The organism is Ruegeria sp. CDSA079, assembly GCF_059612245.1.
The window spans coordinates 1-114,819 of record NZ_JBXWQF010000001.1 but is presented as its reverse complement, the minus strand read 5'-3'; the positions used below and the strand labels follow the sequence as shown (position 1 = coordinate 114,819).

At 57.3% G+C, this 114,819-nt stretch carries 109 protein-coding genes, 1 pseudogene and 1 riboswitch (1 of these 111 only partly in view); of the genes and pseudogenes, 46 read left to right on the top strand and 64 right to left on the bottom strand.

The annotated features are described in order from the left end of the window. Positions 1-374 carry the final stretch of a translocation/assembly module TamB domain-containing protein gene (locus AC2FJZ_RS00550; protein WP_496775706.1) on the top strand. It extends 3,715 nt beyond the left edge of the window, so 374 of the gene's 4,089 nt are visible here — the last part of the coding sequence; the start codon falls outside the window, past its left edge; its stop codon occupies positions 372-374. A 4-nt stretch (positions 375-378) separates the two neighbouring features. Here the strand turns inward: AC2FJZ_RS00550 and AC2FJZ_RS00545 are convergent, their stop codons facing one another. The 7 genes from AC2FJZ_RS00545 to ychF all read right to left on the bottom strand — a co-directional run bounded on the left by AC2FJZ_RS00545 (position 379) and on the right by ychF (position 9,451). Next, positions 379-900, bottom strand: coding sequence for a thioesterase family protein (locus AC2FJZ_RS00545; RefSeq protein ID WP_496667579.1), 522 nt, complete (start codon positions 898-900; stop codon positions 379-381). A 13-nt stretch (positions 901-913) separates the two neighbouring features. Next, the gene (locus AC2FJZ_RS00540; protein ID WP_496667580.1) at positions 914-1,699 is read right to left on the bottom strand and encodes a cyclase family protein; all 786 of its coding nucleotides are present in this window, start codon (positions 1,697-1,699) and stop codon (positions 914-916) included. A gap of 115 nt (positions 1,700-1,814) precedes the next feature. Further along, the gene (gene fdhF, locus AC2FJZ_RS00535) at positions 1,815-4,598 is read right to left on the bottom strand and encodes a formate dehydrogenase subunit alpha (protein ID WP_496775705.1); all 2,784 of its coding nucleotides are present in this window, start codon (positions 4,596-4,598) and stop codon (positions 1,815-1,817) included. A gap of 13 nt (positions 4,599-4,611) precedes the next feature. Beyond that, positions 4,612-6,315: an NAD(P)H-dependent oxidoreductase subunit E gene (locus AC2FJZ_RS00530; protein ID WP_496775704.1), complete on the bottom strand. Its 1,704-nt coding sequence runs from the start codon at positions 6,313-6,315 to the stop codon at positions 4,612-4,614. Positions 6,316-6,400: 85 nt separating this feature from the next. Continuing rightward, positions 6,401-7,282 carry a LysR family transcriptional regulator gene (locus AC2FJZ_RS00525; RefSeq protein WP_496775703.1) on the bottom strand — a complete coding sequence of 294 codons (882 nt, stop codon included), beginning with the start codon at positions 7,280-7,282 and terminating at the stop codon, positions 6,401-6,403. A gap of 339 nt (positions 7,283-7,621) precedes the next feature. Next, positions 7,622-8,077 carry a GNAT family N-acetyltransferase gene (locus AC2FJZ_RS00520; protein WP_496775702.1) on the bottom strand — a complete coding sequence of 152 codons (456 nt, stop codon included), beginning with the start codon at positions 8,075-8,077 and terminating at the stop codon, positions 7,622-7,624. Between the two features lie 276 nt (positions 8,078-8,353). Next, a complete protein-coding gene (gene ychF, locus AC2FJZ_RS00515; RefSeq protein ID WP_496775701.1) occupies positions 8,354-9,451 on the bottom strand; it encodes a redox-regulated ATPase YchF in 1,098 nt (365 codons plus the stop codon). Between the two features lie 200 nt (positions 9,452-9,651). Here ychF and AC2FJZ_RS00510 point away from each other — a divergent pair, with 200 nt between their 5' ends. From AC2FJZ_RS00510 to AC2FJZ_RS00495, 4 genes are all read left to right on the top strand, one after another. Continuing rightward, positions 9,652-10,140, top strand: a complete 489-nt coding sequence (locus AC2FJZ_RS00510) for an acyloxyacyl hydrolase (protein WP_496775700.1) — start codon at positions 9,652-9,654, stop codon at positions 10,138-10,140. 78 nt (positions 10,141-10,218) lie between these two features. Then, entirely contained in the window at positions 10,219-11,010 is a 792-nt protein-coding gene (gene trpA / locus AC2FJZ_RS00505; protein ID WP_050603120.1) for a tryptophan synthase subunit alpha, read from the top strand. A 235-nt stretch (positions 11,011-11,245) separates the two neighbouring features. Beyond that, positions 11,246-12,769, top strand: a complete 1,524-nt coding sequence (locus AC2FJZ_RS00500) for a hypothetical protein (RefSeq protein WP_496775699.1) — start codon at positions 11,246-11,248, stop codon at positions 12,767-12,769. 6 nt (positions 12,770-12,775) lie between these two features. After that, on the top strand, positions 12,776-13,609 hold the full coding sequence (locus tag AC2FJZ_RS00495; protein ID WP_496775698.1) for a hypothetical protein: 834 nt from the start codon (positions 12,776-12,778) through the stop codon (positions 13,607-13,609). A gap of 303 nt (positions 13,610-13,912) precedes the next feature. Here AC2FJZ_RS00495 and tcuB read toward each other — a convergent pair whose 3' ends face one another. Genes tcuB through AC2FJZ_RS00480 form a run of 3 tightly spaced genes read right to left on the bottom strand, consistent with a single transcriptional unit; the run spans position 13,913 to position 17,068 of the window. Further along, positions 13,913-14,992, bottom strand: a complete 1,080-nt coding sequence (gene tcuB, locus AC2FJZ_RS00490) for a tricarballylate utilization 4Fe-4S protein TcuB (RefSeq protein ID WP_496775697.1) — start codon at positions 14,990-14,992, stop codon at positions 13,913-13,915. Further along, positions 14,982-16,376 carry an FAD-dependent tricarballylate dehydrogenase TcuA gene (gene tcuA, locus AC2FJZ_RS00485; protein ID WP_496775696.1) on the bottom strand — a complete coding sequence of 465 codons (1,395 nt, stop codon included), beginning with the start codon at positions 16,374-16,376 and terminating at the stop codon, positions 14,982-14,984. Before tcuA ends, tcuB begins: the two co-directional genes overlap by 11 nt. An 11-nt stretch (positions 16,377-16,387) precedes the next feature. Beyond that, positions 16,388-17,068, bottom strand: a complete 681-nt coding sequence (locus AC2FJZ_RS00480; RefSeq protein WP_496775904.1) for a GntR family transcriptional regulator — start codon at positions 17,066-17,068, stop codon at positions 16,388-16,390. A 78-nt stretch (positions 17,069-17,146) separates the two neighbouring features. On the opposite strand from AC2FJZ_RS00480, the gene AC2FJZ_RS00475 reads away from it, so the two are divergent. Further along, positions 17,147-18,211 carry an AbrB family transcriptional regulator gene (locus tag AC2FJZ_RS00475; RefSeq protein ID WP_496775695.1) on the top strand — a complete coding sequence of 355 codons (1,065 nt, stop codon included), beginning with the start codon at positions 17,147-17,149 and terminating at the stop codon, positions 18,209-18,211. Here AC2FJZ_RS00475 and AC2FJZ_RS00470 read toward each other — a convergent pair. The 5 genes from AC2FJZ_RS00470 to AC2FJZ_RS00450 form a co-directional block, all read right to left on the bottom strand. Further along, positions 18,180-19,160 carry a D-2-hydroxyacid dehydrogenase family protein gene (locus AC2FJZ_RS00470; RefSeq protein ID WP_496775693.1) on the bottom strand — a complete coding sequence of 327 codons (981 nt, stop codon included), beginning with the start codon at positions 19,158-19,160 and terminating at the stop codon, positions 18,180-18,182. The genes AC2FJZ_RS00475 and AC2FJZ_RS00470 overlap by 32 nt on opposite strands. After that, a complete protein-coding gene (locus AC2FJZ_RS00465) occupies positions 19,157-19,393 on the bottom strand; it encodes a hypothetical protein (protein WP_170436487.1) in 237 nt (78 codons plus the stop codon). Before AC2FJZ_RS00465 ends, AC2FJZ_RS00470 begins: the two co-directional genes overlap by 4 nt. A 50-nt stretch (positions 19,394-19,443) precedes the next feature. Continuing rightward, on the bottom strand, positions 19,444-20,532 hold the full coding sequence (locus AC2FJZ_RS00460) for a 4-oxalomesaconate tautomerase (protein WP_496775691.1): 1,089 nt from the start codon (positions 20,530-20,532) through the stop codon (positions 19,444-19,446). A gap of 10 nt (positions 20,533-20,542) precedes the next feature. Then, a complete protein-coding gene (locus tag AC2FJZ_RS00455; RefSeq protein WP_496775689.1) occupies positions 20,543-22,573 on the bottom strand; it encodes a tripartite tricarboxylate transporter permease in 2,031 nt (676 codons plus the stop codon). Positions 22,574-22,649: 76 nt separating this feature from the next. Beyond that, positions 22,650-23,738 (bottom strand): type 2 periplasmic-binding domain-containing protein, encoded by a 1,089-nt coding sequence (locus AC2FJZ_RS00450; RefSeq protein WP_209194860.1) that lies wholly within the window; start codon positions 23,736-23,738, stop codon positions 22,650-22,652. A gap of 139 nt (positions 23,739-23,877) precedes the next feature. On the opposite strand from AC2FJZ_RS00450, the gene AC2FJZ_RS00445 reads away from it, so the two are divergent. The 7 genes from AC2FJZ_RS00445 to AC2FJZ_RS00415 all read left to right on the top strand — a co-directional run bounded on the left by AC2FJZ_RS00445 (position 23,878) and on the right by AC2FJZ_RS00415 (position 30,840). Continuing rightward, positions 23,878-24,546: a response regulator transcription factor gene (locus tag AC2FJZ_RS00445; RefSeq protein ID WP_496775688.1), complete on the top strand. Its 669-nt coding sequence runs from the start codon at positions 23,878-23,880 to the stop codon at positions 24,544-24,546. Then, on the top strand, positions 24,543-25,910 hold the full coding sequence (locus AC2FJZ_RS00440; protein ID WP_496667597.1) for a sensor histidine kinase: 1,368 nt from the start codon (positions 24,543-24,545) through the stop codon (positions 25,908-25,910). Before AC2FJZ_RS00445 ends, AC2FJZ_RS00440 begins: the two co-directional genes overlap by 4 nt. A 407-nt stretch (positions 25,911-26,317) precedes the next feature. After that, complete coding sequence (locus tag AC2FJZ_RS00435) at positions 26,318-27,484, top strand: alpha-hydroxy acid oxidase (protein WP_496775687.1); 1,167 nt, start codon at positions 26,318-26,320, stop codon at positions 27,482-27,484. Positions 27,485-27,732: 248 nt separating this feature from the next. Continuing rightward, complete coding sequence (locus tag AC2FJZ_RS00430) at positions 27,733-28,386, top strand: 50S ribosomal protein L25/general stress protein Ctc (protein ID WP_050603118.1); 654 nt, start codon at positions 27,733-27,735, stop codon at positions 28,384-28,386. Positions 28,387-28,528: 142 nt separating this feature from the next. Continuing rightward, positions 28,529-29,209 (top strand): aminoacyl-tRNA hydrolase, encoded by a 681-nt coding sequence (pth, locus tag AC2FJZ_RS00425; protein ID WP_496775686.1) that lies wholly within the window; start codon positions 28,529-28,531, stop codon positions 29,207-29,209. A gap of 83 nt (positions 29,210-29,292) precedes the next feature. Beyond that, positions 29,293-30,456, top strand: coding sequence for a serine hydrolase domain-containing protein (locus AC2FJZ_RS00420; protein WP_496775684.1), 1,164 nt, complete (start codon positions 29,293-29,295; stop codon positions 30,454-30,456). Positions 30,457-30,465: 9 nt separating this feature from the next. Continuing rightward, the gene (locus tag AC2FJZ_RS00415; protein WP_496775683.1) at positions 30,466-30,840 is read left to right on the top strand and encodes a DUF2237 family protein; all 375 of its coding nucleotides are present in this window, start codon (positions 30,466-30,468) and stop codon (positions 30,838-30,840) included. Positions 30,841-30,879: 39 nt separating this feature from the next. Here AC2FJZ_RS00415 and AC2FJZ_RS00410 read toward each other — a convergent pair whose 3' ends face one another. The 10 genes from AC2FJZ_RS00410 to AC2FJZ_RS00365 form a co-directional block, all read right to left on the bottom strand. Further along, positions 30,880-32,532: an Ig-like domain-containing protein gene (locus AC2FJZ_RS00410; protein WP_496775681.1), complete on the bottom strand. Its 1,653-nt coding sequence runs from the start codon at positions 32,530-32,532 to the stop codon at positions 30,880-30,882. Positions 32,533-33,056: 524 nt separating this feature from the next. Beyond that, positions 33,057-34,304: a tryptophan synthase subunit beta gene (gene trpB / locus AC2FJZ_RS00405; RefSeq protein WP_496775679.1), complete on the bottom strand. Its 1,248-nt coding sequence runs from the start codon at positions 34,302-34,304 to the stop codon at positions 33,057-33,059. A 68-nt stretch (positions 34,305-34,372) separates the two neighbouring features. Then, on the bottom strand, positions 34,373-34,708 hold the full coding sequence (locus AC2FJZ_RS00400) for a hypothetical protein (RefSeq protein ID WP_496667604.1): 336 nt from the start codon (positions 34,706-34,708) through the stop codon (positions 34,373-34,375). 47 nt (positions 34,709-34,755) lie between these two features. After that, positions 34,756-35,397: a phosphoribosylanthranilate isomerase gene (locus AC2FJZ_RS00395; RefSeq protein ID WP_496775678.1), complete on the bottom strand. Its 642-nt coding sequence runs from the start codon at positions 35,395-35,397 to the stop codon at positions 34,756-34,758. Positions 35,398-35,408: 11 nt separating this feature from the next. Beyond that, positions 35,409-35,759, bottom strand: a complete 351-nt coding sequence (locus AC2FJZ_RS00390) for a LapA family protein (RefSeq protein WP_496667606.1) — start codon at positions 35,757-35,759, stop codon at positions 35,409-35,411. A gap of 7 nt (positions 35,760-35,766) precedes the next feature. Further along, on the bottom strand, positions 35,767-36,051 hold the full coding sequence (gene ihfB, locus AC2FJZ_RS00385) for an integration host factor subunit beta (protein ID WP_050603110.1): 285 nt from the start codon (positions 36,049-36,051) through the stop codon (positions 35,767-35,769). A gap of 270 nt (positions 36,052-36,321) precedes the next feature. Then, positions 36,322-37,998 carry a 30S ribosomal protein S1 gene (rpsA, locus tag AC2FJZ_RS00380; RefSeq protein ID WP_050603109.1) on the bottom strand — a complete coding sequence of 559 codons (1,677 nt, stop codon included), beginning with the start codon at positions 37,996-37,998 and terminating at the stop codon, positions 36,322-36,324. 230 nt (positions 37,999-38,228) lie between these two features. Further along, positions 38,229-38,555, bottom strand: a complete 327-nt coding sequence (locus AC2FJZ_RS00375) for a DUF6525 family protein (protein WP_496775677.1) — start codon at positions 38,553-38,555, stop codon at positions 38,229-38,231. Between the two features lie 155 nt (positions 38,556-38,710). Further along, complete coding sequence (locus tag AC2FJZ_RS00370; RefSeq protein ID WP_496775676.1) at positions 38,711-40,396, bottom strand: tryptophan halogenase family protein; 1,686 nt, start codon at positions 40,394-40,396, stop codon at positions 38,711-38,713. A 300-nt stretch (positions 40,397-40,696) separates the two neighbouring features. Then, on the bottom strand, positions 40,697-41,233 hold the full coding sequence (locus AC2FJZ_RS00365; RefSeq protein ID WP_496667609.1) for a hypothetical protein: 537 nt from the start codon (positions 41,231-41,233) through the stop codon (positions 40,697-40,699). Positions 41,234-41,453: 220 nt separating this feature from the next. Between AC2FJZ_RS00365 and AC2FJZ_RS00360 the strand changes: the two genes are divergently transcribed. Next, on the top strand, positions 41,454-41,930 hold the full coding sequence (locus AC2FJZ_RS00360) for a YHS domain-containing (seleno)protein (RefSeq protein WP_050603105.1): 477 nt from the start codon (positions 41,454-41,456) through the stop codon (positions 41,928-41,930). Positions 41,931-41,953: 23 nt separating this feature from the next. Here AC2FJZ_RS00360 and cmk read toward each other — a convergent pair whose 3' ends face one another. The 11 genes from cmk to miaB form a co-directional block, all read right to left on the bottom strand. Next, the gene (gene cmk, locus AC2FJZ_RS00355) at positions 41,954-42,571 is read right to left on the bottom strand and encodes a (d)CMP kinase (RefSeq protein WP_050603104.1); all 618 of its coding nucleotides are present in this window, start codon (positions 42,569-42,571) and stop codon (positions 41,954-41,956) included. Beyond that, positions 42,568-43,914, bottom strand: coding sequence for a 3-phosphoshikimate 1-carboxyvinyltransferase (aroA, locus tag AC2FJZ_RS00350; protein WP_496775674.1), 1,347 nt, complete (start codon positions 43,912-43,914; stop codon positions 42,568-42,570). Before aroA ends, cmk begins: the two co-directional genes overlap by 4 nt. Before the next feature lie 85 nt (positions 43,915-43,999). Further along, the gene (locus AC2FJZ_RS00345) at positions 44,000-45,073 is read right to left on the bottom strand and encodes an amidohydrolase family protein (RefSeq protein ID WP_496775673.1); all 1,074 of its coding nucleotides are present in this window, start codon (positions 45,071-45,073) and stop codon (positions 44,000-44,002) included. Between the two features lie 88 nt (positions 45,074-45,161). Beyond that, positions 45,162-45,887: a tRNA (guanosine(46)-N7)-methyltransferase TrmB gene (gene trmB, locus AC2FJZ_RS00340; protein ID WP_050603101.1), complete on the bottom strand. Its 726-nt coding sequence runs from the start codon at positions 45,885-45,887 to the stop codon at positions 45,162-45,164. An 86-nt stretch (positions 45,888-45,973) separates the two neighbouring features. Further along, positions 45,974-47,155, bottom strand: a complete 1,182-nt coding sequence (gene metK / locus AC2FJZ_RS00335; protein ID WP_050603100.1) for a methionine adenosyltransferase — start codon at positions 47,153-47,155, stop codon at positions 45,974-45,976. 5 nt (positions 47,156-47,160) lie between these two features. Further along, positions 47,161-47,209: riboswitch (SAM-SAH riboswitch) on the bottom strand. Between the two features lie 37 nt (positions 47,210-47,246). Beyond that, positions 47,247-48,755, bottom strand: coding sequence for an apolipoprotein N-acyltransferase (lnt, locus tag AC2FJZ_RS00330; protein WP_496775672.1), 1,509 nt, complete (start codon positions 48,753-48,755; stop codon positions 47,247-47,249). Continuing rightward, positions 48,752-49,639 carry a hemolysin family protein gene (locus tag AC2FJZ_RS00325; RefSeq protein ID WP_050603098.1) on the bottom strand — a complete coding sequence of 296 codons (888 nt, stop codon included), beginning with the start codon at positions 49,637-49,639 and terminating at the stop codon, positions 48,752-48,754. Before AC2FJZ_RS00325 ends, lnt begins: the two co-directional genes overlap by 4 nt. A 35-nt stretch (positions 49,640-49,674) precedes the next feature. Continuing rightward, positions 49,675-50,169, bottom strand: coding sequence for an rRNA maturation RNase YbeY (gene ybeY, locus AC2FJZ_RS00320; protein WP_496775671.1), 495 nt, complete (start codon positions 50,167-50,169; stop codon positions 49,675-49,677). Between the two features lie 35 nt (positions 50,170-50,204). Then, positions 50,205-51,227, bottom strand: a complete 1,023-nt coding sequence (locus AC2FJZ_RS00315; RefSeq protein ID WP_496775670.1) for a PhoH family protein — start codon at positions 51,225-51,227, stop codon at positions 50,205-50,207. A 124-nt stretch (positions 51,228-51,351) separates the two neighbouring features. Next, positions 51,352-52,116 carry an outer membrane protein gene (locus AC2FJZ_RS00310; protein WP_496667618.1) on the bottom strand — a complete coding sequence of 255 codons (765 nt, stop codon included), beginning with the start codon at positions 52,114-52,116 and terminating at the stop codon, positions 51,352-51,354. A 172-nt stretch (positions 52,117-52,288) separates the two neighbouring features. Further along, positions 52,289-53,608, bottom strand: coding sequence for a tRNA (N6-isopentenyl adenosine(37)-C2)-methylthiotransferase MiaB (gene miaB, locus AC2FJZ_RS00305; protein ID WP_496775669.1), 1,320 nt, complete (start codon positions 53,606-53,608; stop codon positions 52,289-52,291). 122 nt (positions 53,609-53,730) lie between these two features. Here miaB and AC2FJZ_RS00300 point away from each other — a divergent pair, with 122 nt between their 5' ends. Beyond that, a complete protein-coding gene (locus AC2FJZ_RS00300; RefSeq protein ID WP_496775668.1) occupies positions 53,731-54,594 on the top strand; it encodes a glycosyltransferase family protein in 864 nt (287 codons plus the stop codon). A gap of 6 nt (positions 54,595-54,600) precedes the next feature. Here the strand turns inward: AC2FJZ_RS00300 and AC2FJZ_RS00295 are convergent, their stop codons facing one another. After that, positions 54,601-55,398, bottom strand: coding sequence for a phytanoyl-CoA dioxygenase family protein (locus AC2FJZ_RS00295; protein WP_496775666.1), 798 nt, complete (start codon positions 55,396-55,398; stop codon positions 54,601-54,603). A gap of 85 nt (positions 55,399-55,483) precedes the next feature. On the opposite strand from AC2FJZ_RS00295, the gene AC2FJZ_RS00290 reads away from it, so the two are divergent. Continuing rightward, positions 55,484-56,380: a LysR family transcriptional regulator gene (locus tag AC2FJZ_RS00290; protein ID WP_496667622.1), complete on the top strand. Its 897-nt coding sequence runs from the start codon at positions 55,484-55,486 to the stop codon at positions 56,378-56,380. 4 nt (positions 56,381-56,384) lie between these two features. On the opposite strand, the gene irrA is transcribed toward AC2FJZ_RS00290, so the two are convergent. Then, positions 56,385-56,801 carry an iron response transcriptional regulator IrrA gene (irrA, locus tag AC2FJZ_RS00285; protein ID WP_050603347.1) on the bottom strand — a complete coding sequence of 139 codons (417 nt, stop codon included), beginning with the start codon at positions 56,799-56,801 and terminating at the stop codon, positions 56,385-56,387. A 186-nt stretch (positions 56,802-56,987) separates the two neighbouring features. Between irrA and fabA the strand changes: the two genes are divergently transcribed. From fabA to AC2FJZ_RS00270, 3 genes are read left to right on the top strand one after another with little or no spacing between them, the layout of a single operon-like run. Further along, entirely contained in the window at positions 56,988-57,497 is a 510-nt protein-coding gene (gene fabA / locus AC2FJZ_RS00280) for a bifunctional 3-hydroxydecanoyl-ACP dehydratase/trans-2-decenoyl-ACP isomerase (RefSeq protein WP_050603091.1), read from the top strand. Positions 57,498-57,545: 48 nt separating this feature from the next. Beyond that, positions 57,546-58,775 carry a beta-ketoacyl-ACP synthase I gene (gene fabB / locus AC2FJZ_RS00275; RefSeq protein WP_050603090.1) on the top strand — a complete coding sequence of 410 codons (1,230 nt, stop codon included), beginning with the start codon at positions 57,546-57,548 and terminating at the stop codon, positions 58,773-58,775. Between the two features lie 5 nt (positions 58,776-58,780). Further along, complete coding sequence (locus AC2FJZ_RS00270) at positions 58,781-59,572, top strand: enoyl-ACP reductase FabI (RefSeq protein ID WP_050603346.1); 792 nt, start codon at positions 58,781-58,783, stop codon at positions 59,570-59,572. A gap of 271 nt (positions 59,573-59,843) precedes the next feature. Here the strand turns inward: AC2FJZ_RS00270 and AC2FJZ_RS00265 are convergent, their stop codons facing one another. After that, positions 59,844-60,272 carry an FKBP-type peptidyl-prolyl cis-trans isomerase gene (locus tag AC2FJZ_RS00265; protein WP_496667624.1) on the bottom strand — a complete coding sequence of 143 codons (429 nt, stop codon included), beginning with the start codon at positions 60,270-60,272 and terminating at the stop codon, positions 59,844-59,846. A gap of 126 nt (positions 60,273-60,398) precedes the next feature. Here AC2FJZ_RS00265 and AC2FJZ_RS00260 point away from each other — a divergent pair, with 126 nt between their 5' ends. The 9 genes and pseudogenes from AC2FJZ_RS00260 to AC2FJZ_RS00220 all read left to right on the top strand — a co-directional run bounded on the left by AC2FJZ_RS00260 (position 60,399) and on the right by AC2FJZ_RS00220 (position 68,594). Next, a complete protein-coding gene (locus tag AC2FJZ_RS00260; RefSeq protein ID WP_496775664.1) occupies positions 60,399-61,085 on the top strand; it encodes a haloacid dehalogenase type II in 687 nt (228 codons plus the stop codon). After that, positions 61,085-61,915, top strand: coding sequence for an alpha/beta fold hydrolase (locus AC2FJZ_RS00255; RefSeq protein ID WP_496775662.1), 831 nt, complete (start codon positions 61,085-61,087; stop codon positions 61,913-61,915). The genes AC2FJZ_RS00260 and AC2FJZ_RS00255 overlap by 1 nt, the downstream gene beginning before the upstream one ends. Continuing rightward, positions 61,912-62,886 (top strand): threonine ammonia-lyase, encoded by a 975-nt coding sequence (locus AC2FJZ_RS00250; RefSeq protein ID WP_496775661.1) that lies wholly within the window; start codon positions 61,912-61,914, stop codon positions 62,884-62,886. Before AC2FJZ_RS00255 ends, AC2FJZ_RS00250 begins: the two co-directional genes overlap by 4 nt. Before the next feature lie 60 nt (positions 62,887-62,946). Further along, a complete protein-coding gene (pcaD, locus tag AC2FJZ_RS00245) occupies positions 62,947-63,735 on the top strand; it encodes a 3-oxoadipate enol-lactonase (RefSeq protein WP_496775659.1) in 789 nt (262 codons plus the stop codon). Positions 63,736-63,747: 12 nt separating this feature from the next. Then, positions 63,748-64,371: pseudogene (locus AC2FJZ_RS00240) on the top strand (alpha/beta fold hydrolase); the annotation flags it as partial. 189 nt (positions 64,372-64,560) lie between these two features. Continuing rightward, on the top strand, positions 64,561-65,760 hold the full coding sequence (locus tag AC2FJZ_RS00235; RefSeq protein WP_496775657.1) for a TCR/Tet family MFS transporter: 1,200 nt from the start codon (positions 64,561-64,563) through the stop codon (positions 65,758-65,760). A gap of 82 nt (positions 65,761-65,842) precedes the next feature. After that, positions 65,843-66,937 carry a Zn-dependent alcohol dehydrogenase gene (locus tag AC2FJZ_RS00230; RefSeq protein ID WP_496775656.1) on the top strand — a complete coding sequence of 365 codons (1,095 nt, stop codon included), beginning with the start codon at positions 65,843-65,845 and terminating at the stop codon, positions 66,935-66,937. Positions 66,938-66,961: 24 nt separating this feature from the next. Then, on the top strand, positions 66,962-68,194 hold the full coding sequence (locus AC2FJZ_RS00225) for a mandelate racemase/muconate lactonizing enzyme family protein (RefSeq protein WP_496775655.1): 1,233 nt from the start codon (positions 66,962-66,964) through the stop codon (positions 68,192-68,194). Positions 68,195-68,306: 112 nt separating this feature from the next. Beyond that, a complete protein-coding gene (locus AC2FJZ_RS00220) occupies positions 68,307-68,594 on the top strand; it encodes an ArsR/SmtB family transcription factor (RefSeq protein ID WP_496667679.1) in 288 nt (95 codons plus the stop codon). A gap of 3 nt (positions 68,595-68,597) precedes the next feature. Here AC2FJZ_RS00220 and AC2FJZ_RS00215 read toward each other — a convergent pair whose 3' ends face one another. Further along, positions 68,598-71,594: a cyclic nucleotide-binding domain-containing protein gene (locus AC2FJZ_RS00215; RefSeq protein WP_496775903.1), complete on the bottom strand. Its 2,997-nt coding sequence runs from the start codon at positions 71,592-71,594 to the stop codon at positions 68,598-68,600. Positions 71,595-71,839: 245 nt separating this feature from the next. Between AC2FJZ_RS00215 and AC2FJZ_RS00210 the strand changes: the two genes are divergently transcribed. Next, positions 71,840-72,202, top strand: coding sequence for a DUF3307 domain-containing protein (locus AC2FJZ_RS00210; RefSeq protein WP_050603344.1), 363 nt, complete (start codon positions 71,840-71,842; stop codon positions 72,200-72,202). A 6-nt stretch (positions 72,203-72,208) separates the two neighbouring features. Here AC2FJZ_RS00210 and AC2FJZ_RS00205 read toward each other — a convergent pair whose 3' ends face one another. From AC2FJZ_RS00205 to AC2FJZ_RS00175, 7 genes are all read right to left on the bottom strand, one after another. Further along, complete coding sequence (locus AC2FJZ_RS00205) at positions 72,209-72,940, bottom strand: hypothetical protein (RefSeq protein ID WP_496775653.1); 732 nt, start codon at positions 72,938-72,940, stop codon at positions 72,209-72,211. 56 nt (positions 72,941-72,996) lie between these two features. Beyond that, a complete protein-coding gene (locus AC2FJZ_RS00200) occupies positions 72,997-74,301 on the bottom strand; it encodes an NAD(P)/FAD-dependent oxidoreductase (RefSeq protein WP_496775652.1) in 1,305 nt (434 codons plus the stop codon). Continuing rightward, positions 74,298-74,972: a TetR/AcrR family transcriptional regulator gene (locus AC2FJZ_RS00195; protein WP_496667634.1), complete on the bottom strand. Its 675-nt coding sequence runs from the start codon at positions 74,970-74,972 to the stop codon at positions 74,298-74,300. Before AC2FJZ_RS00195 ends, AC2FJZ_RS00200 begins: the two co-directional genes overlap by 4 nt. Then, positions 74,973-76,517, bottom strand: a complete 1,545-nt coding sequence (locus AC2FJZ_RS00190) for a trimethylamine methyltransferase family protein (RefSeq protein WP_496775651.1) — start codon at positions 76,515-76,517, stop codon at positions 74,973-74,975. A 2-nt stretch (positions 76,518-76,519) separates the two neighbouring features. Then, on the bottom strand, positions 76,520-78,922 hold the full coding sequence (locus AC2FJZ_RS00185; RefSeq protein WP_496775650.1) for a GcvT family protein: 2,403 nt from the start codon (positions 78,920-78,922) through the stop codon (positions 76,520-76,522). A gap of 113 nt (positions 78,923-79,035) precedes the next feature. Continuing rightward, positions 79,036-79,665, bottom strand: a complete 630-nt coding sequence (locus AC2FJZ_RS00180) for a glutathione S-transferase family protein (RefSeq protein WP_496775649.1) — start codon at positions 79,663-79,665, stop codon at positions 79,036-79,038. Between the two features lie 18 nt (positions 79,666-79,683). After that, entirely contained in the window at positions 79,684-80,181 is a 498-nt protein-coding gene (locus AC2FJZ_RS00175; RefSeq protein ID WP_496775648.1) for a class I SAM-dependent methyltransferase, read from the bottom strand. A gap of 233 nt (positions 80,182-80,414) precedes the next feature. On the opposite strand from AC2FJZ_RS00175, the gene AC2FJZ_RS00170 reads away from it, so the two are divergent. From AC2FJZ_RS00170 to AC2FJZ_RS00150, 5 genes are read left to right on the top strand one after another with little or no spacing between them, the layout of a single operon-like run. Further along, positions 80,415-82,187 carry an ABC transporter ATP-binding protein gene (locus AC2FJZ_RS00170; protein WP_496667639.1) on the top strand — a complete coding sequence of 591 codons (1,773 nt, stop codon included), beginning with the start codon at positions 80,415-80,417 and terminating at the stop codon, positions 82,185-82,187. Beyond that, positions 82,180-84,093, top strand: a complete 1,914-nt coding sequence (locus AC2FJZ_RS00165; RefSeq protein WP_496775647.1) for an ABC transporter substrate-binding protein — start codon at positions 82,180-82,182, stop codon at positions 84,091-84,093. The genes AC2FJZ_RS00170 and AC2FJZ_RS00165 overlap by 8 nt, the downstream gene beginning before the upstream one ends. A 14-nt stretch (positions 84,094-84,107) precedes the next feature. Continuing rightward, positions 84,108-85,136, top strand: coding sequence for an ABC transporter permease (locus AC2FJZ_RS00160; protein WP_050603070.1), 1,029 nt, complete (start codon positions 84,108-84,110; stop codon positions 85,134-85,136). Beyond that, positions 85,133-86,287 carry an ABC transporter permease gene (locus tag AC2FJZ_RS00155; RefSeq protein ID WP_496775646.1) on the top strand — a complete coding sequence of 385 codons (1,155 nt, stop codon included), beginning with the start codon at positions 85,133-85,135 and terminating at the stop codon, positions 86,285-86,287. Before AC2FJZ_RS00160 ends, AC2FJZ_RS00155 begins: the two co-directional genes overlap by 4 nt. Next, positions 86,284-87,639 (top strand): CoA transferase, encoded by a 1,356-nt coding sequence (locus AC2FJZ_RS00150; RefSeq protein WP_496775645.1) that lies wholly within the window; start codon positions 86,284-86,286, stop codon positions 87,637-87,639. The genes AC2FJZ_RS00155 and AC2FJZ_RS00150 overlap by 4 nt, the downstream gene beginning before the upstream one ends. Before the next feature lie 87 nt (positions 87,640-87,726). On the opposite strand, the gene AC2FJZ_RS00145 is transcribed toward AC2FJZ_RS00150, so the two are convergent. Further along, complete coding sequence (locus tag AC2FJZ_RS00145) at positions 87,727-90,108, bottom strand: mechanosensitive ion channel domain-containing protein (RefSeq protein ID WP_496775644.1); 2,382 nt, start codon at positions 90,106-90,108, stop codon at positions 87,727-87,729. A gap of 391 nt (positions 90,109-90,499) precedes the next feature. Here AC2FJZ_RS00145 and AC2FJZ_RS00140 point away from each other — a divergent pair, with 391 nt between their 5' ends. Genes AC2FJZ_RS00140 through AC2FJZ_RS00110 form a run of 7 tightly spaced genes read left to right on the top strand, consistent with a single transcriptional unit; the run spans position 90,500 to position 96,993 of the window. Next, positions 90,500-91,714, top strand: a complete 1,215-nt coding sequence (locus AC2FJZ_RS00140; RefSeq protein WP_496775643.1) for a glycosyltransferase family protein — start codon at positions 90,500-90,502, stop codon at positions 91,712-91,714. After that, on the top strand, positions 91,711-92,958 hold the full coding sequence (locus AC2FJZ_RS00135; RefSeq protein WP_496775642.1) for a glycosyltransferase family 4 protein: 1,248 nt from the start codon (positions 91,711-91,713) through the stop codon (positions 92,956-92,958). The genes AC2FJZ_RS00140 and AC2FJZ_RS00135 overlap by 4 nt, the downstream gene beginning before the upstream one ends. Continuing rightward, positions 92,958-94,034, top strand: a complete 1,077-nt coding sequence (locus AC2FJZ_RS00130; protein ID WP_496775641.1) for a glycosyltransferase family 4 protein — start codon at positions 92,958-92,960, stop codon at positions 94,032-94,034. The genes AC2FJZ_RS00135 and AC2FJZ_RS00130 overlap by 1 nt, the downstream gene beginning before the upstream one ends. Continuing rightward, positions 94,031-94,615: a histidine phosphatase family protein gene (locus tag AC2FJZ_RS00125; protein WP_496775640.1), complete on the top strand. Its 585-nt coding sequence runs from the start codon at positions 94,031-94,033 to the stop codon at positions 94,613-94,615. The genes AC2FJZ_RS00130 and AC2FJZ_RS00125 overlap by 4 nt, the downstream gene beginning before the upstream one ends. Beyond that, positions 94,612-95,754, top strand: a complete 1,143-nt coding sequence (locus tag AC2FJZ_RS00120) for a glycosyltransferase family protein (RefSeq protein ID WP_496775639.1) — start codon at positions 94,612-94,614, stop codon at positions 95,752-95,754. Before AC2FJZ_RS00125 ends, AC2FJZ_RS00120 begins: the two co-directional genes overlap by 4 nt. Next, on the top strand, positions 95,751-96,506 hold the full coding sequence (locus tag AC2FJZ_RS00115) for a polysaccharide deacetylase family protein (protein WP_496775638.1): 756 nt from the start codon (positions 95,751-95,753) through the stop codon (positions 96,504-96,506). Before AC2FJZ_RS00120 ends, AC2FJZ_RS00115 begins: the two co-directional genes overlap by 4 nt. Before the next feature lie 10 nt (positions 96,507-96,516). Continuing rightward, entirely contained in the window at positions 96,517-96,993 is a 477-nt protein-coding gene (locus AC2FJZ_RS00110) for a class I SAM-dependent methyltransferase (RefSeq protein WP_496775637.1), read from the top strand. Here AC2FJZ_RS00110 and AC2FJZ_RS00105 read toward each other — a convergent pair whose 3' ends face one another. Further along, on the bottom strand, positions 96,994-98,136 hold the full coding sequence (locus AC2FJZ_RS00105) for an alpha-D-ribose 1-methylphosphonate 5-triphosphate diphosphatase (protein ID WP_496775636.1): 1,143 nt from the start codon (positions 98,134-98,136) through the stop codon (positions 96,994-96,996). A gap of 52 nt (positions 98,137-98,188) precedes the next feature. Here AC2FJZ_RS00105 and AC2FJZ_RS00100 point away from each other — a divergent pair, with 52 nt between their 5' ends. Further along, positions 98,189-98,872 carry a DUF1045 domain-containing protein gene (locus AC2FJZ_RS00100; RefSeq protein ID WP_496775635.1) on the top strand — a complete coding sequence of 228 codons (684 nt, stop codon included), beginning with the start codon at positions 98,189-98,191 and terminating at the stop codon, positions 98,870-98,872. Here the strand turns inward: AC2FJZ_RS00100 and phnN are convergent. Genes phnN through phnG form a run of 8 tightly spaced genes read right to left on the bottom strand, consistent with a single transcriptional unit; the run spans position 98,854 to position 104,450 of the window. Then, a complete protein-coding gene (gene phnN, locus AC2FJZ_RS00095) occupies positions 98,854-99,402 on the bottom strand; it encodes a phosphonate metabolism protein/1,5-bisphosphokinase (PRPP-forming) PhnN (RefSeq protein ID WP_496667652.1) in 549 nt (182 codons plus the stop codon). The genes AC2FJZ_RS00100 and phnN overlap by 19 nt on opposite strands. Beyond that, on the bottom strand, positions 99,399-100,082 hold the full coding sequence (phnL, locus tag AC2FJZ_RS00090; RefSeq protein ID WP_496775634.1) for a phosphonate C-P lyase system protein PhnL: 684 nt from the start codon (positions 100,080-100,082) through the stop codon (positions 99,399-99,401). The genes phnN and phnL overlap by 4 nt, the downstream gene beginning before the upstream one ends. A 22-nt stretch (positions 100,083-100,104) precedes the next feature. Further along, a complete protein-coding gene (gene phnK / locus AC2FJZ_RS00085; RefSeq protein ID WP_496775633.1) occupies positions 100,105-100,875 on the bottom strand; it encodes a phosphonate C-P lyase system protein PhnK in 771 nt (256 codons plus the stop codon). Next, complete coding sequence (locus tag AC2FJZ_RS00080) at positions 100,872-101,732, bottom strand: alpha-D-ribose 1-methylphosphonate 5-phosphate C-P-lyase PhnJ (RefSeq protein ID WP_496775632.1); 861 nt, start codon at positions 101,730-101,732, stop codon at positions 100,872-100,874. Before AC2FJZ_RS00080 ends, phnK begins: the two co-directional genes overlap by 4 nt. Then, positions 101,729-102,325, bottom strand: a complete 597-nt coding sequence (locus AC2FJZ_RS00075) for an HAD family hydrolase (protein WP_496667656.1) — start codon at positions 102,323-102,325, stop codon at positions 101,729-101,731. Before AC2FJZ_RS00075 ends, AC2FJZ_RS00080 begins: the two co-directional genes overlap by 4 nt. Further along, complete coding sequence (locus AC2FJZ_RS00070; RefSeq protein ID WP_496775631.1) at positions 102,322-103,413, bottom strand: carbon-phosphorus lyase complex subunit; 1,092 nt, start codon at positions 103,411-103,413, stop codon at positions 102,322-102,324. The genes AC2FJZ_RS00075 and AC2FJZ_RS00070 overlap by 4 nt, the downstream gene beginning before the upstream one ends. A gap of 3 nt (positions 103,414-103,416) precedes the next feature. Next, positions 103,417-103,992 (bottom strand): phosphonate C-P lyase system protein PhnH, encoded by a 576-nt coding sequence (gene phnH / locus AC2FJZ_RS00065; protein WP_496775630.1) that lies wholly within the window; start codon positions 103,990-103,992, stop codon positions 103,417-103,419. Continuing rightward, on the bottom strand, positions 103,992-104,450 hold the full coding sequence (gene phnG / locus AC2FJZ_RS00060; RefSeq protein WP_496775629.1) for a phosphonate C-P lyase system protein PhnG: 459 nt from the start codon (positions 104,448-104,450) through the stop codon (positions 103,992-103,994). Before phnG ends, phnH begins: the two co-directional genes overlap by 1 nt. Before the next feature lie 103 nt (positions 104,451-104,553). Between phnG and phnF the strand changes: the two genes are divergently transcribed. After that, positions 104,554-105,264, top strand: coding sequence for a phosphonate metabolism transcriptional regulator PhnF (gene phnF, locus AC2FJZ_RS00055; RefSeq protein WP_496775628.1), 711 nt, complete (start codon positions 104,554-104,556; stop codon positions 105,262-105,264). Between the two features lie 88 nt (positions 105,265-105,352). Here phnF and AC2FJZ_RS00050 read toward each other — a convergent pair whose 3' ends face one another. The 5 genes from AC2FJZ_RS00050 to phnC form a co-directional block, all read right to left on the bottom strand. Continuing rightward, positions 105,353-105,967 carry an LbetaH domain-containing protein gene (locus tag AC2FJZ_RS00050; protein WP_496775627.1) on the bottom strand — a complete coding sequence of 205 codons (615 nt, stop codon included), beginning with the start codon at positions 105,965-105,967 and terminating at the stop codon, positions 105,353-105,355. 23 nt (positions 105,968-105,990) lie between these two features. Then, the gene (gene phnE, locus AC2FJZ_RS00045; RefSeq protein ID WP_496775626.1) at positions 105,991-107,358 is read right to left on the bottom strand and encodes a phosphonate ABC transporter, permease protein PhnE; all 1,368 of its coding nucleotides are present in this window, start codon (positions 107,356-107,358) and stop codon (positions 105,991-105,993) included. Continuing rightward, a complete protein-coding gene (phnE, locus tag AC2FJZ_RS00040) occupies positions 107,355-108,236 on the bottom strand; it encodes a phosphonate ABC transporter, permease protein PhnE (RefSeq protein WP_496775625.1) in 882 nt (293 codons plus the stop codon). Before phnE (AC2FJZ_RS00040) ends, phnE (AC2FJZ_RS00045) begins: the two co-directional genes overlap by 4 nt. Positions 108,237-108,303: 67 nt before the next feature. After that, positions 108,304-109,206, bottom strand: coding sequence for a phosphonate ABC transporter substrate-binding protein (gene phnD / locus AC2FJZ_RS00035; RefSeq protein ID WP_496775624.1), 903 nt, complete (start codon positions 109,204-109,206; stop codon positions 108,304-108,306). 66 nt (positions 109,207-109,272) lie between these two features. Next, positions 109,273-110,094: a phosphonate ABC transporter ATP-binding protein gene (phnC, locus tag AC2FJZ_RS00030; RefSeq protein WP_496775623.1), complete on the bottom strand. Its 822-nt coding sequence runs from the start codon at positions 110,092-110,094 to the stop codon at positions 109,273-109,275. Positions 110,095-110,257: 163 nt separating this feature from the next. On the opposite strand from phnC, the gene rpe reads away from it, so the two are divergent. Next, a complete protein-coding gene (gene rpe / locus AC2FJZ_RS00025) occupies positions 110,258-110,947 on the top strand; it encodes a ribulose-phosphate 3-epimerase (RefSeq protein ID WP_496775622.1) in 690 nt (229 codons plus the stop codon). A gap of 88 nt (positions 110,948-111,035) precedes the next feature. On the opposite strand, the gene AC2FJZ_RS00020 is transcribed toward rpe, so the two are convergent. Beyond that, entirely contained in the window at positions 111,036-111,677 is a 642-nt protein-coding gene (locus AC2FJZ_RS00020; RefSeq protein ID WP_496775621.1) for a transferrin-binding protein-like solute binding protein, read from the bottom strand. A 416-nt stretch (positions 111,678-112,093) separates the two neighbouring features. Here AC2FJZ_RS00020 and AC2FJZ_RS00015 point away from each other — a divergent pair, with 416 nt between their 5' ends. Then, positions 112,094-112,477, top strand: a complete 384-nt coding sequence (locus AC2FJZ_RS00015) for a tetratricopeptide repeat protein (RefSeq protein WP_496775620.1) — start codon at positions 112,094-112,096, stop codon at positions 112,475-112,477. Positions 112,478-112,546: 69 nt separating this feature from the next. Then, on the top strand, positions 112,547-113,464 hold the full coding sequence (locus AC2FJZ_RS00010; protein WP_496775619.1) for a hypothetical protein: 918 nt from the start codon (positions 112,547-112,549) through the stop codon (positions 113,462-113,464). Positions 113,465-114,561: 1,097 nt separating this feature from the next. Here the strand turns inward: AC2FJZ_RS00010 and AC2FJZ_RS00005 are convergent. Then, a partial coding sequence (locus AC2FJZ_RS00005) for an EF-Tu C-terminal domain-related protein (RefSeq protein WP_496775618.1) occupies positions 114,562-114,819 on the bottom strand: 258 nt, incomplete at its 5' end.

Here is a 114,819-nt window from a genome sequence, read left to right as displayed (position 1 = left end):
CCGAACGCCCAGCTGAAGAAGCGCTGGCGATGCTGCTGTTCGGAAACCGTTTCTCAGAAATTTCTCCGTTCCTTATCGCGCAGATGGCGGCGTCTCTGGCCCAGCTCAGCGGCGCGGGTGGCGACGCAACCAAGGGTCTACGCGAATCCACGGGCGTGGATACAATTGACGTCGGCGCTTCGGAAAGCGGCGCGGGGCGGTTGGGGGCTGGCGCCTATCTGGGCGAGAACTTGTACACCGACTTTACCGTCAACACCGAAGGCGACACCGAGGTGAACCTGAACCTGGACGTGACCGACAACTTCACGGTCAAGGGCACGGTCGACGGTCGTGGCGATACAGGTATCGGGGTGTTTTTTGAACGGGACTACTAAAGCGTCACTTGCGGCGAATCCCAATCGGCTGACCGATCTGGAGCTCAGGTGGCAAAGACGCGTGATCCGTCACCATGCGGGCCAGTCGCGTGACAGCCCAATCCGGATAGGGCTCGGACCTTCCGGTTCGATGACTGACATTCATGAACAGCGCCTCTTGCGTAGCGCAAACAGTCTGATCGGGGGCCGATATCATCTGGGCAAAATAGTGCCCTCGTTTGTGATCCGCATCCAGCAATCGAAACCGGAAGCAGATCGTCATGTCCTCGGTTACCTCGCTCAGGAACTGCATGTGTGATTGCAGGATATAAGGCCCCTGCCCCAGCGCGGGGACCTGAGGTTCACCAAGGCCCAGTTGATCGACAAGCAGCCGTTCGAAGGCCATGTCGAACGCGACGCCATAATAGCCGACGTTCATATGCCCGTTATAGTCGATCCAGTCTGGTTGCAGCGCAAACTCGTGAATTTCAACGGGCGCATCGAACGGGCCCTCATGGCCGCTTAACGGCTGTGTATCCTGCGACATGGCTGAACAGTCCTCACTCGCCCGGATCTTCGAAGATCGCAACGGCGCGGATGAACCCTGCCGAAGCACCTTTGATCTTGAAAGGGAAACAGGAAATCTCAAACCCTGTCGGCGGAAGCGTTTCCAGATTGGTCAGCTTTTCCATGTGGCAGTACCCAATCTCCATCGAGGCGCGGTGCCCTTCCCAGATGATCGAGGGGTCATTGGTTTCTGCATAAACCTGCGCAGTCAGAGGGAATGGCGCATCCCAACTCCAGGCATCTGTTCCGGTCACCCGAACCCCGCGCTCGGTCAAGTACAAGGTCGCCTCACGGCCCATACCGCACCCTTTCATCAGATAGTCGGGTTGGCCGTACTGCGTCCCTGCCGACGTGTTGACCACTACGATGTCCAACGGGTTCAGCGTATGACCGATCCGCTTCAGCTCGGCTTCAACGTCCGCTGCGGTAACCACATAGCCATCCTCGAAATGACGGAAATCCAGTTTGACACCGGGGTTCATGCACCACTCCAGGGGAACCTCATCAATGGTGATCGCCCGCTCGCCCTTGTTCATCGTGGAATGGTGATGGTAGGGCGCGTCCAGATGGGTGCCGTTATGGGTTGCAATATGCAATCGCTCGACCGCCCAGCCCTCGCCCCCCGGCAGGTCTTCTTTCGCAAGGCCGGGGAAAAAACCCATGACCTGCTCGGCGGTCTGGTCATGGGCCATGTACTCGATCTCGGGCAGCATGATCGGCGGGTCCGATACAATGCCGGTTTCCAGCGGAACGGACAGGTCCACAAAACGCCGCGCCATTTATTCCTCCATAACTGATCTATGGTTTAGCGTTGGGCGCGCGCAACCAACTGTCAAGACGCGAAAAAGGCGGCCCGCAAAGACCGCCTTTTCGAAGGATCGTGTAGTTCCGGAGTTATTCCGCTGCGATGGCATCTTCGATCTTTTCGACCTTGATTGCAGAGAACTTGAACTCGGGGATCTTGCCATAAGGGTCGATGGCCGAATTGGTTAGCATGTTCGCGGCTGCTTCAACATAGGCAAACGGGATAAAGACCATATCCTCGGCAATCGCCCGGTCGGCGCGCACCATGATCTCGATGGAACCGCGACGGGTCGTCAGGCGGATCATTTCACCCGGTTCGATCCCCATCAACTTAAGCGTGCGCGGGTTCATCGAGCAGTTCGCCTCGGGCTCCACCGCATCCAGAACAGCGGCACGGCGGGTCATTGAACCCGTATGCCAATGCTCCAGCTGGCGACCTGTTGTGGCGATCATCGGATACTCTTCATCCGGGGCTTCATCCGGCGGGATGATGCTGGCCGGTGTGAATTTCGCCTTGCCATCAGCCCGCGGGAAGCCATCGCCAAACACGATGGATTGGCCCGGGTCGGTTTCGCTGAGCGACGGATAGGTAATCGTCTCGGTTTCCAGCCGTTCCCAAGTAATGTTGTTCAGCGATTCCATGGTCAGCTTCATCTCGTTGAAAACCTGAGACACATCGGTGTAGTCCCAGTTCAGACCGATACGTTGCGCCAAATCGACCGTGATTGTCCAATCTTCACGCGCCTCGCCCGGAGGTGCCACCGCAGGACGCACACGCTGTACCTGACGGTTGGTGTTCGACACCGTGCCGTTCTTTTCATACAGCGCCGAGGCAGGCAGGATGATGTCGGCGTAATTCGCCGTCTCGGTCAGGAAAATGTCCTGCACGATCATCAGATCCAGCTTGGCCAGCGCATCACGCGCGTGATTCACATCCGGGTCGGACATGGCCGGGTTCTCACCCAGAATATACATCCCCTTGATGTTACGCGCATAGATCTGGTCGATGATCTCGGTGACGGTCAGGCCCTTTTCATTCGAGAAATCGTCCGAGCCCCAGACTTCGGTGAACTGCGCCCGAATGTTGTCATCGGTGACGGTCTTGTAATCCGGCAGGAACATCGGGATGAGGCCCGCATCAGATGCGCCCTGCACGTTGTTCTGGCCGCGCAACGGGTGCAGACCCGCGCCCGGTTTGCCTACGTTGCCCGTCATCAGAGCAAGGCTGATCAGGCAGCGGGAGTTGTCCGTGCCGTGGATATGCTGACTGACGCCCATGCCCCAGAAGATCAGACCAGCCTTGGCCTGCGCAAAGGTGCGGGCCACGCGGCGCAGCTGATCCGGCTCGATGCCGCAGATAGGCGCCATTGCCTCGGGCGTGAACTGTCGCAGGTGCTCTTTCTCGGCTTCCCAGTTCTCGGTCCAGCGGTGGATGTACTGGCTGTCATACAGCTCTTCCTCGACGATCACATTCATGATCGCGTTGAGCATCGAGACATCCGCACCGGGACGGAACTGCAGCATTTCGTCGGCAAACTTGCGCATACCGACGCCGCGCGGGTCCATCACGATCAGTTTGCCACCGCGCTTGGTGAACTGCTTGAAGTAGGTCGCAGCCACCGGGTGGTTTTCGATCGGGTTCGAGCCGATGATGATCGCCACGTCTGCGTTTTCGATCTCATTAAAGGTCGCGGTCACCGCGCCCGAGCCCACGTTTTCAATCAGGGCCGCCACGGATGAGGCGTGGCACAGACGGGTGCAGTGGTCAACGTTGTTGTGCTTGAACCCCTGACGGATGAACTTCTGGAACAGATAGGCCTCTTCGTTGGTGCACTTGGCCGAGCCAAAGCCAGCAACATTGCGCGGATCTTCGTCGCGCAGGGCTTTCAGCTTGGTGGCGGCCAGGTCCATCGCCTCTTCCCAGGTCGCTTCGCGGAAATGGGTGCCGATGTTACCGGGATCGACGTTCAGCCCCTTGGCAGGCGCATCCTCGCGCCGGATCAGCGGCTTGGTCAGGCGGTGCGGGTGATGGATATAGTCAAAGCCAAAGCGGCCTTTGACACACAAGCGACCTTCGTTTGCGGGGCCGTTGATGCCTTCGACATACTTGACCTTGCCATCCTTGACCTTCAGCGAGACCTTGCAGCCCACGCCACAGAACGGGCAGACGCTTTCGGTTTCGCTATCGTAGTCCTTGCTGTCGCCCAGTTGCTGATCGTTCAGCACTGTGGCGGGCATCAGGGCACCGGTCGGGCAGGCCTGAACGCATTCGCCGCAGGCGACACAAGTCGATGCGCCCATCGGGTCGTTCTGGTCGAACACCACCTGCGCCGTATGTCCGCGACCGGCCATCCCGATTACGTCATTCACCTGCACGTCACGGCAAGCGCGAACGCAGAGATTGCAGTTGATGCAGGCGTCCAGATTGACTCGCATGGCAACGTGGCTGTCATCCAGCAACGGGATTTTCTCGGCCTCTTTGGCCGGGAAGCGGCTGTCGCTGATATCGTTCAGCTTGGCCATGTCCCAGAAGTGGCTCGAGGCATCATGCGGCTGCTCGGGTTGGTCGGCGACCAGCAACTCCATCACCATCGCGCGCGATTTCTCGGCCCGGTCGGTGTCAGTCTTGACGACCATGCCCTCGGCGGCAGGACGGATGCATGAGGCGACCAGAGTGCGCTCGCCTTCCACCTCGACCATACAGGCGCGGCAATTGCCGTCAGGTGCATAGCCCGGTGCCGGCTTGTGGCACAGGTGCGGTATGATCAGGCCCTGGCCATTGGCCGCGTCCCAGATCGTGGTGCCCTCGGGCACGGTGACGTCATCGCCGTTCAGGTTGAAGGTGACGGTCTTGGTTGGGCTTGCATCAAGCATGGCTTTGTCTCCCTCAGATTTCGTCAGCGAAGTGTTTCATGACCAAACGGATCGGGTTCGGGGCCGCCTGCCCCAGACCGCAGATCGAGGCGTCGCCCATGACCTGACACAGGTCTTCCAGCAGGTCTTGATCCCATTTGTCGGCCTGCATCAGCTTCACCGCTTTTTCGCAGCCCGCCCGGCAGGGCGTACACTGGCCGCAGCTTTCATCCTCGAAGAACCGCAACATGTTCAGCGCCGCATCGCGGGCCGTGTCCTGATCGGACAGAACCACAACCGCAGCGGACCCGATAAAGGTGCCCAGCGGTTGCAAAGTGTCAAAGTCGAGCGGGACGTCGTCGATGTTCGAGGGGAGAAGACCTGACGACGGCCCGCCCGGTTGATACGCCTTGAACACATGGCCTTCGGCCATGCCGCCGGCGGCATCAATCACGTCAAGAATGGTCGAACCTGCGGGCAGCAGGTACACACCAGGCTTTGCCAAACGGCCCGAGACCGAATAACTGCGCAGGCCGGTGCGGCCATTCTTTTCAACTGAGTTCAGAACCTGGGGCCCCTCGCGGCAGATCTTGGAGACCCAATAAAGCGTCTCGACATTGTGCACCAAGGTCGGACGGTTAAAGACCCCGACCTGCGCCACAAACGGAGGACGATGACGCGGCAGTCCCTTTTTACCTTCGATCGACTCGATCATTGCGGATTCTTCACCGCAGATATAGGCACCGGCACCCCGGCGCAGGTCGATATAGCCTTTTTCGACGATCCCGGCGCTCTCCAGCGCGGCAATCTCACGAGCGAGAATTTCCAGAACCGCCGGATATTCGTCGCGCATGTAGATAAAGCAGGTCTCGGCCTCGACCGCCCAGGCAGCGATCAGCATACCTTCGAGGAAGACATGCGGCGTACGCTCCAGATAGTAGCGGTCCTTGAACGTGCCGGGCTCGCCTTCGTCCCCATTCACAGCCAGATAACGTGGGCCTTCATTCATGCGAACGAAGCCCCACTTCTTGCCGGATGGGAAGCCAGCGCCGCCCAGACCGCGCAGGCCCGAGGACAGGACGTCTTCCTGCACCTTCTCCCAATCGCCGCTGTCGCGCAGCTCTTTCAGCTTGGCGTAGCCGCCGTTTGCCTCATAGGTGGTGAAGGTTTCGTAGTCGGGCAGATGGGCGTGGGTATCGCCAGCCGCGATGGCGGCCTGCACCTTTTCGGGTGTCGCATGGTCGATATGGTTGTGACCGATTTCCAGCACCGGAGCGGTATCGCAACGGCCCATACAGGGCGCGCGCACAACGCGAACCTCGGAGGCGTCCAGCCCGTCTTCCAGCGCCTTCTGCAGCTGCTGGGCACCAGCCATCTCGCAGGACAGGGAATCGCAAACCCGGATGGTCAGTGCGGGCGGAGGCGTCTCGCCTTCTTTCACCACGTCGAAATGGGCATAGAAGGTGGCCGTCTCATAGATTTCCGCCTGACCGATCCGCATCTCAACGGCCAAGGCCGCGATGTGGTCGGCACTGATATGGCCGTGTTCGTCCTGAATCAAATGCAAAAATTCGATCAACAGGTCGCGGCGACGAGGGCGATTGCCCAACAGGCGTGTGATCTCGGCCTGTGCTTCATCCGTGAACTGACGGCCTTTGGGCGTGTGCCGCCCCTTGCCTTTACCTGACTTCCAGACGCCCTTGGGTGCGCCTGATGGCTTGGTATCTAATGGTGCCATGATGCCCTCCGATTGAGGCCCCGTGTCTCATCAGACTACCATATCGTCAAATCGCTTTTGGCAATCGCACGATAACGACACCTTATCACCGCAAAGACGTCACCACGGCGCGCAACGCCTGTACCGTTGGTAATTCCGGGTCGCGGCTGAGGGTGGCCAGACAAATCGGTTTGCTGACAACGGGATCAATCAGTGGCAGCACCTTTGTCCCCTTCAACTCGCCCAGCGCCCGCACCAGAACCCGAGGCACAACGGTCGCGGCCAGCCCCTCTCGGGCCATCACCATCGAGGCTGTGAAGCCGCTGGTTTCGGCCACAACGTCAGGGTGCAAACCCTGCTTTTCAAACACATGGTCCAGAATACGACGGTTTTGCATCTGTGGCTCAAGCAGGCTGAGCGGAAAATCCGCCACACGCGCCCAGGGGATCGGGCCGGTCTCATCGGTCATATGTGACGGAACCAGCAGAACATAAGTTTCTTCATACAATGGTTGCACCTGTCGCAGATCGGTGCCGATGCTGTCGCCATAGGTGATACCCGCATCCAAGCTGCCCTCGTCCAGCCGGTGCTGAATGGCGGATGCAGACATGGTTTCGATCCGCGTGATGATGCGTGGATGGGCATCACGCAATCGTTTGATCAGACGCCCCGTGAAAGCTATTGCGGTGGGGATCACGCCCAAGATCAGCGTGCCCGTGATCTCGCCTTTGGCGGCCAGCACTTGCTGCTCCAGCGCCTTGGTGTCGTCGAGGATACGCCGCGCCCGCTGAACGATCATCTCACCCTCTTCCGTCAGCCCCTGAAACCGGTTGGCACGCCGCACGATCGAGACGCCCAGCCGATCCTCGAGATTGCGGATTCGCATAGAGAATGCAGGTTGCGAAATCCCGCATTCCTCGGCCGCCTTCGCAAAATGCCGATGCCGCGCGAGGGCGCTTAGCAGTTGCAGGTCGCGGATTTCAATCATTTGGCACAATCTCGATAGGCTGGTCGAAACCCACATTAACGGGGTTTTAACCGGAGAGGAAAGAATGGCTAACTGACATGTCGAAAAACAGCGGTAACCTCAGATACCGAATTCCAATACGCGCAGTTCCGGGACCATACCGATAGTCGACTATGCGGACAAAACAGCCGTCGGCATCGCGGAAACGAATGTCTGCTCTATGCTGATGATTCAACGGGTGGTCGCAACACATCGGGCAAACTTTTTTGCCAACGTTTCGTATTGCAAGGTCTTTCTCAGGCGCTCGTTGAGCTGTCTGGCCACCGCGCATTGTGCCTTCCTTTTGATTCCCAGAAGTTGCTATTGGAGCGGCTTTCTCATCAAGACGAATGGTCCTTCCGGGTATGTTTGCAATTCCACAAATTCATAGCCGAGAGCTAAATAAAACTCCCGCGCGGTCAGTGAGGAATGAAGCATCATTTCCGGGATTGCCCTTTGTCGCGCCTCCTCTTCAATTCTTGAAACCAGCATTTTGCCCAACCCTCGCCCCTGATACCCACGGTCCACGAACATTGAACGCAGATAGTTATCTCTCAGCCCCACCGTTCCAACGAGTTCGGTGCCCATGAAGCAAAGAAGAATTAGCTCGTTTTCAATTCTTCCGGCGACCGGCTCCGACTCAAAAATCGCGCACAGCATATCGATTGACTTTTGATCGTAGTCCTTGGAATTTGAAACGCGAATTGTGCGCCGGATCAGCCCACTGAGCGGAACTACATCGGCAACAGTTGCCTGTCGGATTTTGAGCGACTTCATCGCGGCAAGCCTATCTCGGGACATGCGACATCGAAGAACTAGCAGATATGGCGAAAGCGGGCTGGAAGCATTTGGACTTCTCTATATCTTTCACAAAGGGGAACGGGTTCACAAACTTCATGGTGTGTCCTGCCGGAATTGTCGGATCAGATGATCCCATCACTATTGCAGACATTCTTTCGAGGCGCAGCATCGGTAACATTGGGCTCACACCGGTCCTTGGCCTCACCAAAGCACAACCCATAAGGTACTCAACCGAGCCGAAGCACTCTGCTGTTACGTATTGAACAAGAAATGCATCACATCGCCGTCCTTGACGATGTAGCCCTTACCCTCAGCCCGCATCTTGCCCGCCTCTTTGGCACCCTGCTCACCATCGGCAGATATGTAGTCATCATACGCGATGGTCTCGGCGCGGATGAAACCTTTTTCGAAATCACCATGGATCACCCCAGCGGCCTGCGGTGCAGCTGTGCCGGTTCGAATGGTCCAAGCACGTGCTTCTTTCGGGCCAACGGTGAAATAGGTTTCCAGCTTGAGCAGGTCGTAGCCGGCACGGATCAGACGGTCGAGGCCGGGTTCTTCCAAACCCATCTCTTCAAGGAACATCTGCGCTTCGTCGTCTTCCAGCAGGCTGATCTCTTCTTCGATCTTGGCGCTGATGATGACGTGGGAATTGCCCTGCGCCGCAGCCATCTTAGCGACCTTGGCTGAGTATTCATTTCCTTCGGAAGCTTCTTCCTCGGACACGTTGCAGACGTAAAGCACCGGCTTGGTGGTCAGCAGTTGCAGCATCTTCCAGGCTTTGGCGTCTTCTTCGCTGACTTCGACCAGACGCGCGGGTTTGCCGTTTTCCAGCATCGCTTGCGCCTCGGTCAACAGACGGTCTTGCTGCTGCGCCTCTTTGTCATTGCCCTTTAGCTTGCGCACCAGATTGGCGCGGCGCTTTTCTATGCTTTCCAGATCGGCCAGCATCAGCTCGGTCTCGATGGTGTCGGCATCGGCTACGGGATCGACCCTGCCATCCACATGGGTCACGTCGCCATCTTCGAAACAGCGCAGCACATGGGCAATGGCGTCGGTCTCGCGAATATTGGCCAGGAATTGATTTCCCAGCCCTTCACCCTTGGAGGCCCCCTTTACCAGACCAGCGATGTCTACAAATGTCATGCGCGTTGGAATGATCTGCTTGGACGACGCAATCGCGGCCAGTTTGTCCAGCCGATCATCCGGCACAGCCACATCGCCCACGTTGGGCTCGATGGTGCAAAACGGGAAGTTCGCTGCTTGTGCAGCTGCGGTTTTGGTCAGCGCGTTGAACAGGGTCGATTTGCCCACATTCGGCAGACCCACGATTCCCATTTTAAAGCCCATCACGGCCTCCTGCATAGAATACGAACGCAGCTTCTATGCAGGTCAGCCTCAATGCGCAAGCCATTGCTGGGCTGGTTACAGCTGAGTCTATTTCGACACATCACAAAAACGTTCCAAAAACGTGTTCTTGGTGGAATTGAAAAAATGGCCTTACGATAACCACTTAGCAGCGTACGACGAGATTTTACCGGTAGAACACTATGAAAAAGCTCTTACTTGCGACCGCGTTGGCGGCCTCCACATACGCAACAGCCCAGGCCCAGACTGTTATATTTGGTGCTGGATATGCGGACTTTTCCGACAGCGCATCAGAGGATCAAGCGCTTTTTTCCCTGGAATACCACCATAAGCCGTTTCATCAGGCGACCCGGTTCAGCGCGAGCTGGGGAACAGCATTGTCTGTTCATGACAATGGCGACTTTCACATCGGCTTAGGGTTGGTCGGACTATATTCGTTGAACGAACGCTGGTTCGTCGAAGGCAGCGTCATGCCGGGATATTTCAATACAAGTATTGATCTGAACGATTTGGGGGGTGACTTTCAGATCCGCAGCCTTCTGGGCCTTGGTTATACCCTGGACAACGGAAACAGCGTGTCGGTCGCGATCACACATAAGTCTAACGCCAGCACAAACGACGAAAACCCCGGAGTGAACGCAGTGCTGCTGCGGTATCATCTGGGCTTCTGATCTAATCCTGCCCTGGCGGGATTGATTTTCGGTCAAAGTTTCTGCACACGGGTCGAAACCCGAGTGCAAGGACATCCGATGACCCGTATCGACGCCAAGTTCGCCGCCCTGAAAGCCGATGGTAAGAAAGCCTTTGTCGCCTATGTCATGGCAGGAGACCCCGACTATGACACCTCGCTTGAAGTGGTCAAAGGCCTGCCGGGTGCTGGTGTAGACGTCATTGAACTGGGTCTGCCGTTCACCGACCCGATGGCCGATGGCCCCACCATTCAAGCCGCTGGACAACGCGCGCTGGATGGTGGCATGACCTTGCAACGCACATTGGATCTGGCGCGCGCGTTTCGGGAAACCGACGATACAACACCGATTGTGCTGATGGGGTACTACAACCCTATTTACAGCCGGGGTGTAGACGCCTTTCTGGCCGATGCCAAAGAGGTCGGCATTGACGGGCTGATCGTTGTCGACCTTCCCCCCGAGGAAGATGAGGAACTCTGCCTGCCCGCACAGGCAGCGGGCCTGAACTTCATTCGCCTGGCGACCCCCACCACGGATGACAAACGCCTGCCGCGCGTTCTGCAGAACACATCCGGTTTCGTATATTATGTCTCGATCACCGGGATCACCGGCGCGGCGGAAGCGCAGGCCACGGATGTCGGCCCCGAGGTCGCTCGTATCAAAGCCGCGACAGATTTGCCGGTAATCGTGGGCTTTGGCATCAACACGCCCGAGAAGTCCCGCAATATTGCAACGGTGTCCGACGGTGCTGTGGTTGGATCCGCGATTGTCAGCCAGATCGGGGCGGGCAAACCGGTGGCCGAAGTGTTGGACTTTGTGAAGTCTCTGTCGGATGGGGCGCACAGCGTCTGACCTCAATAGCGGATCACAAAGAGTCAAAAAAAACCCGCCGCGGAATGCCCTGACGCATTCCGTCCGATAGGAGGCTTCCCATCCTTTCCTGCCGGAGTTTATCCGGCAGGACATTGATTTTTATTTGAATTTCGATTTCAAAGTCGATGACAGATCGGCCTGATGCCCGGGACTTCGCAGTCCCGGGCTTCGTATTTGCGAGATTTGGCCAAAATAACAATCTGCGGGAAACGCTATGGCAAAACTGAAGGTGGGGGGTACTTTGTTCGAGAGCATCGAAAACCTATCGCTCGACCAGATCTACCCAGAGGTTGTCGGTCGAGTAAATTTGAACACATGCGGAAATCCGGATTGTGGAAATTTTGGCTTCGAATTCAATCCTGACATTCCTGACCCTCGTGGTGGGTCTTCGAAATTCAAACTGGCGGCTGCTTCGAGCGCAGCGATTTCCGCAGGTGCTGGGCAATACAAGCTGTCTTCCTCGGGCAAGAAAGAAGATGCGCGGGTTTCTTCCATCCTCGAATACGAGAACGAGCCAAGAGCATGGATGGATACAAGAACCATGGTATGCCAGCACAAGGCTGGGAACCGAAAATGTGGCTTGGGTCAGAAGGTTCTTTCCAATGCTCACCTCGTGGCGGAAACAAATCGCCTAAGGTCGATGAACGGCGTTCTGGATGGACCAAGATGCGGTAGCTGCGGAAAGCGGTATCTTGAGGATCCGACTGCGTTTGCCCTCGATGGAGCCAACGGCAAAACCACGCCCAGAAAAGGTAGCCGAAAGGGTGGAAAGCCCCTCGGAATGCGTGTCGTTTGCAAAGCATGCAAAGGCCAAAGAGGCTCCCGGTTTACGGTGTCCGCGCCGCATCGCCGGCAGAAGGAAAGAACTGAGAACATCCAAATCCTGAACCACCTGGTCAATGAGTCAGGAATGAGTGATATGCGCCGAATTTTCAGAAGCCCTGATGGCAGGCGACAGGTTGGCATGTCGCGGTTCTACGATCGCATATTTTGGCTTGAGGAAGTCCTCCTTGCTTATGAAAAGGCCCAGTTGGACAAGTGGCGTAAGGACCACGAACGCCTCGGGAAATTTCGCCATCACAAAATTGCCCATGACGATATTGTTCTTTCGGTGAACTGGGAGACGCGCACTGACCGCCGCCTGACTCAGTTGAATTGTTCGATCAGTGCGGATATCGATTCTGGCTACATTTACCGAATAGATGTCGATTTCGATCCCACCATCGATCCCGCCAATTATCTGCTCGACCACTACAGTGGCCGCAAAGGGCCAGTGAAGATCAGAAAGACTTATACCAAGGCAGACGGAACAACGTTCACCGCGCCCCTCTTGGAATTCCAACGACCTTCTGGGCGGTATGAAGAAGGAGCACTCGTCGCAGCTGCCGAGTCAGAATTCCGCCTCTTCGGTGAGAAGGTTCATGAAAAGCTCAAGCGAGCGAAGAGGACACCCGACGCGACCCTTCAGTTTGAGCTCGACAGAGCTGAGGAAAGGCGGCTCTCACTCAGCTTCCTTCGCAGGTTCTATTTCAATCTCCCTCCGTCAGAGCGTGATACGCGAAACTCATTTTCGGGCATCATGACCCGCGATACCTACACAAAAGCGGCGCATCTCGAATGCCTGAGAGAAATGTTACCCTCCGGAAAGATAACGCTCGTCAGTGAACAGGAAGCGGCAATGGCGCGGGTAGTTCCGCACATCTTCCGGGAAGACATTAAGGAGGATTTGTTTGAATAGCTTGTAGTGAGCTTCAACAAGAAGGCAACCAAGGGTCAGATCACCTCAAAGTTCAACCGATACGACGCATCGCTCAGAAGGTTTCGGAATGCCAATCCGAACCTTGCACCTTATGAAGCGCTGCATGCATGGACTGAAGCAAGGCTGAAGCCTGCCTACAAACCTGGACGATCCGGGGATGCTCGGCCGTTTCCTATATCAAATTATGCGACACGTGCCTTCCCTGATCTTTGGATTCGAAGTCCTGTCCAGTTTGGCGGCGAGACAGACAAGGTTGTTGGATTCCCAATCCTATCAAGCCGCTACAGGCAGCAATTCAAAGCTTTGGGCATAGACTCTCAGATCAAGGATCCTGATCTTCGTAAGGCCATTACAAGACGCGTTGTCCGGGCGACATTGCAGCCGGCTTCGAGCTTCATGGAGGCTGTTCGTGAACGCATCAGTATGACTGATCGCGCAAGCAGTGGCGGGGCTCGAAAAGGTCCCTCGTTTGAGAACGGTGCCAGCTACAATCCCAGGGTTCTGATTGTGATCCTGAACATCTTCAGGGTTCACTATAATTTCTTCGAGTTTCGCCAATATGTGACATCTCGGAACAAGCATGACGAAACCGAAGAAGTAGAAATGACCATGAGTTTTATTGCCGTTCCCGGTGAGAACGTACGAATTCCCGTAGAGAAACATCGGAGACGGGCACCTATTGAAAACACGCCAGCCATTCGCTTGGGAGTGCAAAAAGTGTCGCCGGAAGATGACCAGCCTACGCTCCCGAACCTTTCTCGGGTTCTTTACAAGCCATGGCTTCTATACGGCACGCCTCTTTGGACGCGGCTGTCGTAAATGCCCATCGCAGAACAACTATTTCGGCTTGCAATTATTCGTCGGTACAGTTTTTTGAGAAGAAACTTTCGGCCCAGACCTGCCTTTGAGGCAGGCTGTAGCGAATGGCGTCTCCGAGCCCAGAGTGCAAATTGCTGCGGTCGGCCCAAATACGTGCGAAGCGTGCGTCGCTGCCGTTGGCCCTACAATGGATGGCCCATTCCGGACGTTGACCGCCACTTGAAGTGCTGCAACGCAGAGTTCTTCACAATCATATTTGATCCTATTGCATGTTCTTTCTGCTCACTCAGGCGCGACGGGCTGTTAACGGACCATGGACACATCTCTTTTTCGTTGTGCGTCTCGGACCAACGCCGCAAGCCGATAGAAGCCGTGTGCCATTTTTGTGTAGGGCGTCAGCAGGAAGAAGGTCAGGACCGATCCGAGGTGGATGGCCAGCAGTGCGGGCATCAGAGGTGTTGAACCGAGGGCGTAAAGAACCAGCCCGCTGAGCCCCACAAACCCGAGCAACAGGATGAAGCCGATATCCCCGCCCCAGGCCGACGGATCGCCGAGGTCTCGGTCTGACTTTAACTTGAGCAGCGCCATCGCACCGCACCCCACTGTCAGCAGCAGCCCCCCGGAAATCCCGAACAGTTTCGGCAACGACCAGAACCCGTTAGGCGCGTACATTCCGAAGACATAGTGCATGATCGTCGCCACCGAGGTCGACGCAAAGCACAGCAGAAAACCATACATAACAGCGTGGTGGATGTGACGTCGGCCCTGACTGAACCGGTCTTCGTCCTCGAAGTTACAACCCTCGCCATGGCCTGCGGCCAGATCCTGCATCTTGCCCGCGCGTTTGAGCGCAACCGTCAGATCAGACATCTGGATCGGTTTGCCACCAACCTCTGCCCAATAGCGCCTCAGGCTGAAGGCGATACTGAACAGAGGAAGCAGGAATGCAGGCGCAAAGATCGCGACCATCGCGTTGTGGGACAGGACGGCATAAAACCCTTCGCCTCCACTGGAACCGATGGCGCGGGTCGCCCAGAACAACAGGGAAAATCCGACCACCAACGCCAGGGCGATGGCTCCGCCATGGGTGTGGAACCGGCGTGCCAGCGGCTGCGGCCAGGCGAAGCTTTCCCAACTGTCGCGCCGCACTTCAGCCAGCGCCTTGGGCAGGTTCAGGTCAAACGCGTGAGGGGCGGTGTACTGACAGGCGTAGTAACAGCCCCGGCAGTTGTGGCACAGGTTGGCCAATTGCGTGATGTCCCCATCCGAGAACGCGCGCTCTGCGTGCAGCGACGGGAAGACCGAGCAATAACCCTCGCAATAGCGGCAGGCGTTGCAGATCTCGGCCTGGCGGCGGGCTTCCTGAATAAGATCAGTTTGCATAAGCGGCGGCCTCTCGTCCTGCGATGCGTCCAAAGACAGTTCCGATGGTCATGCCAAAGCCCGCCAGATAGCCTTGCCCAAGGATGGACCCGGCCATCGTTTCCCCGGCCGCCCAAAGGTTTTTGATCTTACCGCTGGGCGTCGAGCACTGGGCCGTCTCGTCAACCTTCAACCCAAGATAGGTAAAGGTCACGCCGGTCCGCAGCGAGTAGCCATAAAACGGCGGTTCAGTGATCGGGCGCGCCCAGTTGGTCTTGGGTGGGGTCAGGCCAGTGGTCGCGACTCCGTCCAGTTCGGTTGGATGAAATCCACTGGTGTCGCCGCATGCGGCGTTGAATTTACCGACGGTTGCTTTCAATTTGTCCGCGAGCAGGTCCATCATACCGGCCAATTCGTCCAACGTGTCCGCCTTCAGCGGCGGGAACACGGACGGCATGAACAGGTTCAGCGACTTTGCATCGATGATCACGTACCCCACCTGATCCGGCTGCGCCGCCACCAAACGGCCCCAGATCGCGTAGCGCTTGGGCCAGACGTCTTCGCCCTCGTCATAGAACCGCTCGGCATGTTTGTTCACGACGATGGAAAACGGAACGCAGTCCAGACGGGTGACGATGCCGCCGTCGAATTTCGGCGCGCGCCCGTCGATGGCAACGGCGTGGCATTGGGTCGGGCCGCCGACGCTTTCTACTCCTTGGTCCAGCAGATCAGACAGGACCACGCCTCGGTTGTACGGCGTTCCCCGGATCAGGAAGTTCTTGGCAGGCTCACCCCAGGCCCGGGTAAGCCAATCTGTGTCTGCCTGAAAGCCGCCGGAGGCAACGATGACCGCTTTGGGCGCGACGCGATGAGATTGGCCTTCATAGGTGTAATCCACCCACTCGATCTGGTCGCTGTTCAGTTCCAGATGCGTCACAGCGGCCTCATACAGCACATCTACACCCAGCCCCGCCGCCGTGCGGTAATAGGCATTCACCAGAGATTTGCCGCCCCCCATGAAAAACGCATTGGTCCGTGCCAATGACAATGTGCCGGAAAGCGAGGGCTGAAACCGAACCCCGTGTTCTTGCATCCAAGGAAGGCATTCTTCCGACGTTCGGATCGCGAGGCGGGCCAGATGTTCATCGGTTTTGCCGCCGGTGACTTTCAGTAGATCCGAGAGGTATTCGTCCTCACTGTATTCCTCAATCAGCGGCCCCAAAGGTGTCTTGTGCATACAGCGAAAGTTGCGCGTATGGCGGGAGTTTCCGCCGCGATAAGGTTTTGGCGCCGTTTCAAGGATCAAAACGCGCGCGCCGGCCTCAGCGGCAGTCATCGCAGCGCAGAGAGCCGCATTGCCGCCACCGATCACAGCGATATCGTAAGCTTCCTTTGGGGTGGCCATATCCTGTCTACCTACTGGCTTTCGTCGATTGAGCGGTCGCGGTCCTGCAACGCGCGGATGCGCATCCGCTGCGCAGCCTGAATATGCGCGCGCATCTCTGTCTCGGCCGCCGCACCATCGCGGGCCTTCAAAGCCGCCATGATGCGCCGATGCTCGGCCACTGCGGCCTCGGCGCGGTCGCTATCCAGCAATTGCGAGGGACCCAGGATCAACAGCGCCTTTTGCAAGGAGAGCATGGATTTTGCCAGAAACCGGTTCTTGGCCGCATCCAGCAACGTCGCGTGAAAGATCTTGTTGATTTGGGCCGCATCGGGGCCAGTACCCGCCTCGGCCAGCCGGTCATTCAGAACCTCAAGCTCATCCAGTTCAACATCCGATGCCGCGCGGGTTGCCAGACGGGCCGCTGTCCCTTCAAGCACCGCGCGCATCTCATAGAGTTCCATGACCTCAGCGTAATCCAGGCTGCGCACGGTGGCACCTTGCCGTGGCACATGTGTGACCAGCCCGTCGGCTTCCAACTGCCTTATCGCCTCGCGCACCGGGGTACGGCTGACGCCCAACCGTTCCGAGAGCTCAATCTCGCGCAGCCGGTCGCCGGGCAAAAGAGTGCCCTCGCGAATCTCGCACAGCAGGCGCTGATACGCAGAATTGCCTTGTGGGCCAGGTTGTAACGGGTCGTCCTGAAGGGTCATCGCAGGCTCTCTTGTCATCTTGCGTCCAGTTGTATACACATGGATACATTATAAGTCAACGAAGCTGGAACGCTTACCTTGCACAGCCAAACCGATACCCCCTCTCTTCTGACGAAACGGGCCGTCACGCTCGGCCTGGCGGTGTTGGGCACTGGGGTATTTTGGGCGCTAAACCTGCCGCTACCTTTTCTGTTCGGGCCAATGAGCGCATGTTTGATTGCAGCTCTTGCGCACGCACCGATGGAAGGCTTTGGACAGGTCTCGGTTGCCGCCCGCACTATACTGGGCGTGGCGGTAGGGGCATCGATTACGCCGGCTTTGTTTGCTGAATTGCCAAAAATGGCCGCGTCAATTGCGCTGATCCCGTTCTTCATCCTGCTAATCGCGCTGGTAGGTGTGCCATTCTTTCGCAAATTCTGGGGCTTTGACTCCACAACGGCTTTCTACGCAGCCATGCCGGGCGGTTTGCAAGACATGATCATCTTTGGCACTGAGGCGGGGGCCAATCCGCGTACCTTGTCCTTGATCCACGGTACGCGCGTGCTGATCATCGTGACGTTGGCCCCCTTGTTCCTCACCGTGTTCTATGATGCCCAACTCACCAATCCGATTGGCGAGCCCGCGCACAACCTGCCAATACATGAATTGGCGCTGATGGTTCTGTCTGCCATTATCGGCTGGAAAGGCGGGGAGCGGATCGGCCTGTTCGGGGCGTCAATCCTGGGGCCAATGATCCTTACGGCCGCCTTGTCACTGGGCGACTTCATTCATACCCGACCGCCTCGCGAGGCCATACTTGCAGCGCAGTTTTTCATTGGCTGCGGAATTGGTGTGAAATTCGTAGGTGTCACATGGGTCGAACTACGCCGGGTAGTGGCAGCGGGCTTCGCCTATGTCATTGTCCTTGCCGTCCTGGCAGCCGCTTTCACCGCCGTTGTCACCACCTTGGGACTGGGCCAACCTGTCGAGGCGTTTCTGGCCTTCGCGCCCGGTGGGCAGGCAGAGATGACGGTGCTGGCCATCGTCTCGGGCGCGGATTTGGGCTTTGTGATCACCCACCATCTGACAAGGATCGTGCTGGTGATCATCGGTGCGCCCATCGCCGCAAATCTTATTCTGCGTTGGTCCAAACCTCGGGGTTGATCATGTTGATCGGAGCGCCTTCGGCATAGGCGTTCACATGATCGAAAATATCCGCGAATTGCAGGTCGAACTCGTCTTCAGTCACAAAGCCGATATGTGGGGTCGCGATCAGGTTGGGATGTGACAAAAGCGGGTCGGTCGGATCAATCAGTGGCTCGGAATCGAACACATCAATCGCCGCTTTGCCGGGGCGACCGACGTTCAGCGCCTCAAGCAAAGCACCAGGTGCGATCAGCCCGGCTCGCGAGGTGTTCACAAACAGCGCCTCCGGCTGCATCTGTGCGAAATCCGATGCGGTGATGATCCCGCGCGTATCCGGTTTCAAGCGCACATGGACCGAGACAACATCGCTGCTGCCAAAGAACGCTTCACGGCTGGGCGCGACCTGCGCGCCATCGGCCTGCGCACGCGCCCGGCCTTCTACGGATGACCACCAGACCACATTCATCCCAAAGGCCTCGGCATAACTTGCAATGGCGCGAGCAATGCGGCCATAGCCATAGAGCCCCAACTGACGCCCCCGCAGCGTCTTGCCCACGCCCGCCTGCCAGTGCCCTGCTTTGACCGAGGCCATTTGTGCGGGCAAATCCCGCATCCCGACCATGATTAACGCCCAAGTAAGTTCAGCTGCAGCATAAGACGGCGTTCCACCATGCATGTTCGAACACAACAACACGCGGTGATCTGTACAGGCTTCGACATCGACATGAGGATAAACGCTGCGCTGGCTGATCAGTTTCAGGTTCGGTAACTTCCCCAGCAAGGAGCGAGTGACTTTGGTACGTTCGCGGAACAGCACCAGCACCTCTGCTTCCTGCAATCTCTCGGCCAGAGTGTCAGTGTCTTCGACATGATCCGTCCATACCGACACCTCATGACCCGTGAGTCTCTCAAAGCAAGGCAGGCCACGCAGCGTGTCAAACCAGTCATCAAGAATGTGGACCTTCATCGGCTTTCTATACCCTGCTCGGTGTTCAGTTTTCTTGGCGTCGGCACAAAATGACATGTGTCGAGAGCGGCAAGTGCATTGCGGACCCGTTCGCTTTGATCCAGCAGATGGTTGAACTGCTCATCGCAGCCAGCAATCGGTGTCGGATAGTCCGCGATGTCCCGCCGTAGGGCCGACTGCGCCAACATGAGTTCCTGACGCGCGATATCGAGGCATTCCGAGTAGTTGTCCATCGTGTCCTCCCATTATGTATACAATAGTATACTATTTGGGTTGCACTTGATCAACTCCCGTTCCAAACAGACTCAGGCACATAAACATGCCCGTCCGCCAACTTGCGCGCGGTCCGCACCAAACCCGCCGCGTTCACTGTGAACCCGTCGGTGGTGGAAAAATCCACCAACACGTCGATATTGCCCGAGGCGTGTTCCAGAACGACTTCAGCCGGGCTGTTCGTGGGGCGATCCAGCAAACCGTCGGCGACGGTTCCGGGAGTCAAAGCGCAAGACGCCATGCATTGCGCGCCGGTGACCGCCATGGTCGGGTGGGTTTTCCACGGCATGAAATACCGCACTGCGAGCGTTCCGCCCTCTCTGGCCGGAGCAACAAGGCCGAACTTAGGGGTGACCGATTTGGACACATCCCCCATACCCATCCGCTGCCCTGCTTCGATCCTAACGGCCTCCATCCGGTCAAAGAACGCGCGGTTTGCGTCAAGTTCCTTGGCGCTCTCATAGCCCGTCAATCCGAAGTCTGTGGCGCGGGCGATAGCCATCGGCATAGCGACATCCATGAAGGTCAGTTCGACGCCCTGAACTGCATCGCGCAGGTTGCCCGTAGGCAGGAACGCTCCGGTGGCCGAGCCCACCACGCCCATGAAACTCAACTGCACCGGCGCTGAATGACCGGGAACGCCGGCAATCTCCGCATCACCCTCATAGGTCAATTCGCCCCCGGGTGTATTCACCTTGGCCACGACCCGAGCCCCAGTGTTGACGGCCCGAATGCGAACTTCAGTTTCATCACCCTGCGGTTTGAACAAGCCCATCTCGATGGCAGCAGGGGCAACCCCGGACAGGATGTTGCCGCAAGTCGGTTTGAAATCGACCAGCTTGTCCTCGACCGAGACCTGCGCAAAGAAATAGTCGATATCGGCCCAGTCATCCTCGCTGACCGACAGCATCGCGACCTTTGTGGTCACCGCCGCGCCGCCGCCGATGCCGTCGATGTTCAGCGACTGCCCGGACCCAAGAGCGGCGATCAGCACCTCGGCCAGCGCGTCCAGATCCTCAGGCAAATCCGAGCGGCGGAAATACGGGCCTTTCGACGTGCCGCCGCGCATGAAGAGGTAAGGGATTGCGGTTTGGGTCATTTTGGATCCCTCACTTCAACGGCCAGGGCAGGCTGATCATGTCTTGCAACAGACCGGGCGGGAAATCGCGGTTCAGTGCGCCCGCCATCAGGCACATGAAACCAATGCCGCAGGCGGTCAGGATCAGTGTCATCTGCCAGCTGGCCCCGGCCCGGATACGGAAGAATGCGATCAGGAAACCCAGCAGAGCGAGGATGAAACCCACCACCCAGGTCGCAGCGATCAGGCTGGCGAACCATACCAGTGTGGACCAAAGACCATGGGGCGCGCTGGCATCCTCACCAGCGATTTCCTTGTCGGCAAAGATTGCGTCGCCCTCGGGCCGCCGCATCATCTGAATCAGCAGGATCACGCAGCAGAACAGAGACACACCGCCGATCACCAGCGGTATGATCTTGTCAGTCATGTTGTAGTCAGGAATCATGTTGGCGTTGACCAAAGCGACGATCAGATAGGCCATGATCACCAGCAGAAAGATCAACGGCGCGCGTTTGTGCCCGGCCTGCACGTCACCCTCAGCCATGATCATCTTGGCCTGCCGGATGCCCAGAATGACCGAAACAACCGTGACCACGATCAGCACGATGACGATAGGGCTGAAGACATATTCCATCCCCTCGCCAAAGCTTTTGCGGAACCGGAATGAGGCGATCTGGAACGCCTGATTGGTGAACTTCTCAACCGGGTTCGACAGAACGAAACCGATCAGGAAGGCCGGGCGCGACCAGTCGAAACGGCGTAAAAAGATGCCGATCAGGCCGATCACGAACAGGGCCAGCAAGTCTTCGAAGTTTTGGCCGGATTGGAAGGCCGCAAAGCTGATCAACATGAACAGGAAGGGCGCCAGATAGGTGAAGCGGATCGTGGTCAGCTTGGCGATCCCGCCCGATGCCGCGATGCACAAGATCGTGCCCACGACGTTGGCCAGCGCCAGCAGCCAAACGATTGAATAGGTGATGTCGAGATTGTCTTTCAGCATGCTTGGACCGACCTCGATATCGCCAGACCCCAGCAGGGCCACCGCGCCGATAAAGATCGCCATTGAGCCGGAACCGGGAATGCCGAACAGCAAAGTTGGCACCAAACCGCCGCCCTCCTTGGCGTTGTTTGAGCTTTCCGGGCCGATGACTCCGCGCACTTCGCCTTTGCCGAAATTGCTCTTGTCCTTGGTGGATTGAACCGAATGGCCGTAGGCAATCCAGTCGACCACCGAACCACCAAGACCAGGTATGACGCCAACAATCACGCCAATGATCGAACAACGCACCGACAGCCATATATTTGCGAACCAGTCTTTGACGCCGTCCAGCCAACCGGCGCCCAGTGAGGCCCCTTTGGCAATCGACCGATCTTGACGCAGCAGCGATACGATCTCGGGCACCGCAAAGATACCCAGGCCAACGATGACCAGCTTCAGGCCGTCCGTCAGATAAGGAATGTCATAAGTTGCCATGCGCAGCGAACCGCCTGCATCCGCCTCACCAATCGTGCCGACCATCAGGCCCAGACCGGCGGCGGCGACGCCTTTCAGCGGGATCCGCCCGGCCAAAATGGCGACCATCGACAGGCCGAGAATTGTAATCATCAACATCTCGGGCAGGCCGAAGGCCAGAACGATGGGCCGCGCGATCAGAATGAACATGGTCAGGAAGGTCGCGCCGACCAGCCCGCCGAAGAGGGACGAGGAAAAAGCCGCCGACAGCGCCCTTGCCGCTTCGCCCTTTTTCGCCATGGGGAAGCCGTCCAGCACGGTCGCCTGCGAGGCGGAGCTGCCGGGGATGCCCATCAGGACGGACGCAAAAGTGTCCGACGTCGGCACCACCGCGACCATACCGATCATCAGCGCCAGTCCAAGGATCGGGTCCATACCGAACATGAAGGGCAGCAACAGGGACAGACCGGCGATGCCTCCCAGCCCCGGAAAGACGCCCACGGCCAGCCCCATAACGACGCCGAGAATGAGATACCCCAGAACGATAGGTTGCAGGATCAGACCCCACGCGTCACCGAGCGCAGGAAGAGCGGTGGCGAAAACCTCCATAGCGGCCGCCTTTCATAAAATGTCTTGGATGTAGAGAAACGCGCGCCCTTCGTTGGGCGCGCGACGACGTGTCAACTTAGTTCAGTTCGACGCCGTAGGCCTCTTTCAGCCAGTTCAGGACGTATTGCTTGGCGTTGTCGTCCACATTAGTCGCCGTTTGCAGCGCGGCTTTTGAGCCGTCGCCGACGAACACCGGATACTTGCCGACGCGCTTCGAGGAGATATCAGCAAAATCACCCCGCTCGGTCACAGCTTGGAACGCTGCGGTATAGGCGTCGACGACCTCTTGCGGCGTGTCACCGGGCAGGAAGGCCAGCTTCTGAACCGGGAAACCTGCCACGAAGAAGGCTTTCCATGCGTCCCATGCCTCACCACTGGTTTCGCAGCCATCGGTGGCCTCGCAGACCTCCTTGAAAGTCGGAATGTCCGGGAAGGTCGGATCGCGCACGATGTTGCCATCGGCGTCCAGTGCACCCCATGTCATCATCGGAACGGCCTGACCAGCCTCGACCAGTGGGGCCGACCCGCCCAGATAGCCCGAGGATGTCTGGTAGTCGATATTAGCCTCACCGCGTTCGAACATCAGGCGGCCATCACCGCGGCCCTTGATACCAAAGACAGGCTCAACATTCATGCCCAGCATCTGCCAGGCCAGCAGCGGCACAAGGTCTAAACGGGTCGCGCCCTGCGAGCCGTAGATGAAATTGGTGTCTTTCAGCGCATTGGCAGAACCATCAAACTTGGCCCCATCTTCGGCGTTCAGATAGGCGACACCGCCGGTGCCCGACGCCATAACCGGAATCCAATCGTTGTATTCATAGCGCACACGCGGGTCGCTCAGCAGATACGGGAACTGTGTTGAACCCGACGTGCCAAACAGCAGCGTGCCGTCATCATGATTCTGCTCCTGAAACCAGTTCGCACCTTTGGTCGAACCTGCGCCCGGCATGAATTTGACCACCACAGTCGGTTGGCCCGGCAGTGCCTCGGACAGAAGCGGCGCAAAGAAGTTGGCCCATTTGGCCGACCCGCCCGTTTCCGAGAAAGGAATGACCCATTCGATGGTCTTGCCCGAGAAATCGACTTCTGCAGCGGCAGGTGCGGCGAGTCCGGCGGCGGCGATCAGCCCCACGACGGCGCGGCGGGTGAAGTTGGAAATGGCCATTGGTTCCTCCCTGTTGACCAGACAACCACGTCGGCGCCCTCCGCGCTACCGTGATCGCATATAGAACTGTGGGGTTGATTCCCCCTCCCATCTGGCAATCATGGAGCGTCAACCTTGCGCGAAACTTGCAGGAGCCCGAATGCGGATCGTCATCGTCGAGGATAACGAGACCCTCGCCAACGCCATTGCCTATCGCCTGCGGGACCGGGGCCATGCCGCTGATGTGCTGACAGACGGCGATGCCGCCGAGCTGTATCTGGCGCAGGAAGGCGCAGACCTGATCGTTCTGGACATCAATCTTCCTGGTCGGTCAGGGCTTGAGATCTTGCGGTCCTTGCGCAACCGGGGAGACAGTGCACCTGTCATCCTGCTGACCGCGCGCAGTGAAACCAGCGACCGCGTTTCCGGCCTGGATATGGGCGCTGACGACTATCTGGTCAAACCGTTCGAAATGGATGAGCTTGAGGCTCGCATACGCGCCCTGTCCCGTCGCAAACAGCTGGACTATGGCGCGCGCGAGACCATCGGAGATCTTGAGTTCGACCGTACGGCCCGGCAGGTCAGTGCAAAAGGCCAAGTGCTCGACGTGCCGCGTCGGGAAATGGCTGTGCTTGAATGCCTGCTGGAGCGACGCGGCAGGATCGTCCCCAAAAGTCAGTTGACCGATTACGTCTACGGCGTGGGCGCCGACGTCGACGACTCAGCGGTCGAGCCGCATGTGTCACGACTGCGCAAACGCCTTCAGAACCTTGGCATCCGGATCAAGACTGCCCGTGGCCTTGGATACCTGCTTGAGGTGCAGAAGTGATCCGGCACGGCTCACTCAGGCTCAGGCTTCTTATTCTGATCCTGACGCCATTGGTGCTGCTCGCAATCCTGCTTGGATACTGGCGCTACACCGCGGCCCAGCAAACGGCGCAGGAACTTTTTGACGACAGCCTGTTGTCCGCTGGTCTGGCTATATCGCGCGATGTTGCGGTGTCAGAAGGCGATGCCTTGTCGCCCACCACGCGCAGCTTGATCCGAGATGCGTCAGGAGGAGAGATTTTCTATCACGTGACTGGACCCGGTGGCATCTACGTCACAGGGTATGCATATCCTCCGGCCGCTGCAAAACCATCTGAACAGGGCGCGTACCAGCCGCGGTTTTTTGAGGCGATCTATCGGGATGAGCCGGTGCGCGTGCTGAAAATGACTGAGCGGGTCACGTTGGATAACCTGGTGGGCGATGCGACAGTCACAGCGTGGCAACGCATCGCGGATCGCAACGCCTTTGCCAATGAGTTGTCGATCCGTGCGGCGATTCTGATGGGTATCCTGTTGGCCACCCTTGCGTTTGTTGTCTGGTTCGGCGTCGCGCGAGGGCTGCGGCCCTTGCTGGATTTGCAGGATGCGATCGACCTACGCTCACCTGACGACCTGAGCAAAATCAAACGCCCGGTCCCGGTCGAGGTTCATGGAATTGTTCAGACCCTGAATCGACTGTTTGGGCAGGTCGAGCGTAGTATTAACGCCCATCAGGTGTTTATCTCAGAAGCCGCACATCAGCTGCGGAATCCCGCGGCAGCGGTTCAGTCCATGGCCGAGGCTTTGCGGGACGCAAAAACGGATGAGGACAAGGACAAACGGATAATCGAGCTTGTGTCGGCAGCGAAAAATTCCGCCACGGTGGCCGAGCAGCTATTGTCGTTGGAGCGGTTGCGGCAACCTACGCATCAGGATCAGATGGACAAGATTGATTTCCGTGCGGTTGTGGAAGAAGCCTGCGCTGACATGGGTGTACAGATCCTCGCAAAAGGGATCGAGTTTGATGTTACGATGCCGGACTCGACAATTACGGTTTTAGGAGATCAGGTTTTTTTAACTGAGGCCATCAAAAACCTGCTGGACAACGCAGTTAAGCACGGTGGGACTAAGTTGAGCCAAATTTCAGTCGCGCTGCGCTCTGATGGCGAGAACGTAAAGCTTACCGTATCCGATGACGGAACCGGCCTTTCACCCGAACAAAGCGAAACCGTTTTCAGTCGATTTTCGCAGCTGGAATATTCCGAAGGCAGCGGTTTAGGGTTGTCGATTGTCTCAGCTGTAGCGAAGCGCCACGGAGGAGTGGCCGCGATCAACCAAGTCGAAAAAGGAGCAAGCGTCACGCTTCAACTTCCCATAGCCCTGTAGTTTGTTTCAATTTCTGCTCGGAACCCGAAACCTGTCACAATCAAAGAGAGTTTTTTCGATTACAGCGAATGACCGGTTTCCACCCCAGGTGCCGGGCACGGTGGTCTTGATACGTCTTCACCGGACTTTGAAGCCTTTTGCAGCGAAATGGCGCTTGGTCCGCATAGCAGACCACAGAGCAAAGTGCAGCGGATGTCCGGTTTCCGTCCTCCATCAAAATTGGCTCCACCTTTTTGGCGGAGCCAACAAATACTCGGCAACTTATTACCAGATACCTCCTACAGCGCGGAATGCGTCAGGAATGCCCTGCGGCGGTTTTTTGTCGGCCGGGCCCAATGTCAGTCCATTGCAGGCTGTGCATTGGATTGGTAAGAAAAAATAACCAGTACGCCCGGAGGTCAGCAGCCATGCCCGTGATTACCAATATTGAAGACCTCAGGCGCATATACGAACGCCGCGTTCCTCGGATGTTCTACGATTATGCTGAAAGTGGCAGTTGGACGGAACAAACCTTTCGCGAAAACAGCAGCGACTTTGAAAAAATCCGGCTTCGCCAGCGGGTTGCGGTTGATATGTCCGGTCGCTCGACGACCTCGCAGATGATTGGCGAGGATGTCTCGATGCCGGTGGCGCTGGCTCCGGTTGGGCTGACCGGGATGCAACACGCGGATGGAGAAATGAAGGCCGCGAAAGCTGCCGAGGAATTTGGCGTACCTTTTACGCTTTCCACCATGTCGATCAACTCGATCGAAGACGTGGCAGAACACACCGACACGCCGTTTTGGTTTCAGCTCTATACGATGAAGGACACCGACTACGTTAACCGCCTGATCCAACGGGCCAAAGACGCCAAGTGTTCAGCACTGGTGATCACACTGGATCTGCAGATTCTGGGTCAACGTCATAAAGATCTCAAAAATGGCCTTTCCGCCCCGCCGAAGCTGACGGCCAAGACCATCGCCAACCTGATGACCAAATGGGCTTGGGGAATGGAAATGCTGGGTGCCCAAAGGCGTGAGTTTGGCAATATCGTCGGCCATGTCGAAGGCATTTCAGACGCGTCTTCCCTGGGGGCTTGGACCGCCGAACAGTTCGATCCCAGCCTGGATTGGATCAAGGTGGAAAAGCTGATGGAGCAATGGGGCGGCAAGGTCATCCTGAAAGGCATTCTTGACGCCGAAGATGCAAAAATGGCCGCGAAGCTGGGCGCAGATGCCATCGTCGTGTCAAACCACGGCGGACGTCAGCTTGATGGCGCACTCAGCTCGATCCGCGTGCTGCCCGAAATCATGGACGCCGTCGGCGGTGATATTGAGGTTCATCTCGACAGCGGTATCCGGTCAGGTCAGGACGTTCTCAAGGCTTTGGCGCTTGGGGCCAAGGGCACCTATGTCGGCCGCGCGTTTGTCTATGGCTTGGGCGCGATGGGCCAGAAAGGTGTCACGACAGCATTGGAGGTGATCCAGAGGGAATTGGATACGACAATGGCGCTTTGCGGTGAAAAATCCGTTGATGCGCTGGGACGGCAGAACCTTTTGGTGCCAGAAGATTTCGGCGGTCGCTGGCAAGACTAGTTGCCTTGGAACAGGGGGGCTCTGCCCCCACCGCCCGTTCCGGGCGCCTCCCCCGAGATATTTATGGCCAGATGAAGCCAGGATCCTTTATTCTTATGGCCGAAAACACCTCGGAGCGTGAGGCAGAGCCTCGTAGAATGACAAGGCGCGAATTACCCCTTTCCAAACACGGTGAATCGAGATAAGGACGCGGCTTCACGCGGGCATACAGCCTTGGAGGATGCCCGCCCTAACATTGGAGAATTATCATGGCTGGAGAGATTCCTGATCTCGTAGCTCTGGAACGGACGGGGACAGGCAAGGGCGCCGCTCGTAAAACACGCCGCGAAGGCATGGTTCCGGGTGTTGTATTTGGCGGCGACAAAGATCCGCTGGCGATTCAGATCCCGTTCAACGAACTGTTCAAGCGCCTGAAAGCTGGTCGCTTCAAGTCGACCCTGTGGAACCTGAAGGTCGAAGGTCACGAAGACGTTCGCGTCATCTGCCGCGACGTTCAGCGTGATATCGTCAAAGACCTGCCGACCCACCTGGACCTGATGCGCCTGCGTCGTACCACCAAGATTGCGCTGTTCATCCCGGTTGAATTCATCAACGAGGAAGAAGCGCCCGGCATCAAAAAGGGCGGCGTTCTGACCGTTGTCCGTCCGGAAGTCGAATTGCTGTGCACCGCAGGTGACATTCCTGAGAAGATCACTGTTGACGTGACCGGAATGAACATCAACGACGTTGTCACCATTTCGTCGGTTGACCTGCCCGAAGGCACCAAACCGACCATCGACCGTGATTTCGTGATTGCAAACGTCTCAGCACCAACAGGTCTGTCCACAAGCGACGACGAAGAAGGTGAAGAGGGCGAAGTTGCAGTCGATGAAGTTGAAGTCGTCGGCAAAGAAGAAGAATAAATCTGGACCAGATTTCTGGATTTTAGAACGGGGCTCTTCAGTGCCCCGTTTTTTTTGCGTGTAGACCCATTCGGGCTGACTGGATTTTCCAAGCGTTTCCGTGCATGAAAACGCCTAACGGCTACAGGGGCGGAGCAACATCATGAAACTCTTTGTCGGATTGGGGAACCCGGGGCAGAAATACGCCCGCAACCGGCACAATATCGGGTTCATGGCCGTGGAGCGGATTGCAGAGGACCACGGGTTTGGCCCGTGGAAGTCCAAGTTTCAGGGCGAGCTTTCAGAAGGTCGATTGGGCAGCGAAAAGGTTATGCTGCTGAAACCACAGACCTTCATGAACCGGTCCGGCCAATCCGTCGGTGAAGCGATGCGGTTCTACAAGCTTGATTCAACTGATGTCGTTGTCTTCCATGACGAGCTGGACCTTGCCCCCTGCAAAGTGCGTGTCAAGGCGGGCGGTGGGCATGCCGGACACAATGGCTTGCGTTCGATCCATGACCATATCGGAGCCGCCTATGACCGCGTGCGCCTTGGAATTGGGCATCCCGGTCGCAAGGAAATGGTGTCAGCCTACGTTTTGAACGATTTTGCCAAGTCCGAGGCTGGCTGGTTAGATGATGTGCTGCGTGGCATTTCGGACGGGGCAGCTTACTTGGCCCAAGACGAAGGCGGGAAATTCATGAATGCGGTCGCGCTGCGCACCGCTCCACCGCGCTCCTCAAAGACACCTGCCCCGAAAACCGAGGCGAAACCCAAAACATCGACAGAATCCGAAGTGGATAACCGCTCTGCCATGCAGAAGCTGTTGGACAAATTCAAATAGCAGATCCGGCACATTCCGTTACGTAGTCATTGCAGAATGAAAGCGTCCGCGATCCAATACCGAGGAACAAGGGAGGCTATGCGATGAGATCCATTTTGAAGTGGGTGCTGCGCATCGTTGTGGCGCTGGCTCTGGCTGCCGTTGTCGTTGGGCTGTGGAAACGCGAAGAGTTGCAGCGCCTGATGGCTGTGAACTCGCTGTTTTCCGAAGAAAAGATCGTTCACAATTTTTCGCACATGAACGAAGCTTTTCTGACCATTGATCTGCCCCGTGGCAACGGCCCGACGTGGGAGCTGCCTTACGGCGAAGGGTTCGACCTGCCCGATGGCACCGACAAATGGATCGATGAACGCTCTGTCACCTCGTTGTTGGTCATGCAGGGCGGCGATATCCGGTTCGAGGAGTATTATCTGGGTACCAGCCCAAATGACCGTCGGATCTCGTGGTCGGTGGCCAAAAGCTATCTTTCAGCGCTTTTTGGGATTTTGCTGGTTGAGGACGCGATCGAGTCACTGGACGACCCGGTAATCAAATACGCCCCGAAGCTAAAGGGCAGCGCTTATGAGGCCGCGACAATCCGCAATGTGTTGAACATGGCCAGCGGTGTCACGTTTGACGAAGATTATCTGGACCCGAACTCTGACATCAACCGCATGGGTCGCGTCATCGCCTTGGGTGGCGAGTTGGACGATTTTGCAGCGTCCTTGCAAGACAGCTTTGCGACGCCGGGCGAAACCTGGCAATACGTCTCAATCGATACGCACGTCTTAGGCATGGTCATACGCGGCGCAACCGGGCGCAGCGTGGCCGAGCTGTTGACCGAAAAAATCATACAGCCCTTGGGACTGGAGCATGACGGATACTATGTCACGGACGGTGCCGGTGTTGCTTTTGTGTTGGCTGGCCTGAACTTCACCACGCGTGACTTTGCACGGTTCGGACAAATGATCCTGCAGGACGGCAAAGTGGATGGGCAACAACTGGTTCCTGCCGAATGGATATTCGAGGCCACGCAACCCAGCGCCCCGACGGCGCAAGGCAAGATCGGCTATGGCTATCAATGGTGGATACCCCGTGGTGCGCACGAAGGCGAGTTTCTGGCCCGTGGCATTTACGGTCAGTATATCTATTTCAATCAGCCCCGAGGTGTTTTGATTGTCTCAACCGGCGCAGACCGTCTGTTTCTTGAACCTGGCGTGAATGATCAGAACATCGAAATGTTCCGAAAGATCGCAGAAAGCCTGTAAGGTAACTTCATGCAAAAGCAAGACAGTATCAATGTTATGGGAGGTGTCCTCGCCCCCTGTTCAAGAAACCCCTTAACCGGCTTTTTCCGCGACGGCTCGTGCAATACCTGCCCCGAAGATCAAGGCAGCCACACCGTCTGTGCGGTGATGACAGCCGAGTTTCTGGCGTTCTCCAAATATGTCGGCAACGATCTGAGCACGGCACGGCCCGAATTCGACTTCGCGGGCCTCAAGCCCGGTGACAGCTGGTGCCTGTGCGCCAGCCGTTTTACGCAAGCCCATGACGAGGGATGTGCGCCACAGGTCCATCTTGAGGCCACGCATCAACGCGCGTTAGAGATCGTGCCACTCGAGATTTTGCTGCAGCATAAAGCCGAGAAGTGACGGCTTGTCGGCCCGCATACCTTATCCACTCGTGCCGGTTCAGAAGGACATTTGCCAGATCAGACTGAGGCTGTAGTTCTCGAACCCGCTTTCGCCGATGCCGTCATAAAACACATTGGCCGCAAGCAAGCTGTCGTTTTCCAAGCGGTAATCAAATCCTAGGTCCGCGCGCGCGCGCGCCGTGTCGCCAATCGGCGTCACACCGGGGACCGTGCCAGTGCCCGACGTTGTGCTCCATATCCCAGACAGACCACCAGTCAGTTCCATGGCTCCGCGCGACACCTGGATCGGGTGACTGAAATCCAGACCCAGCCGCGCCGTGGTCAGGCTGAAGTCCTGCTGCGGGATAAGGTTCCCCAGACTGTCGGTGTACGTTTCCTGATCATCACTGGCATAGCTGACATCCAGCAGCGGCATCAATGTCAGCGCTCCGCGTTTGATTTCGCCGGTCACCCGTGATTGCACCAACCAACGTTCACTGTCGAAACTGTCGGTATAGGTGCCTAACGGAGATATATCGTTGTCAGCCTGTCCATACAGAACACGCCCCTCGAAAAACACCGGCTGATTGGGCAACTTGGCCACCACGTAAGGGCCAATCAACCACCCCGTGCCGTCCACGCTGGCCGGTCCGTTCTCGGTCTCGGCATAATCGAACTGCAGCATTGCCCCGATCAGAAGGTTCGAACTGATCTGACGGTGTGCGCCCAGGACAGCCAACGCATAAGAGCTGTCGAAATCGTCCTGTGAACTCCAGTTACCGGTCAGATTGAACCAGACCGGGTTGGATGGGTCCGTTGCAAAGTTCAGATACCCCGAGCCCTGAGTTACCGACGAATCCAACACGCCCGAACCCGAACGCTGCAAGAACCGGGTCAATCCCGGCTGGTTGGTTGCAAGGCTGGTGGCCCGTGCATTCTGAAACGCCTGTATCAGACGTTGCGTATTTGTCACCGCCTGTGCCGTCGTCACAGTGTTGGAGGCCAGGTTCAGGTTGCCTGCCGCATCGGTGAACACGCCAGCCGGAATGAACAGTTCGATGGTGCCGTTGTTTTGCGGTGTCAGCGTTGCAACATAGTTGGTCCCTGACCCTGTCAGGGTGGCTGTTGCGTTCGTGACAGACAGATCGCCCACCGTGAAATCCGTGCTGGTCTCACTGAGTGTGATCGACGCTTGAAACCTACCGTTTCCGGTGGCCGTCAGTGCACCGATTGTGGCCGTCGGTTGGGTTGTGTCCACCAGCGTTCGTGTGTTGATGATCTGAGTAGCCGTTACGCCAGACAGCGCGACTTCATAGCGGTACAGCGGTCCGCCAACGGTTTCCTGAGCCGTAAATACCACGCCAAGATACCCATCCGCTGCATATGTGGAATCCGCGCCATCCTGACTAATGATGGTTGCGTTGAGATATCCTAAGTTGGCTAACCCCGCTGGAGTAATGGCTGCCTGCGACTGCACACCATTGTTGAAATAGAAACTGCCACCGGGAACCTGCCCTGATCCGCCCAGAGAAATAAAAGCGGTGCCCGACGGCGGGAAGTTGTTGATAAAGATACTGCCGCCGTTTGGTGTCGGAATCGAGGTTATGATGAAACCCCCACCGAGTGCTGCACCTTGTTTGGCACCTCCGATCACAAGCACTGAAACCAGAAGTATGAGACCTGCCAGCCTCGAAATCGCGAACCGAACCATGTTACCTCCTAAAGCACCGCGCTAGTGCCAAACACCCGGGCACACTGGGCCAATTCAGCAACCCAAGCGTGTCGTCTCTTATCCCAACACCACAGAGACTTCCCCAGAACCGGCCCTCGAGAACCGGTTTACAAAACGTTAAATCAATTGTGGGAAGTTGTATAGAATGTGAAGCGCCTCAACCGGGCAGTAGTGGCTGCGGATTTGGTCGTCAGATAAAGAGACATACGTTTGCAATTAGGTTGAACCCGTTGCTTTCGCAAATTTTAGACGAAGATACGGCGGGCAACATCGAATAATGGTCCGGTCGCGCCCGGGCACCTGAATTCGCAAAAAGTCAGCAAAATTGCAACAGTTTTCGCCATCTCCGCACACTATCCCACATCAGGAAACATGAGCCTTCGAAACCAATACGAAAGCTTATGGGCGTGCGACTCAAAGAATTCGCGCAATCAACTAAAAGGCGATTATATTGGACAGCGGATCGGCAAAGAAAAACCGGGGTGCTGGACCCCGGCTTCATGTTAACCGACTGTGCGACCTTCGGTGTCAGACATGTCGAAGTTCAGATACTTCGCCACGGTCTGAACATCCTTGTCGCCTCGCCCACACATGTTCATGCAGATCAGGTGATCCTTGGGCAGATCAGGCGCAATCTTCATCACATGAGCCAGCGCGTGACTGGGCTCCAATGCCGGAATGATGCCTTCGGTCGCACAACACAGCTGAAACGCCTCAAGCGCCTCTTTGTCGGTGATCGAGACATAGTTTGCGCGACCAATGTCATTCAACCAGGAATGCTCAGGACCGATTCCTGGATAGTCCAAACCAGCCGAAATCGAATAGCCCTCAAGAATCTGACCATCGTCATCCTGCAACAGGTAGGTGCGGTTGCCATGCAGTACCCCCGGACGTCCGCCGGTGAGAGAGGCGCAATGCTCCATCTTTTCGTTCACACCTTTGCCACCGGCCTCAACACCGATGATGTTCACCTCCTTGTCGTCAAGGAACGGGTAAAACAAGCCCATCGCGTTCGATCCACCGCCAATAGCAGCAATGATCGTGTCGGGCAGACGGCCCTCGGCCTTCATCATCTGCTCTTTCGCTTCCTTACCGATGATCGACTGGAAATCGCGAACCATCGCCGGGTACGGGTGCGGACCAGCCACTGTGCCGATGCAGTAGAACGTGTCGCGCACATTGGTCACCCAATCGCGCAGCGCGTCGTTCATCGCGTCCTTGAGCGTGCCACGACCCGAGGTTACCGGGATCACCTCGGCCCCTAGCAGACGCATCCGGAACACGTTCGGGGCCTGACGCTGCACGTCATGCGCGCCCATGTATACGATGCATTTCAGACCAAACTTGGCGCAGACGGTGGCCGTGGCCACGCCGTGCTGCCCTGCCCCGGTTTCCGCGATGATCCGGGTCTTGCCCATGCGCCGCGCCAGAATGATCTGACCCAACACGTTGTTGATTTTGTGCGCGCCGGTATGGTTCAGCTCATCGCGCTTAAGATAGATTTTCGCGCCGCCCAGATGCTCGGTCAGGCGTTGCGCAAAATACAGCGGCGAAGGACGGCCCACGTAGTTCGCCCAAAGATCATCCATCTCGGCCCAGAAGGTGGGATCATCCTTGGCTTTGTCATATTCCTCTTCCAGCGACAGGATCAGCGGCATCAGTGTTTCGCTGACAAAACGCCCGCCGAAGATGCCAAAGCGTCCCTGTTCGTCAGGGCCGGACATGAAGGAATTGAAAAGATCGTTGGCCATGGGTGTCTCCCTCGTCGTATCCGTTGTTCATAGGAGGTGGCGGCGGGATTTGCCATGGGCAAAACGCATCATTCCGCAACCAGCACGTTTTGACGCCAAATCTGAATCGCCTGCTCTGAGGTGGGCACACCGATACACGGAAAATGGTGAAACCTGTTCACATCCGCCAGCCGATCTGCTGCCAGCATGACGCGACGATGGGGGCCGCATTGGGCGTAGGTCAGCATCGCCTCGATATCGTGCCACACGCTGAGTGAAAAATAGAGACCATCCTGCCGGAACACAGCTGCGTGCAGACACAAGGGGTCGCCTTTTGCCTGCCGATACGCCTGCCCCGCGCGCCAGAAAAACTCGGGCGCGTTGTACCAATGTTTCAGGGAAACACCACCTATTGCCGCCAACATACTCTATCCCTCCGCATTGAGGGATACGCAGCAATCTCAGAATCAGATCACCGCAAAGCGGCCCCAAATTCGCGGATCAGGGCCGCGTCCTTTACACCCGGTGCGCTTTCAACGCCCGAAGAGACATCGACCTGCCGCGCGCCGGTCATCCTGGCAGCTTCAGCAACGTTCTGCGGTGTAAGACCACCGGCCAGCATCCACGGACGCCGCCAGTATTTCCGACCGGCCAGCAAGCGCCAGTCAAACGACAGCCCATTACCTCCGGGCAGTTCCGAGCCGCGCGGCGGTTTTGCGTCGATAAGCAATTGATCGGCCGCTTCGGAATACAGATCTATTGCGTCCAGATCCTCGGCCTCGGCCACGCCAATTGCCTTCATCACGGGCAATCCAAACCGGTCACGAACCTCAGTTACCCGCTGAGGAGTCTCCTTGCCGTGCAACTGCAACATATCAAGCGGAACCACAGACACGATGCTGTCGAGTTCTTCGTCAGTGGCGTTCACCACCAATGCCACCTTGGCGACGCCCGCTGGAACCATTTGGGCCAGTTCCACAGCCTGCGCGACGTCCAGATGGCGGGGCGACTTCGGAAAGAAAACAAAGCCAACATAGCCCGCACCAGCCTCAACAGCAGCACGCACGTGGTCGGGGGCGGTCAAGCCGCAAATTTTGAACCTAACATCAGACATGGGACTAGGGCTCAGCTTGCCTCATCCAGAAGGGCCAGAACGTCATCTTTGCCCTCGTTTTGCTTTTTCTTGAGCTTCTTGACCTCTCGCTCAAGCTTGCGCACTTCGCTTTTCTTCGCGGTTGCGTCACGGCGATGCTTATGTTCACGCATCCATTCCCACAGGAACCCGATGACCAGACCAGCCACAACACCGCCCAAAACCACCAGAAACAATGGTAAGGACGTGCTTAGGTTAAAGCCCAGCAGCTCAGCCAGCGGATCCGGCATCAACTTGAGTTCAACCGATTCAACATTGGCCAGAGATATCGAAATCAAGATAACCCCAAGAGCCCCGAGAAAAGCGTATCGAATATAGCGCATCATAAGGTCAGGCTTTACCGTTCAATCGGTCCCTTAGCAACTTACCAGTTTTGAAAAACGGTACACATTTTTCCTCGACCTGAACAGTTTCACCCGTCCGCGGGTTGCGCCCCACGCGCGCATCCCGTTTCTTCACGGAAAATGCACCGAAGCCACGCAGTTCAACACGGTCGCCGCGGGCCATTGCATCGGTGACTTCCTCGAAGACGGTATTCACAATCCGCTCGACATCACGCTGATAGAGATGCGGGTTTTCGTCAGCGATTTTTTGAATCAGTTCTGAACGGATCATGCGTGATACCCTCCCAGGCAGCCGGTGTGTCAGGTCTACTGATTTGACAGTATAGGAAAAAATCCGGAACGGGGGAACGGATACTCTGCGCGCTGAGGCCTTATTTTGCCACATTCTCACAAGAATTTTTGTCGGACAGAGGAATTTTCGCACTTAAAGCGCGAACAATATCACAAATAAGCTAGCGGTTTGGAACATGTTGATTCGCAACAAAAACGGCCCCGCGCTGATGCGCGAGGCCGAAAAGCTTGTCTGAGATGCGCCTCGGGCTTAGTCGCCAGACTTCAGCGCTGCACCCAGAATGTCGCCCAGCGACGCGCCCGAGTCGGAAGAACCGTACTGTTCCACGGCCTCTTTCTCTTCGGCGATCTCGCGTGCCTTGATCGACAGGCCCAGACGGCGGGTCTTGCTGTCGACGTTGGTGACGCGGACGTCGACCTTGTCACCGGTTGAGAAACGCTCGGGGCGCTGTTCGGCACGGTCACGCGACAGGTCGGAACGACGGATGAACGACTTCATGCCTTCGTACTCGACCTCGATGCCGCCATCTTCGATTGCGGTCACTTCGACGGTGATAACCGAGCCACGTTTCACGCCGCCCACGGCTTCGGCGAACTTGTCACCGCCCAGGGCTTTGATCGACAGCGAGATTCGCTCTTTCTCGACATCCACTTCCGAGACAACCGCCTGAACGACGTCGCCTTTGCGGTAGTTCTGGATCGCATCTTCGCCACGCTCGTCCCAGGACAGGTCGGACAGGTGAACCATGCCGTCGATGTCGCCTTCGAGGCCGATGAACAGACCGAATTCGGTGATGTTCTTGACTTCGCCTTCGACCTCGGTGCCCTCGGGGTGTGTTTCTGCAAACACTTCCCACGGGTTGCGCTGAGTCTGCTTCAGGCCCAGAGACACGCGACGCTTGGCGCCGTCGATTTCCAGAACCATGACGTCGACTTCCTGGCTGGTCGAAACGATCTTGCCGGGGTGGACGTTTTTCTTGGTCCAGGACATCTCGGATACGTGCACCAGACCTTCGACACCGGCTTCCAGCTCGACGAACGCGCCGTAGTCGGTGATGTTGGTAACGCGACCCTGATGAACCGAGCCCAGCGGGTACTTGGCAGCAACCAGATCCCACGGATCTTCCTGCAACTGCTTCATGCCCAGGCTGATGCGGTGGGTTTCTTTGTTGATCTTGATGACCTGAACCTTGATGGTTTCGCCGATCGTCAGGATCTCGGACGGGTGGTTGACCCGACGCCATGCCATGTCGGTGACGTGCAGCAGGCCGTCAACGCCGCCCAGGTCAACAAATGCGCCGTATTCGGTGATGTTCTTGACGACACCCTCGACGGTCTGACCTTCGGACAGGTTGCCGATAACTTCGGCGCGCTGTTCGGCACGCGATTCTTCCAGAATAGCGCGACGCGACACAACGATGTTGCCACGGCGACGGTCCATTTTCAGAATCTGGAACGGCTGCTTCAGACCCATCAGCGGGCCAGCGTCGCGCACGGGGCGAACATCAACTTGCGAGCCGGGCAGGAATGCAACTGCGCCACCCAGATCGACAGTGAAGCCACCTTTGACGCGACCAAAGATAGCACCTTCGACGCGCTGGTCGTCGGCATATGCTTTTTCCAGACGGTCCCATGCCTCTTCACGGCGGGCCATCTCGCGTGAGATGACGGCTTCGCCACGGGCGTTTTCTGCTGCGCGCAGGTAGACTTCTACCTCATCACCTACAGCGATTTCAGGGGCTTCGCCGGGATTTGCGAATTCTTTCAGATCAACGCGGCCTTCCATTTTGTAGCCGACGTCGATGATGGCTTGACCGGCTTCGATCGCCAGTACTTTGCCTTTGACAACAGAACCCTCTTCGGGCGTGTCCATTTCGAAGCTTTCGTTCAGGAGGGCTTCGAATTCCTCCATGGTTGTATCAGCCATCTGGCAGTGTTTTCCTTTACATACGTTTTTACTGGCCGAGCGGTTGTCTCCGCCGGTCTTGTTTCATGATGTCTTCAAGCGTGATCCGGTGCGCCCCTGAGCAAACAAACACAAAGGGCCGAGGTAACCCGGCCCTGCTCAGAAACGTCATCCGGACGTTGACCGCCCTTGTATCGACAGCGCGCATATAGGCGGATTCCCCGGTATGTGCAAGGGCAAAGCCCATGTTTTCAAGGTTCGGCAGGTCTTTGCGAGTGCTCGGTCCAGCTTTTGGCGCTCCAAACCCCGGCATCGCGCAGTAGCATCGCCCGCTCGATTTCATTCAAACGCATCAGGGCGGCGGTTGGGTTGCGCGCGCCGCCGGCCCGGTTCCAGATTTTCCGAGCCGAAGCAGGGCTCCACGGTAAGCTCGCCGAGGCAAGCCACTGCCGCAACCGTGGCGGTAAAGAGTCATACATTTTCATTGGCGGCAACTGCCGCCTCCGACGTTTAAGGCCCGTTCGAAGGTTTTTGCCGTACCTACGGCCTTGGTCTGCCTGTCTTTGCAACGCGCACATTCCCTAAATTCTAAATGTGATTACATTACATTTTGAGAGCACGCAAGAACCTGTTCCAATGCTCGTAAAGCCCACGGGAAACAAACAAAAGGCGGGGTTTTCGCCCCGCCCTTCATCTTTTTGAAAATACTCCACACGCCGAGCGCAAAGACTCATCAAAACAGCTGCAAATCCTTCGCACCGCTTTGGATTTCGGCAAAGTTTGGCATGTTCTGGATCCTAACAGGCGCTGGTGCGGTGCCCGGCATCGCAACAGTTGGCTGCGCAACCTTCCCCTTACCAAAGGACGGACGCTCCAGCTCTCCGCGAATATCGCGCAACAGTGTTTTGTGATCCGGCATTGATCTGACGATTTGTGCAAGATCCTCTTTCGCGCGCTGCATGCCCTGATACCAGATCACCTTCTTCAACGGTCGCACACGTTCCCGGATGCCTGGCCCATAGCTAGTATCATAGACTTGCTTGCCCAAAAGAACCGTCTGATACACGCGATGGTCAAACAGTGTGGCAAACTCGACATCGTGATCCATCGGCAGGCGGTGCTGCCATAGCTCCAGATTCTCGGCCAACCGGTCCGGCACCTTCATCTGTGTCCGCGCGTCGATCCAATATTGATCATCCGTACGATTGCCCAAGCGATAATGCAGGCAGATGAATTCCAGCACTTCGTTATAAAGCTTGTCCATCTGCCGGTTGTATCTTGTCCGCAGCGAAGGTTCGATGTCGCGGGTTGGCAAATGCTCGGCGAACCAGCGCACCGCATGATCAATCATATGGATCGCGGTACTCTCAAGCGGCTCAATGAATCCGCCGGACAGACCGATGGCGACACAGTTCTTGACCCAGGCATTGCGCACACGCCCAACGCGCATCGGAATGATGCGCGGCGTCAAACCCTTACCGCTGTCCCCCAGCCATTCGAGGTACTCATCCGCGGCCTGATCATCGGTTCGATGCGCCGATGAGAACACATACCCCGTCCCCACACGGTTGTAGAGCGGCACCCGCCAGGTCCAGCCTGCGCCAAGTGCGGTGGATCGTGTCAGGCTCTCAATCTTCTTCGGATTGGGATGCTCGATCTGCAACGCCATGGCGCGATCGTTGGGCAGGTAATCCGAATAATCCAGAAACGGCTCGCCAAGCGCCTTGTTGATGATCAACCCGCGGAACCCGGTGCAGTCGACAACCATCTCGATGTCGTGGCGGCCCCTGCGCTCCAGCATTAGGTGACTGACGTTGCCCTGCTCGTCCAACTCAACCGATTGCACTTCATCCCGGATATGTTCAACACCCCGCTCTGTGCAGACCTTGGTCAGCATCCCGGCAAATTTCACTGCATCCAGATGGTAAGCGTAGCCAAACCGCTGTTCAAATTCGGGCTGACCTAATTGACGCGCGCCTTTGCACAGCCGACCCAGATCATCATGCGGCGAGATTGATTGGGTAAAGTCCCGATCCCCGTTGCCGAAACGCAGGAAATACTCGGCGGCATCCAAACCCTCCAACATCTGACCGTGGGCAAAGGGATTCACATAGTCGATGCGATTGCCCTTTTGGTCCTTGTTCCAATTGCAGAACTTAACGCCCAGTTTGAACGATGCGTTGGTCTCGCGGAAAAAATCTCGCTCTGTAATGCCTGCCTGGCGCAGCGTGACCGGCATGCGTGGCACCGTGGCCTCGCCCACCCCGACGGTCGAGATATTGGGGCTTTCGATAAGGCAGATGCGCGGGCGATCCTTCTGCGAAGACGTGCGGGCAAACACCATGTCCAGGATCAGCGCGGTCATCCAACCTGCCGTACCGCCGCCCACGATGGTGATCTCATCCAAACGATTATTCATGTGGTTATGTCCCTGTTGGCTTGGGGGATTTCATAGCTGCCTCCCCCTTTATTGGGGGTTTCTTTGCAGCATTCCCTTTTTGCTTGAAGGAAACTATAACAGCTTTCCTGCGTCCATCTAGGGCTTATGATGCCACTTGCGCACGCATTTCAGCCCGTCCACTTTCGCAGGTCAAAAAAGCACGCTTTTCTCCCGAGACACAAAAACCGGCGAAATGCTCGATGACGATGTTTTACCTTCACCGCGGCGGCGTATGAGAGAAACGCGGGTCTCAGGAACTGTACAGGTTCAAAGCGCGGGTCAGATTTCTTCGCCCTTCTTCAGAAGCTCTTCGATCAGAGCGCGTTGCAGATCCGTGCTGTCGCCCCCTCCGAATTCCGCGGCGCCACCCGAGTACAGCGTTCCATACGTCTTTGCGATGTTCACGGTCTGGGCCAACCCCGATATCAACTGTTCCTTTTCCAACAACGACAAGGGGTGAATAAAGGCAGCCCACAAAGTGCCATTTGCGATCGCGTATCGCGCGTCCAGTGTGCTGTCGAAATTGGCCTGCATCATCCGGACCAATTCTTCTTGCGACAGTGTCTCGGCACTACGGATCGAGACCATCGCGCGCATGCGGTCTGCATTGATGTCGGTAATCACCAAAACCTGCACATCCGCCACAGTCATCTGGAATCCGGGGCCGAATGGTTGCGCTTCGGGGTCCAGAGCAAACAGGATGTTGCCCAACCGCTCATAGGTCATCGGTGGCTCGATGTTCGGGGTTTCAGCTTCGCCCTCCTGCGCGACAAGACGCCCGGCGGCGAAGATCAGGATAAAAGCTAGTCGGATCATGAGGTCACTCCTGCAGGCACATCTTCACCATACGCACTGGAATTCACACAAACCAAACAAAGCTTAGTGAACGCACTCTTCCCGTCATTCAAAGACTTGTACGATCTGCAATATCTAGCGGCTTTTCTGCGATTACACGTCCGCAATTGACCGACTAACTATGTTTCATCGGCCACTGACCCAGCCGATTTGAACGCAGAATCAAAAAAGGAAACGTGTAATGAAACATATCCTCTTCACCGCCTTGGCAACCGCAATCGCCTTGTCCACCCCGGCCTTTGCCGCTGACGAAATAAACGTATCCAACGGCATCTCGGCCGCAGGCGCGCCGCTGGCCGCACACGGTGTCGATCTGGTTGCACTGGTCAACGATGGGAACCCGGTCGAGGGTTTTGCCACTCACTCTGCGACCTATAACGGTGCATCCTACTATTTCACCACGGCCGCCAACCTGGAAGCGTTCGAAGCAAACCCGGTGGCTTACTTGCCGCAGCATGGCGGGTTCTGCTCGTTCGGCGTGTCAGTCGGCAAGAAGTTTGACGGTGATCCCGATCAGTATCTGGTTGCAGACGGCAAGCTGTACCTGTTCCTGAACGCTGAAACCCGCGCGGCCTTTCTGAAGGACGTCGTCAGCACCGCAAAAACGGCCGACGACCAGTGGGCAAACATCAAAAGCGTCGCCGTGGGCGAGCTGTAAGAGCCAACCCTTTGCCCGCGGCGTTAGCGCGTCGCGGGCAATTTTGCATTGATGGCGCCTAGCGCTTTTGCCAATGCGGCCTCGATGCTCAGGTCGGTCGTGTCCAACTGAACCGCATCATCGGCAGCTTTCATCGGAGCGGTGCTACGCTCAGCATCGCGCGCGTCGCGTTCTTTGACATCTGCCAGAACCTGATCGCGCGTCACATCAGCACCTTTGGCGCTAAGCTCAAGATACCGCCGTTCAGCACGCACTTCGGCACTGGCCGTTACAAAAAGCTTTATCTCGGCATTTGGACAGATCACCGTCCCGATGTCGCGCCCGTCCAGTACCGCCCCGCCTGCCCTGCGTGCAAAGGCGCGTTGAAAATCCACCAACGCGGCGCGGACCTCGGGAATGACTGCCACTTTGGACGCCGCCTGAGCGATATCGGCGGTGCGCAGATCGCCTTGCTCCAATTCCTCGGCGGTCAAAGCCTTTGCCGCTTCCACCGGATCGACCCCCGTCAAGACACGCCGACCTACCGCACGGTAGAGCAGCCCAGTGTCCAGATGTGCAAACCCAAAATGCGCCGCAACGGCTTTCGAAATCGTGCCTTTACCCGCAGCCGCAGGCCCGTCAATCGCGACCGTGAAGCTCACGTGCGCTCAACCTTTGCACCCAGCGACGCCATTAACGGTTCAAAAATCGGGAAAGACGTGGCAATCGGGCCACCATCATCTACGCTTACCGGCTTCTGCGCGCCCATGCCCATCACCATGAACGACATGGCAATGCGGTGGTCCAGAAAGCTTTCGCAGGTGCCGCCACCTGGAATGTTGCCAATGCCCAGACCTTCGACCGACCACCAATCCTCACCCTCGTTTACCGTCACTCCGTTTGCGCGTAGACCGCGTGCCATGGCGTCGATCCGGTCGCTTTCCTTCACCCGCAGCTCTTTTACACCGCCCATCATCATGGTGCCGGTGGCGTTTGCCGCAACCACGGACAGAACAGGGTATTCATCGATCATCGAGGCCGCACGCTCTGGCGGTACGGTGATCCCCTTCATGTTCGGCGAGTACTTTGCGCGCAGATCGGCAACAGGTTCGCCGCCTTCTTCGCGCTCATTCTCATAGGTCAGGTCTGCACCCATCTCGCGCAATGTGGTGAAAAGGCCAGCACGGGTCGGGTTCAGCCCGATGCCAGGCACCAGCACATCTGACCCCGGAGTGATCAGCGCAGCACAAACCGGGAAAGCAGCGCTTGACGGGTCGCGCGGTACGGCGATGACCTGCGGCTTCAACTCGGGGCGACCTGTCAGAGTGATGACACGGCCTTCATCGGTGTCTTCCACCGTGATCTCAGCGCCGAACCCGACCAGCATCCGCTCAGAGTGGTCGCGGGTTGCTTCCTTCTCGATCACAACTGTTTTGCCGGGGGCATTCAATCCCGCCAGCAACACGGCGGACTTTACCTGCGCCGAGGGTACCGGCACTGCGTATCGCACCGGTACTGGGTCCGCTGCACCAACGATGGTCATCGGCAGACGTCCACCGGACCGACCAACCGATTGCGTGCCGAACAGGGCCAGAGGGTCAGTCACCCGCGCCATCGGACGTTTGTTCAGGCTGGCGTCGCCGGTGAAGGTCGCCGAGATCGGAGAGGTTGCCATCGCGCCCATGATCAGGCGCACGCCAGTACCTGAGTTACCACAGTCGATCACCTGATCCGGTTCGGCAAATCCACCAACGCCCACGCCATGCACGGTCCATTCCCCGCCACCGTGGTCCGTGACCTCTGCCCCAAAGGCCCGCATCGCCTTGGCGGTATCCAAAACGTCTTCGCCCTCCAGCAGGCCCGAGATCTTGGTCTCACCCACAGCCATGGCGCCAAGTATCAGCGACCGGTGCGAGATTGACTTGTCACCGGGCACTTCGGCCGTGCCGGTCAGCGGGCCGCAGGGATGCGAGGTCATGGGGATGGGCGTGCCGTGTCCAGACATGGGGGCTCCTTTTGCGCTATCAGCTCAAGGCGAATTAGCGAATTGGAGCGGGTTGGTCCAGCGGCAATGAGTGCGAAGCTGTCTCTCAGACCTCTCCCAGCCATTTCGCCGGATTTTCTTCGGCGATCTGCCGGAAAATTTCCTCGCCCAAGATGTTCCGCAACCGGAAACAGACCGCTCTCTCTGACAGCGTTTCCTGCCGGGTCATGTAGTAATCCGATCCAAATAGGACGCGGGACCTGAGACGCTCACTTTCTTCATCCTCACCGGTCAGAAAAATGCGCAGGAAGGGGGCGTAGTCCTCGAACTGGAACAGTGTGTAAGAGATGTCAGTCCAAAGACCCGGATAGTTTCCGCTGCCAATCATGTGCCGGATTGCCACCTGCCAATTCCGGTTGAACGCGTCGTCCAGCGGGTTCTTGCGATCCGGATTTACATAGGCATCCCAGTCCCGCTGACCGCCGAAATGCGCCAGGCAAATGCGAAGCTTGGGATGCGCGCGCATTACGGGAACAAACGCCTCTGGCTCGGTATAGCGGTCAGCCCAATAGTCCGAAAGATAGCGCCCTTGAACGCCACCGCGTGAACAGTGGGACATCACCGGCAAGTTCAGTTCCTCTAGCCGCGGATAAACATGCTGCATCAGAACCGGATCGTCCGGCGCAAACCCCAACCGCGGATAGAGCTTCAGACCGCGAAACTTCAGGCCATCAACGGCACGCCAGAGTTCTTTCGCCTGAGGGTCAGCCCGCGGGTCAATCGTTGCAAAGGGTATCACAGAGCGGCCGACCTCGCGGTCGCCGGACAGCTTCGCCAATTCGTCATGTTGCGTGCTCAGCGGAACCTCAGGTGCGCCGAACCCAAAGGCTGACATCTCCATTGGCAGGACGACAAAGCGGGTGTCGCTCGGATAGTGTCGCCTCAGGTTGTCCAGAATATCACGCTGGCTGCCCGCGTCCGTTTCCCGCTGAAAGCGATAGAGCCTGTCCAGTTTCTCGGCAACTGTATGCTGACCAATCAGGCGGGCACCAAATGCAAGGCCCTTGATCAACCAGGGCATCTTCTTGAATGGCTTGAGCGCGGGATAGGGGTAATCCTCTGGCACATGGCGCGCATGAAACAGGTGCGTGTGGCAGTTCGTGATCCGAATATCAGACATGGCAATCCTAGGCAAAAAGCTTTGCTAAAATTATCTACATCAAGCACAGCCTAGCATAGCGTCCAGGATTACAGAAATTTGAAACAGATCAGGACTCAGTCCTACGGAAGGTCAGATAATGCGGCACCCGCCCCTCACGCAGGGCCTTTTGTTCATAGCGGGTAGAAATCCAATCGTCCCAAGGTTCACGCCAGTCAGCTGGGCGTTCCGCCAACCATTCAAAGCCCGCGCGCGGAACTTCTTCCAGCGTCTGGCGCACATAGTCGGAAATATCTGTGGCAACCCGAAAGATCGACCCGGGTTTCAACACCTTCGCCAATGGCTCCAGGTGTTCGGGTGTCACAAAACGGCGACGATGGTGTCGGGTCTTGGGCCATGGGTCCGGATACAGCAGAAAGGCACGTGAGATACTGGCTTCGGGCAGGACATCGAACAAATCGCGCGCATCGCCGGGATGCACGGCGAGGTTTTCGACGCCCGCCTGCCGGATTTTGCCCAACAACATGGCAACGCCATTGATGTAAGGCTCTGCCCCGATGACGCCGATATCCGGGTTGCTTTGCGCCTGATGCACCAGATGCTCGCCGCCGCCAAAGCCCACTTCAAGCCAGACAGGCTTGCCACCAAACAGACCATCCAAGTCCAATGACTTGCGTTCGGGGTTGGATTCCCAATCCACTGCGCCAGGCGACAGCGCTGCCAGATCTTCGTTCAGATAGGTCTTTTGGCTGGGCTTCAGGGTCTTGCCCTTGAAGCGGCCATAAAAATTCCTGCGCGGGCGTTGTGGGGTCTCGGTGCTCATGGCGGTGGCCATACTGCGCGCGCCTTAGCGTTGCAAGTGCGAGCCGCACGCGCAAAGAAAAAGCGCGCCCCAGAGGGCGCGCTTTATTGCTGTTCAGATCAGACTGCGGCTTTCAGCGCGTCAACAAGATCAGTACGTTCCCAGCTAAAGCCGCCATCTGCATCGGGCTCACGCCCGAAATGGCCGTAAGCTGCGGTGCGCTGATAAATCGGCTTGTTCATTTGCAGCTGCTCACGAATGCCGCGCGGGGTCAGATCCATGACCTGTCCAACGGCTTTTTCGATAATTGCATCTGCAATCTGACCTGTTCCATGCGTGTCTGCATAGATGGACAGCGGTTTGGAAACGCCAATCGCATAGCTTAGCTGGATCGTGCAGCGCTCTGCCATACCGGCAGCCACAACGTTCTTGGCCAGATAACGCGCCGCATAAGCAGCCGAACGGTCGACCTTGGTCGGGTCTTTGCCCGAGAACGCGCCGCCGCCGTGCGGGGCCGCGCCACCATAGGTGTCCACGATGATCTTGCGACCGGTCAGACCTGCGTCGCCGTCCGGGCCGCCAATCACAAATTTACCCGTTGGGTTCACATGCCATTCGGTATCAGCAGACAACCAGCCTTCGGGCAGAGTTTCGCGGATATACGGCTCGACGATTTCGCGGATGTCATCAGATGTCAGCGCCTCATCCAGGTGCTGCGTCGACAAAACGACCGAGCTGACGCCAACCGGCTTGCCATCACGATACACGACGGACAATTGCGACTTGGCGTCCGGACCCAGCGCGGGTTCGGCACCGCTTTTGCGCACTTCGGCCAGACGCCGCAGGATGGCATGCGAATACTGGATCGGTGCAGGCATAAGCGCAGGGGTTTCGGTTGTGGCGTAGCCGAACATGATGCCCTGGTCGCCTGCCCCTTCATCCTTGTTGTCCGCAGCATCGACGCCCTGCGCGATGTGAGCGGATTGTTCGTGCAGCAGGTTTGTCACCTCGACCGTTTCGTGATGAAACTTGTCCTGCTCGTAGCCGATGTCTTTGATACAATCACGGGCAATCTTTTCGATACGGCCCATATAGTCGTGCAGCTTGTCTTTATCCGACAGGCCGACTTCACCGCCAATAACGACGCGGTCGGTTGTGGCAAAGGTTTCGCAGGCCACGCGTGCTTCGGGTTCTTCATTCAGAAATGCGTCAAGGACGGCGTCCGAAATGCGGTCACAGACCTTGTCGGGGTGTCCTTCGGAAACGGACTCCGAAGTAAATGTGTAGTTCTGTCGGGACATAAATGTGCTCCATTGGGGTTTCTCTGTCACGCCAGGAAGCCGTTGTGACAGGTCAGAGACGCATACGCCCGCGAACAGATGTGGTCAATCGCTAATCTCGTTGGGTACGACGGGTATATAAAACCAATAGAAGCGCGAGAACAGACAGCGCCATCAACACAAGACTGTCGCCAAATCGAGAATAATAGGTTGATTTTTGAGGTTGCGGCAGGATCGCATCCACATAACCAGCCTCATCCAAAGGCAGCGACGCGGTAACACGACCCAGCGGATCGATCATGGCGGACACCCCGGTATTGGCGGACCGGATCATTGGCAAGCCTTGCTCGATCGCCCGCATCCGGGCTTGCACGAGGTGTTGGTATGGTCCGGACCAGGTTCCAAACCAAGCGTCATTTGTAATCTGCAACAGGAAATCAGCGCGTCCCGATCCCACCCTTAGGTCCTGCGGAAACACCGCTTCGTAACAGATCAGCGGCAAGGCACGGCCCAGCGTTCCTACATCCAGCAGTTCGGGCCCGGGCCCGGCACTGAAACCGTTCCCGGTTGTCGCGGCCAGCCCGCGGATGCCGAAGCGCCCCAACAGGTCGCCAAAAGGAATATATTCGCCAAACGGGGCAAGGTGGTGCTTGTCATACAGCCCCGCCTGTTGTCCCGTTTCGTCCAGATAGACCATTGAATTGTATATCTGCGGACCATCGCCGCGTTGAATTCCAAAGATGACCGGCGTCCCCTGAGCCGCTTTTGCAATGGCAGCCAGGAACGGCTGCGCACTTCCCAACCACGCTGGAACAGCAGTTTCGGGCCAGACGATCAAGTCAGGTCGAGGCGATACCGCAGTGTATTCGGTCTGACGCGCGAAAAACAAAGGCGCATAAGCAGGATCCCATTTTTGATGCTGGGGCGCGTTTGGCTGAACCACGCGAATCGTATGTGGGCCGTCCTGCACAGGCGGACGCATCGCTGCATAGACCAATGCTAGGCAGACCAGGGCAACGGTAACGCTCATGGGCACCACCAGCCCCCGCAAGGGCCTGTCATGACATATTGCTGTTCCGATCGAAAACGCCGCCGAGAAAGTCAGTGTGTTCAACCCGTACGGCCCGACCAAAGACAACAACTGTGCCACTGGCGTATTCACCCAGACTTGCGAAACCCCGGCCCAGGGGAACCCGGTCAGTATGTATCCCCGTGTCATCTCGAGCAGCGACAAAGTGACAACCAGCCACATACCCTGGAGGGTTTGCGAAGCACCAGGATGCCGCGACAACCGAAATCCCGCAGCCCAGAACAGCGCCAGCCCCCCTGCCATAAACACCAGCGCAAACGGCGCCATCCAGGCGTGGCGCTCTGCATCCACCTGAAACGGTTCGATAAGCCAGCTGAGCGCATGGACAAAGTAACCGGTGGCAAAGAACCATCCGATCCAACCCGCCCGCGCCCGGGTTTCGCTGGCCAGAAAAATTGGCACGATCAGAATCAGAGACAGGACCGTTAACGCCCAATACCCATAAGGTGCCAAACCAAAGGCACCCGCACCGCCCAGTGTGGCAGCCGCCAGTAGTCTTAGCGCAAGAGGCCAGTCCCGGACTGGGATCATGCAGCGATGTCCGGCAACATAACGCGCAGTCTTTTTATGCGTCGCGGATCGGCATCGATCACTTCGAACTCAGGCCCTTCGGGGTGGATCACAACCTCTCCCCTTGCGGGCACCCGGCCCGACAACATGAACACCAGCCCGCCCAGAGTATCGATTTCCTCTTCATCCACGTCTTTGTGGCTGGTCAGCGAGCGGCCAATCTCGGCTTCGAAATCCTCAAGCGGGACCCGGGCTTGCACGACGTAACAACCGGGCTTCTCTTGCACCCACAGCTGATCTTCGTCTGCATCATGTTCGTCTGCGATTTCACCCACCACCTGTTCGATGAGGTCCTCGATAGTCAGCAGACCATCAACGCCACCATATTCATCGATCACCAGCGCCATATGGCGCCGTTCCGTCTGCATTTTGGTCAGCAGCACCCCAATTGGCATCGACGGTGGAACAAACAACAGCGTACGCAACATCGAGACCAGATCAAAGCTACTGCCCCCTCCGTTGAACCCGTGGGTCAGAGCGAAATCCTTGAGGTGGACGAATCCCAATGGCGTATCCAGCGTTCCTTCGTAAACCGGGATTCTGGACAGGCCACTCTCACGGAACACATCCGCGAGCTCATCTTTGGTGATCGTCGAAGCGACCGATATGATTTCAGCAGTTGGAATGGCAACGTCTTCAACGCGCATCCGGCGCAGGTTGATCATCCCACGGGACTGAGGCATTGCTGCATTCTGCCCGTTCGCCGTTGGTAGCGGTTGGGTCTCGTCACCCGAAAACGCATCGAGTATTCGAGAAAAGAACCCGCTTTTCTCTTCTGTCTCATTGCTGCTGTCCTGTGGCTGCGCGCTTTGCGCCGCCCTAGAACTGCCGTCTGTGTCGCCCATTACCTTGTTCCAATTAATCGGGTCCTAAGACCCCTTCACACTCTATATGGGTCATCAATACCCAATTTGCCAAGTATCTTGACCTCAATCCCTTCCATCAAGGTGGCATCGGGATCACGAATGTGATCATACCCCAGCAAATGCAACGTTCCATGAACAAGCAAATGGATCACATGATCGTCCATGGCTTTACCTGCCTCGGCGGCCTCACGTGCGCTGGTCTCAAAGGAAATCGCGATATCGCCCAAGGGGATTTCACCAGTGAAATCCGGTTGCGGCGTATTCGGCACCTGCCCCGGCACATCGGGGGCCAGATCCTCGGCGGGCCAGCTCAGTACGTTGGTGGCGCTTGGTTTGCCGCGAAATTCTGAGTTTAACTCGGCAATCCGTGCATCATCACAGCCCAAAACACTGACTTCGCAAAACTCCGGGTCGATCTCGGCAAAAGCCAGAACGGCAGAAATCGCCTTGCGCGACAGGGTCTCAAGACCCTGCCAACGGTCGTCTTCGACAGTGAGTTCCAGATTCATCTTACTGCAGACCAGCCCCTGTATGGGCCATGCTCTCAACTGGTTTCACGGCCTAAGTCGGCTTCATACGCCTCGATGATGGCCGCGACAAGCGGGTGACGCACCACATCTTTCGAAGTGAAATAGTTGAAGCTGATATTGGGTATCGTTTTCAGCAACCTTTCAGCATCCGTCAGCCCGGACTGCACCCCGCGCGGCAGGTCCACCTGCGATCTGTCGCCGGTGATGACCATACGACTACCCTCCCCCAGACGGGTCAGAAACATCTTCATCTGCATGGTCGTCGCATTCTGGGCTTCGTCGAGAACCACAAAGGCATTGGCCAGCGTCCGACCGCGCATGAACGCAAGCGGAGCGATTTCGATTCGCTTCTCCTCAATCAGCTTGGCCAGTTGCTTGCCTGGCAGGAAATCGTTCAGCGCGTCATAAAGCGGCTGCATATACGGATCGACCTTATCCTTCATGTCGCCGGGCAAGTAGCCCAGCTTTTCACCCGCTTCGACGGCAGGGCGGCTCAGGATGATTCGATCCACATGTCCGCCGATGAACATCGAAACACCCACAGCAACCGCCAGGTAAGTTTTCCCCGTTCCCGCAGGACCAATGCCAAAGGCCAGCTCGTTCTGGAAGAGCGACTGCACATAGGCTTTTTGGGCATCTGTGCGCGGTTCGACCAGTTTCTTGCGGGTTTTGATCTCGACCGTTCCGCCTTTGAACATCTCAAGCTGATCGCCGTCGCGGCTGCCCGTTCCTTGTTCCGAGACACCCATGCGAAGCTCGCGATCCACATCCGCAGCCTCAACCTCGCGCCCGCCTTCCAGGCGGGTATAGAGCGACTGCAGCACCTCTACGGCCTGCTTCTGGGCATCTTCGCCCCCCATGACAACCAACTGGTTGCCGCGACGCACGATCTGGACCGAAAGCTTGCTTTCGATATCAGTCAAGTTGCGGTCGTATTCACCACACAGGTCAATCAACAATCGGTTGTCAGGAAACTCTACAAATGCCTCACGCTGGGGCATTTCATTTTGCGGTGGGTTCAGGGCACCGATGGCCAATCCGTTCTCCTGTCTTGGCTGTTCACCCCGAGCGTAGACAACAAAACTCGGTGGGCGCAAGCCACAGTTTCAAAATTTAGTGCTTGGATGACAAAACGGCCCACAAGTGCAGATCGTAACGGCGTCAGAACGTGTAGTTCAGCCCGAATCTCAAGCCACCGTATTTGGGCGTCGACTTCGTCGAAAAACCCGAACTGAACTCAACCGTTTGCGATTTGAACTGAACGTACTCATACTCACCAGTGATTGACCAATCATCCGTCAGTTTATGCTCAGCCCCGATGCTTGCAGAATACCCGCCGCGCCGGTCTGTAACCGAGAAATTCTGCACCGAACTGCCCACCGCGATGCTGTTGGTCGTCTCGATATCGCCCCAAATATATCCGACACTGACAAAATACAGAATGCTGCCGCTACGGTTTGTCACGCCGTTTCGCAATCGGATCGCCAGTACGTCAGACACTTCTGTGCCACCTTGCACGTCGACCCCCGAAATCCGAGCGCTAACGCTGTCGTCAAGTGACCCAAATTGATATCCGACTTCAAAGCCATAGACGAAGTCGCGCCCGCCTCTGGCGGGCAAGACGCCACGCCAGCCACCGCGCAACTCGCCATAAGAGCCAGACAGATCCTGATCCCCAATGTCGAACAAACCGGTAGGCGTTGTCAGGCCGAACCGATCATCCCCGCCCGCGCCATAGCCACCGGCCAATCCCAAATAGAAGGCATGGACATCACTACCGATCCTGGATGGGCTGATCACCTCAGGCTCGGTCACCGGGCCTTCCAGATCGCCCGCGTTCGATGCGCTGGCCAGAAGGATAACAAGCGACGCAGCAGGCAGCGTTTTGACAACACTTGGATGTCTGAAGTTCGTAAGGGTCGTCACTCGTGCCTCCATAACTCCGGCCACAACACCGGCCCAAAACCGTTTTTGCACGCAAAACATCACGCCCGGAAAAACTTGGCTCTTCTCCGAGCATAGTTACAAGCAATAAATCAAGGGTAAATTTTAGAAACATCCACCAATTATGGTGGAAAATCAGTGGATATTCGCCGATCTACAGCAACTCTCCCGCCAGCGAATTGGCACCCGACTCGGTAATCCGAATCTTCTTCAGGTCTCCAATGGCGATCTCGGCCCCCCTCACGTGAACCGAATGCAAATACTCAGACTTTCCGACCATCTGCCCGGGTTGGCGGCCCGGTTTTTCGAACAGAACGCGGACGGTGCGGCCCACCATGCCGTCCTGGATTTCCCTTTGGTGACGGGTGATCAGGGCCTGAAGCCGCTGCAAACGTTCATCCGCTGCCGCCGGATCGACCTGAGCCCGTTCGGTCGCCGGCGTTCCGGGGCGCGTAGAATATTTGAAGGAATAGGCGTAGCCGTATTTGACCTCTTCGACCAGATCCATCGTCGCCTGAAAATCCTCATCGGTCTCTTCAGGGAAACCGACGATGAAATCCCCTGACATCACAATATCCGGGCGGGCCGCTCTAATACGCTCGATCAGGCGTAAATAACTTTCGGCCGTGTGGCTGCGGTTCATTCGCTTGAGAATGCGGTCCGAGCCCGACTGCACCGGCAAGTGCAGGTAAGGCATCAGCTTGTCGCAAGTGCCATGAGCCTCGATTAGATCATCAGCCATGTCATTGGGGTGCGACGTAGTAAAGCGAATCCGCTCCAGCCCGTCGACCTTGTTCAGTTCCCAGATCAGACCTGCCAAAGTCATGTCCCCGTTCGGGCCTGTACCGTGATAGGCATTCACATTCTGCCCCAGCAGAGTGATCTCGCGCACCCCGCGCTCGACCAGATCCTGCGCCTCGCGAATAATGCGATCGGCTGGGCGGCTGACTTCGGCACCACGCGTGTAAGGCACGACACAGAAGGCACAGAACTTGTCGCAGCCTTCCTGAACAGTCAGAAACGCCGTCGGGCCACGCTTGGCCTTGGGGCGGTTCTTCAATTTCTCAAACTTGTCCTCTTCGGGAAAATCCGTATCCAGTGCCTTTTCGCCTGCGCGGGTCTTGGCCTCCATCTCGGGCAAACGATGATAGCTTTGCGGACCAACGACCAGATCGACCAGCGGTTGGCGGCGCATGATCTCTTCACCTTCAGCCTGCGCGACACATCCCGCGACGCCGATTTTCAGATCAGGATTCTCGGCCTTCAGACCCTTGAACCGGCCCAGTTCGGAATAGACCTTTTCCGCAGCCTTTTCACGAATGTGGCAGGTGTTCAGCAGGATCATATCCGCATCATCGGGCGTCTTGGTTTCGACGTAGCCCTGCCCGCCCAGTGCCTCAGACATGCGCTCACTGTCATAGACATTCATCTGACAGCCATAGGTCTTGATAAACAGCTTCTTCGGTTCGGACATGGATCGGGCCTTTGCATTCGCGGGACCGGCGTCATCTATATGCTTCGAACGCCGCTTGCAATGCGAGCGCAATTACCCGAATTTGGCAGGACTTTCCAGCAAGGCAAAACCGAAAACACACGATGAATTACGAATCCCCGAACCATTTTCTGAAATCGGGTCAGACCGCATTGGCCAAAGGTCCCATCGCATTGATTTTTGCCGAAGACGGAATCGAGCTGGACAGCACTGTGCGGCACCACCTGAATCTGGGGTTCAAATCCGTGCTTGTGTTCATGCCGCAAGACTTGGCTCTCGACCCTGAGCTGGCCGATCACGTGCATCGGATCACACTGAAATGCTCGCCCCGAACTGTGGTGTTTGAAACCATAAACCGGGTTATTCAGGCCGCACCCGGCCTTTGGATGTATTATTGTTATAACGCCGAGTACCTTTTTTACCCATTTAGCGAAACGCGCAGCGTTGGCGAAATGCTGGCCTTTCACAGCGAAGAGCGGCGCAATGCGATGCTCAGCTATGTCATTGACCTCTATGCCGATGATCTTTGCACCTATCCCAACGGAGTCGCGCCTGAGCAGGCGCTCTTCGACAGCACGGACTACTATGCCCATACCCGCCACGACCCAAGCGGCCAGCCTTTGGACCGGCAAGTGAATATCTCGGGCGGGTTGCGCTGGCGATACGAAGAGCACGTTCCTTACGAACGCCGCCGTATCGACCGGATTGCCCTGTTCAAATCGCAAAAAGGGCTGGTGCTGAGGCCCGACCATACGTTCAATGAACCGGAATACAACACCTATTCCTGCCCCTGGCATCACAACATGACTGCCGCCATTTGCTCTTTTCGGGCAGCAAAAGCCCTAAAGACAAATGCAGGGTCCACGTTTGACATCCCCAGCTTTCGCTGGCGGAACTCAGTTCCGTTTGAATGGCAGTCTCGCCAACTTCTGGATTTGGGTCTGATCGAATCAGGTCAGTGGTTCTGAGACGCCTCAGCGTTGCAACAGCATCGGGAACCAGTCCTCGCGCAAGCGTTGGCCCGGTGTCATGTCGTGACCGGGGAACGGGGGCGAGGTCCGACCCGGGCGCTCAACGTAACACGCGTCATCCCCCACCAGGCGCAGCGAGAATGCGCGGCGGCGGCTGTCCGACTGGTTGCCCCGCGCGCCATGCAACGTACGATAGTTGAACGCCACAGCGTCGCCGGGCTCCATTTCGAACTCAACAACTCTCATGCCCTCGGCATCGGGGTCCGGGACGGGGATGTACTGACCTTCGTCCGGAAAGAACCCTTCCTCTGACACCCAACGGGTCGGCAGAACCTCTTTCTCCCACCGATGCGATCCGGCGACACAGCGCAGCGTCGCCTGCTGCACCGGATCCAGCGGAGACCAGAAGCTGATGTTCTGCTGGCCTTCGACGAAGTAATACGGTCCGTCCTGATGCCAGGGCGTGGCCATCGACGTGCCGGGCTCTTTGACCAGCACGTGATCGTGGAACATCTGAACGCTTTGCGATTGCATCAGATCGGCCGCAACCTCGGCCGCGGGCGATTTTTCGATGACTTCGCGAAACTGAGGGATGCGGGTCCAGTTGCAGTAGTCATCAAAGAAAAGCCCTGTTTCGCCAGACTTTTTGTTTTCAGACGCATAAGGGCCAGGTTCAGCCATATTTGCGGCCACCCCATCGCGCAGTTGATCCACATACCCCGTGAACAGCCCTTTGATCAGGACAACGCCATCTTGCTGATAGGTGTCGATCATCGCTTGAGAAACTAGTGGGTGAGGCATCCGGATCTCCTTTGGCTTTTATCCCGGTTTTGCTCTGAACGTGCATTCTGTTCAAATCATATCTTTCTAAGTAATAAATAACTTGATGTTATATATTTCACTTCGCCAATATGAATATGTCTGCGCGATCGGGTGCCACGGCAGCCTGTCGGTCGCGGCACAGCACCTGAATGTGTCGCAGCCAGCCTTGTCCACTGCGCTGACACGTGTTGAAGAGCATCTTGGCCATCCGTTGTTCACCCGTCGCCGGGGTGCAGCCATGGCCCTGACCCCTCAGGGGCGCAGGTTTATCGAACAGGCTGAGGCTTTGCTGAACGATGCCGCCCGAATCGAAGCCTCTGAGACTCCGGCACCGGGTATGACACAATTGAGGTTGGGGTGTTTTACGGACCTCGCCCCCTTCTTGCTGGCCCCTGCCCTGCATCATTTGCGCGTTGCCTTCCCAAATCTTGCAATTTCCTATGTCGCCGCGTCTTTCGAAGGGCTTCTGAACAGCATGATCGACGGCCAGATCGACATAGCGATCACTTATGATCTGACCATGGATGCCGGGTTCACCCGAGCAAAGCTGTTCGACAGCAAACCAAAAGCGTTGATGTCGCCGGATCATCCGCTGGCATCAACGGATGGCGTTACCCTGACCGATATCGCAATCCACCCTTTGATCCTGTCAACTGAAGGGCTTTCTGCGCAGCACATTCTTGGCCTGTTTCGGCGCATGGGTCTGCGCCCAACAGTCGCGCACCGGGCAGCATCGCTGGAGATTCAGCGCAGTCTTGCAGCCCATGGCGAGGGAATCGGAATCAGCTATGCCAGCCCGCCCAGTTCGATCAGCTATGACGGTCGACTTTTGGTCGGTATTCCGATCACCGACCCGGACGCTGCTGAGTCTGTGGTTCTGGCACGTCACGGTACAGGCCCGGCCGACCCAACAATTGATCTGGCTGAACGCGTTCTACAGGATGGTTTGCAGCAGAATTGAAAACCTATTTCTTGCGCAACCGGATGACAACATCGACCGACGCGATCTCAACCCCTTCGGGCGCTTCGGGAAGGCGCTGAATGACCAGTTGATCCGAGGGCGCATCACTCAGACGGGCTTCGTCTTCCCAATAAAAATGGGGGTGATCGTGGGTATTGGTATCGAAATAGCTTTTCGAGCCATCCACGGTGATTTCTTGTAGAACACCTGCCTCGCAAAACGCGCGAAGAGTATTATAAACCGTGGCCAGAGAAACCGCATCCCCGTTTGCCTTGGCAGAATCGAACAGGCTTTCTGCGGTAACATGGCGATGACGGCCATCGCCCACCAAAAGCTCGGCCAGCGCCACACGCTGGCGCGTGGGTCGCAAGCCAGCATTCACCAGCCAACCCGTTGCTATTTCGCGGCTCTGAGGTGTCATCAATCCGATACTCATAGTTGCTTCTTTTATATATAGGGGCGCATAGTCGACAATTTCAAATGAATTTCATTCGCAAGATGGGTACGTACACAAGATGATGTGGCGCACCGCTCTTGCAGGACCTTGCAAACGGGTGATAGACGAGGCCAGATATATAGACAGACCCCCGGCAGGAAAGGCGGCAGAATGGCCCAGTTCCCTAGCAGTTTTGACAAAGATGATCTGCTGAAATGCGCCCGCGGCGAATTATTCGGCCCCGGCAACGCCCAATTGCCCGCGCCGCCGATGCTGATGATGGACCGGATCACCGACATCTCGGGCGATGGTGGTGCGCATGGCAAAGGCCATGTGGTAGCCGAGTTTGATATTACACCTGACCTTTGGTTCTTTGACTGCCATTTCCCCGGCAACCCGATCATGCCGGGCTGTCTGGGTCTGGATGGCCTGTGGCAGTTGACCGGCTTCAATCTGGGCTGGCGCGGCTGGCAGGGACGCGGCTATGCGCTGGGTGTGGGCGAGGTCAAACTGACCGGAATGGTCCGCCCGGACCGCAAAATGCTAACATACTACATCGACTTCACGAAAGCCCTTCAAACCCGTCGCCTGACCATGGGTGTGGCGGATGGCCGGGTCGAAGCCGATGGCGAAGTGATTTATCAGGTCAAGGATATGAAGGTTGCACTGTCCGAAAGCTAACCCCGGCTTTCTGACACGTCACTGAAAACGAACTACAGGAGTACGCTTATGCGTCGCGTCGTCGTCACCGGTCTGGGGGTTGTTTCCTCCATCGGGAACAATGCCGAAGAGGTCTTGGCCTCGCTCAAAGCAGGCAAATCCGGGATCGAGGCCAACGAGCAGATGGTCGAACACGGTTTTCGCAGCCAGATCGCCGGTTCGCTCAAGATCGACGTCTCTGAACATGTGGACAAGCGCACCCTACGCTTTATGGGCCCCGGTGCTGCCTACGCTCATGTCGCCATGAGCCAGGCGATTTCCGACGCCGGTCTGACCGAGGATCAGGTTGTTAACCCGCGCACTGGTTTGGTCGCTGGCTCGGGTGGTCCGTCGACCAGCGCCATGCTGTCGGCACATCAAACTGTTTTGAAAACTGGCGCAACCAAGCGGATCGGGCCGTTTGCAGTGCCAAAATGCATGTGTTCGACGATTTCGGCAAACCTGGCGACAGCGTTCAAGATCAAGGGCATCAACTATTCGATCACCTCGGCCTGCTCGACATCACTGCACTGCATCGGCAACGCGGCAGAACAAATTATGCTCGGCAAGCAGGACGTGATGTTTGCCGGCGGCGGTGAGGAACTGGACTGGACATTGTCCTGTCTGTTCGACGCCATGGGCGCGATGTCCTCGAAATACAATGACACGCCCGAGAAAGCATCGCGTGCGTTCGACGAAAACCGCGACGGTTTCGTGATTTCCGGTGGCGGCGGGATCGTTGTGCTGGAAGAACTGGAACACGCTCTGGCTCGTGGCGCAAAGATCTATGCCGAAGTCACCGGATACGCGGCAACTTCGGACGGCCATGACATGGTGGCCCCGTCCGGCGAAGGCGGTGAGCGTGCGATGCGTCTGGCTCTGGACACTCTGCCCGAAGGCCGCAAAGTGGATTACATCAACGCCCATGGCACCTCGACTCCGGTTGGCGATGTGGGTGAGGTTGAGGCCGTGCGCCGTATCTTTGGCCAAGGCAGCGTACCGCCGATTTCGTCGACCAAATCGATGACCGGCCACGCGCAGGGGGCCGCAGGAGCGCTTGAGGCGATCTTCTGCCTGCTGATGCTGGACCATGATTTCATTACACCGTCGATCAACGTCGACACGCTTGCCGAAGGCATCCTGCCCGGTGAAATTGCAACCGAAGTGGTTGAAAACGCAGGACTGGACAGTGTCATGACCAACAGCTTCGGCTTTGGTGGCACCAACGGGTCCATGATTCTGTCAAAGTATAACGGGTGAAAGTGATGTCGGATCTTCTTAAAGGTAAACGCGGCCTGATCATGGGCGTGGCCAATGACCGCTCAATCGCGTGGGGCATTGCCAAGGCCATGCACGAGGCCGGTGCCGAACTGGCATTCACCTATCAGGGCGAGGCATTCGGCAAACGGCTGGAACCCTTGGCCCAAAGCCTTGGCAGCGATTTCATGGTCGATGCGGATGTCACTGATGACGAATCGCTGGACCGTGCATTTGATGAACTGGCCCAACGCTGGCCGACCATCGATTTTGTCGTCCATGCCATCGCCTATTCGGACAAGTCCGAATTGACGGGCCGTTTCCTGAACACCACGCGGGCGAACTTCAAACACTCGATGGATGTCTCGGCCTATTCCTTCATCGAAGTGGCGCGTCGCGCCTATCCGATGATGAAGGACAATGGCGGCTCACTTCTGACCCTGACTTATCAGGGATCGAACCGCGTTGTACCGAATTACAACGTCATGGGTGTGGCCAAGGCGGCTCTGGAATCGGCGACACGCTATCTGGCCAATGACCTTGGTCCTGACGGCATCCGCGTGAACGCTATTTCACCCGGACCGATGAAAACCCTCGCCGGTGCGGCCATCGGCGGCGCGCGCAAGACCTACAAGTTCTGCGACCAGAACGCTCCGATGCGGGCAAATGCAACGCTTGAGGCTGTCGGCGGAACTGCTGTCTACCTGACTTCGGATGCAGGGTCCTGTACATCTGGTGAGATTATCCGCGTTGATGGTGGCTTCCACGTTCTGGGTATGCCGCAGCCTGACTTTATGTGACCATATCTTTCCCTGCCGTCGTCAAGTTTTTACCATCTTTGGGCGGCAGGAAATTGATATGAGCAAGCTAGATCAAATCATTGCAAACAACGCACGTGCAACGCAAAGCCGGAGAAAGTCCGGTTTGCTGAGTCAACGGGCCAGAGTTCTTTTGCTGACGCTGACATGTATGTTGTTGGCGTTTGTCTTTTTCACTCAACCGCAAGTCCGTTCGGCGATCGAAACACTGATCCGGTGAATCCCGGGCCGGGGAACCGACCCGAGCCGAAGATCAGTTGATCGAGACGACCTCAATCTCAAAAACCAAATCCTGACCCGCCAAAGGGTGGTTGGCGTCCAGCGTTACGGTCACCTCGTCCGCGCCAACCACTGTCACCGGCACGGCCTGGCCATCTGGTGTCTGCATTTGCAACTGCGTTCCGGGCTCAAGCGGGATGTCGTCGGGAATGCCTTCGCGGGGAATTTCCTGACGCATCGCCGGATTGATGGGACCGTATGCTTCCACACAGGCAATTTCGACCCGTTTTTTGTCCCCTGCAGACAGGCCAGGCATCGCGCTGTCCAGCCCGGGAATGATCTGGCCAGATCCAACCACAAACTCCAACGGATCGCGCCCATCCGAACTGTCAAAGACTTTGCCGTCCAGCAGCGTACCGGTGTAGTGGATGCGAACCGTGTCGCCTTGTTTGATCTCGGTCATCGTGGCCTCCGGCCGTTTTGTAGAATTGAGCGGCCAAACCTAGGGCCTGACACAATCTTGTAAACCCCTGGCTCTTTCACCCCCCTCGTTGTTGTGCCAACCTGCGCGCGATCAGAGGAGGATCACATGCCGATCACCACCTGTGTCTTCGACGCTTACGGAACACTTTTCGACGTTGCAGCAGCAGCCCGCCAGGCTGCGGACGAACCGGGATTTGAAGCCCTCAAAGACAAATGGCCCGCGGTCGCGGGGCATTGGCGTCTGAAGCAATTGCAGTACACATGGCTGCGTGCCGTTGCCGACGCACATGCCGATTTCTGGGATGTCACTCAGGACGGGCTGGATTGGGCGCTGGAAGCCACTGGCCTCCAAGGCGACCCAAAACTGCGCCAGCGCCTGCTTGATTTATATTGGGAACTGCAGGCTTACCCCGAAGTTCCCAACATGTTGAAAGCGCTTAAAGATGGCGGGATGCAAACGGCGATTCTGTCCAACGGATCGCCGCCCATGTTGGATGGTGCGGTTCGATCTGCCGGCATCGGCGAGGTACTGGATGACGTGCTGTCGGTAGAAAGTGTCGGTATCTTCAAGCCCCATGCCAAGGTCTACGATCTGGTACAAGACAGGTTTGGCTGCGCGCGCGATGAGGTTTTGTTCGTCAGTTCAAACGGTTGGGACGCTGCCGGCGCCAGCGGGTACGGCTTTGTCACCGCCTGGGTCAACAGGGCTGCCGAGCCGATGGACCGCCTGCCGTGGACACCTGCGCACGTGCTGTCCGATTTAACCTCGATCCCGAAATTAGCAGGGCTTTGATGTCAGACTTCACAACCACAGATGGCCAACGCATCTATTTCGAGGACACCGGCACCGGTACGCCGCTTATGTGTCTGGCTGGTCTGACCCGAAACAGCCGCGACTTTTCGTTTTTTGCCCCTCATGCCGCCGACCTGCGCATGATTGCAATGGACTACAGGGGGCGCGGTCGGTCGGGCTATGACGCCGATTTCATGAACTACAACATCTTTCGCGAATCGCATGACGCGATTGAGCTGCTGGATTTTCTGGGAATCGAGAAAACCTTTGTTCTGGGCACGTCGCGGGGTGGTCTGATTGCGATGGCTTTGGCCGCGAGTCATCCTGAACGGTTGGCCGGGGTGATCCTGAATGATGTTGGACCTGTCATTGAACTATCCGGCATTGCCAAAATCATGGCTTATGTGGGCGCGCAGCCAACTGCAAAAACCTATGATGAGGCCGCAGTGGCGCTGAAACAGGTAATGGAGCCTCAATTCCCTGGTGTTCCGCTGGAAACCTGGCGCATGCAGGCCGAAATTCAGTACGAAAAACAGGAAAATGGTTTGGCTCTGCGCTACGACCCTGCACTGCGCAAGGCGCTGATCGAGCAAGCCGCAAGCGGGGCCACGCCTGATCTGTGGATGTTCTTTGACGCCCTGAGCAACATTTCAACAGGTGTAATCCGAGGGGCAAATTCAGACGTACTGAGCGCTGATACCATTGCCAAAATGCACGACCGCCATCCGGGCTTGATCTCAACCGAAGTTCCCGATCGCGGGCATGTTCCGTTTCTAAACGAACCTCAATCTTTGGACTTAATTCAAAAGGTATTGAAGAACGACGTATGAGCACAATTGAGATGATCGAAGCCGCAGCAGAACGGCTGAACGGACACATCCGCAAGACACCGATCCTGTCTTCCCCTTTTCTCGACAAGCCCGCCGGACGTCGGATTTTGATTAAACCGGAATGCCTACAACATACCGGTAGTTTCAAGTTTCGGGGGGCATGGTCTGCAATTTCTGCGCTGGATGAGGCAGAACGCAAGAACGGTGTGATCGCGTATTCCTCGGGCAACCACGCGCAAGGCGTTGCCATGGCGGCCTCGAAACACAGCATTGCATCGGTCATCGTCATGCCGTCGGATGCGCCACGTCTGAAGATCGAAAATACCCGTGCACTCGGGGCCGAGGTTGTCTTGTATGACCGCGCAATCGAAAAACGGGAAGAAATTGGCGAGGGCATTGCAGCCGAGCGCGGCCTGACCCTGATCCGACCTTATGACGAACCTCAGGTTATTGCAGGTCAAGGCACCACCGGGCTTGAAATCGCCCAGCAAGCAGCGGATCTGGGGGTAACTCAGGCGGATGTGCTGGTCTGTTGTGGCGGGGGCGGCCTGACCTCGGGAATCGCTCTGGCCTTGGAGAAACACGCGCCAAACCTGCGCGCGCGCCCTTGTGAACCGGAAGGTTTCGATGACGTCAAACGATCACTGGCATCAGGCCAGATTCAAAACAACAAAGCGGCTTCGGGTAACATTTGCGATGCTATTCTAACGCCGCAACCAGGTGATATAACGTTTCCGATTCTCAACCGTCTGTGCGGTCCGGGCATGTCTGTCACGGAAGAAGAGGCTTTGCGCGCTATGGCTTTGGCCTTTCTGCGCCTCAAGATCGTACTGGAACCCGGCGGCGCGGTGGCTCTGGCCTCGGCCCTGTTCCGAGGCGATCAGATCGAAGGTGACGACGTGATTGTGGTTGCGTCTGGCGGCAACGTCGATCCCGCAGTATTTGCAAGGGCGTTGGAATTCCTGACCTGACAGGGATGCATAACATGTGCATGTTGCACCCCTAAGGCCATGGCGACAAGGAAGCCAGTCATGAAAATCGCTGATCTTGGCGACGTGCAATTAAACTACCGCATCGACGGCCCAACAGACGGGGCACCTTTGGTGTTCGCCAATTCCCTGGGAACCAACCTGCATTTGTGGGACGCGGTACTGCCACATCTGCCAGCAGGGCTGCGTGTGATCCGGTACGACAAACGCGGTCACGGGAAATCCTCGGTGCCGCCCGCGCCTTACTCGATGGGCGCATTGATACGCGATACTGAGGCGTTGCTGGATCACCTACAGGTCCGCGACTGTGTTTTCGTGGGACTATCCATTGGTGGGATGATTGCACAAGGGCTTGCCATCAAGCGCATGGACCAGATCCGCGGATTGGTCCTTTCGAACACAGCCGCCAAAATCGCCACTCCTTCGGTCTGGCAGGATCGGATCGAGGCCGTGCGTAAAGGCGGGATCGAAGCACTGGCCGATGCAACGATGGAACGTTGGTTTTCGCGTGATTTTCGCACCGCGCAATACCACCTGCCTTGGCACGACATGATGGTGGGCCAGCCGGCTGAGGGATATCTGGGCTGTTGCTCGGCCATTGCAGGCACAGATTTCTATACCCCAACAAGCGGGTTGCGCCTGCCGACCTTGGGCATTGCAGGCAGCGAAGACGGATCGACACCCCCCGATCTGGTGCGGGAAACCGTCGATCTAATCCCGGGGTCCCGGTTCCGGCTGATCCGCCGGGCCGGACATTTGCCCTGCGTTGAAAAACCAGAGGAATACGCAGAAATCCTGACTGGTTTTCTGACCGAAATCGGACATATCTGAAGGAGAACGGCAATGGCGTCTTTCCTGTTGGTCCACGGCTCATGCCACGGTGCATGGTGCTGGCGCGACCTGATCCCCGCGCTTGAGGCTTTTGGTCATTCCGTCAAAGCCATCGACATGCCCAGCCATGGGGCAGACCCAACACCAGTGGACGAGGTCACGCTGGACAGCTGCCGCGACGCTGTACTGCACGCCAGCACGTCGGATACAATCATTGTTGGCCATTCCTGGGGCGGCTATCCGATCAGCGCCGCCGCCGAGGCGCAACCCAACGCGATGCGCGCGCTGATCTATCTGTGCGCCTATGTGCCCAAAAACGGCCTGGCCATGGCCGAGATGCGCAGGCTTGGCACGAGACAGACCATCGCCCACGCCGTTGAAAAATCCCCGGATGGGATGTCATACACCGTTTCCGCCGAGGCTATCCCCCAGCTATTCTACCATGATTGCCCTGACGGCATCCTGCCTTATGCCTATGCGCGCCTGTGCCCTCAGGCCATTCGCCCACAGGAAACGCCCCTTCCAACGGGTGCAAATTTCGACAGTGTGCCCAAAGCCTACCTTCGCACCATCGACGACCGCACAATCCCAACGGAATACCAAGCCGAGATGAGCGACCCCATCCCCGAAGATCTGCGCCGCACGATCAACAGTTCGCATTCCCCGTTCTTCTCGCACCCACGCGAGCTTGCGAAAATGCTGTCCGAACTGGCGGACAGACTGCCCTAACCTATCGCGACGGCATTTTGATCGGCGCTGAACTCTCTCTTTCCTCATTCGGCAAGCCTGCCTAGGGTGCGCTGAACAGTTCACTTGCCGGGTCCCATGCGTCTGCCGTTTTTCTTCATCCTCAGCATCGTCATGATCGACGCCATGGGCATCGGTCTGGTGATGCCGATCATGCCGGAACTGATTGTCGAGGTTCAGGGCAGCACGCTTGCCAATGCAGCGATCTGGGGGGGCGTGCTGAGCACAGCCTTCGCCGCGATTCAGTTTATCTTCGGACCCATTCTTGGAAACCTTTCAGACGCGTACGGACGAAGAACCGTTCTGCTGGTGTCCCTATTTGTCATGGCACTGGATTATGTCGTCATGGCTGTTGCAGGCAGCATTTGGCTGTTGCTGATTGGTCGGATCGTAGGTGGTATAACCGCTGCCACCCATGCCACCGCTGCGGCGTTTATGGCAGATGTGTCCGACCCCAAGGACAAGGCCGCGAACTTTGGCCTCCTGGGTGCTGCCTTTGGTATAGGCTTCGTCCTTGGGCCTGTCATCGGTGGATTGCTCAGTGAATATGGCACGCGTGGACCGTTTTGGGCCGCTGCCGGTTTGGCGGCGCTGACCTTCTGCATCGGCTGCCTCGTAATGCCCGAGACCGTAACCGACAAGACCCGACGCGCTTTCAGCCTGCAACGCGCAAACCCTCTCAATTCGCTGCGCGCCATTGCCGCTTTACCCGGTATCCGACCGCTGCTCTGGGTCTATTTCCTGTATTCGGTGTCCATCTACGTCTACCCTGCGATCTGGTCCTATTTCACGACCGAGCGGTTCGGATGGTCCCCGCAGATGATTGGCCTTTCCCTGGGTGTCTACGGTATCGGCATGGCCATTGTGCAAGGCGGATTGATCCGGCCCGCCATCCGGTTTCTGGGCGAGCGGGGCACAATCATCTTCGGGATGGGTTTTGAGATCATAAGCTTCGCCTTTCTGGCCTTTCTCACCAACGGCCTCATCGCGCTGCTTCTCATTCCAATAACGGCCATCGGAGCGGTCATCACACCCGCCCTTCAGGCCATGATGTCCAAGGCCACGCCGGATTCGCAGCAAGGTGAATTGCAGGGCGTTCTAACCGCATTGCACGCGCTGTCGATGGTGATCTCACCTTTGCTGATGACCTCAGTTTTCGCGCAGTTTATCCGGCCCGACACCCCGCTCTATCTACCCGGCGCACCCTTCCTGCTGGCACTTGTACTGATGCTGGCAGGGTTCTTGTTGTTTCGCAGGTCCCGGCCTGTCGTGGCGTAACAACGACATAAAAATGGCGATTTCTGCCTTGCGAGCTGCTGTTTCCCGCGCCACCGTGAAACCAACGGGAATGAGGGACAACATGCAAACAATCAAAGCCGCAGTCTGTCGGGCCTTTGGCGAACCTTTGGTGATCGAAGAAATTCAGCTCGCTGCCCCCGGCGCGGGCGAGATCGAGGTAACGCTGGACGCCGTGGCCATCTGCCATTCGGATATATCATTTGCCGAAGGGGCCTGGGGTGGGTTCCTGCCCGCCGTCTACGGCCACGAAGCCGCAGGTGTGATCAGCGCGGTCGGAGAGGGCGCAGGAGATTTCAAAGTCGGCGACCCCGTGGTTGTCACTTTGATCCGTGCTTGTGGAACATGCCCCAGTTGCGCGGGCGGAAAACCAACAATCTGCGAAACACCATACGATACCGTCGAAGGCCCGTTGAAAACCGGTGATGGCGACCCGCTCGAACAGGCCATGGCATGCGGCGCATTTGCTGAAAAAGTTGTGGTGAGCCACCGCCAGATTGTCAAAATCCCGGAAACCCTACCCAAGGACCTTGCCAGCTTGTTGTCCTGCGGTGTGATCACCGGGGTTGGGGCTGCTGTGAACGCGGCAGGCTTGCGCCCCGGCCAGGATGTCGTGGTCATTGGTGCCGGCGGCGTTGGCCTGAACGCCATTCAGGGCGCGCGTATCGCTGGCGCGCGGCGGATCGTAGCCGTGGATATGACCGAGGAAAAGCTTGAGATCGCCAAAGAGTTCGGCGCGACCCACGGCGTATTGGCCAGTTTGGACCAACCGTGGAAGGCCGCTTACAAGGCGTTGGGTGGACGCGGCGCAGATGCGGTTCTGATCACTGTCGGCGCGATTCCTGCCTATGATCAGGCGCCGCGCTATCTCGGACGTGGCGGCAAGGCGATCATGATCGGGATGCCGCATTCCGGTGACATGGCCAGTTATGAACCCGTTGTTCTGGCGGCCCTTGGTCAGGGCGTTGTTGGGTCGAAGATGGGCGACGTGGTGATCCAGCGCGATATTCCTTGGATGGTGGACCTGTATGAACAGGGGCGCCTGAAGCTGGATGAGCTGATCTCGGGTCGCTGGTCCCTTGATCAGATCAACGAGGCCATCGCCGACACAAAAACCGGATCGGCCAAGCGAAATGTAATCCTGTTCGACAGGACCTAAGCTGACCAAACGGGAGAAGTTAGTATGAAACTGAAGGATCTCGACATTATCGTCACCGCCCCGCCTGCACCGGGCTGGGGTGGGCGGTACTGGATACTGGTCAAACTGACGACAGATACTGGCATCACCGGTTGGGGCGAATGCTATGCTTCGTCTGTTGGGCCAGAGGCGATGCGCCATGTCATTCAGGACGTGTTCGAACGGCATATGCAGGGCGAAAACCCAGAAAACATCGAGCTCATGTTCCGTCGCGCCTATTCCAGCGGGTTCACCCAGCGACCGGACCTGACAGTGATGGGCGCGTTTTCAGGGTTGGAGATCGCCTGTTGGGATATTCTGGGCAAGGATCGTGACCGCCCGGTCTATGCTTTGCTGGGTGGAAAGATGAACGATCGGATCCGGGCCTATACTTATCTTTACCCCCTGCCCCAGCATAACCTGACCGTTTTCTGGACTTCTCCCGAACAGGCGGGCGAAACGGCTGCTGAAATGGTCCGCCGCGGCTATACCGCCGTGAAATTCGACCCGGCAGGCCCGTACACGCTCCGGGGTGGCCACATGCCCGCGATGAGCGACATTTCCATGTCCGTTGCCTTCTGCAAGGCGATCCGCGAAGCCGTTGGCGACAAGGCCGATCTGCTGTTCGGCACGCATGGTCAATTCAACACCGCCGGGGCCATCAGGCTGGGGCAAGCTTTGGAACCGTTTCAGCCGCTCTGGTTCGAAGAACCCACGCCGCCAGACATGATCGAAGATATGGCCCGCGTTGCCCGCAATGTCCGCATCCCCGTCGCCACCGGAGAGCGGATGACGACCAAGGCCGAATTCGGTGCTGTTCTACGAGCCGGAGCTGCGGAAATCCTGCAGCCGGCGTTAGGGCGCGCGGGCGGGATCTGGGAGATGAAGAAAGTCGCAGCCATGGCCGAAGTCTTCAACGCTCAGATGGCTCCGCATCTGTATGCAGGGCCGGTGGAATGGGCCGCCAATATCCATCTGGCCGCATCGATCCCTAATCTGCTGTTGCTGGAATCCATCGAAACACCGTTCCACGATCAATTGATCAAAGGGACCATTCGGGTTCAGGACGGGTTCGTGACCGCACCAACAGCGCCGGGCCTTGGTATTGATGTCGACGAAGCCCTGGCCCGCGCGAATCCCTATGATGGCCGCGACTTACACTTGCAAATGCAGGAAAACCCCTGCGATTACGTCAACGGCAACGCTTTTCAAGGTGGTGCCCCGGCAACCGAGGGGTGACAACACCTGCGTGTTTGAGGCATATTGATCCAATAATATTCGGAACAATGATCGAAACGTGGCACTTATAGAAACCGATCCTCAGGCGCGCAGTACAAACACTCTGCCGGACATGAAAGACAATGCCGCCCGCGCGGCTGCGTTCCTCAAGACGTTGGCCCATGAAGGGCGGCTGATGATCTTGTGCCACCTTGGGGACGGTGAGAAATCCGTGGGTCAGCTTGAGGACCTGCTTGCGTTGCGGCAAGCCGCCGTCAGCCAGATGCTGGCCCGCCTGCGCGAAGAGGGGCTGGTCTCGACCCGCAGAGACGGCAAGACGATCTACTATTCCCTGCGTGACGGGAACACTGAACAACTGATCAGCTTGTTGTACGATCTGTTTTGCGCAGAGGACAGTTGACCCCTAACTGGAAACATAACCCGCGATCACCTGAAGCAGCTTGAATGCGGTTGCAGCGTCGTTTTCGACGACGGCCAGGAATTCCTCTTCACCAATCCGCAGGCAGGACAGCTGAGTTTCTGCCACCATGCTCAACGCGCGCGGTTCCTTGCGGATCAGGCCCAGCTCTCCGACCAAAGCGCCCGGCCCAACTGTGGTGATCAATTGATCCGGCCCTTGATCCTGTGGCAGGTACAGACCGGCCTCACCCTCAAGCACAACATAGGCACCATCGGTTGGTTGGTCGTCTTTCAGGAACACCACCTGCCCAGGCTCGGCCTCGAACCAACGCGCACCGAACGCCAACAGGCGCAGCTGCCGTCGGTCCAGACCGGAAAACAGGGGGGTCTGTTCCAGAGCACGCAATTTCCGCGCCAGGTCTGCCGATGCTGCGCTGTCTTCCTCCACGTCTACCGGTCCTCCGTCCGAGACCACACGACCTTGCCGGATTTCAACGAACATGTCGAACACATCGGGGTTTTCAAACTGATCGTTCAGGTAGATGACAGTTGTATCCGGCAGCAACTCACGCAGCTTCTTATAGACGGCCACCTGAGTTTTCATGTCGTAACTGGCCAAGGCGTTTTCCAGGACCAGGATGTCCGGCTTCTTGATCGCTGCACGCGTAAAGGCCAACGGCTCTGCAAACACCGCTGGCAGATTCTGACCGCCCAAGGCCAACGGTACATCATAGATCAATTCAACAACCAATGGCCGCGCTCCGTTTTCGGCCAGCAAATCGACAATCAACTTACGAGCTTCATCGGAACGGGCGCCGCCAATCTGGCTGACTTTGCCGAACAGCGCGTTTTCCATGACAGTCAGACCCGGGGCGTAAACTTCTGGGTCCAGCGGAACAAAAACGTCCTTCAGACGCTGCATCAGCTTCTCGGAATGGCTGTGCCGCAGTTCGAGAATGCGGTTCTTCAGCTCATCGGTGAACGCTGGCCCGATCTGTTCGGCCGAGATCACAAAGGGCACCGCCAGCATGTTGGCCAACTGTTCATCATCAAGCCCCGCCGAACCTTCTTTGCGGGTCTGTTCCACCAAATCAACGGCAGCTTCATAGGTCTTCGCATCCAACCCGAGCTTACGGAACAACGGGTGATCCGTCCCATCGAGACCAAAGATCTGACGCAACATTTCGATCACGTCGCGGGTCAAAGCAATCAGCGTTTCATCCAGCCCCAATTCTCGCAATTGGCCCAGAAAGACTTTCTGTTCTGCCAGCAATGCGTGTGTCACTGGCACACGGGGCGTGGCAAACAGCAGGTTCTCAGCCACAGGCAGGGCCGGGTTGTACAGATTGCGGTCGAAAATCAACGCCTGTTGTTCAAGACCCGCGTCCTGAACGGCCTTGCGTGCAAGCCGTCGCAGTTCGACCAGTTTTTGTGCCAGCTCACAATGCTCGGCCGCGTTAAAGCTTTGTTCGGCTCCGCGCTGGAACAGGGCCGCACCCGAGCCCATCCCGTCAACCAGTTGCAACCACCAATCCCGTAGCGCCACTGCATCCTGAAATCCGGCCAGAGATGGATCAAGCCATTCCACATTAAACGGATCGGAACTGTTTCCTGCCCGCAAGGTTTCAGGAAACCCGGGGTCATCCGTACTGTCTTCCAGTGGCCGGAACCGCATCGGCATCATCACATTGTCACCCAACGTGCCTTGAAACATCACGGGTCGGGACGTGGCATAGCCGATGCGTGCTGCCACGACACCCTGATGCAGCTCGGCCAGGTTCACATCCCCGATCCGAACCTTGCCGCCACTGGGCAAGATTTCACGCGTTAGAAGTTCGGCGATTGCACGGCGATCTTCTTCGCTGGGGGCGGAAATGCCAATCGTCTTGCCTCCCGGAAAGCTGAGGTTCAGATCGTCCAGCACTTGATTGCCGTCCATGTCCCGGACCGACACATGATCCAGAACAATATCACCGTGCAGATGTGGACGCGCTTCAGGCTCGCCCTCAAACAATGCTTCGTCCTGCATCCCTGAGGGTCCAAAACGGTCGATCACCACGTCCCAGCGCAAGGACATGTCCTGCGTCTGGTTGTAGTAGGTCAGAAGCTCTTTCCAGGGCGAGCTTAGATCCTTGTAGGCAGCAAGCGCCGCGACCAACGCCCCCAGCGACACTGAACCTTGCAGCACCAGCAGTCCACCCACCAGATAGAACATGAACGGGGTCAGCTGAGAGATGAAGTTGTTTATGAATTTCATAAAAAACTTCTTCTGGTAGATTTCAAACCGGATGCCGAACAACCGCCCCAACTGATCCGAGATCATCGCGCGGCGATAACGCCAGCCACCATTTGTACGCAGGGTTGCCGCACCCGCAGCGTTCTCACCAATTTGGGCGGCAAGAATCCGCACTTCCTGAATACGCTTTTTGTTCAATAGATTGATTTGGCGTTGCAGTTTGGGAATCAGCCAAGCCTGCAACGGGATCAGCGCCACCGCGGCCAAGCCGAACCATATACTTTGCAAAAAGAGAAAAGTCAGGATCGTGATCATCTGACCGGCCTGCAAAACCGGCTGGCTGATCGCATCGCCCATCAACCCGCCCATCGGTTCGCTTTCAGCGGTGATCATCGACACCATCTCACCCTGACTAACCCGCTCAAAATAAGGTTGGGGAAAGCGCAGGGCACGGCTGATCAATTGATAGCGAAAGCGCCGCAGCATCCGTTCGCTCAACACACCTTTCATTGTGTTGATGCGCATTTTCATCAGGCCATGCCCCAGCACGGCCGCCAAAAAGGCAAAGCACAGGATCAGCAAAAAGTTCGTCTGTGTCATCGTATAACCCAAGACGATCACGTCCGGGTTCGGCGCGCCAATTGCGTCGTTGATGATGCGTTTTGGCAGTTCCAGTGTCAGATAAAGCAGCGGGAACAACGTCGCTGTCACGGCCAGCAAGATCAACTGGTCGCGCTTGGAATACTTCCAGATAAAGCGGAAAATCGTGCGTTCTATGGAACCTGCCCCTGCTGTTGACCGACGACGCGGTTCAGATGTTATCCACGCAAATTCAACAGCATGACTCTACTGCCATCCAGACATAATAAGCAATTTCTTTCCCCAAAATGCGAATTCTTAAACTTATGTGAACTAGTTCATTTACGTATGCCCTTTTATTTGCCTAGAGTGGGCATCAGGACGATATCGGGAGGGTTCTTTTGACTGCCAGTTTTGGCGCAGTGTTCCTCATGCTTTGCCTGTTGCTTGTAAAGCATATGTTCGCTGACTATTACCTCCAGACTCCGAAAATGCTTGCTGGACGAGGTGAGTATTTTCATTTGGGACGGGCTCAACACGCAGCGGTGCATGTTTTGGGCTCAATCCTTGTGTTTGCCATATTCGGCGCACCGCTGTCCTTCATCCTGATCGTTGCAGCGCTGGAGTGGATCATCCATTTCAATATCGATTTCGTCAAAGCCAGCTATTCTGACAAAAACCAGCTTAAGCCGACACAAGCCGCCTTTTGGCGCGCCGCCGGGTTGGATCAGTTGATGCACAACCTGACTTATGTGGCGATGGTCTGGGCCTGGGTCACTTTTGCCGCAAGCTGATGCAGGTTAAGCCGCGTCATCCACAACTCCTGCCCTGAAGGCCCTAAGCCACATCCGATCCAACGCGTCGATTTCTGTTGGATCGAACCTGTGTTCAACTTCCCAGTACCTGCCTGAACCGACATAATATCCCAGGTCATGCTCAACCTGCCGCGCTGCACGCATTCCGGTTGTGTCAACAATAGGTAGCGCAGATAGATTAGACAGGCTGACCGAGGGAAACACCAATCGACTGGGCCCATTGGACAACCGCACGGCTCTGCATCCTTGTGCGGCAGCAAAAAGCCCAAGACGCGCAGACTTGGCTTCAAGCGATCGCAGGGTTACATCGTCCCGCAACGGATCTGCAGCTCCGGTCCCATAAAAATGGGTCCGCGCCGAACCCGAATACATCATATCGCATCCAAAAAACGCCAATACATCCGGTTTCAAAGCCGACAGCGCCCAATACCCCGCCGTGAACGCCATCGTGCCACCAGCATAGACAAACCCGCCATATGCGTTCTGCCTAGGAACATAGTCTTGCGCCGTAACGATGCACTCAGCGTCCGTTGTGTCCGACGGGCGCCTTTCATGTGGGAAATCTTCGGGGTGGATCAGATAATCCCAATCCTTGCGGATTCGCCACGCGTTGTTGATAGCGACGATATGTGTGAAGGGTTTACGCGACCATGTCCGCGCTTCCATGGCCGACGGGGCACTGCCCAGGATCAGAACTTTGGTCTGTTTGTCGGTCATAGCAGGGCCACCTTCTTTGCCAGCCCCGCATGACATAGATCGTTTACGGCTATGGGCTAGCCCAGCACCGAGAAACTGCTTTCTTCGTTGATCGGACGTTTGCGCGAATAGAATCCCACATCAATGTTCCGCTTGATATAAGGCAACTCGAATTGCAGCGGCTCTGCGTCGTGATCAGCGCCACCCTCGCAATAGGCGATCAGGGCCGTCATCATCTTACCCGCAATCGGCGCATTCTTATACTGGTTCCCGCTGGAACCGCAGGCCATGTAGAACCCCGGCAGGCAGGATTTGTCATAGATCGGAATCCAGTCGGTAGACGCATCATAGAGGTCAACAACGCCCCGCGTTTTCGACGGAATACCAAGGCTGGGGACTCGTTGCGCATAGCGCATAGCCTGCGTGGTCCATTGGTCAGTGAACTCTCGGTTATAGTTCACATCGTCCTCGCACCACTGATGCGGATCACATTCCGGGTCTTCCGATCCGACAAGTATATGGTTGCCATGTTCCGGGCGGCAATAACACGCGATGTCGCTGTCCGACACGATGGTTCCGTCATTTTCGAAATCGAACCCTTCAGGCGCGGGAACGTGGACAACCTCTTGCCGCAAGGGCCGGGTCTTGATGGTCATGTCGTCCAGAACACCGGCCATCTCGTTGATGATCGCCGAGCCCGGTCCCGCAACATTGACAACAACCTTGGCGTGGAATTCCTCGCCCGACGCCAGCTTAACGCCGGAAACGCGCCCGCCCTCGGTCAGGATTTCCGTGACTTCAGCACCTGTTCGCACCTCGGCCCCATGCCGTTTCGCTGCGTCCATCAGGTTTTGCGCCGACAACGCAGGGTCGGTGACATATCCCGCCTGAGGCCAATAAACACCACCCGTCATCTTGCGCCCATTGGGCTGTCCGAACTCGGGATCATCCATAGGGCGCGCCGGGGCAAAACTGTCCAGTGAGTAAACCGGTAGACGTTCCACCACTTTCTCACCCGACCATTCCTCGAACGGACAATCCAAATCGGAAGAATTGCGCATGTGTTTTTCCAGCATCCCGTTCGCCTCGGTCTTCATGACCAGGCAGCCGGTTTCGCGGAACTGGGCCAGATTGGCGCCCTCTGACAGACCCAGATAGTCGGCCCAATCGCGCCAGTAATGATAGCCTTCCCACGCAAAAGCCGTTCCGTCGAATGTGGAATAATGCATTCGGACTATTGCACAGGACCCGGCGGTTGAGCCGTGCCCAACCTGAGTGTTCCGATCCAGCGACAGAGTTTTCCACCCCGCCTTGGACATCTCGAACGCAATGGCCGCGCCGATCACGCCCGTGCCGATGATGATTGCGTCTGGTTGGCTCATGTCGGGTCTCCTTTCCAAAAACGCATTGAATATGCGCTGAATTCTTCAATTTCTTCGGGTTTAGCCTCAACGCCGGTGAAAGCGTAGAGGTAATGCGGAACCATAGAAATCCGCGTCTCTATGGGTTCGTTCAATTGCGCCAGATCGTAACCAATCTGCATGTAATACAATACACGCGCGCGGGTTTCAGCTTCGATCTCGGAATAGCCATAACGGGCAAACATGGCGTGCAGTGCCTCAAGCCGTCGCGCGTCCGATTGGTCCAGCGCCCGCCGCACTTTGCCAGACTTGCGCGCCCAATCGCGCACGGCAAAGTCCAGTGCGGTATCAAACAGATCGGTGTTCACAACGCACCGATGCACATTGCAGACCGCCGCCGTGATTGTCTCGGCCGGGGCTTCGGCCTGTGCGACCAACGCTGCAGTGTTGGTCGCCTGCCAGCGGGCCAGAAGGGCATCCATCAGCTCCTGCCGCGACTTGAAGTACCAATAGAAAGATGAGCGCGATACGGCCATCCGTTCGGCTAGGTTCAGAACCTTGATCTGGTCCACGCCGTCCGAAATCAGCACATCCATCGCCACATTCAGCCAATCGTCACGCGTAACCTTGACGTTGCCGGTCAAGGGTTCGGCCTCGGGATCATCGCGATGAAGGACAGGTTTAGTTTTCATTCAACTCTCCGGCGGTGCGCCGCCTTCGGCGGTACGGCGATCAATAAAGTCGCGCAACGCACCCAACCGATCATTGTCATCGGCGGGTGCCTTGAAGTCGTTTAGGATGCCCTTCCAAACAGCCGTCGCTCGATTGTTGGCATCCACTGCGCCACGTTCAGTCCACGTACCAAAGTTAGCATAGTCATGGAGATGTGGTTGATAGAACTCAGTATTGTAGCGCTCCATTGTCTGACTTGAGGCAAAGAAGTGACCACTGGGCTCGACCTCACGCAAGGCTGTGTCAAAACCGATCTCGGCGTTGCCCGCCTGTGCGCCCGCGCAGAGCTCGGCCACCATGTTGAGCACTTCTGCATCGCAGACCAACTTTTCGAAGGACACGGTCAATCCGCCCTCGAGCCAGCCAGCGGAGTGAATGATCACGGTTGCACCAGACATAAGGCAGCCCCAAAGGCCGAACTGGTTCTCATTCGCCGCCTGTACATCGTTGATGTTTGACGCGGATCCGGCAGCAGACCGCCATGGCAAGCCAAGGTGCCGCGCCAATTGGCCCGCCGCCAGAGAGGCCTGGAAATGCGAAGGCGTCCCGAATGCTGGGGCACCAGATTTCATGTCCACATTGCTTGTGAACGTTCCATAACAGACCGGAGCACCGGGTTTGGCTAGTTGCGTCAGGGTCAAAGCGGCAAGCGCCTCGGCATGGGACAACGTGATCGCCCCGGCCACCGTAATCGGCGCCATGGCACCCATCAGGGTGAATGGCGTGATGATCGACATCTGACCATGCCGCGCAAAGTCGATCAGACCTTGCGCCATTGGAATATCCAACGTGCGGGGACTGTTGGTGTTGATGATCGTGTAACAATGCGCGTCGCCTTGAAACTCATCATCCGAAAGGCCGCGGGCTGTGGACAGCATCTCAAAGCAATCCATCACCTGGGGTGTGCCGCGCGAGAAAAAGAACGGGAACTTGTCCGTCAACTCCATCTGCGCTTGCGTGGTAAAATAGTGGCGCAGATGGGTTGGCACATCCTGCGGCTCGACCTGAGGCGAGATCATCTGGAATACATCGAAATGATGCGTAAGCTTCAGAAACTCCAGATAATCCTGACCTGTCGCGGGGCGTCGCCCCCGTTCCAGATCGGTTGCGTTCGGCGCGCCTGCGCCCGGTTGAAATACCAGCGAACCCAGTTCCAGAGTGAAATCCCGACGCCGCGCACCGGCGTGGCAGGCGATGGATTTGGGGGCCGAGGCCACGGCGGCCTCGACCATCTCGCGCCCGATGAAGACCATTTCGCTGTCTTCATCCACGCGCGCGCCACCTTGTTTGAAAAGCTTGCGTGCTTCGGGCAGCAAGGTTTTTACACCCAGCTCTTCCAACGTGCGCAAAGCAGTCTCATGCATGTCGGCGATCTGATCCGCTGGGAAGACTTCCATTTGCGGGAAAGGGTTCCTGAGCTGGCAATAGTTCACATCGCGGCTGGGCTGCGGGGCAGCCTCAGCCCCCCGCCCTCGCCGCCTGCGTCCTCGGTCCGGCGCTGTCATGGTCAGCCTCGCATCGCTTTGCCCTGCGGGTCGTAGGGCGACGGCGCAATCACGCGCGCGGACCGTTCCACACCAACCACATGGACGGACAATTCCGTGCCTGGCTCAGCCTTGTCGCGATCGATCAAGGCCATCGCCAACGACTTGCCAGTATAGTGCCCGTAGCCGCCCGAAGTCACAAAGCCTACGCGTTCACCATTGGCCCAGATCGGCTCGTACCCGCTGGCATCCGCGTCAACCGTATCGATCTGCAACGTCGCCTGCACCTGTGCCGGACCATTGCCGTCACGTTCAGCAAGCGCGGCCTCTTTGCCGACAAACTCTTTTTCCCAATCGATCCAGCGATCCATGCCGGTCATGCCGGGTGTATAGGCTTGCGTGAACTCCGCAGACCAAATGCCAAAGCTTTTTTCCAACCTGGTCGACCCCATGGCGTTGAAACCAACTTCTCGAATGCCCTCTTCGGCTCCTGCATCCAACAAGATACGGCGCAGTTTGATATGGTCACCATAGCGGCAGTTGAGTTCATACCCTTTTTCACCCGTCACCGACATACGAGCCACGCGTGCCCGGACGAGGCCGATGTCGAAATCACCACACCCCATGAATTTCAGGCCAGAGATGTCCTGTTCCGCCAACTTCTCGACCACAGCCTGCGAATTCGGTCCAACCACGGCAAAGCCGCAGTATTCCTCGCCCAGATCGCGCAGATCAACGCCGTCGATCATGTGATCATCGAACCAGCGCATGTGCCAGGTGCGCAGATAATAGCTGCCCATGATCCACCAGGTGCCGTCGCCCCAGTTCAACACGGTCAAATCACCCTTGAGCCGCCCGTCTTCTCCCAGCATGGGGGCCAGTTTTGCACGCCCCGGCGCAGGCAGTTTCGAGGCCATCACCTTGTCTAGCCACGCTTGGGCATTCGGGCCGGTCACTTCAAACCGAGAAAAGCCTGAGATATCCATAAGGCCCACCCCTTCGCGGATGGCCTTACATTCCTCGGCCACGATGTCATGCGCATTGGATCGCTTGAGCGTCGGCGTTTCCTCGAACCCTTTTGGCGCAAAATACAGTGGCACCTCCAGATCCCAGCTGACGCCCCATTTGCAGCCCGCCTCAGTCATCGCGTCATGCGCCGGGGCCATCTTGAGCGGGCGGCCTGCGGGCAGTTGTTCGTTCGGATAGGTCATCACGAAACGGCGGGAATAGAACTGCCCAGTGGTTTCTCTGATGTATCGTTTGTTCTGCGCAAAGTCGCCATAGCGCGCCACATCCATTGACCAGGCGTCTGCCTCGGGTTCACCGTGAATCATCCATTCGGCCAGTGTTTTGCCAACACCGCCGCCCTGCAGGAAGCCCGCCATCACCGCACAGGCCGACCAATAGCCGCGCTTGCCCGGGACTGGCCCGACAAGCGGATTACCATCCGGTGAGAACGTAAAAGCCCCGTTCACCCATGTCTTGATGCCAACGTTCTGAATTGACGGATAGCGTTCAAAGCCCAGCGTCAATTCGTTCTCGATCCGGTCCAGTTGTTCCTGAAACAACTCTTCCCCATAGGTCCAGGGCGCGCCGTCCATGGCCCAGTGTTCGTGATCGACCTCGTAGATGCCAACCAGAACACCCTTTTGGTCCTGCCGCATATAGGTGAACCCTTCGAGGTCCACGGTCATCGGCATCTCGAAATCTGCCTGTGCAATCTCTGGAACTGTATCGGTAATCAGATAGTGGTGTTTCAAAGGCGAGACCGGCAGCTCGACCCCAGCCATGCGACCCACTTGTTTGGCCCACAAGCCCGCGGCATTGACCACATGTTCGCAAGTGATTGTGCCCTTGTCGGTTACAACCTGCCAGCCGTCATTTGTCTGGATCAGTTCCTCGACTTTGGTTTCCTCATAATACTCAGCACCGCGCTTCCGGGCCGCTGTCGCATAAGCCTGCACTGTTCCGGTTGTGTCGATATATCCCTCGCGGTCCGCCCACATGGCCCCCAGAACGCCATCGGTGGACATGATCGGGCAACGTTTCTGCGCCTCTTGCGGTGTCAGCAACTCACAATCGTCAATGCCGATAGACTGGAAAATGCGGTAATTGGCCTGCAACCATTCCCACCGTTCGGGCGTTCCGGCAAGGGTCAGTCCACCGGTCATATGCAAACCGATATTCTGGCCCGATTCCTTTTCGATCTCGCTGAGCAGGTCGATTGTGTAGGCCTGCAATGTCGCCATGTTCGGGTCCGCATTCAGCGCATGGATGCCGCCAGCCGCGTGCCACGAGGAGCCCGATGCAAGTCGCCGCCGCTCGAGCATCACAACATCGGACCAGCCAAACTTAGCCAGGTGATACAGAACCGAGGCTCCGACGACCCCGCCCCCAATGACCACAACGCGATACTGCGATTTCATCCGAACCTCCCCAAAACAGAATCTGGGTAGACGCTAGTAGCACTGTTCACCTCTGTCTAGACATTTCTGTACAGTCTAAGTCGGCGGGATATAACGTCCTGGAAACCTGGTAGCTAAAGGTTGGCGCTGGGGCGGGACTGGATGTTTTCAAACCACGCGATTGTGGCTGCGTTGCCCTCAGGGATTCGCATTTTGATCACCCGCGCAAAATCGACAAAAACAAAGGTAGAGATATCGGCCAGAGTGAACCCATCCGCTGCGATAAATCGACTTTCCGTCAACCGGGCCTCCAACAGATCGAAAAACCGCGCCACACGGTCTTTTCCACGCTGCGCCAATTCCGGGATTTGTACATAGTTTGACGGGCCAGGAATGGCGCGATCCTTGAAGGCAGGGTGGCTGTTGCGCAAGGTTTCGGCAACGGGCGCACCGCCCTGCTGTTCGACAATCGCATTCCACATCAGGACCAGACCTTTTTCATCCGGGGTTCGGCCCATCAAAGGTGGTTCTGGACAACGCGCCTCAAGATATGTGGCGATACCCAGGTTCTCAGTCAGAACCGTGCCGTCATCCGTGACCAGAACCGGAACTGTTGCGTGTGGATTGACAGAGCGGAACTCCCCGCTCAGTTGCGCGCCTTCAGCGATCGAGATCTCTCGGGTCTCTACTTCAAGCCCTTTTTCCGCAATGAACATGCGTGCGCGACGAGGGTTGGGGGCCGTTGAGCAATCGTAGAAAATCATTCCTGCGGCCCTTTCCGATCAACGGCGGTAGATGAAGCATCGCCCGTCAACTGCGCCTGAAGGCAACGGCATTTCTGTCAACCCGTCGAAATACATCCGATCACTTGAAACCATCAGGCCACCCGGTGCCAGCAATGGTTCGATCAACGGCGACACGAACCGCGCAAACTTGTCGTTCTTTTCGCGGTTATGGCCGCCCAGATCTGCGTGGATCAGACTGGCCGTTGCGCCAAACCGGTCAACGGATGCTGGCAGCGTTTCGCGCACATCGCCCAGAATCACCCGATCCTCGGGCGGGGTCGAGTCGGGATGCGAGGCGACCGCGCGTTCGAATACATATACCGGACGCTCATCGATGTGCTGCACAAGATGGTGATACGTGCGGCCATTGCCTAGGCCAAGTTCGAACACCGGGCCGGCCATATCCGCAGTGCGCGCGATCGCGTAGTCCAGACAGGCACGTTGCGACACCATACGGTCGATAAACAGATCCAGGCGGCTTTGATTCTCGGACACCGGCAAATATCTCCTTGATACTATTCGGAAGCATAGATGCGCCCGATGCGGCCCTAGATGACAAATTCTCAAGACTTTGTGTAGCGATGAAGCCCAAAGTTTCACAATTCCGCGACATTTCAGCATAAGAACGGGTTTGACTAGATGGGCGGAACCGCGCGACACTGACGAAAAAATCACGGGGAGTTGAATTAACCGATGTCACCTATTGGCCAAACGGGTAGAAAACCCGCATGAACGCGTTGTTGTCCGTCAGAAACCTCAGCATTGGCTTTGGTACGGGCAATTCCGTGGTCACGGATGTGAACTTCGACGTTGAGGCCGGTCAGACACTTGCACTGGTTGGTGAATCCGGATCGGGCAAAACAATCACATGCCGGGCTGCATTGCGTATTCTACCCCGGTCGGCACAGATCCGCAGCGGCACTATTACCCTGAACGATTCCAAAGGGATGTGTGAATTGACGTCGGTCTCTGAACGCGAGATGCGCAACGTTCGCGGCAATCGGGTTTCGATGATTTTTCAGGAACCCATGCGTTCGCTGTCTCCCCTTCACAAGATCGGCAATCAGGTCAGCGAGGTCCTGTGGCTGCATCGCGGCTTGTCCGAAGCCGAGGCCCGCAAAGAAGTTCTGACCCAGTTTGACCGCGTGGGTTTCCCGGACCCACAGCGCGCGTATGACTCCTACCCGTTTGAGCTGTCGGGCGGTATGCGTCAGCGCGCCATGATCGCCATGGCGATGGTATCCAAGCCTGAACTGCTGATTGCGGACGAACCAACCACGGCGCTGGACGTAACTACACAGGCGCAGGTTCTGGGCCTTATCAAGGAATTACAGCGCGAGACCGGCATGGCGCTGATCCTTGTGACGCACGATCTTGGCGTCGTTGCCAATATGGCCGAACAGGTTGTCGTCATGCACAAGGGCCGCATCATGGAGGCAGGCCCAGCCGCGCCGATCCTCACCGCCCCGGCGCACCCCTATACAAAGCAATTGTTCGATGCCGCACCTGAAATTCCGGATCAGGATGCCGTGGGTATTCCGATGCCGAACGAAGATCTGATTCTTCAGATGACGGGCGTGTCCAAGACTTATACCATGCGATCCAGCAAGGGATGGCAGTCCGAAAAGGCGATCTATGCCTGTCGCGGCGTTGACTTGAACCTGGCACGCGGCAAGACGCTGGCCATTGTCGGTGAGAGCGGATCGGGAAAAACGACTGCGGCCCGGATTGCCCTTGGTGCCGAATTGCCCGATCCCGGCGGCGAAGTTCTGTTTCGAACCGCGCCCGACGTCGATCCTATCACCGTGCACAGCATGACCCGCGCCCAGCGCACGGCGTTTCAGCGCAAGGCGCAGATGGTGTTTCAAGACCCCTACAGCTCGCTCAGCCCCCGAATGCGCATTCAGGACGCGATGACCGAGCCGCTTGAGATCCACAGGATCGGCACAACAGCCGAACAGCGTGACAAGGCCGCCGAAATGTTGCAGCGCGTTGGCCTGACCGAAGACATGCTTAAACGCTATCCTCATGCCTTTTCCGGCGGACAACGGCAGCGCCTGTCCGTGGCCCGCGCCATGATGCTGGACCCGCAGCTGATTGTGTGTGACGAACCCACATCGGCTCTGGATGTCTCGGTTCAGGAACAGATCCTGTCCTTGCTGGAACACCTACAGGACAGTCTGAACCTGTCTTACCTGTTCATTTCCCACGATCTGGCCGTTGTCGCCCGGATCGCTGACGAAGTTGCCGTTATGCGGCGCGGTCTGATTGTCGAACAGGCCCCGCCCGAAACACTTTTCTACAATCCACGCCATCCTTACACCAAGGCGCTGATTGCCGCTCAACCCGAACCCGACATCAATCGCCCGATCGACCTGAAACTGGTTTCTCTGGGGGCCGGAGCGCCGGATAGTTGGGATGAAGCCTTTCGTTTCTCGGACACCGTGATACCCTCACTGGTGGAATTGGAACCGGGCCATAAGGTACGTTGCCATGTTTAAGACCACTCGCCCCCTGATCCTGGCCGCAGCACTGGCCCTGTCGGGGATGCTGCCCGCTACGGCAGAAACCCTTCCTACGCCTCAGGAAAGCGCCTTCTGGAGCACCGAGGTGGATGCCGGCAATCTTCCGCCCATTGAAGAGCGCATTCCCAAAGAACCGCTGGTTGTTGATCTGGCCGCTAAAGGCCGCGAATTCGGAACCCAAGGCGGCACCCTGCGTACGATGGTGACGCGGTCGAAAGATATCCGCCACATGGTTGTCTACGGGTATGCTCGCCTCGTCGGTTACAATCAGGACTATGAAATTGTTCCTGACCTGCTGGCCTCGTTTGAAAATGAAGACAATCGCAAGTTCACTTTGAAACTGCGGGAAGGTCACAAATGGTCAGACGGATCGCCCTTCACCTCGGAAGATTTCCGCTATTGGTGGGAAGACGTAGCCAATAACGAATTGCTCAGCCCTTCGGGCCCGCTTGAATTTCTGATCGTCGACGGCAAGTCACCCACGGTTGCTTTCCCGGACGAGAGCACAGTGATCTTCGAATGGGAGGATCCCAATCCGGATTTCCTGCAAACGCTGGCCCAAGCACGGCCACCCTTTATCTACCGGCCGTCCGCCTTCCTCAAACAGTACCACGAGAAATACGCCGATCCCGAGGAACTTGCCTTTCTAGTTGAAGATGCAAGGGTCAAAAGCTGGGCCGCGCTGCACAACAAGCTGGACAACCTCTACAAATTCGACAACCACGAATTGCCGACACTGCAGCCTTGGCTAAACGCAAGTTCGGGCAAAAAGATCCGTCATAACTTTGTGCGTAACCCCTATTACCACCGTATCGACAGTAATGGGGTGCAGCTGCCCTATATCGACGTAGTCGAGATGGAGATTGTGGCCCCCGGTCTGGTGGCCGCGAAAACCAATGCCGGTGAGAGCGATTTGCAAGGCCGTGGTCTGGCTTTTCGCGATGCATCGATCCTGAAAAAAGGCGAGGCACAAGGCGGCTACAAGACGCTGCTTTGGAAAACCGGGGTGGCATCGCAAATCGCGATCTATCCCAATCTTAACTTTTCCGATGACGTCTGGCGTGAAGTGCTTCGTGATGTTCGTGTGCGGCGCGCCTTGTCGTTGGCGATCGACCGGAATACGATCAATCAGGCTTTGTATTTCAAACTGGCACATCCCGCCGCGATGTCGGTCCTGCCCGCCTCACCTTTCTACAACGATGACAATGCCAAGGCTTGGGCGCAGTTCGACATCGATCAGGCCAATGCCCTGCTGGACGAGGCTGGCTTGGATCAGCGCAACAAGCATGGCATCCGTCTGTTGCCCGATGGCCGTCCGATGGAGTTAATCATCGAAACCGCCGGTGAACGGCAAGAAGTCGAGAATGCCTTGCAGATTGTCACCGACAACTGGCGCGACATTGGGGTCAAACTGGTGATGCGCCCTCTGGACCGTGACATTCTGCGCAACCGGGTGTTTGCCGGCAATTCGATGGCGTCGGTCTGGTATGGATGGGATGACGGCATTCCGCAAGCACACACGTCACCCTCCTATCTGGCACCCACAGATCAGGTGTTTCTGGCCTGGCCGAAATGGGGTCAGTATTACCAGACAGGTGGTGAAGTTGGCGAAGCCCCCGATTTGCCCGAAGCCGCACGCCTGATGGAACTGGCTCATGACTGGGAAGTCGCTTCAAGCGCTGAAGAACGCACGGCTGCATGGACGGAGATGCTGAAAATCCATGCGGATCAACTGTATGCGATTGGCATCCTGAACGGTGCACCACAGCCAATCGTTGTCTCGAACCGTCTGCGCAACGTGCCGGAACAGGCCATGTGGGCATGGGAACCCGGCGCGCATTTTGGTGTCCATCGCCCGGATGAGTTCTTTTTCGCCGACTGAGCAGGAGCAGCAACATGGTCATGCTGCGCTATGCGGTGTATCGCTTTTTCACGATGCTGCTGACACTGTTGGTGGTTTCGGTTATGGTTTTCACAATTATCAACCTGCCGCCCGGTGACTACCTGAGCAACCAGATTGCCGAGCTTCAGGCATCCGGCCAGTCTGCGGGCGTAGCCAAGGCAGAGTTTCTGCGCGCGGAATATGCCCTGGATCGCCCCATTTGGGAGCAATACCTGATCTGGATCGGGTTCTGGCCCGGGCCGCACGGGTTCTCTGGGTTGATTCAGGGCAACTATGGCTGGTCTTTCGAATTTGACCGCCCGGTTTCCGAAATCGTCGGCGACACCCTCTGGCTTACAGTGGTGGTCAATTTGGCCGCGATCCTGTTTGTCTATGCCGTGGCTCTGCCCCTTGGCGTGATCGCCGCTGCTCGGTCGCGGACATGGATCGACTACACATCGGCCTTTGTGGGGTATCTGGGTCTGGCGACGCCGAACTTCCTGCTGGCACTGATCCTGTTCTACTACGGACACCAATATTTCAATCTTCCCATCGGGGGTCTGATGGATCCTAGGTTCGAAGGCGAGCCTATGAGTTGGGATAAACTGAAGTCCATCCTCATTCATTTGATCGTGCCAACCTTTGTCATCGGCACCTCGGGAGCCTCGGCGATGATGCAGCGTCTGCGGGCGAATATGCTGGACGAGCTTGGCAAGCCCTACGTGGAAACAGCGATTGCCAAAGGCATGGCCCCATCGCGGATGCTGACCAAATACCCCCTTCGTGTGGCGTTCAACCCTTTCGTGGCTGATATCGGCAACCTGCTGCCGTCGATGGTGTCGGGATCAGTTCTGGTTTCAGTGGTTCTGGGTTTGCAAACCATCGGCCCAACGCTGCTGACGGCGTTGAAAACGCAGGATCAGTTCCTTTCAGCTTTCATCCTGATGTTCGTCGCCTTGCTGACGCTGATCGGTACGATGATCTCCGATATCCTGCTGGTGATGCTGGATCCACGCATTCGATATGAGGGGCGCGAAGCATGACCGACCGCCCTGACAATCGCTATGTCGATGACGCTCCGTTCGATCCGCAAGCCTCCATTCAGCAGTTGGAGCGCGCCGATCTGGATGCACCTAACTGGGTGCTGGTGTGGCGCAAGTTTCGAACCCACAAGCTTGGCCTGATCTCAGGCGTTTTCCTGCTGTTGTGTTATCTGATGCTGCCCTTTGCCGGGTTTATAGCGCCGTACGGGCCCAATGATCGCAATGGCGAACACCTCTATGCCCCGCCACAATCGGTTCACTGGTTCCACGAAGGCGAATTCATCGGCCCCCATGTCTATCCCATCGTCGCCGAGGCCGACATGGAAACATTCCAGTGGAAGTTTGTCCCTGACCCGGATGACCCACGCCCGATCAAGTTCTTCTGCGAAGGATCCGAATACTGGCTGGCCGGTCTTATCGCCTCCGACACCCATCTGTTCTGCCCTCCCGAAGGTGCCACTCTGTTCCTGTGGGGGTCTGACAGGCTGGGGCGCGATATCTTCAGCCGTATCCTCTATGGCGCGCAACTGTCGCTGACAGTTGGTTTGATTGGTATTTCTGTGTCGTTCTTTCTGGGCATCCTGTTCGGGTCGATAGCCGGTTATTTCGGCGGGCGTATAGATTGGATCATCAACCGGGTTATCGAGATCCTGCGCTCATTGCCGGAACTGCCTCTGTGGCTTGCTCTGTCGGCCGCCGTGCCGTCGAACTGGAGCCCCGTCGCGGTCTTCTTCATCATCTCAATCATCCTTGGCATCCTTGACTGGCCAGGCCTCGCACGTTCAGTCCGGGCCAAGTTCCTGTCTTTGCGCGAGGAGGAGTATGTGCGCGCGGCCGAGATGATGGGCGCAAGTTCGGGCCGGGTGATCCGAAAGCACCTTCTACCGAATTTCATGTCACACCTGATCGCGTCGGCCACATTGTCGATCCCGGCCATGATCCTGGGGGAAACGGCGCTTAGTTTCCTTGGGCTGGGATTGCGTGCGCCTGCCGTCAGCTGGGGTGTGATGCTGAATGACGCACAGAACCTTGCCTCGATCGAGATCTACCCGTGGACGGCCATTCCAATGCTGCCGATCATCGTGATCGTACTGGCGTTCAACTTCCTGGGTGACGGGCTGCGCGACAGTCTGGACCCCTATCAGCAATGAGCCTTCTAGCTACTCTTCCTTCGACGGACAGCTACCGCAAAGTCGGCGCGGGCGCTCTTCCAAGCGCTTTCGCCGTGTCCGAGCTGGCCACCGCCAGCTTTGCGACTGTAGGTCAGCAAATGACCCGACTGATGCAAGCGCTCAACCTGTCCACAAAGGAACCAGAGGTCATCGTCGATCACCGGCTGGCCTCTCTTTGGTTCGGCTATTCCTTCAAACCAGACGGTTGGGACATGCCAAGCCTGTGGGATGCGGTCGCGGGCGACTATAAGGCTTCAGACGGGTGGATCCGACTGCACACCAACTTGCCGCGTCACCGAGAGGCCGCACTGAAAGTCCTTGGCACTCCGCCCGAGCGGGCAGCCGTCACAAACGCCGTTAAGTCCTGGGCGATTGCGGATCTTGAAACCACTGTCGTCGCAGAAGGCGGTGTGGCAGCGGCCATGCGCAGTCGCACCGAGTGGCTTGAACACCCGCAAGGCCGTGCCGTGTCACGCGATCCGCTGATTGGCTGGCAGGGGCCGCGCTATGTCAATCTACGCGATAGGCCGCAGGCAACCGCCGAACGTCCGCTTGCGGGACTACGCGTGCTTGACCTGACCCGGGTTCTGGCCGGTCCGGTCTCGACCCGTACACTTGCCGGTTTTGGGGCCGAGGTCCTGCGTATCGACCCGCCAGACTGGGACGAACCGGGGGTGATCCCCGATATCTCGCTGGGGAAACACTGTACCTATCTGAACCTGAAGGCAGAGGATGGTCTGAAGCGGCTGCAAGAGCTGATGTCTCAAGCGGATGTATTTGTACATGGGTATCGGCCCGGCGCGCTGGACGCTTTGGGCCTGACCCGGGCCAAACGCGACGAGTTGGCTCCGAACCGGATCGAAGTCACACTGGATGCTTATGGCTGGCAGGGCCCGTGGTCCACCCGGCGCGGTTTTGACAGCCTTGTGCAGATGAGCGCGGGCATTGCCCATACCGGCATGGGCTGGGCGCAGGCAGACAAACCGACCCCCCTGCCGGTTCAGGCCCTGGATCACGCAACAGGTTATTTGATGGCTGCCGCCGTTCTGTCAGCCTTGTCAGAGGCCGCATCGGGCAACTCCATCATGCACGCCCACCTGTCCCTTGCCCGAACTGCTGAACTTTTGGCCGTGCTCGGTAAGGACGATGCCGAAGCAGCACCAATCAATCCGACGTCTAAAGATTACAACGCGGAACCAGAAGCCTCCGGCTGGGGTCCCGGTCATCGCCTCAACCCTGTCCTGCAAGTCGGTGAGGCATCAATGCGCTGGGATCTGCCTGCGTCGAAACTGGGCACATCAAAGCCCGTCTGGCCCTTTACCGCCAGTTAACCCAACCGCGGCGCGGAACGCGCGACTGGGTCCAACATTTCATGAGGCGTCTCGTCAGAGACGTTCCTCAAAATGGCGGCGAACGGCCTAGCGGTCGTCACCTCCCGGGCCGATATCGTCCAGATAATCCTCGTCAATTGCCGCCTGTACCGCACCGGTCACGGCTTCACGCTGTTTCGGCGTCAGATCCTCGGCCTCTTTTCCGTCCGCCAGCCTGACGGTGACTTCGCGATGGGCAAACTTGATGCCTTCCCGGGCAAACAGCTCGCGGATTTCCTGATAGACCTTCTTGCGCACCAACCACTGATCGCCCGGCTTGGTCATGAACTTGACCCGGATAATCATCGCGGAATCCTGCATTTCAATCACGCCCTGGGATTTCAGCGGCTGGATGAAGTTGTCTCCAATCACTGGATCGCTCAGCAATTCCTGACCCAGTTTCTTGATCAACTTGCGCACCTTCTCGACATCCGTGTCATAGGTCACGCGCAACGGCAGCTTCATGATCACCCAATCGCGGGAATAGTTGGTCAGCACCTTGATCTCACCAAAGGGAATAGTGTTCAGCGCACCCAGATGGTGCCGCAGTTGCATGGACCGGACCGAGATCTTCTCGACCGTGCCCTTTACATCCCCGATGTCGATATATTCGCCTTTGCGGAACGCATCATCCAACAGGAAGAACGCACCCGAAAAGATGTCGCGCACAAGTGTTTGCGACCCAAAGCCTACGGCCAGACCTACCACACCGGCACCCGCAAACAATGGGCTGACATTGATGCCCAGCTCCAGCAGAACGATCAATACAATCGTCACAACGACAACGGCCAAAATCGCGCCACGGAACAAGGGCAACAGGGTTGCAAGACGGCTTTGACCGCCTTCGCCGCCTTCATCGCCCAGTTCAGCCTCGGTTCCGTCATCGACCTCTTCGGCAATCTTGCTGTCGATCCAGATGCGGAAGAAGTGGAAGAGAATGTAGCCGATGAAGATGATGACCATCACATCCAATGCACGTTCGACCAGCAGGTCCTGGCTCCAGTCCGCATCGGGATACCAAATCACCACAAGCGCGTAGGCGCCGATGACAAAGGCCAAGATTCCAGCTACGCGACGGGCCAAATCTTCATACGTCAGAAGGTACTGTTTGCGCTGCTCGGATTCCGGCGTTTCCGCCGGCTCGGCATCTTCATCCTCAGCGGTGGTTTCTACATTTATCTCGTCGATCATGCGCGAGCGGTCGAAGTACCGCTCCAGCAGATAGTTCATCGCGCCATAAGCGATTACAACAGACATGAAAATCATATAGCTGCTTGCAATCAGGGGCAGCGGTGTCGGGTTTTCCAACGCCAGATCAACGGCCAGGCGGAACCAGCTGAATACGACATAAACGATAAGAGCAGGCGCCCAGCCAAAGGATACGAAGCGCAACAGCCAAGACACCTGATCTGCAGTTCGCCCGCCCCGAATAGCATTCGAGATGGCGCGGGCATTGAACAGGATCATCAGAACATTGCCCAACGCACCGAACATCGTCAGCCCACCGTAAACCATGGCATAGACGTTGTAGTTCAGGCCAAAATCCGCGACCCAGGTCGAAAAGAGAACAACCGTGATGTCATAGGTCGCCAGCGCGGACGCCCAGATGTACAGCCTGCGCGCGTTTTTATCCGAGAAGGGCGGCAGGCGGTATTGGCTCAGATAAGGCGACAGAACCATCCGCCACAAATCGGATACGGTGCGCGACAGGAAAAACGCCGTGAAGATCGCCGTGACCGTGAATTGGGTCGAGATATCGCCTGCTTCGCCAAAAAACAGATACCCGACGATCAGAGCCATGATCATGGCAAAAACCGTGGCTCCGATCCCCATCAGGAACCGGAACAAAAGGAAGGGCATCTTTTCACGGTAGCCCTGTGGTTCGTCCTTGATCCGCGCCACGACCCAGCGGCGCGCGAAGCGTTTTCCGTAGATCTCTATAGACAGCCAGCGCCCCAACAACAGAAACAGAACGTTCCAGCCCAGAACTTCTACATAGGTCTGAATGCGACCGTCCGGGCTGGTCTGACGCAGGACATACTTCACTTCGAACACCGAATAAGGAAGCGCCTCAAGCCGAGATTGCATCGACTCACGGAATTTCGAGAACCGCTCCTGCGCCTTCATCAGCTGCGATCCGTCACCCATGGGGTTGTTCGACGCGCCGCCGCCCTCGGCCGAGCTGGCTTCAGCTCCGCCTGCCGTTGTCACGACCTGACCAGTACTGTCTATGACAATGACGCTTGCGCCTGCCTCGCTGGCCGCGCGGATTGCGGTAGCGAGGTCGCTTTCCGGTGCGGTATCGGACGTGCTGCTCGACCCCGAGCCATATCCGGGGATCAGGGACGTTTGTGCTGAAACACCAGCTGGAAACGCCAGGACGAAAGCCCATAGAGCCAATAGTATTGCGGCCAGAAAGGTATTTTTCATAGGGTCTTACATCCAGTTTTTCCGATGCGGGTCAGAATAGTGAAGCGTTGAAGGCAGTTCAAACACTCGCACATTACTGTCTCAAGATCGTGTTTAGGCGTGTTCTTGGCGCACAGTCTTTTGGCAGCTATTTTCAATCTGGCGAAAATTGAATATGACATAGCATAGTTCGCGCGTGTCTGTATGTCGGTGATTATAGTGATCCTCTTGTGATCTTTCCGAAGCTTTGGTGCAATATGTCGCTAATTCGTCAATATGCTGTTGCCAAATCGCAATGCTTAGAACATTTGCAGGGACGCATTTCCGCCTTTGGCAAGCAGAGCCAAAGAATATACGATAACGCTTGCAAACGCGCGGGTTTCGCACCGAGATCAAGAAGACGGGCAACTCTATGAGCCTAGGCACCACCACCTCCAAAACGGACCGCGCGCCGCGTATCCTGTTTTACAGCCATGACACGTTTGGGCTCGGCCACTTGCGCCGGTCGCGGGCTTTGGCTGCTGCGATCACACAGGCCGACCCAAGTGCGTCGGCGCTTATCCTGACCGGATCTCCGGTCGCAGGCCGTTTTACATTTCCCCGCCGCGTCGATCACGTGAGACTGCCCGGCGTGACCAAGCGCGCCGATGGCTCTTACGCAGCACGTACAATCGGAATGGGCATCGAAGAGGTGACCGAACTGCGCTCGGGCCTGATTCAGACGGCCGTTCAGCAATTCGAACCCGATGTGCTGATCGTCGATAAAGAACCGACCGGGTTCCGGGGTGAGCTGTTGCCAACGCTGAATTATCTGGAACGGAACGGCGGCACGAAAATGGTGCTTGGGTTGCGTGACGTTCTGGACGAACCCGAAGTTTTGGCCACCGAGTGGACCCGCAAAGAATCTGTTGAGGCGACCGAGCGTTTCTATCACGAAATCTGGGTCTATGGGTTGAAGTCGATCTATGACCCGACCCAAGGCTTGCCGCTCAGTTCAAACGCGCAATCCCGCATTCATTGGACGGGATACCTGCGCCGGGATCTTGGCCCCGTGGGTGAACCACCCGAACAGCCCTATATCCTGATCACCCCCGGTGGTGGCGGCGACGGTAAGGCGATGGTGAACCTTGTCTTGTCTGCTTACGAGAAGGATCCAAACCTGTCTCCGCGCGCAATGCTGGTTTATGGCCCCTTCCTGTCGGGCGAATTGCGCGAAGACTTCGAAACCCGGGTCGCCGCGCTAAACGGGCGTGTGACCGCGGTCGGGTTTGAATCCCAGATCGAAACGCTGTTTGCAGGGGCCGAAGGTGTTGTGTGCATGGGCGGCTACAACACCTTTTGTGAGGTTCTGTCCTTCGACAAACGCGCCGTCATCGTCCCCCGCACCACGCCTCGGTTGGAGCAGTGGATTCGCGCCTCACGCGCAGAAGAGTTGGGCTTGGTCAAAATGCTGGACGAACATCGTGACGGCCTGACCCCCGAGGCGATGATCCGCGCGATCCGCAGCCTGTCAGAGCAATCCCTGCCATCACAGGCCATCCAGACCGGTTTGCTGGACGGGCTGGATTACGTCACCGACCGCATCGACGACCTGCTGACCTGGGAACAGGAACGAGCCACCGGATGAATTCAGACGTCCCTACGTTGGCGGTTGTGGTCAAAGGTTGGCCGCGACTGTCCGAAACATTTATTGCCCAAGAACTTGTCGCCCTGCAGGACGCGGGCCATCGGTTCGACATCTGGTCACTGCGTCACCCAACCGATACCAAGCGCCATCCCCTGCACGACCGCTTCACCGGGCAGGTTCGTTACCTGCCGGAATACCTTTATCAGGAGCCACAGCGTGTGTGGGCGGCGCGTGCGATTGCGCAAGCCATGCCCGGCTATGCCGAGGCTTACCGGATTTGGCGGCAGGACTTGCGCCGCGACTTGACACCAAATCGCATCCGACGCTTCGGGCAAGCCTGTGTTCTGGCCGCTGAACTCCCCCGCGAAGTTCTGGGACTTTATGCGCACTTCATGCATACGCCTTCATCGGTTGCCCGATACGCCGCGATCATGCGCGGATTGCCGTGGAGTTTCTCTGCCCACGCCAAGGACATCTGGACATCACCCGAATGGGAAAAGCGTGAAAAGCTGCAGGCTGCAACATATGGGGCCACGTTCGGCGCCACCTGCACGGCCATCGGGGCCGAGCATCTGCGGGGTCTGGCGGATGACTCCAATCGTATGGACCTGATCTATCACGGTCTTGACCTGTCACGGTTTCCTGCCCCGCCGACGCGCACGTTGCGCGCCGCAAACGGTCCTTTCCACATGATCTCGGTCGGGCGGCTGGTTGAGAAAAAAGGGTTCGATCGGTTGATCGCAGCTTTTGCCTTGCTGCCTGACACTTTGGACTGGCATTGGACCCATATCGGCGGCGGCGGTTTGGGCGATACCCTGCGCGCGCAGGCGCGCGCAGTTGGCATCGCAGATCGCATCACCTGGAAAGGGGCCTGTGATCAGCCCGAGGTGATCGAGGCGATGCGAAGGGCCGATCTGTTTGTACTGCCCAGCCGTATTGCGGCAGATGGAGATCGTGACGGGTTGCCGAACGTGTTGATGGAGGCGGCATCTCAGCTATTGCCGATCCTTTCGACCCCGGTCTCGGCAATCCCGGAATTCATCGAAACCGAAACGCATGGCATCCTGTCTGACGACGATCCGACTGCGCTGGCGGCAGCCATTGAAGCACTGGCCAACGATCCGCAACAGGCAGCCCGAATGGCGGGTGCGGCATATGATCGACTGATTGCCGAGTTTCAGATGGACCCGGGAATCGCCCATCTCTCGAAACGTCTGAACGCCATGTGCATGGAAAACGCCTGATGGCACGGGTCGCATTTTATGCACCGATGAAATCCCCCAACAGCCCGACCCCCTCGGGCGACCGCGAAATGGCGCGGAACCTCATCAAGGCCCTCGCTGCCGAAGGCGACACGGTTGATCTGGTCTCAGACCTTAGGATCTACGACAAGAACGGCGATCCGAAGCTGCAACGCGCCTTGCAGCATGCGGTAAAAAAGGAAGCCCAGAAGTTAACTACCGACCTGCCATCCGATACAGCCCTTTGGGTGACGTATCACAACTATTACAAAGCCCCCGATTTGTTGGGTCCGCAGGTCAGCAAGGCTCGCGGCATTCCCTATGTGCAGTTGGAAAGCACCCGCGCATCCAGCAGGTTGACCGGGCCTTGGGCGGATTTTGCCGCCGCCGCACATCGGGCCTGCGACGCCGCCGACGTCATTTTTTATCACACCGCCAACGACCTGATCACATTGGAACGGGATCGCTTTGGCGATCAGGTTTTGATCGAGTTGCCGCCCTTTCTGCCGGTATCCGGGCTGCCGCCAGCAACAGGCGGGGAAGGACCAATGCTGACCGTTGGCATGATGCGCCACGGGGACAAGCTGGCCTCTTACCAGATCTTAGCCGAAGCGCTTTCGCACCTGGCAGGTGATTGGCACCTGAACATTGCCGGGGATGGGCCCGCACGACCTGAAGTCGAGGCCCTGATGGCCCCGTTCGGAGAAAAGGTCAGCTTTCTGGGTCAGCTCGATCGGAATGCACTGCAAACGGCCTATGAACACGCCTCTCTGCTGGTTTGGCCCGGTGTGAACGAGGCTTACGGTATGATCTACCTCGAGGCGCAGGCTGCGGGCCTGCCCGTGCTTGCGCAAGATCGACCGGGCGTGCGGGATGTGCTGGCCCCTGCAACCTACCCTTCGGTTGACGCAGGGGCGCAAGGCTTTGCAAACCACCTGCAAACTCTGCTGGAGGACGCACCGCTGCGCCGCTCCCTCGGCGCGGCTGCACGCAGCTATGTGGCTGACCACCACCTTTTGCCACTAGCCACTGCCCGTCTTTGGGCAATCCTCCGCCCTTTGTTGAAGGAGACGTCATGACTAAGCTTGCGCTGCTTCGCCATGGGCACACACATTGGAACCGCGCCGGTCAGATACAGGGTCGCAGCGACATACCCCTGGACGATGGCGCGCGATCCGAACTGTCGGGCTATCGCCTGCCGGACGACTGGACAAAGGCCGACATCTGGTCCAGCCCGTTGCAGCGTGCCTATGAGACGGCCCAAATCGTCTCGGGCCGCAGCCCGCAGACATCAGACGCGCTGACCGAGATGAACTGGGGTGATTGGGAGGGTCAGCGCGGCGTCGATCTGATCGCTGATACCACAAACGGTTATAAGCATATCGAGGATTGGAGTTGGGACTTCCGCCCGCCAAACGGGGAAAGCCCGGCGAATGTGCGCGACCGGTTGCGCCCCTGGTTGTCCGCGCTGCAACACGACACGGTGGCAGTCTGCCACATCGGCATCATGCGGGTCATTCTGGCCCAAGCGTGGGGTTGGAACTTTGCGGGTTCTGCCCCCTTCAAGATCAAACGCAATAGGCTGTATATCGTCGATATGAACACCATGACCGCCGACCCCGACCCTGTTCGTCTTGAAAAACGCGAGCCCCTGCAATGAGGGTGATGATCATCGTCACACACCTGTTGGGAACAGGGCATCTCAGCCGTGCGTTGACCCTTGGGCGCGCCTTTCGGGATGATGGTCACGAGGTCATGGTGGTCTCAGGAGGTATGCCTGCGCCTCAGTTGGACAGCAGTGGAATGACCCTGTTTGGCCTGCCCCCCTTAAGGTCGGATGGCACCAACTTCACCCGCTTGCTGACCCAAACCGGCGAAGAGGCCGATGCCAACTATCATGCGGCGCGGATGACGGCCCTGGTGCAGGCCGTAAAGACGTTCCATCCGCAGGTGTTGATCACCGAGCTTTATCCCTTTGGCCGCCGATCTCTGACTGCCGAGTTCGACGCAGCATTGAGCACAGCAACAGAGCTGCCGGTACCCCCGGTTATTCTGGGATCGATCCGGGACATTCTGGCCCCGCCTTCGAATCCCGCCAAAGTGGAGCGCGCGGACGACATCGTAACTCGTTATTATGACGGCGTCCTGGTTCACTCGACCGAAAGCGTGACACCTCTGTCGGTCAGCTGGCCGGTGTCAGATCAACTAGCAGACCGGTTGCACTATACTGGCTTTGCCGCGCCTGAATTACCTCAACCTCACCCGGATGCGGTGGGTGATGGTGAAATTCTGGTCAGCGCTGGCGGCGGGTCCGTGGGGCAACCGATCTTTCGCGCGGCCATCGAGGCCGCCCGCCAGATTCCCAACAGGCGCTGGCGCCTGTTGGTGGGCGGGACAGATGCGAAGGCGCGGATTGCGGACCTTTCGGAACAGGCCAAAGGAACCTCGGTCATCCTTGAACCGGTGCGCCCGGACTTTCGTCAGATGCTGCCGCACGCCGCGGCCTCGGTCAGCATGTGTGGCTACAACACCGCCATGGATATTCTGCAATGCGGCACGCCTGCGGTTTTTGTACCATTCGATGACGGCAAAGAAGTTGAACAAGGCTTGCGTGGGCAAAGCCTGTCGGGTCTGTCCGCAATAGAAGTGCTTGAAAGTCGGCACCTGAGCGGAACCACACTGGCCCAAGCAGTTGAACGCATCCTTGCCGATGGTCCCCGCACAAAGCAGGATTTTGGCTTTGACGGAGCCGCCCAAAGCGTGCGCATCGCCAAACGACTGCTGGGGCAGAGTGCATGACCCCTGATTGGCAGCCTTTGAACACGGAACTGGATCACTGGCGTGCGTCGGGTATGTCATTGCCGCTCTGGTGGCGTGATGATGACGCCATCGCTCCGACGCCGCAGCTGGACCAGTTGGCTGAAATCTCCGAGAAATTAGGTCTACCCGTGCATTTGGCTGTCATTCCCAAGGACGCTACCCCGGCGTTGGCCGAGTATGTCGCGGACCGACCCTCTTTGGTTCCTGTGATTCACGGCTGGGCCCACGCGAACCACGCACCAAAGGGAGAGAAGAAGGCCGAGTTCCGGCTTAATCGACCATTGGACCTTATGGTTGAAGATGCAAAGGCAGGGATGGCACGTCTGGGTATGCTGTTCGATGACAATGTGCGGCCCATGTTCGTTCCCCCATGGAACCGCATTGCGCCGGAGATGGCTGCGCAGCTTCCCTCTGTGGGCTTTCGTATCCTGTCCACATCAACGCCCCGCAAAACACACTTTGCCGCACCGGGTCTCGAACAGGTCAACACGCATCTTGACCCGATTGACTGGCGCGGCACACGCGGGCTGATCAATCCCGATATCCTGATCGCGCAAACAGTTGGTCTGTTACGGGACCGGCGCGAAGGACGCACAGACAACGCAGAACCATTTGGCGTATTGACCCATCATCTGGTTCATGATCAGGGCATCTGGACCTTTACCGAGGCCCTGCTGCGCAAATTATTGAATGGCCCTGCCACGGCCTGGGTCGCACCGATGAACAAATAAGGACATCACCATGAGTCGACTGGATTCCATGCTGCGCCGACTGACGGCTCAACGCGACGGTTTGAACTGGGCAGCCCAGCGGATCACCGGTCAGTCGGGCGATGTTCTGGATATGGGGCTGGGCAACGGCCGCACCTATGATCACCTGCGCGAAATCCTTCCGGAACGCCGTATCTGGGTGATGGATCGGGTGCTGCAATGCCATCCGGACAGCACCCCTCCGGCCGAGGATTTCCTACAAGGCGAGGCCAAGCCAATGCTGCAGAAACTGGCGGCAGATGGGCATAGGATAGCGTTGGCGCATTACGATTTTGGTCGCGGGATCAAAAGGGAAGATGTCGCCGAGGCGGCGCGTCTCAGCCCTTTGATCGCGCAGGTCATGCAGCCCGGCGGGTTGCTGATTTCCGGCCAACCCCTTGTCGGTTTCAACAAGATCAAAGGGCCCGAGACGATCGCCCCGGACCGATATCTTTTCTACACTGCTTGACTACGCCACACGCCGACCGCGCGCCCAGACCGAGTTCAGGGCCGGAACACCCGCTCGCATCCGGAAACGGATGACATCGGCTCGGGCGTCGGCGCGTAATTCGCCCCGGTCTTCCAACCCGGCCGCTTGCGCCGGGGCCAGCGTCACCGTTTTCATCCCGCGCGCCATATTATCCCACATCTCACCCAGCATGGCCGCCGACAGCAACAGGGCCGACGGCACATAATCTGAAGACATGATGTCCAGGTGCCCAAGCTCGGCCAACTCTCGCGCCGCGACATTGCCCGAATGCGAGCCACCGCGAATGATGTTCGGCGCGCCCATCATGACCTTGATGTCGTGATCGTAACAGGCCCGCGCTGCCTCGACCGTGGTCGGGAACTCGGCCAGGCGAATGCCGTGACCGGCAGAGACTTTCACCTGATCTTCGGTTGTGTCGTCATGACTGGCCAGAACGGCCCCGAAACGACGGGCGGCCTTGACGGTTTCGATTTCATGTACATCGCCATTGCGATCCCGAAGTCCCGTCAACTGGGCGACATGCTGCATGAACATATCATCGTCCATGGCATGTTTGCCTTTCAAGTACGCTTCAAGCTTACTCAGATCACGAAACTGTCGTTGGCCGGGGGTGTGATCCATAATGGACACAAGACCAACCCTGTCCTCTGGCCCAAATTCATCCAGTTCTTCGAGCAGAGTTTCTGAACACACCTCAGCCCGCAGGTGCAGGAAGTGACTGATCTTAAGGGCATCCTGTTCCCGCAGGTCCCACAATTCCTGCGACAGACCACGGGCATATTTGCCGTAGCGCGCCGCGCCTGATGGGATCGACCCCACGCGCATGGCGTCAAACACGGTCGTGATCCCGGTGCTGGCCAGTTCCGCGTCATGCGCAAGGATCGCAGCGGCATGTGGCCAGTCCACCTTGGGGCGGGGTTGAATGTGACGCTCAAGGTTATCCGTATGCAGCTCGACGAGGCCGGGGCTGACATAGTCACCCTCGCAATCAATCGCGCCAGCCGGAACCGCGTTTCCGGTATCAATCTGGGCGATTGTTTCACCCACAATCCGGACGCTGCCGGTTACGGTTTCATTCGGCAACACAAGCGTGGCATTGGCAAGGATCAAGTCTTCTGTCATCTGAGCTTCACACAGTTTGAGGTAGTGGAAGGCCACGCAATAGGAGGCCAATGTGACATTCACGCGATACGCGATCTATTTTGCGCCACCCGCACGGGCCGAGTGGACGAAATTTGCAACCAGCTGGCTGGGTTGGGACATGGAAGCCGGTACTTCGGTCGCTCATCCGGTCATTGGGGGCATCGACGTTGCCGCCGTTACGGCGGTACCGCGAAAATACGGGCTGCACGCAACGCTCAAACCGCCCTTCCGATTGCGCAACGGGCATACGTACGAGGCCTTGCACATGGCTTGCGGTTCGCTCGCCTCCAACCAGCCGCCTGTCACGTTGGATGGTCTCGAGATCGCGCGGCTTGGCCGCTTTCTCGCTCTGCGTCCGGTGGGCGAAATGCAAGCGCTGAATACCTTGGCCAACGCCTGCGTTCAGGAGTTGGACGGTTTTCGCGAAACCGCATCTGAGGCTGAACTGGCCCGCCGCCGCGCCGCCGGGCTGACCCCGGAACAGGACGCCAATCTGGTTCAGTGGGGATATCCTTACGTGCTGGACGCGTTTCGCTTTCACATCACGCTCAGCGGCAAGCTGGACAAACCGACCCTTAGGGCCACCCAAGACGCTCTGCAGACCCATCTCGCCCCGTTGCTGCCGCGACCCTTTCAGATCACCGATTTGGCCCTGATGGGCGAGGCTGAAGATGGGCGGTTTCACCTGATCCATCGCTATGCGCTCTCCGGTTGAAGTCGCAACAGAATCTCGGCGACGGTGTCTTCCAACGCACCAGAGTTGTCGACTTCGATGACCCGCTTCAAACCGTCGGGTAAAGGCGCTTTGGCACGACCCAGCCGCTGCGCTTGCTCACCCGCGCTTTCCCGCCCTCTTAAGGACAGTCGTTGTGCCAGAACCTCGGCTTTGGCAGTTAGGGAGATCACGATCAGATCGCCAAAGACCTCCTGCGCCTGCACCAAAACCGCACGAGACAGGTTGACCAGAACAGCGTCGGCCTCCTGCCGTTGCTGCGCAATCGCGTTCGGCACGCCGTAAAACAGCCCATGCGCAGGCCAACTCAACGCAAAGGCACCGTCGCGGTCCATCTGCTGAAATCTTTCGACCGACACCCGGTCGAAATCCTCGCCCTCTTCCCCTTCGGGGCGGGTAATCACACGCCGCAAGCGCTGGACGCCTGGCGAACGGGCCTCCAACGCTTGCATGACGCTGTCTTTGCCGACGCCCGAGGGGCCGACAACGGCTATGACAGGGGCAAGCGTCATGCGGCCAGCCCTGGTGTAAAGTCCGAAACATTGACCTCGCGGTCGCAAACCCGCTCACGTGCTTCGAGGTCGTGGAAAATCCCAACAATCGCAGCACCGCGGTGCTTTGCTTCTTCGATCAGGGACAGAACAGTTTCCCGGTTCTGCGCATCCAGGCTCGCCGTTGGCTCATCCAGCAACATCGCCGGATACTCATGAGCAAAGCCGCGCGCGATGTTCACCCGCTGCTGTTCACCGCCAGAGAATGTCGTGGGGCTGAGGGTCCACAAACGCTCGGGGATATTCAGCCGTTTCAACAACCCGGCCGCCTTGTCCAGCGCCACTTGTTTGTCACAGCCTACAGACAGCAGTGGCTCTGCCACAACTTCTAGCGTCGGAACTCGGGGGACAACCCGCAGAAACTGGCTGACATAACCCAGGGTGTCGCGACGCAGCGACAGGATCTGGCGCGGCGCGGCTTTGGCAACGTCCACCCCCCCGACCAATACCTGACCAGAGGCCGCCAGATAGTTGCCATAGATTACACGCATCAGCGTGGATTTGCCTGCACCGGACGAGCCGGTCAAAGCAACACATTCCCCCGGCTCAACCTTCAGCGACGCGCCTTCCATCACTGGGATCACGGCGCTGCCCTGATTATGCAGGGTGAAGCTTTTGCTTACATCGATCAGTTCAATCATCGCTTCATCTTTTCCCAAATACTCAAACCTGCAGAACGCTGGACACCAGCAACTGCGTATAAGCATGTTGCGGGTCGTCCAGCACCTGATCGGTCAGTCCGGCCTCGACCACATGACCGCTTTTCATCACCATCAACCGGTCCGCCAGCAGACGCACCACAGCCAGATCGTGCGTCACGATGATGGCGCTCAGCCCCATCTCGCGCACCAGCCCGCGCAGCAGATCCAGCAGGCGCGCCTGAACGGAAACGTCCAGCCCTCCGGTCGGTTCGTCCATGAACACCAGCCGAGGACCTGTCACCAGGTTGCGCGCAATTTGCAAACGCTGCTGCATCCCTCCGGAAAACGCGCTGGGGCGGTCATCGACGCGAGAAGCATCAATCTCGACCCGGCCCAGCCAGTCGACGGCCGTGTCCCGAATGTCGCCATAGTGCCGGTCGCCGACTGCCATCAGCCGCTCACCAATATTGCCGCCCGCGCTGACAGACATCCGCAGCCCGTCGCGCGCGTGCTGGTGCACAAACGCCCAGTCGGTGCGGCTAAGCATCCGGCGTTCGGGTTCGGACATGGTAACCGTGTCCACAGGTCCGTCCACGCGAGTATCAAAGATCACCTGCCCGGCGTCCGGCTCCAGGTGACCGGCCATGCAATTCAGCAAGGTCGACTTGCCCGAGCCACTTTCACCGACGATCCCCATCACTTCCCCGGGGTAGAGATCAAAATTCACTTCCGTGCATCCGACCCGCGCACCATAGCGCTTTTCGATGCCTTTGACTTGCAACAGGGGGGTCATGCCGCGTTCTCCTCGGCCAGTCGGCCCACATGGCCTGCCTCGCGGCGCGACCGGCAGTAATCGGTATCGGAACAGACAAACATCCGGTTGCCTGCGTTATCCATGATGACCTCGTCCAGATAGCTGTCCTCGGCCCCGCACAGGTCACAGGGATGATCGGCCTTGGTCGCCTCGAACGGGTAATCCTCAAAATCGAGGCTCACGACCTTGGTGTGCGGCGGCACCGCATAGATACGCTGCTCACGCCCGGCGCCGAACAGTTGGATCGCATCCATCTCGAGCTTTGGGTTGTCAAATTTCGGGATCGGAGACGGGTCCATCACATACCGGCCAGACACTTTCACCGGATAGGCATAAGCGGTCGAGATTGCTCCGTGCTGGCTGATGTCCTCATACAGTTTCACATGCATCAGCCCGTATTCCTCAAGGCTGTGCATCTTGCGCGTCTCGGTTTCGCGCGGTTCCAAGAAGCGCAACGGCTCAGGGATCGGAACCTGATAGACAATGATCTGGTCTTCACGCAGCTTCGCCTCGGGGATGCGGTGGCGGGTCTGGATGACAGTGGCCTTTTCCGTCTCTTCCGTGGTGGCAACCCCTGCGGTGTTCTCAAAGAACTTGCGGATCGACACCGCATTCGTCGTGTCATCTGCGCCCTGATCGATCACCTTGAACGTATCCTCGGGCGTCAGTGTCGCGGCCGAGACCTGTACGCCCCCCGTTCCCCAGCCGTAAGGCATAGGCATCTCGCGGCTGGCAAAGGGCACCTGATAGCCCGGCACGGCCAGACCTTTCAGGATCGCCCGGCGGATCATTCGTTTGGTTTGTTCGTCCAGATAGGCGAAATTGTACTCGCTCATAGGAGACCTCTTTCGATCAGCGCGCCTTCCAGCGCCTGAGGCGTGGTAAAGTGGATGCCATCCATGCCAACGGCGCGCGCGCCTTCGACATTGTGCAACCCGTCGTCGATGAATATGCAGTTCTCAGGAGCAAGCCCGGCCCGCTCACATAACCGATGAAAAATCTCGGGCTGCGGTTTCAACAGCCTTTCCTGCCCGGACACGACGGTCACGCCAAAGACGTCGCCCAATTCCGGATGCGCGCCGACGCCAACAGGCCAAGTTTCCGCTGACCAATTGGTGATCGCGTGAACCGGGGTGCCTTGCTCTTTCAATCGATAGAGCACCTGCCAGGTCCCTTCGATCTTGTGCGGAACGGTTATGGCATAGCGTTCGACGTAAACGCCCAGGCGTCGCCGGTCTTCGGCGTCATCCAGTTCAGACGCCAGATCGGTGAAGTTCTCGCCGCCATCTGCCCTCAGGTTCCGATCCTGGAAATCGATGCGGGTCAGAAACTCTGCTACCGCCTCGCGGCTACCCATCTCGTCCAACCAGGCCAGATGTGGATCCCACTGGATCAGAACGTTTCCGATGTCAAAAACGACAGCCTTCATTCTGCGGCCTCCTTTTGCGTAATACGCTCTTCAGCCTCGCGACGCAGTTTACGAACCAGCTCAAGTTCAGACTGGAAGTCGACGTAATGCGGCAGTTTGATATGTTCGAGGAAACCGGTGGCCTGAATGTTATCTGCGTGGCTAAGGACAAATTCTTCATCCTGCGCAGGGGCACCCAGATTGTCTTCGCCCAGCTCTTCCCAACGAAGCGCACGATCAACCAGCGCCATCGCGATGGACTTTCGTTCAGACTGACCAAAGACCAGACCATAGCCACGCGTAAACTGCGGTGGTTCGGTCTTGGAGCCCGTAAACTGGTTCACCGTCTCACACTCGGTCAGTTCGACCTCACCGATATCTATGGCAAAACCGAGCTCGGGAATGTCCATCTCCACTTCGACTTTACCAATCCGCAACTCACCTACAAAAGCGTGGTTACGGGCGTAGCCACGCTGGGTGGAATAGGCCATGCCCAGTATAAACCCCTCATCCCCGCGTGTCAGCGATTGCAGGCGCAGGGGACGGTTGGACGGAAATTCCATCGGTTCACGCGTCAGATCACCCGGGGTCTCATCACTCGCCGGTTCATCCTGTATGATGTCCTCACCCTTCAGAAATTCAGTAATATGGGGCGTCGGTTCCTGACGTGCGGGGCCCTGAGGAGCCTCGGGGATTTCACCATCAGCTGCCAGTTTGAAGTCCAGCAAACGGTGCGTGTAATCAAATGTCGGCCCCAGAACCTGCCCCCCGGGCGCATCCTTGAACGTGGCCGAGATTCGGCGGTCGCAGGCCATCTCACCAGTTTCAACCGGATTGGAATAGCCAAATCGCGGCAGTGTCGTGCGGTAGGCGCGGAGGAGGAAAATCGCCTCAATCAGATCGCCCCGCGCCTGTTTGATGGCCAGTGCAGCAAGATCGGGGTCGAACAAGGACCCTTCAGCCATGACGCGGTTCACCGCAAGGCTCAGTTGTTCACGGATCTGCGCAAGAGTCAGCTCCGCCACATCTGTCGCACCACGGCGCTCTTCGGCCAGCCACGTATGGGCGTTCTCGATGGCTTTTTCGCCCCCTTTGACAGCAACATACATCGCTTAGCCCTCTGTCCTGATCTGCGTGCTGCGCGGCAGGGCCGCGATCTTGTCACCGCAGGTAAAGAAGAAATCGCACCCCAGAGGAAAGAGCGTCGCATTGCCCTGAAGCGCTGAGATGTCCGGCAGAGACAGTCGTGTGGTGGTCTTGATCCCCGGGCCGCTCAGAACGGCGCCGCTTTGTTCAAGCTGGTCGCATTCCACAATCAGGGTCGCAGACCGATCCGGGTATTCCGGCGTTCCGATGCGATAGGTGTTGAGCGGACCCAGCGCGCGCCACGTTCCAACGGCGAAATCTGCCTGGTCCGCAGACACAATCGGCGCACCTGTGTGGAAGGTCAGCCATTTGCGCACCGCATCAGTGTCAGTATCACCTGCCAGATGAACCTTTGTTTCAGGATCGCACAGCGTCAGCAACAGCGTGCCAGCCGCCAGGGACAGGGGCGCAGGTGGCTCAATACCCGTCAGGGCGCGGATTTCACCCGGACGCGCCATGACAGTCATGGCCGCGCGGAACGCATGGGCGGCCTGGACAGGTACGTTTTCAAAGCCGCCGGAAAACTGTGTTTGTGCCGCCATCAGTCTTCCCCCCGAACCAGCGTGAAAAACTCGACCTTTGTGGCGGCTGCCTTGGCGGCACGCGCGGTTTTGACCGCCTGCATCTGCTGGTGCAAAGGGTCGAGCAGTTGTGCCTGCAAATCACCCGCAGCCGACGTCTGCATCATGGCATCAACCAATGCCGCAGCTTCTGCCTTGGGCTTCGACCTGCCCTGAACATATCCGTGACCGACCGTGCCATCCTGCAGCACGACCGAGCAGCGCGTGACGGTCATTTCGCCCAGGTTGAACGGTGCTCCGGTGCCACCTGTGCGTCCACGCACCATGACGCCGCCCACTTCGGGACTGCGCAGCCATTCAAAACTCGGGCGGTTCTGAATGCCGTCCCATAGCGACATCAGAGCGTCATCCGGCGCACGGGCCAGCAGGCCCATCCAATCCTTCCGCGCCTCGGTCGTGATATTTGTGTTTTCTGTCATCAAAGCCTCTTGGCCGGGTTGTCTACATGAACTATACAACTAGACAAATACTAACCTTTTGGCTTCCGAGGAGCAATCTGCAACTGTGTGAAGATTTGATGACATGAACAAAACACCGATCTGGAAAAGCATAGCCCTGCGCCTGACTTCGGACATCGCCGAGGAGCGCTATCAAACCGGAGATCGCTTGCCGACCGAGGCACAATTGGCTGCCACGTATGGCGTCAATCGCCACACGGTGCGGCGCGCACTGGCCGACATGTCAGAACAAGGTCTGGTCCACGCCAGGCGTGGCGCAGGCGTGTTTGTGGCGGCGCGACCAACGGATTACCCGATCGGCAAAAGGGTGCGATATCACAAGAACATCTCAGCCAGCGGCAAAATACCGGGTAAGAAAATTCTGACCCTCACCACACGCGCGGCAGATGAAGCCGAAGCGGACGCCCTGGGTTTGGACAAGGGTGATCCTGTGCATGTCTATGATGGCCTTTCGTTGGCGGACGGGCAGCCTGTGGCCGTGTTTCAAAGCGTTTTTCCAGCAGCGCGTTTTCCCGATCTGGTGCAGACATTGACCGAAACGCAGTCTGTCACAAAAGCTCTGCAGGCTTGCGGCATCGCAGATTACACGCGCATCTCGACCCGTTTGACCGCACGCGGTGCAACGGCAACACAGGCCTTACAGCTTCAACTGTCTGAAGGGGCTCCGGTTTTGTTCTCGGTCGGCGTAAACGCGGACCCCGATGGCCAACCGGTAGAATATGGCAGAACCGTTTTCGCGGGAGAGCGTGTCACGCTGACACTGAACGATGAATAGACCCGCAAGGTCTCCCGCTCGTCCTCGACCTCCTTACGGAGATCTCATCCCGTTGGGCGCGGGAGCTCTGGCCAGACGATTGCGAAACCTATTCGTATTTCTCCAGGAACGCCTCAGCGCGCATGTTTCGAAAATCGGGCAAAGCTGTCCTCAGACGCGCGTTGTCCCAGTCCCACCAGGACAGTTGCTCCATCCGGTCCGCCACATCCTCAGGGAACCTGCGACGTATAGGTTGGGCGGTTACGCCAGCAACGATCGTATAAGGTGGCACGTCTTTGGTGACAATCGCCCCAGATGCAATGACTGCTCCGTTGCCAATCGTGACTTCCGGCTTGATGATCGCGGCGTGTCCGATCCAGGTATCGTGCCCGATCCGGGCCGTCCGACCGGCGCGACGCGCGAACCAGTCCGCATCATCCTTTGCGTCGTCCCAGTAATCCGCCGAACGGTAGTGGAAATGATGCAGAGATGCTTTTTCCAGCGGGTGATCCGTGGCCCCTATCCGCGTGAAGCTTGCAATATTCGCAAATTTGCCGATCTCTGCATTTGCGATATCACACGTCCTGTCACAATAGGAGTAATCCCCCCAGTTCGAGTTCGCGATCCGACTGCCTGCGCCAATTTCCACATATGCGCCAAAGCTGCTGTTTGTGACTTGGCAGTCGGGATGGATGAACGGTTGATCCGCACTAAGCCTGGCCATTTTCTTGACTTCCTTAACTCAGTTCAGGGCAGCAGGAACCGCTTGCGATTGGGATCGCGCGGTTTACGCTTTTTGCCCGTTTCACCTTGAATGAGACGTTTGCGCAGCCACCCCGAGAACCAATCCATCAGCATCACCATCAGGATGATCAGCACGATGTAATAGGCGACCTCTTCCCAATCTTTCTGCGTGATAATCGCCTGTGTCAGCAAAAGACCAATACCACCGCCTGTGATCGCACCAATCACCGTCGCACTGCGGGTGTTGGATTCAAGGAAGTACAACAATTGGCTGAGCAGGACAGGCGTGACCTGAGGGATAACCCCAAACCGATACCGTTGGGGGGCGTTTGCGCCCGTGGACTGCACGCCTTCGATCTGCTTCTGATCCACATTCTCCAACGCTTCCGAGAAAATTTTGCCGAAGGTCCCCGTATCCGTAACAAGAATGGCCAGTGCGCCCGTCAACGGTCCGGGACCAAAGGCGCGGGCGAGGACTACGGTCCAGATCAACGCATCCACGCCGCGAACGAAGTCAAACACACGGCGCGTTGCAAAGCGGACGGATTTCATCGGGTTGAAATTGCGTGTCGCAAGGAAGGCCAGCGGCAGGGCGACCATGGCCGCGCCCAGCGTGCCCAGAAACGCCATCAGGATCGTTTCAAAGATGGCCCAAGCCACGTCCTGATGCCGCCACATCTTGTTGGTCCAGAAATCATTGAAGATCGCACCCGCTTCGCCCGACGCTGCGCGCCCGGCCAGTTCCGGGAACGACTTTCCATAGTAAGGACTGTCGAGCGTGAACCAGAACAGCTCCCACCCTGTGAAATAGCGGAACACCTCCGACCGGTTGCGCGTGACTGTCAAACGACCCGCGTCAGTGGTCACAGCCAGCCGGTTCTTGGATACGTTGATCCAGTCCGGGACTTCTCTGCTGGGAAATTCCGCCTGCACACCGGCTGCCCGCGAAGGCGTCGCGCGGATGGTGCCATAGCCGGGAATGTCATATTCCACCGTCTCAGGACCAAAGCGCACAACGTGACCATCTTCGAGATCAATCACCGTTGTCTCGCCCAATGCCACCCAATCCGGGGCCTGACCTTCGGGATATGCGCCTTTGCGCTCGCCCTCGATCGCGGCAGAGACTTCGCCGGTGCGGTTGTCACGCTCGATATGGGTTTTGTAACTGTAGCTGTCAGACACCAGCGTCTTGCCGTTTTCCCAATTCGCGCGCGATGCAATTCCCGGCACGTCAAAGGCGAAGAAGACGTAGACCAGATAAGCCAGCACCAGAGCGGGCAACCCGAAATTCATCAGCCTCTTGCGGCTGAACAGGCGGTCCGCTTCAGCCTTGAGCTCATCGACAGACAGATTGGTTGCGAAGGTGCTCATGCCGAGGCTCCTTTTTCCGACCCATGAGTCAGACGGTCGCGCAGGACACCAGACAGCTGGTCTACGACGACGATTGTTACGAAAAGCAAAAGGAAAATGGCCGCAGCCTCATCATAACGCCCCTGCCCCCAGGACATGGCGTTGCGCAGCTCATAGCCCAGACCACCGGCACCCACGAACCCAAGGATGGCCGAGGCGCGGATATTGATTTCAAACCGCAACAGCGCATAGCTGACATAGTTCGGTCCGACTTGCGGGATCACACCCAGATACATGCGCTGGGACCAGTTGGCGCCGACGGACTGCAACCCCTCGACCGGATTCAGCGAAGCGTTTTCGTTGACCTCGGAAAACAGCTTGCCCAGCGCGCCCGCGGTGTGGATGGCAATCGCAATCATTGCAGGAACCGGGCCACCACCCAGAACAAAGATCAGAACCAACGCGATGACGATCTCGGGGATTGCCCGGAAGACATCCGAGATACGGCGGAACAGTGGGATCAGCGACGGCCAGTAGGCCATGCCGCGCGTCGACATCAGCGACAGGAACGTTCCCAATATTGCACCAACCAAAGTGGCCGCTGCGGCAATATTCAGGGTTTCAACAAGCGCCGGGAAGAACTCAACAAGGTTCGCCGGCATTTCGGCGATCTTTTCCCACGCCTCGGACAGAACCTCGGTCGGATAGTCAAAAATCCGTCGCCAGCCGTCGATGAAGCTGCCCGCATTGCGGCCGTCGGCTGTGCGGAATCCTGCGGCCATCATGGCCACGAACAAGATCAGAAGGATACCACCATAGACCCTCTTGCGTCGCGCCATCGCGGTGTATTCGTCGCGGATCTGATCGACGGTCGGGGACCCAGCAGTCAGGTCTGTCATGGAATGCTCCTGAGTGGAAAAACGGGGGCCGGATTTCCACCGAACCCCGAACATTGGATATGCAGGCTTAGTTGGACTTCAGCTTGCGTGCTTCGATGATGATTTCGTAGGCATCATGCGTGATCGGCTCGAACGCTTTCGCCTCACCTGCGGCAACGCCGTAGAAGCAGTCACGATCTTTCTCGTGCAGGCCAGCCATCAGGGCTGTCATCTTTTCTTTGACATCCGCAGGCAGCGCGGTGCGCAGAACAACCGGACCTTCCGGGATCGGCTTGGATTTCCAGATTTCAACCATGTCGTTCATGTCGACCAGACCGGCATCAACGGCACGACGCAGCGCGCCCGAGTTGTATCCGTCTTCCCAGTTGCCCAGACCGTCAGCCCATGTGACACCACCGTCAACATCACCATTGTTGACTGCGACGATGGTCTGTTCGTGACCGCCGGTGAACTTCACTTCACCAAAGTAGTCACCCGAATCCATGGTGGCACCAGTAGCCTGCGGGATTTCGATGGACGGGATCAGGTAGCCCGAGGTCGAATTCGGATCGCCAAAGCCAAAGGTCTTGCCTTTCATGTCATCCAGCGAGGTGATGCCGCTGTCCTTGCGGGCAAACCCGATCGAGTAATAACCGTAGCCGCCATCAACGTTCACCTTAACCAGAACCGGCTCAACCGCTTCAGGATCGCTCAGATAGGTTTTGGCGTAACCCGACGCGCCCAACCATGCCATGTCGATGGTGCCGCCCAGCAGACCCTGGATCACACCGTTATAGTCGGCAGGCGCAAACAGTTTGGTCTCAACACCCAGCGCCTCTTCGGTGTATTCACGCAGGCATTCGTTATTGTTCAGACGGTCCTGAGCGTTCTCACCGCCCAGAATCCCGATGCGAAATTCGCTGATGTCCTGAGCCATGGCCGGGGCGGCAAGCGCAGTGGTAGCCGCAATGGCAGCAATCAGTTTATTCATCTGTCTCTCTCCAGTTTGATTGCCCCGGCCTTTCATCGGGCCGGGCGATGAAAGGGGGTTGGTGGCTCAGATGGTCGCTTCCGCTTCCATCAGGGCCTTCTGGGTGGCGTCCAGAGTTTCGATCTCGGTCGATGTCGCCTCTTCCGAGAAGCTGGCGTCGGCACCGTAAATTTCTCGTGCAACACCGGTTGTCAGCTGCTCGGGCAAGCCGTCAAAGACGATGCGCCCGTCGCGCATACCAACCACGCGGTCGCAATAGCGACGCGCGGTATCCAGCGTGTGCAGGTTGGCGATAACGGTACGGCCATCTTCTTCGTAAATGCGTCGCAGCGCCTGCATCACAACCTGAGCGTTCATCGGGTCCAGCGAAGCGATGGGCTCGTCTGCCAGAATGATCTTTGGGTCCTGCATCAGGGCGCGTGCGATGGCGACACGTTGTTGTTGGCCGCCCGACAGGGCCTCGGCGCGCTTCGGCGCGTGCTCGGCAATACCCAGACGGTCCAAGATGTCGATTGCGCGATGGATTTCATCCATCGGAAACAGGTTGAACATAGTGGCCAGTGTCGACTGGCGGTTCAGCGTTCCGTGCAAAACGTTCGACACCACATCCATGCGCGGCACCAAGTTGAACTGCTGAAAGATCATGGCGCAATCAGCCTGCCAAGCGCGCTTGTCGCGGCCCTTCACTTGCGTCACATCGCGGCCTTCGAACAGGATTTCACCGTCGCTGGCATCCGTCAGTCGGTTGATCATCCGCAGCAGCGTCGACTTGCCTGCACCAGATCGTCCGATGATCCCTATCATGCAGGGCTTGTCTACATCCAGCGTCGCGGCATTCACCGCGACGTTGTCACCGAAGCGTTTGGTCAGTTTCTTGATATGCAGCACAGGCCACCCCCAATTCGTATTGGCGGTCAGCTACAGATACCGTTCAAAGAATATGTGTCATCGTCGTGAAAGTTTTGTAACGCACCCCGGTGTGCTGGGGCTATCCAACCCGTTGCCCCGCAGGTATACGCATCGGCGACTCTTTAGCTGATACGAGGCCACCATGAGCTTTGACCGCACCATCAAGATCGCACCGTCGATCCTGTCCGCTGATTTCGCCAATTTCGGGCAAGAAATTCAGGCCATCGAGGCACAAGGCGCGGATTGGGTCCACGTGGATGTCATGGATGGCCATTTCGTTCCGAACCTGACCTTTGGCCCGCCTGCCGTCAAAGCCTTTCGCCCGCATGTGAAAACTGTGATGGACGTGCACCTGATGATCACACCAGTTGACCCTTACATCCAAGCCTACGCGGATGCCGGGGCTGACATTCTGACCGCGCATGTCGAAGCCGGACCGCATACACATCGCACGCTGCAGGCAACTCGCGCCGCTGGAATGAAAGCCGGTGTTGCACTGAACCCAGGAACTCCGGCTGAAACGGTCGAGCACTTGCTGGACCTCACTGATCTGGTCTGCGTGATGACCGTAAACCCGGGCTTTGGGGGGCAGAAATTCATCGACATGACCAGCAAGGTCCGCAAGCTGCGTCAGATGATCGGCGACCGCCCGGTGCATATCGAAATCGACGGTGGTGTTGATCCAACGACCGCCCCGCTGGTCGCGGCAGCAGGCGCAGATGTTCTGGTCGCCGGATCAGCCGTGTTCAAAGGTGGCTCAGTGACGAAACCAGAAGTGTACGGCGAAAACATTCAGGCCGTGCGGGCGGCGGCCGAGTCGGCCCTGTCGTAATTCTGAGATCTGGGGCTGAGCCAAACACGCCGTTCAGCCCCAACAAAAGCAACAGAGCCCTTGATGTCCGAGGGCTCTGTCATGCGGATCAATCGGCGCCAAACGCACCGATATGAGATACCCCATTCGCTCCTGTGACCTGGAAGGTTCCACCTACTTCTTCGGCGTTTGGCCCATAAAACACACCATATGCTTCGCCGTTAGTGCCAGGCCCTGCAACCGTCGCCGTGAACCCGGAATTCGAGATGCTGCCCGAGCCGCTAAAGTCCAGCTCAGGCGCAGCCCGGTCTGGCACGCCGACCACCAAGCTGGTGGCATCTGTATTCGTGCTTGAAATCGTGGCGCTGGAAAAATCGGTGGTCACATTTATGTTCGAACTGGTTTGATATTGATTGCCGTCACTCAGGCGGGCAACACCCGTGCTGGCGCCCTGGTACGACGCGTTGCGCCCCGTTGGCATGTCAGCCGTCGGCGTAACCGATCCGTAAGAGCCCGCAGCCGCAGTTCCCCTTGCTTGGTTGCGCCCCTCGATCCACGACCCGAAGGTTTGATACTCGAACCGCGTGCGTGACGGGTCAAGCAACACAGCGCCTCTATCCAGATCCGGGGAATTGAATACTGCCGTAACTGTCCCCTGTTGCACGTTGTCACCAGTACGGCTGTCCAAATTCACATTCGACCCGGTAGCAGAACCGGTAAATGCGATGATGTCGCCCCCGCTTGTAGACACGGTTACGCTGGAATTTGAAGGAATCGATTGGCTTTGGACAGCCACGGCACGCGTAGTTTGATTCGTCGTAAAAGTCTGAACAACCGCACGACCGTTCAATGTCGCGGTACCGTCCTGCGGCAGGTTTATTTTTTGGCGCAGGTGTCGTCGAAACTGGCCCCTGCACACCCGACCCGCCCGAAGATGAGTCATCATCATCCAGATCAAAATCCAACCCGGCGATACCGCCGCAGGCGCTCAAAAATACAATCGGAAATATTGCTGCAAACCTGCAACTAATCTTGGTATTCATAACTGCTCCGTAGTCAACGTTTTGGCGAAACAGTAGTAATTCATCCATACGGCGCAAGTCGTGTTATCAATTCAATCTAAAGGCATTTTTCAGTGTTGCCTCAAATGCGACAGTTTCAATCTGAATGGCAAGACCGACACTGTCTTGGGGGCCGAACAACCCGCAACGCGCTGTTTCTTGGATCATGCCAAGTTTCGATCTTCAACCGCTGTGGGACCATGCGATGAAAACCTTCCGCGTCACCAGGGCTCTGATGGTTTCAGCCTGTATAGTCGTCCTGACAGGCACGATGACCACGCATCAGGCAGCTGCTGAATCGGCCCAAACCGTTTCGCAGACCGCAGATCAATTTGAAATCGAAGCTGTCTTTCTGAGTGGCCTGGCTGACATGCAGAATGGCCGTCCCGAGGCCGCCATCGAAAAATTTTCGACAATTCTGGCTGCAAACCCAAACTTGACCCGGGTGCGGTTGGAACTGGCACGCGCATACTTCATGGCCCGACAGTGAAACCGCGCGCGAAACGAATTCTTTACTGTCCTGTCCGGCGATCTGCCCGACTCGGTGCGCATACGTGTTTTGGCTTTCATCCGAGAAATTGATGCGCGCCGGGGCTTTGACTGGGACCTCAGCCTCAGGTTCACAACTGTCGGCAATCCCAGAAAATACGAAACGGATCAGATCACGCTGAATTTCGCCGGTCTCAACCTGCCTTTCACTTTGAATCGGGATACATCGTCCGAGATCGGGGTTCGCGCCACTGGCGCAGCAAACTTTCGACAACCCGTGAACCTTGGGTTTTCCGATCTGCAAACTGTCGCCTATGCGTCCTTCAACTTCGACGTGACCGAGGCCCGAACCTCACGCTACGATGACTACATCTTCGTGGGTCGGTTTGGCCTGCGCACCTTGTCGGAAAACACCACAAGCTCGTTCGGACCTGCAATAGGAACCCGGCTGATTGGCGGACGAACCTATGAGAACCGCATCTCGCTGGAGGCTGCCTTTGAACGGCGTAACCTGTTAGGGGGCTCCATATTTGGAGCTTTGACCGGGTCAAAGCTGCACAGCCCTCGTTCCAGCACGCTTGACGGGCATTCCTTTGAAGGAGAGTTTGGTGTGCGACGCTCTGTCGGTGGCCGCGGCCTGGTCGGTGTCAGCGCGTTCTATCAAGACAAATCCGTTGAAGACGCGCTAGAGAACTACACGCGCAAAAGGCTGACCGTGTTCGGCCAATTTGACGCCCGCGGCGGGTTTACCTTCCAGCCCTCTGTCTATCTGGAAAACAAGTCTTTCAAGACACCTAGCCCCCTGCTGACCGGGAACCCGAATGAAACGTCTTGGGGGTCGCGTTTGCGTATTGAGAAGAACGATCTGTTCATTGGAAACGGGTTTTCCCCCTTTGGTCTGATTGAATACATCCAAACCGATTCCGACATCCCGGCTTATAAGTTTACCGAGACAAACTTTGAGCTTGGGCTCGAAAGACGTTTCTGACTGAGAAAGCTCAGGTGTTTAGCGTCAACAGTCGTTCTCACCTCCTTCGTCGGGTATTCTCAGCCTGAACGGTATTCAAAAACCCTAGTTTGAACCTTTGCCTCAGCCACGCTGTTTGAGGAGAAAATCCGCCCCTTCATCATCGCGAACAGCACAAACGCCTTCCCGCGCCGTTTCCTATGGTTCGGTTTTTACATTCTTGCTGAGGCTGAATGCGCGTCCCTAACCCTCATCGACCCCAAAAGGCGGGAATCACCCCGCCTTGACGTTCTTGTTGAGAACTCGCGGGCATCGGCGGTGTTGGTAAGGGGGTTTTGTTGACTTAAGATTTAGAACGTTATGAGGTTCCCAAACGATCAATCACTCAACCGAACAAGACAGCTATGCTTCAAGAATTTTCCACCGCCTTTAGCTTGCAAAGATTAATTGAGAATGCGCGCGCCAATCACAGGAATATTTACGATAAATGGTGCGAAGTCGGCACAAAGCTGTGCCTATACAAGAAATGACAACTTTGGACACGCATGTGAACATCTGGATGCGAATTTTGATCTGATATTAAGAGATCTGGAGCGTGAGCAAGCGCTAGCAATAGAGCGATATGGAACTAAGTTCGATGGAGGGGTTCTTTTTCTTCAAATTAGCCTTTCGAAAATGTGGCGATTTTCAGTTTACGAAGTCATTCGAGAGACATGTGAAGTTCCCTGTGCTTCACGAACGCACAACTCCACTTATTGCAATCAAGCTAACTGTTTTCGCTGCAACTCATTGAAGCCAGTTCGAGATAGGTTGAATGCTTTCAGAATACCCTTGGCCAGACTCTAACCTGAGCGCACCCGAAATCAGAAAAATGTTCATGCTGAGATTGTCATCGACGATGAAACTGGGTCCATAGGTTGGCGAACGTATTCTGGACGCACACAAGCACAAGAAATTTCTAGCCGACTAGTATTGTCTGACTTCACCCTCGACACACTACTGTGACAATAACCCTGAACAACTTAAGCGGCACGTTTTGTTCAACAAAAAAAGGCCGCCCCTTGTGGGGCGGCCTTCTTTGTCTCACCGATGTGCCGGGCTGAAGCCCGGCCTATCGATTATTCTACGATCTTCGACACAACGCCGGCGCCAACGGTGCGGCCGCCTTCGCGGATGGCGAAACGCAGGCCGTTTTCCATCGCGATCGGTGCGATCAGCTCAACCTCGAACGACACGTTGTCGCCAGGCATAACCATCTCGGTGCCAGCTGCCAGGGTCACGGTGCCGGTCACGTCAGTTGTACGGAAGTAGAACTGCGGACGGTAGTTCGCGAAGAACGGCGTGTGACGACCGCCTTCTTCCTTGGTCAGGATATA

Bases quoted from the DNA above. Each gene is read 5' to 3' on its own strand.
- AC2FJZ_RS00545 (WP_496667579.1), bottom strand. From the start codon at position 900: ATGTCGCAGGATACACAGCCGTTAAGCGGCCATGAGGGCCCGTTCGAT.
- AC2FJZ_RS00540 (WP_496667580.1), bottom strand. From the start codon at position 1,699: ATGGCGCGGCGTTTTGTGGACCTGTCCGTTCCGCTGGAAACCGGCATT.
- fdhF (WP_496775705.1), bottom strand. From the start codon at position 4,598: ATGCTTGATGCAAGCCCAACCAAGACCGTCACCTTCAACCTGAACGGC.
- AC2FJZ_RS00530 (WP_496775704.1), bottom strand. From the start codon at position 6,315: ATGGCACCATTAGATACCAAGCCATCAGGCGCACCCAAGGGCGTCTGG.
- AC2FJZ_RS00525 (WP_496775703.1), bottom strand. From the start codon at position 7,282: ATGATTGAAATCCGCGACCTGCAACTGCTAAGCGCCCTCGCGCGGCAT.
- AC2FJZ_RS00520 (WP_496775702.1), bottom strand. From the start codon at position 8,077: ATGAAGTCGCTCAAAATCCGACAGGCAACTGTTGCCGATGTAGTTCCG.
- ychF (WP_496775701.1), bottom strand. From the start codon at position 9,451: ATGGGCTTTAAAATGGGAATCGTGGGTCTGCCGAATGTGGGCAAATCG.
- AC2FJZ_RS00510 (WP_496775700.1), top strand. From the start codon at position 9,652: ATGAAAAAGCTCTTACTTGCGACCGCGTTGGCGGCCTCCACATACGCA.
- trpA (WP_050603120.1), top strand. From the start codon at position 10,219: ATGACCCGTATCGACGCCAAGTTCGCCGCCCTGAAAGCCGATGGTAAG.
- AC2FJZ_RS00500 (WP_496775699.1), top strand. From the start codon at position 11,246: ATGGCAAAACTGAAGGTGGGGGGTACTTTGTTCGAGAGCATCGAAAAC.
- tcuB (WP_496775697.1), bottom strand. From the start codon at position 14,992: ATGCAAACTGATCTTATTCAGGAAGCCCGCCGCCAGGCCGAGATCTGC.
- tcuA (WP_496775696.1), bottom strand. From the start codon at position 16,376: ATGGCCACCCCAAAGGAAGCTTACGATATCGCTGTGATCGGTGGCGGC.
- AC2FJZ_RS00480 (WP_496775904.1), bottom strand. From the start codon at position 17,068: ATGACCCTTCAGGACGACCCGTTACAACCTGGCCCACAAGGCAATTCT.
- AC2FJZ_RS00470 (WP_496775693.1), bottom strand. From the start codon at position 19,160: ATGAAGGTCCACATTCTTGATGACTGGTTTGACACGCTGCGTGGCCTG.
- AC2FJZ_RS00465 (WP_170436487.1), bottom strand. From the start codon at position 19,393: ATGGACAACTACTCGGAATGCCTCGATATCGCGCGTCAGGAACTCATG.
- AC2FJZ_RS00460 (WP_496775691.1), bottom strand. From the start codon at position 20,532: ATGACCCAAACCGCAATCCCTTACCTCTTCATGCGCGGCGGCACGTCG.
- AC2FJZ_RS00455 (WP_496775689.1), bottom strand. From the start codon at position 22,573: ATGGAGGTTTTCGCCACCGCTCTTCCTGCGCTCGGTGACGCGTGGGGT.
- AC2FJZ_RS00450 (WP_209194860.1), bottom strand. From the start codon at position 23,738: ATGGCCATTTCCAACTTCACCCGCCGCGCCGTCGTGGGGCTGATCGCC.
- AC2FJZ_RS00445 (WP_496775688.1), top strand. From the start codon at position 23,878: ATGCGGATCGTCATCGTCGAGGATAACGAGACCCTCGCCAACGCCATT.
- AC2FJZ_RS00435 (WP_496775687.1), top strand. From the start codon at position 26,318: ATGCCCGTGATTACCAATATTGAAGACCTCAGGCGCATATACGAACGC.
- AC2FJZ_RS00430 (WP_050603118.1), top strand. From the start codon at position 27,733: ATGGCTGGAGAGATTCCTGATCTCGTAGCTCTGGAACGGACGGGGACA.
- pth (WP_496775686.1), top strand. From the start codon at position 28,529: ATGAAACTCTTTGTCGGATTGGGGAACCCGGGGCAGAAATACGCCCGC.
- AC2FJZ_RS00420 (WP_496775684.1), top strand. From the start codon at position 29,293: ATGAGATCCATTTTGAAGTGGGTGCTGCGCATCGTTGTGGCGCTGGCT.
- AC2FJZ_RS00415 (WP_496775683.1), top strand. From the start codon at position 30,466: ATGCAAAAGCAAGACAGTATCAATGTTATGGGAGGTGTCCTCGCCCCC.
- AC2FJZ_RS00410 (WP_496775681.1), bottom strand. From the start codon at position 32,532: ATGGTTCGGTTCGCGATTTCGAGGCTGGCAGGTCTCATACTTCTGGTT.
- trpB (WP_496775679.1), bottom strand. From the start codon at position 34,304: ATGGCCAACGATCTTTTCAATTCCTTCATGTCCGGCCCTGACGAACAG.
- AC2FJZ_RS00400 (WP_496667604.1), bottom strand. From the start codon at position 34,708: ATGTTGGCGGCAATAGGTGGTGTTTCCCTGAAACATTGGTACAACGCG.
- AC2FJZ_RS00395 (WP_496775678.1), bottom strand. From the start codon at position 35,397: ATGTCTGATGTTAGGTTCAAAATTTGCGGCTTGACCGCCCCCGACCAC.
- AC2FJZ_RS00390 (WP_496667606.1), bottom strand. From the start codon at position 35,759: ATGCGCTATATTCGATACGCTTTTCTCGGGGCTCTTGGGGTTATCTTG.
- ihfB (WP_050603110.1), bottom strand. From the start codon at position 36,051: ATGATCCGTTCAGAACTGATTCAAAAAATCGCTGACGAAAACCCGCAT.
- rpsA (WP_050603109.1), bottom strand. From the start codon at position 37,998: ATGGCTGATACAACCATGGAGGAATTCGAAGCCCTCCTGAACGAAAGC.
- AC2FJZ_RS00375 (WP_496775677.1), bottom strand. From the start codon at position 38,555: ATGTGCGCGTTGCAAAGACAGGCAGACCAAGGCCGTAGGTACGGCAAA.
- AC2FJZ_RS00370 (WP_496775676.1), bottom strand. From the start codon at position 40,396: ATGAATAATCGTTTGGATGAGATCACCATCGTGGGCGGCGGTACGGCA.
- AC2FJZ_RS00365 (WP_496667609.1), bottom strand. From the start codon at position 41,233: ATGATCCGACTAGCTTTTATCCTGATCTTCGCCGCCGGGCGTCTTGTC.
- AC2FJZ_RS00360 (WP_050603105.1), top strand. From the start codon at position 41,454: ATGAAACATATCCTCTTCACCGCCTTGGCAACCGCAATCGCCTTGTCC.
- aroA (WP_496775674.1), bottom strand. From the start codon at position 43,914: ATGTCTGGACACGGCACGCCCATCCCCATGACCTCGCATCCCTGCGGC.
- AC2FJZ_RS00345 (WP_496775673.1), bottom strand. From the start codon at position 45,073: ATGTCTGATATTCGGATCACGAACTGCCACACGCACCTGTTTCATGCG.
- trmB (WP_050603101.1), bottom strand. From the start codon at position 45,887: ATGGCCACCGCCATGAGCACCGAGACCCCACAACGCCCGCGCAGGAAT.
- metK (WP_050603100.1), bottom strand. From the start codon at position 47,155: ATGTCCCGACAGAACTACACATTTACTTCGGAGTCCGTTTCCGAAGGA.
- lnt (WP_496775672.1), bottom strand. From the start codon at position 48,755: ATGATCCCAGTCCGGGACTGGCCTCTTGCGCTAAGACTACTGGCGGCT.
- AC2FJZ_RS00325 (WP_050603098.1), bottom strand. From the start codon at position 49,639: ATGGGCGACACAGACGGCAGTTCTAGGGCGGCGCAAAGCGCGCAGCCA.
- ybeY (WP_496775671.1), bottom strand. From the start codon at position 50,169: ATGAATCTGGAACTCACTGTCGAAGACGACCGTTGGCAGGGTCTTGAG.
- miaB (WP_496775669.1), bottom strand. From the start codon at position 53,608: ATGTCCGAACCGAAGAAGCTGTTTATCAAGACCTATGGCTGTCAGATG.
- AC2FJZ_RS00300 (WP_496775668.1), top strand. From the start codon at position 53,731: ATGAATTACGAATCCCCGAACCATTTTCTGAAATCGGGTCAGACCGCA.
- AC2FJZ_RS00295 (WP_496775666.1), bottom strand. From the start codon at position 55,398: ATGCCTCACCCACTAGTTTCTCAAGCGATGATCGACACCTATCAGCAA.
- AC2FJZ_RS00290 (WP_496667622.1), top strand. From the start codon at position 55,484: ATGTTATATATTTCACTTCGCCAATATGAATATGTCTGCGCGATCGGG.
- irrA (WP_050603347.1), bottom strand. From the start codon at position 56,801: ATGACACCTCAGAGCCGCGAAATAGCAACGGGTTGGCTGGTGAATGCT.
- fabA (WP_050603091.1), top strand. From the start codon at position 56,988: ATGGCCCAGTTCCCTAGCAGTTTTGACAAAGATGATCTGCTGAAATGC.
- fabB (WP_050603090.1), top strand. From the start codon at position 57,546: ATGCGTCGCGTCGTCGTCACCGGTCTGGGGGTTGTTTCCTCCATCGGG.
- AC2FJZ_RS00270 (WP_050603346.1), top strand. From the start codon at position 58,781: ATGTCGGATCTTCTTAAAGGTAAACGCGGCCTGATCATGGGCGTGGCC.
- AC2FJZ_RS00265 (WP_496667624.1), bottom strand. From the start codon at position 60,272: ATGACCGAGATCAAACAAGGCGACACGGTTCGCATCCACTACACCGGT.
- AC2FJZ_RS00260 (WP_496775664.1), top strand. From the start codon at position 60,399: ATGCCGATCACCACCTGTGTCTTCGACGCTTACGGAACACTTTTCGAC.
- AC2FJZ_RS00255 (WP_496775662.1), top strand. From the start codon at position 61,085: ATGTCAGACTTCACAACCACAGATGGCCAACGCATCTATTTCGAGGAC.
- AC2FJZ_RS00250 (WP_496775661.1), top strand. From the start codon at position 61,912: ATGAGCACAATTGAGATGATCGAAGCCGCAGCAGAACGGCTGAACGGA.
- pcaD (WP_496775659.1), top strand. From the start codon at position 62,947: ATGAAAATCGCTGATCTTGGCGACGTGCAATTAAACTACCGCATCGAC.
- AC2FJZ_RS00235 (WP_496775657.1), top strand. From the start codon at position 64,561: ATGCGTCTGCCGTTTTTCTTCATCCTCAGCATCGTCATGATCGACGCC.
- AC2FJZ_RS00230 (WP_496775656.1), top strand. From the start codon at position 65,843: ATGCAAACAATCAAAGCCGCAGTCTGTCGGGCCTTTGGCGAACCTTTG.
- AC2FJZ_RS00225 (WP_496775655.1), top strand. From the start codon at position 66,962: ATGAAACTGAAGGATCTCGACATTATCGTCACCGCCCCGCCTGCACCG.
- AC2FJZ_RS00220 (WP_496667679.1), top strand. From the start codon at position 68,307: ATGAAAGACAATGCCGCCCGCGCGGCTGCGTTCCTCAAGACGTTGGCC.
- AC2FJZ_RS00210 (WP_050603344.1), top strand. From the start codon at position 71,840: ATGCTTTGCCTGTTGCTTGTAAAGCATATGTTCGCTGACTATTACCTC.
- AC2FJZ_RS00205 (WP_496775653.1), bottom strand. From the start codon at position 72,940: ATGACCGACAAACAGACCAAAGTTCTGATCCTGGGCAGTGCCCCGTCG.
- AC2FJZ_RS00200 (WP_496775652.1), bottom strand. From the start codon at position 74,301: ATGAGCCAACCAGACGCAATCATCATCGGCACGGGCGTGATCGGCGCG.
- AC2FJZ_RS00195 (WP_496667634.1), bottom strand. From the start codon at position 74,972: ATGAAAACTAAACCTGTCCTTCATCGCGATGATCCCGAGGCCGAACCC.
- AC2FJZ_RS00190 (WP_496775651.1), bottom strand. From the start codon at position 76,517: ATGACAGCGCCGGACCGAGGACGCAGGCGGCGAGGGCGGGGGGCTGAG.
- AC2FJZ_RS00185 (WP_496775650.1), bottom strand. From the start codon at position 78,922: ATGAAATCGCAGTATCGCGTTGTGGTCATTGGGGGCGGGGTCGTCGGA.
- AC2FJZ_RS00180 (WP_496775649.1), bottom strand. From the start codon at position 79,665: ATGATTTTCTACGATTGCTCAACGGCCCCCAACCCTCGTCGCGCACGC.
- AC2FJZ_RS00170 (WP_496667639.1), top strand. From the start codon at position 80,415: ATGAACGCGTTGTTGTCCGTCAGAAACCTCAGCATTGGCTTTGGTACG.
- AC2FJZ_RS00165 (WP_496775647.1), top strand. From the start codon at position 82,180: ATGTTTAAGACCACTCGCCCCCTGATCCTGGCCGCAGCACTGGCCCTG.
- AC2FJZ_RS00160 (WP_050603070.1), top strand. From the start codon at position 84,108: ATGGTCATGCTGCGCTATGCGGTGTATCGCTTTTTCACGATGCTGCTG.
- AC2FJZ_RS00155 (WP_496775646.1), top strand. From the start codon at position 85,133: ATGACCGACCGCCCTGACAATCGCTATGTCGATGACGCTCCGTTCGAT.
- AC2FJZ_RS00150 (WP_496775645.1), top strand. From the start codon at position 86,284: ATGAGCCTTCTAGCTACTCTTCCTTCGACGGACAGCTACCGCAAAGTC.
- AC2FJZ_RS00145 (WP_496775644.1), bottom strand. From the start codon at position 90,108: ATGAAAAATACCTTTCTGGCCGCAATACTATTGGCTCTATGGGCTTTC.
- AC2FJZ_RS00140 (WP_496775643.1), top strand. From the start codon at position 90,500: ATGAGCCTAGGCACCACCACCTCCAAAACGGACCGCGCGCCGCGTATC.
- AC2FJZ_RS00135 (WP_496775642.1), top strand. From the start codon at position 91,711: ATGAATTCAGACGTCCCTACGTTGGCGGTTGTGGTCAAAGGTTGGCCG.
- AC2FJZ_RS00130 (WP_496775641.1), top strand. From the start codon at position 92,958: ATGGCACGGGTCGCATTTTATGCACCGATGAAATCCCCCAACAGCCCG.
- AC2FJZ_RS00125 (WP_496775640.1), top strand. From the start codon at position 94,031: ATGACTAAGCTTGCGCTGCTTCGCCATGGGCACACACATTGGAACCGC.
- AC2FJZ_RS00120 (WP_496775639.1), top strand. From the start codon at position 94,612: ATGAGGGTGATGATCATCGTCACACACCTGTTGGGAACAGGGCATCTC.
- AC2FJZ_RS00115 (WP_496775638.1), top strand. From the start codon at position 95,751: ATGACCCCTGATTGGCAGCCTTTGAACACGGAACTGGATCACTGGCGT.
- AC2FJZ_RS00110 (WP_496775637.1), top strand. From the start codon at position 96,517: ATGAGTCGACTGGATTCCATGCTGCGCCGACTGACGGCTCAACGCGAC.
- AC2FJZ_RS00105 (WP_496775636.1), bottom strand. From the start codon at position 98,136: ATGACAGAAGACTTGATCCTTGCCAATGCCACGCTTGTGTTGCCGAAT.
- phnN (WP_496667652.1), bottom strand. From the start codon at position 99,402: ATGACGCTTGCCCCTGTCATAGCCGTTGTCGGCCCCTCGGGCGTCGGC.
- phnL (WP_496775634.1), bottom strand. From the start codon at position 100,082: ATGATTGAACTGATCGATGTAAGCAAAAGCTTCACCCTGCATAATCAG.
- phnK (WP_496775633.1), bottom strand. From the start codon at position 100,875: ATGACCCCCCTGTTGCAAGTCAAAGGCATCGAAAAGCGCTATGGTGCG.
- AC2FJZ_RS00080 (WP_496775632.1), bottom strand. From the start codon at position 101,732: ATGAGCGAGTACAATTTCGCCTATCTGGACGAACAAACCAAACGAATG.
- AC2FJZ_RS00075 (WP_496667656.1), bottom strand. From the start codon at position 102,325: ATGAAGGCTGTCGTTTTTGACATCGGAAACGTTCTGATCCAGTGGGAT.
- AC2FJZ_RS00070 (WP_496775631.1), bottom strand. From the start codon at position 103,413: ATGTATGTTGCTGTCAAAGGGGGCGAAAAAGCCATCGAGAACGCCCAT.
- phnH (WP_496775630.1), bottom strand. From the start codon at position 103,992: ATGGCGGCACAAACACAGTTTTCCGGCGGCTTTGAAAACGTACCTGTC.
- phnG (WP_496775629.1), bottom strand. From the start codon at position 104,450: ATGACAGAAAACACAAATATCACGACCGAGGCGCGGAAGGATTGGATG.
- phnF (WP_496775628.1), top strand. From the start codon at position 104,554: ATGAACAAAACACCGATCTGGAAAAGCATAGCCCTGCGCCTGACTTCG.
- AC2FJZ_RS00050 (WP_496775627.1), bottom strand. From the start codon at position 105,967: ATGGCCAGGCTTAGTGCGGATCAACCGTTCATCCATCCCGACTGCCAA.
- phnE (WP_496775626.1), bottom strand. From the start codon at position 107,358: ATGAGCACCTTCGCAACCAATCTGTCTGTCGATGAGCTCAAGGCTGAA.
- phnE (WP_496775625.1), bottom strand. From the start codon at position 108,236: ATGACAGACCTGACTGCTGGGTCCCCGACCGTCGATCAGATCCGCGAC.
- phnD (WP_496775624.1), bottom strand. From the start codon at position 109,206: ATGAATAAACTGATTGCTGCCATTGCGGCTACCACTGCGCTTGCCGCC.
- rpe (WP_496775622.1), top strand. From the start codon at position 110,258: ATGAGCTTTGACCGCACCATCAAGATCGCACCGTCGATCCTGTCCGCT.
- AC2FJZ_RS00015 (WP_496775620.1), top strand. From the start codon at position 112,094: ATGGCAAGACCGACACTGTCTTGGGGGCCGAACAACCCGCAACGCGCT.